This is a genomic window from Amycolatopsis sp. A133 (genome assembly GCF_031082405.1).
In the GTDB taxonomy this organism is placed as follows: Bacteria; Actinomycetota; Actinomycetes; order Mycobacteriales; family Pseudonocardiaceae; genus Amycolatopsis.
Genome location: NZ_JAVHJU010000025.1, coordinates 222009 through 333912, shown reverse-complemented (window position 1 = coordinate 333912; position 111904 = coordinate 222009). Strand labels below are relative to the sequence as shown.

113 protein-coding genes and 2 pseudogenes (2 of these 115 only partly in view) are annotated in these 111904 nt (G+C 70.7%); 62 read left to right on the top strand and 53 right to left on the bottom strand.

Annotated features, from left to right (window positions below; all coding sequences use genetic code 11):
- The 4 genes from Q5425_RS20395 to Q5425_RS20380 all read left to right on the top strand — a co-directional run.
- On the top strand, positions 1-776 hold the 3' portion of the coding sequence (locus Q5425_RS20395) for a sigma-70 family RNA polymerase sigma factor (protein ID WP_308673830.1). Its footprint begins 85 nt before the window's first position; the window shows 776 of its 861 coding nt (coding positions 86-861); the start codon falls outside the window, past its left edge; the stop codon is at positions 774-776.
- Between the two features lie 52 nt (positions 777-828).
- The gene (locus Q5425_RS20390) at positions 829-1320 is read left to right on the top strand and encodes an HAD domain-containing protein (protein WP_308673829.1); all 492 of its coding nucleotides are present in this window, start codon (positions 829-831) and stop codon (positions 1318-1320) included.
- Positions 1321-1430: 110 nt separating this feature from the next.
- Positions 1431-2528 (top strand): S-(hydroxymethyl)mycothiol dehydrogenase, encoded by a 1098-nt coding sequence (locus tag Q5425_RS20385; RefSeq protein WP_308673828.1) that lies wholly within the window; start codon positions 1431-1433, stop codon positions 2526-2528.
- 65 nt (positions 2529-2593) lie between these two features.
- Positions 2594-3148, top strand: coding sequence for a gamma-glutamylcyclotransferase family protein (locus Q5425_RS20380; RefSeq protein WP_308673827.1), 555 nt, complete (start codon positions 2594-2596; stop codon positions 3146-3148).
- Here Q5425_RS20380 and Q5425_RS20375 read toward each other — a convergent pair.
- Complete coding sequence (locus Q5425_RS20375; protein WP_396135196.1) at positions 3126-4745, bottom strand: FAD-binding oxidoreductase; 1620 nt, start codon at positions 4743-4745, stop codon at positions 3126-3128. The two genes, Q5425_RS20380 and Q5425_RS20375, sit on opposite strands and share 23 nt — an antisense overlap.
- 97 nt (positions 4746-4842) lie before the next feature.
- Between Q5425_RS20375 and Q5425_RS20370 the strand changes: the two genes are divergently transcribed.
- From Q5425_RS20370 to Q5425_RS20345, 6 genes are all read left to right on the top strand, one after another.
- Positions 4843-5406, top strand: coding sequence for a helix-turn-helix domain-containing protein (locus Q5425_RS20370; protein WP_308673970.1), 564 nt, complete (start codon positions 4843-4845; stop codon positions 5404-5406).
- The gene (locus Q5425_RS20365) at positions 5403-6944 is read left to right on the top strand and encodes a glycerol-3-phosphate dehydrogenase/oxidase (RefSeq protein WP_308673826.1); all 1542 of its coding nucleotides are present in this window, start codon (positions 5403-5405) and stop codon (positions 6942-6944) included. The genes Q5425_RS20370 and Q5425_RS20365 overlap by 4 nt, the downstream gene beginning before the upstream one ends.
- An 86-nt stretch (positions 6945-7030) precedes the next feature.
- Entirely contained in the window at positions 7031-7300 is a 270-nt protein-coding gene (locus Q5425_RS20360; RefSeq protein ID WP_043776467.1) for a helix-turn-helix transcriptional regulator, read from the top strand.
- Positions 7297-7845, top strand: a complete 549-nt coding sequence (locus Q5425_RS20355) for a DUF6498-containing protein (RefSeq protein ID WP_308673825.1) — start codon at positions 7297-7299, stop codon at positions 7843-7845. Before Q5425_RS20360 ends, Q5425_RS20355 begins: the two co-directional genes overlap by 4 nt.
- A complete protein-coding gene (locus Q5425_RS20350) occupies positions 7838-8767 on the top strand; it encodes an ATP-binding cassette domain-containing protein (RefSeq protein WP_308673824.1) in 930 nt (309 codons plus the stop codon). Before Q5425_RS20355 ends, Q5425_RS20350 begins: the two co-directional genes overlap by 8 nt.
- Positions 8764-9954 (top strand): ABC transporter permease, encoded by a 1191-nt coding sequence (locus tag Q5425_RS20345; RefSeq protein ID WP_308673823.1) that lies wholly within the window; start codon positions 8764-8766, stop codon positions 9952-9954. The genes Q5425_RS20350 and Q5425_RS20345 overlap by 4 nt, the downstream gene beginning before the upstream one ends.
- 41 nt (positions 9955-9995) lie before the next feature.
- Here Q5425_RS20345 and Q5425_RS20340 read toward each other — a convergent pair whose 3' ends face one another.
- From Q5425_RS20340 to Q5425_RS20325, 4 genes are all read right to left on the bottom strand, one after another.
- The gene (locus Q5425_RS20340) at positions 9996-11342 is read right to left on the bottom strand and encodes a deoxyribodipyrimidine photo-lyase (RefSeq protein WP_308673822.1); all 1347 of its coding nucleotides are present in this window, start codon (positions 11340-11342) and stop codon (positions 9996-9998) included.
- Between the two features lie 130 nt (positions 11343-11472).
- Positions 11473-12789, bottom strand: coding sequence for a citrate synthase (locus tag Q5425_RS20335; RefSeq protein WP_308673821.1), 1317 nt, complete (start codon positions 12787-12789; stop codon positions 11473-11475).
- Between the two features lie 196 nt (positions 12790-12985).
- Entirely contained in the window at positions 12986-13927 is a 942-nt protein-coding gene (locus Q5425_RS20330) for a carbohydrate kinase (protein WP_308673820.1), read from the bottom strand.
- A gap of 41 nt (positions 13928-13968) precedes the next feature.
- Entirely contained in the window at positions 13969-14550 is a 582-nt protein-coding gene (locus Q5425_RS20325; protein WP_308673819.1) for a TetR/AcrR family transcriptional regulator, read from the bottom strand.
- 101 nt (positions 14551-14651) lie between these two features.
- On the opposite strand from Q5425_RS20325, the gene Q5425_RS20320 reads away from it, so the two are divergent.
- Positions 14652-15788 carry an acyl-CoA dehydrogenase family protein gene (locus tag Q5425_RS20320; protein WP_308673818.1) on the top strand — a complete coding sequence of 379 codons (1137 nt, stop codon included), beginning with the start codon at positions 14652-14654 and terminating at the stop codon, positions 15786-15788.
- 49 nt (positions 15789-15837) lie between these two features.
- Positions 15838-16386, top strand: coding sequence for a Uma2 family endonuclease (locus Q5425_RS20315; RefSeq protein WP_308673817.1), 549 nt, complete (start codon positions 15838-15840; stop codon positions 16384-16386).
- Between the two features lie 52 nt (positions 16387-16438).
- Here the strand turns inward: Q5425_RS20315 and Q5425_RS20310 are convergent, their stop codons facing one another.
- From Q5425_RS20310 to Q5425_RS20300, 3 genes are read right to left on the bottom strand one after another with little or no spacing between them, the layout of a single operon-like run.
- On the bottom strand, positions 16439-17656 hold the full coding sequence (locus Q5425_RS20310) for an amidohydrolase (RefSeq protein ID WP_308673816.1): 1218 nt from the start codon (positions 17654-17656) through the stop codon (positions 16439-16441).
- Between the two features lie 20 nt (positions 17657-17676).
- Positions 17677-18171, bottom strand: a complete 495-nt coding sequence (locus Q5425_RS20305; RefSeq protein WP_308673815.1) for a GNAT family N-acetyltransferase — start codon at positions 18169-18171, stop codon at positions 17677-17679.
- Positions 18138-19043 (bottom strand): aldose 1-epimerase family protein, encoded by a 906-nt coding sequence (locus tag Q5425_RS20300; RefSeq protein ID WP_308673814.1) that lies wholly within the window; start codon positions 19041-19043, stop codon positions 18138-18140. Before Q5425_RS20300 ends, Q5425_RS20305 begins: the two co-directional genes overlap by 34 nt.
- Positions 19044-19109: 66 nt before the next feature.
- Here Q5425_RS20300 and Q5425_RS20295 point away from each other — a divergent pair, with 66 nt between their 5' ends.
- From Q5425_RS20295 to Q5425_RS20285, 3 genes are read left to right on the top strand one after another with little or no spacing between them, the layout of a single operon-like run.
- Positions 19110-19688 (top strand): TetR/AcrR family transcriptional regulator, encoded by a 579-nt coding sequence (locus Q5425_RS20295; protein WP_308673813.1) that lies wholly within the window; start codon positions 19110-19112, stop codon positions 19686-19688.
- Positions 19688-20524, top strand: a complete 837-nt coding sequence (locus Q5425_RS20290) for an MBL fold metallo-hydrolase (protein WP_308673812.1) — start codon at positions 19688-19690, stop codon at positions 20522-20524. Before Q5425_RS20295 ends, Q5425_RS20290 begins: the two co-directional genes overlap by 1 nt.
- The gene (locus Q5425_RS20285; RefSeq protein ID WP_308673811.1) at positions 20521-21354 is read left to right on the top strand and encodes an MBL fold metallo-hydrolase; all 834 of its coding nucleotides are present in this window, start codon (positions 20521-20523) and stop codon (positions 21352-21354) included. The genes Q5425_RS20290 and Q5425_RS20285 overlap by 4 nt, the downstream gene beginning before the upstream one ends.
- Positions 21355-21397: 43 nt before the next feature.
- On the opposite strand, the gene Q5425_RS20280 is transcribed toward Q5425_RS20285, so the two are convergent.
- The 3 genes from Q5425_RS20280 to pdxH form a co-directional block, all read right to left on the bottom strand.
- Positions 21398-21952, bottom strand: a complete 555-nt coding sequence (locus Q5425_RS20280; RefSeq protein WP_308673810.1) for a DUF3558 family protein — start codon at positions 21950-21952, stop codon at positions 21398-21400.
- Between the two features lie 22 nt (positions 21953-21974).
- The gene (locus tag Q5425_RS20275) at positions 21975-23240 is read right to left on the bottom strand and encodes an MFS transporter (RefSeq protein ID WP_396135201.1); all 1266 of its coding nucleotides are present in this window, start codon (positions 23238-23240) and stop codon (positions 21975-21977) included.
- Between the two features lie 171 nt (positions 23241-23411).
- Positions 23412-24089: a pyridoxamine 5'-phosphate oxidase gene (gene pdxH / locus Q5425_RS20270; RefSeq protein ID WP_308673808.1), complete on the bottom strand. Its 678-nt coding sequence runs from the start codon at positions 24087-24089 to the stop codon at positions 23412-23414.
- Between the two features lie 220 nt (positions 24090-24309).
- On the opposite strand from pdxH, the gene Q5425_RS20265 reads away from it, so the two are divergent.
- Positions 24310-25992, top strand: a complete 1683-nt coding sequence (locus Q5425_RS20265) for a hypothetical protein (protein WP_308673807.1) — start codon at positions 24310-24312, stop codon at positions 25990-25992.
- Positions 25993-26038: 46 nt separating this feature from the next.
- On the opposite strand, the gene Q5425_RS20260 is transcribed toward Q5425_RS20265, so the two are convergent.
- A complete protein-coding gene (locus Q5425_RS20260; protein ID WP_308673806.1) occupies positions 26039-26749 on the bottom strand; it encodes a TetR/AcrR family transcriptional regulator in 711 nt (236 codons plus the stop codon).
- A gap of 89 nt (positions 26750-26838) precedes the next feature.
- Here Q5425_RS20260 and Q5425_RS20255 point away from each other — a divergent pair, with 89 nt between their 5' ends.
- Complete coding sequence (locus tag Q5425_RS20255) at positions 26839-27939, top strand: lipase family protein (RefSeq protein ID WP_308673805.1); 1101 nt, start codon at positions 26839-26841, stop codon at positions 27937-27939.
- Between the two features lie 89 nt (positions 27940-28028).
- On the opposite strand, the gene Q5425_RS20250 is transcribed toward Q5425_RS20255, so the two are convergent.
- Positions 28029-28595 (bottom strand): urease accessory protein UreD, encoded by a 567-nt coding sequence (locus Q5425_RS20250; RefSeq protein WP_308673804.1) that lies wholly within the window; start codon positions 28593-28595, stop codon positions 28029-28031.
- Between Q5425_RS20250 and Q5425_RS20245 the strand changes: the two genes are divergently transcribed.
- Entirely contained in the window at positions 28582-28716 is a 135-nt protein-coding gene (locus Q5425_RS20245) for a hypothetical protein (protein ID WP_308673803.1), read from the top strand. The genes Q5425_RS20250 and Q5425_RS20245 overlap by 14 nt on opposite strands.
- 4 nt (positions 28717-28720) lie before the next feature.
- Here Q5425_RS20245 and ureG read toward each other — a convergent pair whose 3' ends face one another.
- Genes ureG through Q5425_RS20220 form a run of 5 tightly spaced genes read right to left on the bottom strand, consistent with a single transcriptional unit; the run spans position 28721 to position 32424 of the window.
- A complete protein-coding gene (gene ureG, locus Q5425_RS20240; protein WP_308673802.1) occupies positions 28721-29413 on the bottom strand; it encodes an urease accessory protein UreG in 693 nt (230 codons plus the stop codon).
- Complete coding sequence (locus Q5425_RS20235) at positions 29403-30074, bottom strand: urease accessory UreF family protein (RefSeq protein ID WP_308673801.1); 672 nt, start codon at positions 30072-30074, stop codon at positions 29403-29405. The genes ureG and Q5425_RS20235 overlap by 11 nt, the downstream gene beginning before the upstream one ends.
- A gap of 13 nt (positions 30075-30087) precedes the next feature.
- On the bottom strand, positions 30088-31803 hold the full coding sequence (locus tag Q5425_RS20230) for an urease subunit alpha (protein ID WP_308673800.1): 1716 nt from the start codon (positions 31801-31803) through the stop codon (positions 30088-30090).
- Position 31804: 1 nt separating this feature from the next.
- Positions 31805-32110 carry an urease subunit beta gene (locus Q5425_RS20225; RefSeq protein WP_308673799.1) on the bottom strand — a complete coding sequence of 102 codons (306 nt, stop codon included), beginning with the start codon at positions 32108-32110 and terminating at the stop codon, positions 31805-31807.
- A gap of 11 nt (positions 32111-32121) precedes the next feature.
- A complete protein-coding gene (locus tag Q5425_RS20220; protein ID WP_308673798.1) occupies positions 32122-32424 on the bottom strand; it encodes an urease subunit gamma in 303 nt (100 codons plus the stop codon).
- A 291-nt stretch (positions 32425-32715) separates the two neighbouring features.
- On the opposite strand from Q5425_RS20220, the gene Q5425_RS20215 reads away from it, so the two are divergent.
- A complete protein-coding gene (locus Q5425_RS20215) occupies positions 32716-33864 on the top strand; it encodes a citrate synthase 2 (RefSeq protein WP_308673797.1) in 1149 nt (382 codons plus the stop codon).
- A 56-nt stretch (positions 33865-33920) separates the two neighbouring features.
- Here the strand turns inward: Q5425_RS20215 and Q5425_RS20210 are convergent, their stop codons facing one another.
- Both Q5425_RS20210 and Q5425_RS20205 read right to left on the bottom strand, forming a co-directional pair.
- The gene (locus Q5425_RS20210; protein ID WP_308673969.1) at positions 33921-34508 is read right to left on the bottom strand and encodes a TetR/AcrR family transcriptional regulator; all 588 of its coding nucleotides are present in this window, start codon (positions 34506-34508) and stop codon (positions 33921-33923) included.
- A gap of 14 nt (positions 34509-34522) precedes the next feature.
- A complete protein-coding gene (locus Q5425_RS20205; RefSeq protein ID WP_308673968.1) occupies positions 34523-36217 on the bottom strand; it encodes an SDR family oxidoreductase in 1695 nt (564 codons plus the stop codon).
- A gap of 216 nt (positions 36218-36433) precedes the next feature.
- On the opposite strand from Q5425_RS20205, the gene Q5425_RS20200 reads away from it, so the two are divergent.
- The 5 genes from Q5425_RS20200 to Q5425_RS20180 all read left to right on the top strand — a co-directional run bounded on the left by Q5425_RS20200 (position 36434) and on the right by Q5425_RS20180 (position 41401).
- Positions 36434-37273, top strand: coding sequence for an ABC transporter ATP-binding protein (locus tag Q5425_RS20200; protein ID WP_308673796.1), 840 nt, complete (start codon positions 36434-36436; stop codon positions 37271-37273).
- Entirely contained in the window at positions 37270-38079 is an 810-nt protein-coding gene (locus Q5425_RS20195; RefSeq protein ID WP_308673795.1) for an ABC transporter permease, read from the top strand. Before Q5425_RS20200 ends, Q5425_RS20195 begins: the two co-directional genes overlap by 4 nt.
- Positions 38076-39233, top strand: a complete 1158-nt coding sequence (locus tag Q5425_RS20190; RefSeq protein ID WP_308673967.1) for a sensor histidine kinase — start codon at positions 38076-38078, stop codon at positions 39231-39233. Before Q5425_RS20195 ends, Q5425_RS20190 begins: the two co-directional genes overlap by 4 nt.
- On the top strand, positions 39230-39850 hold the full coding sequence (locus Q5425_RS20185) for a response regulator transcription factor (RefSeq protein ID WP_308673794.1): 621 nt from the start codon (positions 39230-39232) through the stop codon (positions 39848-39850). The genes Q5425_RS20190 and Q5425_RS20185 overlap by 4 nt, the downstream gene beginning before the upstream one ends.
- Positions 39851-40063: 213 nt before the next feature.
- Positions 40064-41401, top strand: a complete 1338-nt coding sequence (locus Q5425_RS20180) for a serine hydrolase domain-containing protein (protein ID WP_308673793.1) — start codon at positions 40064-40066, stop codon at positions 41399-41401.
- 45 nt (positions 41402-41446) lie between these two features.
- Here Q5425_RS20180 and Q5425_RS20175 read toward each other — a convergent pair whose 3' ends face one another.
- A complete protein-coding gene (locus tag Q5425_RS20175; protein WP_308673792.1) occupies positions 41447-41761 on the bottom strand; it encodes a hypothetical protein in 315 nt (104 codons plus the stop codon).
- A 10-nt stretch (positions 41762-41771) separates the two neighbouring features.
- A complete protein-coding gene (locus tag Q5425_RS20170; RefSeq protein ID WP_308673791.1) occupies positions 41772-42644 on the bottom strand; it encodes a hypothetical protein in 873 nt (290 codons plus the stop codon).
- Between the two features lie 68 nt (positions 42645-42712).
- On the opposite strand from Q5425_RS20170, the gene serC reads away from it, so the two are divergent.
- A complete protein-coding gene (gene serC, locus Q5425_RS20165) occupies positions 42713-43837 on the top strand; it encodes a phosphoserine transaminase (RefSeq protein ID WP_308673790.1) in 1125 nt (374 codons plus the stop codon).
- Here serC and Q5425_RS20160 read toward each other — a convergent pair.
- The 6 genes from Q5425_RS20160 to Q5425_RS20135 all read right to left on the bottom strand — a co-directional run bounded on the left by Q5425_RS20160 (position 43830) and on the right by Q5425_RS20135 (position 50461).
- On the bottom strand, positions 43830-45002 hold the full coding sequence (locus tag Q5425_RS20160) for a glycosyltransferase 87 family protein (protein ID WP_308673966.1): 1173 nt from the start codon (positions 45000-45002) through the stop codon (positions 43830-43832). The two genes, serC and Q5425_RS20160, sit on opposite strands and share 8 nt — an antisense overlap.
- Before the next feature lie 84 nt (positions 45003-45086).
- Positions 45087-46613, bottom strand: a complete 1527-nt coding sequence (locus tag Q5425_RS20155) for an amidohydrolase family protein (RefSeq protein WP_308673789.1) — start codon at positions 46611-46613, stop codon at positions 45087-45089.
- Between the two features lie 335 nt (positions 46614-46948).
- Entirely contained in the window at positions 46949-48154 is a 1206-nt protein-coding gene (locus Q5425_RS20150) for an ABC transporter permease (protein WP_308673788.1), read from the bottom strand.
- Positions 48151-48837 (bottom strand): ABC transporter ATP-binding protein, encoded by a 687-nt coding sequence (locus Q5425_RS20145; protein WP_308673787.1) that lies wholly within the window; start codon positions 48835-48837, stop codon positions 48151-48153. The genes Q5425_RS20150 and Q5425_RS20145 overlap by 4 nt, the downstream gene beginning before the upstream one ends.
- Positions 48834-49925, bottom strand: a complete 1092-nt coding sequence (locus Q5425_RS20140) for a peptidoglycan-binding protein (protein WP_308673786.1) — start codon at positions 49923-49925, stop codon at positions 48834-48836. Before Q5425_RS20140 ends, Q5425_RS20145 begins: the two co-directional genes overlap by 4 nt.
- Positions 49922-50461: a hypothetical protein gene (locus Q5425_RS20135; protein WP_308673785.1), complete on the bottom strand. Its 540-nt coding sequence runs from the start codon at positions 50459-50461 to the stop codon at positions 49922-49924. The genes Q5425_RS20140 and Q5425_RS20135 overlap by 4 nt, the downstream gene beginning before the upstream one ends.
- 112 nt (positions 50462-50573) lie before the next feature.
- Between Q5425_RS20135 and Q5425_RS20130 the strand changes: the two genes are divergently transcribed.
- From Q5425_RS20130 to Q5425_RS20115, 4 genes are all read left to right on the top strand, one after another.
- Positions 50574-51236 (top strand): response regulator transcription factor, encoded by a 663-nt coding sequence (locus tag Q5425_RS20130; protein WP_013230194.1) that lies wholly within the window; start codon positions 50574-50576, stop codon positions 51234-51236.
- The gene (locus Q5425_RS20125; protein WP_308673784.1) at positions 51233-52384 is read left to right on the top strand and encodes an ATP-binding protein; all 1152 of its coding nucleotides are present in this window, start codon (positions 51233-51235) and stop codon (positions 52382-52384) included. The genes Q5425_RS20130 and Q5425_RS20125 overlap by 4 nt, the downstream gene beginning before the upstream one ends.
- A 192-nt stretch (positions 52385-52576) precedes the next feature.
- A complete protein-coding gene (gene sepH / locus Q5425_RS20120) occupies positions 52577-53422 on the top strand; it encodes a septation protein SepH (protein ID WP_308673783.1) in 846 nt (281 codons plus the stop codon).
- 81 nt (positions 53423-53503) lie between these two features.
- Positions 53504-54937 (top strand): hypothetical protein, encoded by a 1434-nt coding sequence (locus Q5425_RS20115; protein WP_308673782.1) that lies wholly within the window; start codon positions 53504-53506, stop codon positions 54935-54937.
- Here Q5425_RS20115 and Q5425_RS20110 read toward each other — a convergent pair.
- A complete protein-coding gene (locus Q5425_RS20110; protein WP_308673781.1) occupies positions 54934-55545 on the bottom strand; it encodes a DUF2537 domain-containing protein in 612 nt (203 codons plus the stop codon). The genes Q5425_RS20115 and Q5425_RS20110 overlap by 4 nt on opposite strands.
- A gap of 31 nt (positions 55546-55576) precedes the next feature.
- The gene (locus tag Q5425_RS20105; RefSeq protein ID WP_308673780.1) at positions 55577-56383 is read right to left on the bottom strand and encodes an RNA methyltransferase; all 807 of its coding nucleotides are present in this window, start codon (positions 56381-56383) and stop codon (positions 55577-55579) included.
- 209 nt (positions 56384-56592) lie between these two features.
- Between Q5425_RS20105 and Q5425_RS20100 the strand changes: the two genes are divergently transcribed.
- The 5 genes and pseudogenes from Q5425_RS20100 (at position 56593) to Q5425_RS20080 (ending at position 61354) form a co-directional block, all read left to right on the top strand.
- Complete coding sequence (locus Q5425_RS20100; RefSeq protein WP_308673779.1) at positions 56593-58092, top strand: glutamate-cysteine ligase family protein; 1500 nt, start codon at positions 56593-56595, stop codon at positions 58090-58092.
- A gap of 82 nt (positions 58093-58174) precedes the next feature.
- Positions 58175-58771 (top strand): TetR/AcrR family transcriptional regulator, encoded by a 597-nt coding sequence (locus Q5425_RS20095; RefSeq protein WP_308673778.1) that lies wholly within the window; start codon positions 58175-58177, stop codon positions 58769-58771.
- Between the two features lie 73 nt (positions 58772-58844).
- Positions 58845-59504 (top strand): biliverdin-producing heme oxygenase, encoded by a 660-nt coding sequence (locus tag Q5425_RS20090; RefSeq protein ID WP_308673777.1) that lies wholly within the window; start codon positions 58845-58847, stop codon positions 59502-59504.
- Positions 59505-59760: 256 nt separating this feature from the next.
- Positions 59761-60384: a superoxide dismutase gene (locus Q5425_RS20085; protein ID WP_308673776.1), complete on the top strand. Its 624-nt coding sequence runs from the start codon at positions 59761-59763 to the stop codon at positions 60382-60384.
- Between the two features lie 105 nt (positions 60385-60489).
- Positions 60490-61354: pseudogene (locus Q5425_RS20080) on the top strand (arylamine N-acetyltransferase).
- A gap of 181 nt (positions 61355-61535) precedes the next feature.
- On the opposite strand, the gene Q5425_RS20075 reads toward Q5425_RS20080, so the two are convergent.
- Together Q5425_RS20075 and Q5425_RS20070 are read right to left on the bottom strand one after the other, a co-directional pair.
- A complete protein-coding gene (locus Q5425_RS20075) occupies positions 61536-62792 on the bottom strand; it encodes an MFS transporter (RefSeq protein ID WP_308673964.1) in 1257 nt (418 codons plus the stop codon).
- A gap of 113 nt (positions 62793-62905) precedes the next feature.
- Positions 62906-63337, bottom strand: coding sequence for a MarR family winged helix-turn-helix transcriptional regulator (locus Q5425_RS20070; RefSeq protein ID WP_013230207.1), 432 nt, complete (start codon positions 63335-63337; stop codon positions 62906-62908).
- A 108-nt stretch (positions 63338-63445) separates the two neighbouring features.
- On the opposite strand from Q5425_RS20070, the gene Q5425_RS20065 reads away from it, so the two are divergent.
- Positions 63446-64021 carry a hypothetical protein gene (locus Q5425_RS20065; protein WP_308673775.1) on the top strand — a complete coding sequence of 192 codons (576 nt, stop codon included), beginning with the start codon at positions 63446-63448 and terminating at the stop codon, positions 64019-64021.
- Here Q5425_RS20065 and Q5425_RS20060 read toward each other — a convergent pair whose 3' ends face one another.
- A complete protein-coding gene (locus tag Q5425_RS20060; protein WP_308673963.1) occupies positions 64022-65491 on the bottom strand; it encodes an NCS2 family permease in 1470 nt (489 codons plus the stop codon).
- Between the two features lie 82 nt (positions 65492-65573).
- Here Q5425_RS20060 and Q5425_RS20055 point away from each other — a divergent pair, with 82 nt between their 5' ends.
- The gene (locus Q5425_RS20055; protein ID WP_308673962.1) at positions 65574-65801 is read left to right on the top strand and encodes a DUF2530 domain-containing protein; all 228 of its coding nucleotides are present in this window, start codon (positions 65574-65576) and stop codon (positions 65799-65801) included.
- A gap of 3 nt (positions 65802-65804) precedes the next feature.
- Here the strand turns inward: Q5425_RS20055 and Q5425_RS20050 are convergent, their stop codons facing one another.
- Positions 65805-68612 (bottom strand): sacsin N-terminal ATP-binding-like domain-containing protein, encoded by a 2808-nt coding sequence (locus tag Q5425_RS20050; protein ID WP_308673774.1) that lies wholly within the window; start codon positions 68610-68612, stop codon positions 65805-65807.
- The gene (locus tag Q5425_RS20045; protein ID WP_308673773.1) at positions 68609-70120 is read right to left on the bottom strand and encodes a DUF3027 domain-containing protein; all 1512 of its coding nucleotides are present in this window, start codon (positions 70118-70120) and stop codon (positions 68609-68611) included. Before Q5425_RS20045 ends, Q5425_RS20050 begins: the two co-directional genes overlap by 4 nt.
- 51 nt (positions 70121-70171) lie before the next feature.
- Between Q5425_RS20045 and Q5425_RS20040 the strand changes: the two genes are divergently transcribed.
- From Q5425_RS20040 to Q5425_RS20030, 3 genes are read left to right on the top strand one after another with little or no spacing between them, the layout of a single operon-like run.
- On the top strand, positions 70172-70936 hold the full coding sequence (locus tag Q5425_RS20040; protein ID WP_308673772.1) for a glutaminyl-peptide cyclotransferase: 765 nt from the start codon (positions 70172-70174) through the stop codon (positions 70934-70936).
- Between the two features lie 50 nt (positions 70937-70986).
- On the top strand, positions 70987-72894 hold the full coding sequence (locus Q5425_RS20035) for an MFS transporter (protein ID WP_308673771.1): 1908 nt from the start codon (positions 70987-70989) through the stop codon (positions 72892-72894).
- An 11-nt stretch (positions 72895-72905) separates the two neighbouring features.
- Entirely contained in the window at positions 72906-73382 is a 477-nt protein-coding gene (locus Q5425_RS20030) for a DUF2771 family protein (protein ID WP_308673770.1), read from the top strand.
- Between the two features lie 8 nt (positions 73383-73390).
- Here the strand turns inward: Q5425_RS20030 and Q5425_RS20025 are convergent, their stop codons facing one another.
- A complete protein-coding gene (locus Q5425_RS20025) occupies positions 73391-73777 on the bottom strand; it encodes a cold-shock protein (protein ID WP_308673961.1) in 387 nt (128 codons plus the stop codon).
- Positions 73778-73908: 131 nt separating this feature from the next.
- Here Q5425_RS20025 and Q5425_RS20020 point away from each other — a divergent pair, with 131 nt between their 5' ends.
- The gene (locus Q5425_RS20020) at positions 73909-74145 is read left to right on the top strand and encodes a hypothetical protein (protein WP_308673769.1); all 237 of its coding nucleotides are present in this window, start codon (positions 73909-73911) and stop codon (positions 74143-74145) included.
- On the opposite strand, the gene Q5425_RS20015 is transcribed toward Q5425_RS20020, so the two are convergent.
- Positions 74142-74759, bottom strand: coding sequence for an HAD family hydrolase (locus tag Q5425_RS20015; protein WP_308673768.1), 618 nt, complete (start codon positions 74757-74759; stop codon positions 74142-74144). The genes Q5425_RS20020 and Q5425_RS20015 overlap by 4 nt on opposite strands.
- A 94-nt stretch (positions 74760-74853) precedes the next feature.
- Between Q5425_RS20015 and Q5425_RS20010 the strand changes: the two genes are divergently transcribed.
- Both Q5425_RS20010 and Q5425_RS20005 read left to right on the top strand, forming a co-directional pair.
- Positions 74854-75438, top strand: coding sequence for a TetR family transcriptional regulator (locus Q5425_RS20010; RefSeq protein WP_308673767.1), 585 nt, complete (start codon positions 74854-74856; stop codon positions 75436-75438).
- Between the two features lie 20 nt (positions 75439-75458).
- Positions 75459-76427 carry a R2-like ligand-binding oxidase gene (locus tag Q5425_RS20005; RefSeq protein WP_308673766.1) on the top strand — a complete coding sequence of 323 codons (969 nt, stop codon included), beginning with the start codon at positions 75459-75461 and terminating at the stop codon, positions 76425-76427.
- A 126-nt stretch (positions 76428-76553) separates the two neighbouring features.
- Here the strand turns inward: Q5425_RS20005 and Q5425_RS20000 are convergent, their stop codons facing one another.
- Together Q5425_RS20000 and Q5425_RS19995 are read right to left on the bottom strand one after the other, a co-directional pair.
- Positions 76554-78212, bottom strand: coding sequence for an AMP-binding protein (locus Q5425_RS20000; RefSeq protein ID WP_308673765.1), 1659 nt, complete (start codon positions 78210-78212; stop codon positions 76554-76556).
- Between the two features lie 1706 nt (positions 78213-79918).
- Positions 79919-80116: a hypothetical protein gene (locus Q5425_RS19995; RefSeq protein ID WP_308673764.1), complete on the bottom strand. Its 198-nt coding sequence runs from the start codon at positions 80114-80116 to the stop codon at positions 79919-79921.
- A gap of 602 nt (positions 80117-80718) precedes the next feature.
- Here Q5425_RS19995 and Q5425_RS19990 point away from each other — a divergent pair.
- From Q5425_RS19990 to Q5425_RS19980, 3 genes are all read left to right on the top strand, one after another.
- Positions 80719-81711, top strand: a complete 993-nt coding sequence (locus Q5425_RS19990; protein ID WP_308673763.1) for an ATP-binding protein — start codon at positions 80719-80721, stop codon at positions 81709-81711.
- Position 81712: 1 nt separating this feature from the next.
- On the top strand, positions 81713-84091 hold the full coding sequence (locus tag Q5425_RS19985; RefSeq protein ID WP_308673762.1) for a S8 family peptidase: 2379 nt from the start codon (positions 81713-81715) through the stop codon (positions 84089-84091).
- 168 nt (positions 84092-84259) lie between these two features.
- Entirely contained in the window at positions 84260-84856 is a 597-nt protein-coding gene (locus Q5425_RS19980; protein WP_308673761.1) for a hypothetical protein, read from the top strand.
- A 132-nt stretch (positions 84857-84988) separates the two neighbouring features.
- Here Q5425_RS19980 and Q5425_RS19975 read toward each other — a convergent pair whose 3' ends face one another.
- Both Q5425_RS19975 and Q5425_RS19970 read right to left on the bottom strand, forming a co-directional pair.
- Positions 84989-85804: a pentapeptide repeat-containing protein gene (locus Q5425_RS19975; protein WP_308673760.1), complete on the bottom strand. Its 816-nt coding sequence runs from the start codon at positions 85802-85804 to the stop codon at positions 84989-84991.
- Positions 85805-86127: 323 nt separating this feature from the next.
- Positions 86128-86841, bottom strand: a pseudogene (locus Q5425_RS19970) (AMP-binding protein); the annotation flags it as partial.
- Between the two features lie 128 nt (positions 86842-86969).
- On the opposite strand from Q5425_RS19970, the gene Q5425_RS19965 reads away from it, so the two are divergent.
- The 11 genes from Q5425_RS19965 to Q5425_RS19915 all read left to right on the top strand — a co-directional run bounded on the left by Q5425_RS19965 (position 86970) and on the right by Q5425_RS19915 (position 95555).
- The gene (locus tag Q5425_RS19965; RefSeq protein ID WP_308673759.1) at positions 86970-88592 is read left to right on the top strand and encodes an AAA family ATPase; all 1623 of its coding nucleotides are present in this window, start codon (positions 86970-86972) and stop codon (positions 88590-88592) included.
- An 8-nt stretch (positions 88593-88600) separates the two neighbouring features.
- Positions 88601-88804: a DUF2997 domain-containing protein gene (locus Q5425_RS19960; protein WP_308673758.1), complete on the top strand. Its 204-nt coding sequence runs from the start codon at positions 88601-88603 to the stop codon at positions 88802-88804.
- On the top strand, positions 88792-89367 hold the full coding sequence (locus tag Q5425_RS19955; protein ID WP_308673757.1) for a 4Fe-4S single cluster domain-containing protein: 576 nt from the start codon (positions 88792-88794) through the stop codon (positions 89365-89367). The genes Q5425_RS19960 and Q5425_RS19955 overlap by 13 nt, the downstream gene beginning before the upstream one ends.
- Positions 89364-89807, top strand: coding sequence for a hypothetical protein (locus Q5425_RS19950; protein WP_308673756.1), 444 nt, complete (start codon positions 89364-89366; stop codon positions 89805-89807). The genes Q5425_RS19955 and Q5425_RS19950 overlap by 4 nt, the downstream gene beginning before the upstream one ends.
- Positions 89804-90988: a hypothetical protein gene (locus tag Q5425_RS19945; RefSeq protein WP_308673755.1), complete on the top strand. Its 1185-nt coding sequence runs from the start codon at positions 89804-89806 to the stop codon at positions 90986-90988. Before Q5425_RS19950 ends, Q5425_RS19945 begins: the two co-directional genes overlap by 4 nt.
- Before the next feature lie 22 nt (positions 90989-91010).
- Positions 91011-91724, top strand: a complete 714-nt coding sequence (locus tag Q5425_RS19940) for an ESX secretion-associated protein EspG (protein ID WP_308673754.1) — start codon at positions 91011-91013, stop codon at positions 91722-91724.
- Between the two features lie 46 nt (positions 91725-91770).
- Positions 91771-92319, top strand: coding sequence for a DUF3558 family protein (locus Q5425_RS19935; RefSeq protein WP_308673753.1), 549 nt, complete (start codon positions 91771-91773; stop codon positions 92317-92319).
- Between the two features lie 114 nt (positions 92320-92433).
- On the top strand, positions 92434-92919 hold the full coding sequence (locus Q5425_RS19930; protein WP_308673752.1) for a hypothetical protein: 486 nt from the start codon (positions 92434-92436) through the stop codon (positions 92917-92919).
- A gap of 2 nt (positions 92920-92921) precedes the next feature.
- On the top strand, positions 92922-94367 hold the full coding sequence (locus tag Q5425_RS19925; protein WP_308673751.1) for a hypothetical protein: 1446 nt from the start codon (positions 92922-92924) through the stop codon (positions 94365-94367).
- 64 nt (positions 94368-94431) lie between these two features.
- Entirely contained in the window at positions 94432-95181 is a 750-nt protein-coding gene (locus Q5425_RS19920; RefSeq protein ID WP_308673750.1) for a PhzF family phenazine biosynthesis protein, read from the top strand.
- Complete coding sequence (locus Q5425_RS19915; RefSeq protein WP_308673749.1) at positions 95181-95555, top strand: YccF domain-containing protein; 375 nt, start codon at positions 95181-95183, stop codon at positions 95553-95555. The genes Q5425_RS19920 and Q5425_RS19915 overlap by 1 nt, the downstream gene beginning before the upstream one ends.
- On the opposite strand, the gene Q5425_RS19910 is transcribed toward Q5425_RS19915, so the two are convergent.
- Together Q5425_RS19910 and Q5425_RS19905 are read right to left on the bottom strand one after the other, a co-directional pair.
- Positions 95552-96352, bottom strand: coding sequence for a metallophosphoesterase family protein (locus Q5425_RS19910; protein WP_308673747.1), 801 nt, complete (start codon positions 96350-96352; stop codon positions 95552-95554). The genes Q5425_RS19915 and Q5425_RS19910 overlap by 4 nt on opposite strands.
- 37 nt (positions 96353-96389) lie before the next feature.
- Entirely contained in the window at positions 96390-97184 is a 795-nt protein-coding gene (locus Q5425_RS19905) for an HAD-IIA family hydrolase (protein ID WP_308673746.1), read from the bottom strand.
- A 190-nt stretch (positions 97185-97374) separates the two neighbouring features.
- Here Q5425_RS19905 and Q5425_RS19900 point away from each other — a divergent pair, with 190 nt between their 5' ends.
- Positions 97375-99150, top strand: coding sequence for a multicopper oxidase domain-containing protein (locus Q5425_RS19900; RefSeq protein WP_308673745.1), 1776 nt, complete (start codon positions 97375-97377; stop codon positions 99148-99150).
- 2 nt (positions 99151-99152) lie between these two features.
- Here Q5425_RS19900 and Q5425_RS19895 read toward each other — a convergent pair whose 3' ends face one another.
- From Q5425_RS19895 to Q5425_RS19875, 5 genes are read right to left on the bottom strand one after another with little or no spacing between them, the layout of a single operon-like run.
- Positions 99153-100220: an ABC transporter ATP-binding protein gene (locus tag Q5425_RS19895; RefSeq protein WP_308673744.1), complete on the bottom strand. Its 1068-nt coding sequence runs from the start codon at positions 100218-100220 to the stop codon at positions 99153-99155.
- On the bottom strand, positions 100217-100984 hold the full coding sequence (locus Q5425_RS19890; protein ID WP_308673743.1) for an ABC transporter permease: 768 nt from the start codon (positions 100982-100984) through the stop codon (positions 100217-100219). The genes Q5425_RS19895 and Q5425_RS19890 overlap by 4 nt, the downstream gene beginning before the upstream one ends.
- A gap of 58 nt (positions 100985-101042) precedes the next feature.
- Positions 101043-101849 carry a molybdate ABC transporter substrate-binding protein gene (gene modA / locus Q5425_RS19885; protein WP_308673742.1) on the bottom strand — a complete coding sequence of 269 codons (807 nt, stop codon included), beginning with the start codon at positions 101847-101849 and terminating at the stop codon, positions 101043-101045.
- 59 nt (positions 101850-101908) lie between these two features.
- A complete protein-coding gene (locus tag Q5425_RS19880) occupies positions 101909-102313 on the bottom strand; it encodes a TOBE domain-containing protein (protein WP_308673741.1) in 405 nt (134 codons plus the stop codon).
- A 33-nt stretch (positions 102314-102346) separates the two neighbouring features.
- A complete protein-coding gene (locus Q5425_RS19875; RefSeq protein ID WP_308673740.1) occupies positions 102347-102826 on the bottom strand; it encodes a MarR family transcriptional regulator in 480 nt (159 codons plus the stop codon).
- 147 nt (positions 102827-102973) lie between these two features.
- On the opposite strand from Q5425_RS19875, the gene moaA reads away from it, so the two are divergent.
- The 3 genes from moaA to Q5425_RS19860 all read left to right on the top strand — a co-directional run bounded on the left by moaA (position 102974) and on the right by Q5425_RS19860 (position 105757).
- Entirely contained in the window at positions 102974-103981 is a 1008-nt protein-coding gene (moaA, locus tag Q5425_RS19870; protein WP_308673739.1) for a GTP 3',8-cyclase MoaA, read from the top strand.
- 10 nt (positions 103982-103991) lie between these two features.
- Entirely contained in the window at positions 103992-104243 is a 252-nt protein-coding gene (locus Q5425_RS19865) for a MoaD/ThiS family protein (RefSeq protein ID WP_308673738.1), read from the top strand.
- 869 nt (positions 104244-105112) lie between these two features.
- Positions 105113-105757: a transglycosylase family protein gene (locus Q5425_RS19860; protein ID WP_308673737.1), complete on the top strand. Its 645-nt coding sequence runs from the start codon at positions 105113-105115 to the stop codon at positions 105755-105757.
- 278 nt (positions 105758-106035) lie between these two features.
- On the opposite strand, the gene Q5425_RS19855 is transcribed toward Q5425_RS19860, so the two are convergent.
- The gene (locus Q5425_RS19855; protein ID WP_308673736.1) at positions 106036-106491 is read right to left on the bottom strand and encodes a MarR family transcriptional regulator; all 456 of its coding nucleotides are present in this window, start codon (positions 106489-106491) and stop codon (positions 106036-106038) included.
- A gap of 53 nt (positions 106492-106544) precedes the next feature.
- Between Q5425_RS19855 and Q5425_RS19850 the strand changes: the two genes are divergently transcribed.
- Positions 106545-106991, top strand: a complete 447-nt coding sequence (locus tag Q5425_RS19850; RefSeq protein ID WP_308673735.1) for a nitroreductase/quinone reductase family protein — start codon at positions 106545-106547, stop codon at positions 106989-106991.
- Here the strand turns inward: Q5425_RS19850 and Q5425_RS19845 are convergent.
- The 4 genes from Q5425_RS19845 to Q5425_RS19830 form a co-directional block, all read right to left on the bottom strand.
- Positions 106978-107898, bottom strand: coding sequence for a molybdenum cofactor biosynthesis protein MoaE (locus Q5425_RS19845; RefSeq protein WP_308673734.1), 921 nt, complete (start codon positions 107896-107898; stop codon positions 106978-106980). The two genes, Q5425_RS19850 and Q5425_RS19845, sit on opposite strands and share 14 nt — an antisense overlap.
- Positions 107895-108365, bottom strand: coding sequence for a cyclic pyranopterin monophosphate synthase MoaC (gene moaC, locus Q5425_RS19840; protein WP_086852742.1), 471 nt, complete (start codon positions 108363-108365; stop codon positions 107895-107897). Before moaC ends, Q5425_RS19845 begins: the two co-directional genes overlap by 4 nt.
- 225 nt (positions 108366-108590) lie before the next feature.
- Positions 108591-109979: an NAD-dependent malic enzyme gene (locus tag Q5425_RS19835; protein WP_308673733.1), complete on the bottom strand. Its 1389-nt coding sequence runs from the start codon at positions 109977-109979 to the stop codon at positions 108591-108593.
- A gap of 104 nt (positions 109980-110083) precedes the next feature.
- Entirely contained in the window at positions 110084-110263 is a 180-nt protein-coding gene (locus tag Q5425_RS19830) for a hypothetical protein (RefSeq protein ID WP_043776346.1), read from the bottom strand.
- A 90-nt stretch (positions 110264-110353) separates the two neighbouring features.
- Between Q5425_RS19830 and Q5425_RS19825 the strand changes: the two genes are divergently transcribed.
- On the top strand, positions 110354-111904 hold the 5' portion of the coding sequence (locus Q5425_RS19825) for a helicase-associated domain-containing protein (RefSeq protein ID WP_308673732.1). It continues 687 nt past the right edge of the window; 1551 of the gene's 2238 nt are visible here — the first part of the coding sequence; the start codon lies at positions 110354-110356; its stop codon lies off the right edge, out of view.

The window sequence follows — 111904 nt, the reverse complement described above, 5'->3', positions numbered from 1 at the left end:
ACGCCGAGGACGTCGTCCAGGAGGCCTGGCTGCGGCTGTCGCGCCAGGACGCGGCGTCGATCGACAACCTCGACGGCTGGCTGACGACGGTGGTCGGCCGGATCAGCCTGGACGTCCTGCGCGCCCGCCGCGCCCGCCCCGAGGCGGCGTACGACGAGGTCGTCGTGACGGTGGACGACGGCCCGGAGGCGGACGCGGAGCTCGCCGACTCGGTGGGGCTCGCGTTGCTCGTGGTCCTCGAGTCGCTCGGGCCGAACGAGCGGCTGGCGTTCGTGCTGCACGACCTGTTCGCGGTGCCGTTCGAGGAGATCGGCCGGATCCTGGGCAAGTCGGTGGGAGCGACGAAGATGCTGGCCAGCCGGGCCCGCCGGAAGGTCCGGACCCCATCGGGCCCGCCGACGGCCGGGCATTCGCAGCGAGAGGTCGTCCAGGCGTTCCTGACGGCGGCCCGCGACGGCGACTTCGAGCAGCTGCTGCGGGTCCTGGACCCGGACGTCCGCCTGACGGTCGACACCCCGGACGGAGTGGTGGTGGTCCTGGGAGCGACGAACGTGGCGGCGGGCGCCCGCATCGGCGCGGCGGCGGGTGGCCAGGAGATCCTGGTCGGCGGCCTGCCGGGAGTGGTGGCGTGGCACGCGGACGGCACCCCGATGTCAGTGGTGGCGTTCACGATCGCCGGCGGCCGCATCACGGGCATCGCCGCGGTGGCCGACCCGGCCCGGCTGGCGTCGATGGACCTGCCGGAGCCGCCCGAAACTGTCGGTGGCGGTCGATAAGCTGGAAAACGAGGGCCGGAGGCCCGCGCAGCCATGCCAGACTGCGGAAACCATGCGCCGCCCGCTGCTGTTCCTCGACGTCGACGGTCCGCTGATCCCGTTCGGCCGCCGGTCCCCGGAGTACGAGATTTTCACCGACGCCGACCTGAACAATCCCCTGCTGTCCCGGGTCGACCCGAGCCTCGGCCCGCGGCTGCTGGCTCTCGGGTGCGACCTCGTCTGGGCCACCACGTGGCTGGCGGACGCCAACGAGTGCGTCGCCCCGCTGCTGGGTCTCCCGGAGCTGCCGGTGCTCGACTTCCCCGAGGACTTCCCCGAGGACGAGGACCACAGCGGGCTGCACTGGAAGACCCGGCGGATCGTCGAACGGGCCTCCGGCGTCCCCTTCGCCTGGATCGACGACGAAATCACCGCCGCCGACCGGACCTGGGTCGCCGGCCACCACCCGGGAGCGGCGCTGCTGCACACCGTCGAGGCGAGCACGGGCCTCACCAGCCACGACTTCACAGCCATCGCCACTTGGCTCGACACAGTTGCGCAGTGAGCAACTCGTTGCACCCTACCCACCGAACCTCACTCATGCGGATGTCGCCATCTCCGCATGATCCGTGATTAGCTGCGGTCGACCAGCAGCGCAGCCGGAAGGTGGTTCGAATGCCCTACGAGGTCCAGGGGGTCGTTTCGCGGGCGAAGGGCGAGCCCGTCTCGCTGGAGACCGTCCTCGTGCCCGATCCCGGTCCCGGTGAAGCCGTGGTGAACGTCCAAGCCTGCGGGGTCTGCCACACCGATCTGCACTACCGCGAAGGCGGCATCAACGACGAATTCCCCTTCCTGCTCGGCCACGAGGCCGCCGGGGTCGTCGAGGCCGTCGGCGAGGGCGTCAGCGACCTCGCGCCCGGCGACTACGTCATCCTCAACTGGCGGGCCGTCTGCGGTACCTGCCGGGCCTGCAAGCGCGGGAAGCCGTGGTACTGCTTCTCGACCTTCAACGCCACCCAGCCCATGACGCTCCAAGACGGCACCAAGCTGTCGCCCGCCCTCGGCGTCGGTGCCTTCCTCGAGAAGACCCTCGTCCACAGCGGACAGTGCACGAAGGTGAACCGCGAAGCCGAGCCCGCCGTCGCGGGGCTGCTCGGCTGCGGGGTCATGGCCGGGCTCGGTGCGGCCATCAACACCGGCGCCGTCACGCGCGGTGACTCGGTTGCCGTCATCGGCTGCGGTGGCGTCGGGGACGCCGCCATCGCGGGGGCGAAGCTGGCCGGTGCCACCACGATCGTCGCGATCGACATGGACGACCGGAAGCTCGCGTGGGCGAAGGACTTCGGCGCCACCCACACCCTCAACAGCAAGGGTCTGTCCGAGGCGCAGGTCGTCGAGGCCATGCAGGACGCCACCGGCTCGTTCGGCCCGGACGTCGTGATCGACGCCGTCGGCCGGCCGGAGACCTGGCGGCAGGCCTTCTACGGGCGCGATCTGGCCGGCACCGTCGTCCTGGTCGGTGTGCCGACGCCGGAGATGCGGCTCAACGACCTGCCGCTGATCGACTTCTTCTCGCGCGGCGGCTCGCTGAAGTCCTCCTGGTACGGCGACTGCCTGCCCAGCCGGGACTTCCCGATGCTCGTGGACCTCTACCTGCAGGGCCGGCTGCCGCTCGACAAGTTCGTCACCGAACGCATCGGCGTCGACGGCGTCGAGCAGGCCTTCGAGCGGATGCACCACGGTGACGTCCTGCGCAGCGTGGTGACGTTCTGACCCTCTTCACCGACGACGAGTACCCGGCCGAGCCCTACCCGGGCACCCGGCCGGGCTACTCGTTCGTGCACGTCGACGGCGTCGGGCACCCCCTCGACGCCGCCCCCGAAGGCTGGCGCGACCGGATGGCCGTGCTGGCGTACGGCTCGAACGCGAACCCGTCGAAGATCACCTGGCTGCGCGGGCGGCTCGGGCTCGAGGGCCCGGTCGTGGTGGCGCACGCGCGCTGCGCCGGCCTCGCCGCCGTGTGGGCCGCCGGCTTCCGCGTGGTCGACGACCAGCGCCCGGCCACCCTCACCGCGCTGCCGGGCGTCGAGGACCACGCCATCTGGTTCGTGACGCCGGACCAGCTCGCGGTCCTCGACCGCTGCGAGGGCCGCGGCACGCGCTACCACCTGGCCCGGCTGACCGAACCGGACATCACCCTCGAAGACGGCACGCGCCTGACCGAAGTCCACACCTACGTCGGCGCCGCGCCGATCCGCTACCCGCTGCTGGTCGACGGCGCTCCGGTGCGCACCACCGACGTCTCGCAGACCGAAGCCGCCACGCTCGACGGTGTTCCCGCCGACGGCCACGGCGTGCCCTGCGAAGTGATCACACCAGCTTTCCGGGGTTGAGGATCCCCGTCGGGTCCACCGCGGACTTGGCCGCCCGCAACACCTCGACGCCCAGCGCACCGATCTCCGCGCTCAGGTAGGGCGCGTGGTCGACGCCGACGGCGTGGTGGTGCGAGATCGTGCCCAGCCCGGTGATCGCCTCGCTGGCCGCCGCCTTCGCCCGCTGCCACTGCCCGACGGGGTCGGCCTCGTCGCGGGCCGTCAGCACCGTGAAGTACAGCGACGCGCCCGTTTCGTACGCGTGCGAGATGTGGCACATGATGATCGCCCGGCCCAGCGCGGCCGTCAGCGCCGCGCGGACGTCGTCGCGCAGTTCGTCCACATTGGACCAATAGGCGGCCGTTTCGAGCGTCTCGACGCAGACGCCCATGTCCAGCAGGGTGTCCCGCTGCCGGGGTCCGGCGAACCGGCCGTGCCGCCACGACTCGCCGAGCGCCTTGCCGACGCGCACGGCACCCGAAGCCTTCAGCCGACGGGCCGTCTCACGGCGGCGCAGCGCCACGTCGTGCGCGGTGCCTTCCCAGCCGACGATGAGGAAGCACGGCCGCCGCACCCCGCGGGCGGCCAGGTAGCGGCGCAGCGCCGCCGTCTTCCAGCCGGCGTTCAGCGCGAGTGACACCTCGGTTTCGTCCCCGTCGGACAGCCGGGTGACGTCCGCGAGCGCGTGGTGCTGCGCGAGGTCCCGCACCGCTTCGGTGCCGGCCGCCCAGCCGGGCAGCGCGTAGCCCTCGTAGCGGCGGACGGGCGGCGCCGGCCGCACGCGCAGCGCGACTTCGGTGATCACGCCGAGCGTGCCCTCGCTGCCGATCGCGAGCTGGCGCAGGTCCGGCCCCGCCGCGGATGCCGGGGCGACGCCGAGCTTCCACGCGCCGCGCGGGGTGGCCAGCCGCACGCCGGTCACCATGTCCTCGAAGCGCCCGTAGCCCGACGAGGCCTGGCCCGCCGAGCGCGTCGCCGCGAAACCGCCGATCGTGGCGCGCTCGAACGACTGCGGGACGTGCCCGAGCGTGAGGCCGTGCTCGCCGAGGAGGCGTTCGGCCTCGGGCCCGCGGACGCCCGCCTGCAGGACGGCGATGCGCGACTCGGCGTCCACCGACACCAGCGCGTCGAGCCGGACGAGGTCCAGCGCGATCACCGACGCCTTGTCGCCGCGCAGCGCCGCGACACCGCCGACCACCGACGTCCCGCCGCCGAACGGCACGACTCCGACGTCGTGCCGGACGCAGACGTCGAGGACCGCTTGGACCTCGTCCGGGTCCGCGGGCAGCACGACCGCGTCGGGCACCGGGAAGTCCGCCGAGAGCGAACGACGCCGCAGGAGGTCCAGGTAGGACAGCCCGGTCGCCCGCGCCAGCCGGGCCGGCGCGTCGACCAGCACGTTCTCCGCACCGACCACTTCCGACAACGCTGCCACGGCAGGTTCTGCCAGTTTTGGTGACGGTATTTCCACCGGCAGTTCGCTCGCGGGGGCGGCAGCGGGGGCGACCGGACCGATACGCTGGTCGAGCCACCTGGCCGCCCGCGCGGGCAGCGGGGCGGCGCCGGCGGGCTCCGCGGCCCAGGACCGGCGGAGGCGGTGGTCAATGAGAGCGTTCACGACTACAGTGTGACATATGGACGTAAAACGTCACACCACACAGAGCGCCGGCTCGTCCGCGCTCGCGGACACCCGCAACCGCCAGACGGCGACGCGGGTGGCCGATGACGTGCTGCTCGACGCCGCGCGCTCGTGCGTGCTGGCCGTCGGTGTGCGCCGCACCACACTCGCCGAAATCGCCCGCACCGCCCGCGTCAGCCGGATGACGGTCTACCGCCGCTTCCCCGACGTCCGCAGTGTGCTCGCCGCCCTGATGACCCGCGAATTCAGCGGGCTGCTGCGCACGGCGAGCGAACGCGGCGCCGAGGCCGCGCACAGCCGCGACCGGCTCGTGCTCATCGCGTCGGCGGGAGTCCGCGCGCTGGCGACGGACCCGCTGTTCCGCACGCTGCTCGACGTCGACCCCGAACTCGTCCTCCCGTACATCGTGGAGCGGCTCGGCGCGACGCAGAAGTTCGCCGAACAGGCGCTGCACCAGCTGCTCGAGGCCGGTCACCAGGACGGGTCGATCCGGCGGGCGCCGGTCGCGGTGCAGTCCCGGTCGGTGCTGCTGGTGGTGCAGTCGTTCGCGTTCTCGTTGCGGCCGGCCACCGCGGACGTCGACGAGTCGGCGCTGATGGCGGAGTTCACGCACGTGCTCGACGCGGCTTTGCGGCCGTGACGTCCGGCTCGCTCAACGCGCGGCGCCGCGAACGCGAGCTCGCGGAGCTGGCGTCGGGCGAGCGCGTCGACGTCGTTGTGGTCGGCGGCGGCGTCACCGGCACGGGCATCGCGCTGGACGCGGCTTCGCGGGGCCTGTCGGTGGCGCTCGTCGAGGCGCACGACCTGGCGTTCGGGACGTCGCGCTGGTCGTCGAAGCTGGTGCACGGCGGGCTGCGGTACCTGGCGCACGGCGAATTCGGGTTGGCCCACGAAAGCGCCGTGGAACGCGGGATCATGATGATGCGCACGGCGCCGCACCTCACGCGCGCCATGCCGCAGCTGTTTCCGTTGTACCGCAGCACTTCCCGCGTTCAGGAAGGCGTGATCGCGGCGGGTTTGCGAGCCGGCGACGTGCTCCGCCGGGCGGCGCGCACGCCGTCGTCGGTGCTGCCGCGGCCGCGTTCGATCCCCACCGCCGAAGCACTGGCACTGGCACCGGGGCTCGCCGCGCACGGTCTGCGCGGCGCCTTGCTGGCCTACGACGGCGCGCTGGTCGACGACGCCCGCCTGGTGGTGTCGCTGGCCCGCACGGCGGCGTCGTTCGGCGCGCGGATCCTCACCCGGCTGTCGGCGTCTTCGGTGTCCGCGGACCGGGTCCGGGTCCGCGACGGCGTTTCGGGCGGCTCGCTGGACATCCACGCGCGCCAGGTGATCAACGCGACGGGCGTGTGGGCGGGAACGCTGACGGGCGCGGTCCGGCTGCGGCCGTCACTCGGCTCGCACCTGGTGCTCGCGCCGGGGACGGTGCCGATGGGGACGACGTCGGTGAACATCGGCGTGCCCGGGGAGACGAACCGGTTCGTCTTCCTGCTCCCCCAGCCGGACGGCCGGGTCTACTTGGGACTGACCGACGAGCCGATCTCGGGCCCGATCCCTTCCGTGCCGGTGGTTCCGGAGTCCGATGTGGACTTCCTGCTGGCGCTGGCGTCGACGGTCTTGGCGCGGCCGCTGACGCGCGCGGACGTCGCCGGGTCGTACGCGGGGCTGCGCCCGCTGATCGAGGGCACGGGCGGCCGGTCGGCGGACCTTTCCCGCAAGCACGCGGTCCTGGCGGGATCGGACGGGCTGCTGACGGTGGTGGGCGGAAAGCTCACGACGTACCGCCGGATGGCCGAGGACGCGGTCGACGCGGCGGTCCGGCTGGCCGGGCTGCCCGCCGCACCGTGCCGGACGGCGCGGTTGCCGCTGCTGGGCGCGGCTCCGCGACCAGAACTGTCTCTTGTGGACGCCGCGCCGCGGCTGGTGGCCCGGTACGGCACGGAGGCTCCACGGGTGGCGGCACTGGGCGAACTGGACGCGCAGTTCGCGGCCCCGGTGGCCCCGGGAACGGAGATCACGGCGGCGGAGGTCGTCTGGGCGGTCCGGAACGAGGGCGCACTGGACGTCGAGGACGTTCTGGAGCGCCGGACACGGCTGTCGCTGATCGCATCGGACGCCGAGGCGGCGGCCCCGCGGGTCGCAGAACTTGTCGACAAGTCGCTCGCGGGTCTCGTCTGACGCCAGCTCTCAAGCGACCGCGTCTCAACTGGACTTGATGTTCTCTTGAGTTGACGACTCGTTGGGTTTTTGCAACAGTTAGTGCCATGAGTCCGGTCAGACGCGGCAAAGAGCTGCCGATCTACAACCGGCTTCCCGTGCTCCGGGCGGAGCGCGGGATGACCAGAGCCGCGCTCGCCAGTGCCGTCGAAGTCAACCCACAGACCATCGGCGCGCTCGAGCGGGGCGACCACTATCCGAGCCTGGACCTGGCGTTCCGGATCTGCGCGGTGTTCGACCTGCCGGTCGAAGCGGTCTTCAGCCGCGAGCCGTTCACGCCACTGTCCACCCAGGTCTACCGCGAAGGGGGAGCATGACCGAGCAACCGGGCCGGCTCGCGGCCTACTGGGAACGCCAGCTGGACAAGCTGGACGAAAAAGAACGACGGCGAGCCCGGCAACTGCCCGGCTGGCGCACCCGGAAACACCGCCGGACGCTCGTCGTCGTCCTGGTCCTCGCCGATCTGGCCCTGATCGCCGGTGCGGCGCGGTTCAAGGTCACCCCCGACTGGCTGTTCGCGGTCTTCTGGCTGAGCGGGCTGGTGGTCGGCGGGTTCGCGTTCATCACCCTGCGCGTGCTGACCGGGCGGATCAACGCCGGCTTCTCCCGCCTGCTCGACGAACGCGAGCGCGAGTGGCGGCACCGCGTCACCTACATCGGCTACCAGACCCTCAGCTACCTGATGGTGATCGCGTTGGTGTACGGCCTGATCATCGCGAACACCGAAGACGGCGGCGTCCGCGGCGCGATGATGCTGTCCGCGCTGCTGGTCACCGGTACGACCATCTCGTCCATCGTGCTGGGCTGGTCGCTGCCGGACGACGACCCCGAGGACTTCGAGGAGGGGATGGACCATGCCTGAGGGGACACTGGAGATCGACCGGATCTCCAAGCGCTACGGCGCCAAGGTCGCACTGGACGGCGTCTCGTTCGACGTCCGCGCCGGCGAGCTGTTCGGCTTCGTCGGCAGCAACGGCGCCGGCAAGACCACCACCATGCGGATCGCGCTCGGGGTGCTGACCGCCGACGGCGGTGCGGTCCGGTTCGACGGCAAGCCGGTCACGCACGAAACCCGCACGCACATCGGCTACATGCCGGAAGAACGCGGGCTGTACCCGAAGATGAAGGTGCTCGACCAGCTCGTCTACCTGGCCGAGCTGCACGGGCTGAGCGCGAACGAGGCCCACCGCAACGCGGAGAACTGGATCACCCGGCTCGGGCTGGCCGACCGCCGCAAGGACGAGGTGCAGAAGCTCAGCCTCGGCAACCAGCAGCGCGTCCAGCTGGCCGCGGCGCTGGTGCACGACCCGACGGTGCTGGTGCTCGACGAGCCGTTCTCCGGCCTCGACCCGCTCGCCGTCGACGTCATGAGCGGGGTCCTGCGGGAGAAGGCCGCGGCGGGGGTGCCGGTGGTGTTCTCCAGTCACCAGCTCGACCTCGTCGAGCGGCTGTGCGACCGCGTCGGGATCATCCGCAACGGCCGCATGGTCGCCGTGGGCACGGTCGCCGAACTGACCGAAGGCGCCCGCAGCAAGCTCGTCGTGACGGCGCCGGCCGCGCACCCCGGCTGGGCCGCGGGCCTGCCCGGCGTGCGCGTGCTGGAGCAGCAGGGCGCCACCGCCGTGCTCGACCTCGAACCGAGCGCGGACGACCAGGCCGTGCTCGCCGCCGCGCTGGCGACCGGGCCGGTCACCGAGTTCAGCCGCCGTCGCCGCTCGCTCACCGAACTGTTCCGCGACGCCGTCTCCGACGGCGCCGTGTCCGAAGAGGGGGAACCGCGATGAGGACGTTGAGTGGCCGCCGCGCCGTCTGGCTGGTGATGAAGCGCGAGCTGAACACCCGGCTGCGCACCAGGTCGTTCGTGGTCGGCACCGGCGTGCTGCTGGTGCTGCTGCTGGGGTACGTGCTCTTCCAGACGTCGCTGGCCGGTTCCTCGGACAAGAGCACGGTCGGGTTGACCGGCCAGGCGACCGGGATCGCCCGCCAGCTGCAGACCGAGGCCGCGCTCTCCGGCCGGGAGATCACCACGGTCGTCGTCACCGACCTGGCGGAGGGCCGCGAAAAGGTCGAAAGCGGCGACTTCGACGCGCTGGTCTCGGGCAGCGCGGCGCAGCTGACCGCCACCTACAAGTCCTCTTTGGACAACGAGTTGCGCCGGGTGTTCGACCAGGTCGCCCAGCAGCAGGTGCTCGACGGCGTGCTGTCGTCCGCGCAGCTGGAACCGGCGGAGGTGATGGCCAGGGTCAACGGCACCCACGTCCAGGACGACGCCCTCTCGCCGCAGCCGGCGGACCAGACGCAGCGGCTGGTCGTCGGGCTGGTCGTGGCGTTCCTGCTGTACATGAGCATCATCACCTACGGGATGATGGTCGCCCAGGGCGTCGTCGAAGAGAAGTCGAGCCGGGTCGTGGAGATCCTGCTCGCCAGCGTGCGGCCGTGGCAGTTGCTGCTGGGCAAGGTGATCGGGCTCGGCCTGGTCGGGCTGACCCAGCTGGTCATCCTCGCCGCGGTGGGGCTGGGCGCCGCGTCGGCGACCGGCGTGTTCACGCTGTCCGGCTTCGCGACGGGCGCGGTGCTGTGGGGCCTGCTCTGGTACCTGCTGGGCTTCCTGCTGTACGCCACGATCTACGGCGCACTTGGATCGCTGGTGTCGCGGCAGGAAGACACCCAGTCGGTGGTCGGGCCGCTCAACATCATCCTGGTCGTCGGGTTCATCGCCGGGTTCAACCTGCTGGTGCAGGACCCCGCGAGCTCGGCGACAAAAATCGTCTCGTTGATCCCCCTGCTTTCGCCGATCCTCATGCCGGCCCGCATCGCCACGGGCGCGGCGGCGGGCTGGGAGATCGGGCTGTCGCTCGCGCTGACGGTCGCGCTCGTCGCCCTGCTCACCTGGCTGGGCGGCAAGATCTACGGCAACAGCGTGCTGCGGATCGGCAGCCGGATCAAGCTGTCGGAGGCCCTGCGCGGCTGACGCTCGTGAGTGGTAAAGCGGGTTCTAACCCGCTTTACCACTCACGACGTGATCTTGCCGTACCGCTCCAAGGACACCCGGCGCTCGTGGGCGTGGTCGACCATGGGCGCCGGGTAGTCCGCGGGGCGGTCCTTCAGCTGGTGGACCGCCTTGCCGGGCACCCCGCGCAGCTCCGGCACGTATTTCCGCACGTAGTTCCCCTGAGGGTCGAACTTCTCCCCCTGGGTCGTCGGGTTGAAGATGCGGAAGTACGGGGCCGCGTCGGTGCCGCTGCCGGCGACCCACTGCCAGTTCAGCTGGTTCGACGCCAGGTCGCCGTCCACCAGGTGCTTCATGAAGTGGCGGGCGCCCAGCCACCACGGCAGGTGCAGGTCCTTCACCAGGAAACTCGCGACGACCATCCGCACCCGGTTGTGCATCCAGCCCTCGGCCAGCAGCTGCCGCATCCCGGCGTCCACGATCGGGTAGCCCGTCCGGCCGGCGCACCACCGCTCGAACGCCTCGCGGTCGTCGTCGTAGGTCATCGCGTCGAAGCGCCGGTCGTAGTTCTCGCGCGCGGTTTCCGGGCGGTGCCACAGGACGTCGGCGTGGAATTCGCGCCAGCACAGCTCGCCGCGCAGCGATTTTGCGCCGGGGCGGTCGTCGCCGTCGAGGTCGGCCAGCAGTGTCCGCGGGTGGACGCACCCCCAGCGCAGGTACGGCGACAGCCGCGTCGTGCCGTCCCGGTCGGGCCGGTCGCGGTCGGCGTCGTAGGTCTCGATCGGGCCGTCGAGGAAGTCGTGCCAGCCGTTCAGCGCCGCCCGCTCGCCCGGCTCGGGCAGCACCGCGGAAACCCGGGGCGGGCGCGGGATCCCCAACGAGCGCGGCGGGACCACCCAGTCCACAAGGGACGGCCCGGTGTCCGCCGGGGAGTGCCGGCCGTGAGCCGTCCACGCCCGGTGGAACGGCGTGAAGACGCGGTAGGGGCTGCCGTCCGGCTTGGTGACCCGGCCCGGCGTCACGGCGTACGGCGAACCCGTCTCGACCCAGTCGATGTTGTTCTCCGCCAACGCTTCCGCCACGGCGGCGTCCCGGCGGCGGCCGTAGGGACCGGTGTCGGCACTGACGTGCACCGCGGCCGCACCGATCTCGCGCGCCGCGCGGACGACTTCGGCCGCCGGTTCGCCGCGCACCAGCATCAGCCGGCCGCCGAGCTGCTCGTTCAGCTTCTCCAGGCACCCGTAGAGGAACGCTTCACGCGGGGCACCGCCGGGTTTCAGGAGTGCCTCGTCGAGCACGTACAGCGCGAGCACGTGCTTGCTGTGGCGCGACGCCTCCAGCAGCGCGGCGTGGTCGCCGAGCCGCAGGTCACGGCGGAACCACAGGACAACCGGCGCTTCTCTGGTCACGCCGCCCAACGATAAGCGCCCCGCCGTGCGGGTGCACGACGGGGCGGCTGCATCAACCGGGGCTTCGCCCCGGGCCCGGGGGCTCCGCCACCCGGAACCCCCGAAAGCCAGGGGGCTAACCGAAGGAGTCTCAGCGCTCCGACATCGGGGTGTAGTCCCGCGAAGCGTGGCCGGTGTAGATCTGCCGCGGGCGGCCGATCTTGGTGGCCGGGTCGTTGATCATCTCGCGCCAGTGCGCGATCCAGCCCGGGAGCCGGCCCAGCGCGAACAGCACCGTGAAGAACTTCGTCGGGAAGCCCAGCGCCCGGTAGATCAGGCCGGTGTAGAAGTCCACGTTCGGGTACAGCTTGCGCTCGATGAAGTAGTCGTCCGAAAGGGCGGTCTCTTCGAGCTTCTTGGCGATCTCCAGCAGCTGGTCGCCACCCTTGAGCTTGCCGAGGATCTCGTCGGCGGTGTTCTTGATGATCTTCGCGCGCGGGTCGTAGTTCTTGTAGACCCGGTGCCCGAAGCCCATCAGCTTCACGCCCTTTTCCTTGTTCTTCACCCGCTCCACGAACTTGGCGACGTCGCCGCCGTCGCGCTGGATGCCCTCGAGCATGTCGAGCACCGCGGAGTTCGCGCCGCCGTGCAGCGGGCCGAACAGCGCGTTGATCCCGGCGGAAATCGAAGCGAACAGGTTCGCCTCGGACGAGCCGACCAGGCGCACGGTCGAGGTCGAGCAGTTCTGCTCGTGGTCGGCGTGCAGGATGAACAGCAGGTCGAGCGCCTTGGCGGCCTCGGGGTCGACGTCGTACGGCTCGGCCGGGAAACCGAACGTCATCCGCAGGAAGTTCTCGACCAGGCCCAGCGAGTTGTCCGGGTACAGCAGCGGCTGGCCGACGGACTTCTTGTACGCGTACGCGGCCAGGGTCGGGACCTTGGCTAGCAGGCGGATCGTCGACAGCTCCACGTTCGGCTCGTCGAACGGGTTGAGCGAATCCTGGTAGAAGGTCGACAGCGCCGACACCGCGCTGGACAGGACCGGCATCGGGTGCGCGTCGCGCGGGAAGCCGCTGAAGAAGGCCTTCAGGTCCTCGTGGAGCAGCGTGTGCCGCTGGATCTTCCCGGTGAAGTCGGCCAGCTGGGTCTCGGTCGGCAGCTCGCCGTAGATCAGCAGGTAGGAGACCTCGATGAAGGTCGACTTCTCGGCCAGCTGCTCGATCGGGTACCCGCGGTAGCGGAGGATGCCGGCGTCACCGTCGATGTAGGCGATGGCGGACGACGCGGCACCGGTGTTGACGAAACCGGGGTCGTAGGTGATGTACCCCGTCTGCGCCAGCAGCTTCCCCAGTTCGATCCCGGGCGCGCCCTCGACCGGGTGGACGATCTTGAACTCGTGCTCGCCACTCGGCAGGGTCAGCTTCGCGGTTTCGCCGTACGCCTGCCCCGCAGTCGTCGCGTCGGACATGCAAGTCCCTCTCACGTTGGCACGGGTCGGCGGCGCCTGTACGTTTCACAGGTAGCCACGTGTTCACGCGAGGAAACACTGGCGCCTCGCTGCACACCGCCCCGCTGGGGTATGAAGAATGCCCCTCTACGCTAGTCGAGAAACGTGCTTCCGCGCAGCGGTGACGTTGCCCTAGCGGCCTCCTTTGGGACCAGGTTCACACGGTGGCCGCCATGTCGGCGGACGTCGGGGGCTCGGCACCGCTGCGGGACACCGTGATCGACGCCGCTTTCGCCGCGAAGGTGAGGGCCTCGCGCCACGCCCCGGCGTCGAGGGAGGCCAGGTCAGTGGCCTCGTGGGTGTGCAGCCAGGCCAGCAGCGCGCCGTGCACGGTGTCGCCGGCGCCGATGGTGTCCACCACGGTGACTTTTCGCGACGGCACGTGGGCCAGCTCACCTGCGGCGGTGATCACCGAGACCCCGTCGGCGCCCCGGGTGAGCACCACGGCGTCCACACCGGACTCGATCCACGTCTTCGCCGCGGCGACCGGATCGGCGCCTTCGGTGAGCCAGGCGGCGTCGTCGTCGGAGATCTTCAGCAGCCGGACGTCCGGCAGCCAGGACGCGAAGCGGGCCCGGTAGGCGGCCGGGTCGGCGATGAGCGCCTCGCGGATGTTGGGGTCGAGCACGGTCAGCGCGCCGCGGGCGGCCTCGCGGCGCAGCATCGCCTCGTACGCCGAGGCGCCGGGCTCGAGGACCATGCCGAGGGTGCCCAGTGAGAGCGCTGTCACACTTTCCGGCAGCGGGCCCGGGTCGGCGACCAGCCGGTCGGCAGTGCCCTCGACGTAGAACGTGTAGCGCGCGGCGCCCTTCGCGTCGAGCGCCACGACGGCCAGCGTCGTCGGTTCGTCGCCGCGCTGCAGCAGCGAGGTGTCGACGGCGGAGGCGTGCAGCCGTTCGACCATCGCGTCGCCGAAGCGGTCGGTGGACACGCGCGAGAGGAACGCGGCCGGCACGTCGAGCCGTCCGGCGGCCAGCGCCACGTTGTACGGGCCACCGCCCAGCCGGGGCAGCAGCGCGCGCAGCCCACCGTCCACTGTGGAATCCAGGGGGTCGCCGGGAACCAGGTCGACCAGAGCTTCTCCGCCTACGACGATCACGCCGGGAGTTTAATTGACGCCGGCCTGACAATTCCTGTCCGCTATTTGTTCAGGCCGCCGAGCAGCAGTTCCCCCAAAGCGGTGAACGCCTCGGCGTCGGAGACGTCGGTCCGCTGGCCGAGCACCCCGGTCTGGATGCCCTCGATGATCAGGCCGGTCATCTCGGCCACCAGCCGGGCGTGGACGTCGCGGAACACCCCGTCGGCGACGCCCTTGTCGATGAACTGCCGGAGCCGTTTTGCGGCGAACCGGCTGTTGAGCTGGTAGGCGTCCCGGGCCGGCCCGAACTCGGCGAGGTCCCGCATGAAGGTCGGGGACGCCCGGTTCAGGTGCTCGGCGACGCCGGCCAGGTACTCCCCGATGAGCTTCGGGGCGTCGTCGATCCCGGCGATGCGCTCCTCGATCCGCTCCGCGGCGCCCCGGAAGAACTGGGTGACGACCCGGACGGCGAGCTGCTCCTTGCTCGGCGCGAGCGCGTAGAGCGTCGACTTCGAGCAGCGCAGGCGGCCGGCGAGGTCGTCCAGAGTGAAGGCGGCGAAGCCCTCGGCCAGGAAGAGCGCCTCGAGGTCGCCGAGCAGGGCGCGCTGGCGGGCGGTCGGCCGTCGGCGAGGTTCGGGGCGCATCGGCTCACTATCTCCTACGTTTTCCGGCCACCCCAGGCCTCCCGTACTGTACTCTCGATAGGCCCACAGTACTGTTTTCAGTACAGCTTTGGAGGACGCCGATGCCCGCCGAACGCCTGCTGCCCGATTCGGACGCCGAGGACCTGGTCGCGCTGACCAGGGAGATCGCGCGCGACGAGCTCACCCCGCGGGCGGCGGCGGCCGAGGAAGCCGAGCAGTTCCCCCGCGAGCAGTTCCGCCTGCTCGGCAAGTCCGGGCTGCTGGGCCTGCCGTACGCGGAGCGCTGGGGTGGCGGCGCCGTGTCGTACGAGGTCTACCTGCAGGTCCTGGAGGAGATCGCGGCGGCGTGGATGACGGTCGGCGTCGGCCTGTCGGTGCACACGATGTCCTGCTACGCGCTGTCGGAGTACGGCACCGACGAGCAGCGCGACCGGTGGCTGCCGGACATGCTCGAAGGCTCGCTCCTGGGCGCGTACGCGCTGTCGGAAACGCAGGCCGGTTCGGACGCGGCGGCGCTGTCGACGCGCGCGCGTCTCGACGGCTCGGACTACGTCGTCGACGGCACCAAGGCGTGGATCACCCACGCGGGGGTGGCGGACTTCTACACGACGATGGTCCGCACGGGCCCGGACGAGATCTCCTGCCTGCTGGTGGATGGCGCCACCGAAGGTCTTTCGGCGGCCCCCCGCGAGCGCAAGATGGGCCTCACCGGCTCCCCGACCGCCCAGCTGGTCTTCGACGGCGCGCGCGTCCCCGCCGAGCGGCTGCTCGGGTCCCCGGGCGCCGGGCTCCGCATCGCGTTGTCGTCGCTCAGCTCGGGCCGGCTCGGGATCGCGGCGTGCTCGGTGGGCCTGGCCCAGGCGGCGCTGGACGAAGCGGTGGCGTACGCGAAGGGGCGCTCGCAGTTCGGCCGCCCGATCATCGACTTCCAGGGCGTCGAGTTCCTCCTGGCCGACATGGCGGCGACGGTGGAGGCGGCCCGGGCGCTGTACCTGGACGCGGCCCGGCGGCGGGACCGCGGGATGCCGTTCAAGCGGCAGGCGTCGATCGCCAAGCTGGTGGCGACCGACGGGGCGATGAAGGTGACGACCGACGCGGTCCAGGTGCTCGGCGGGGCCGGCTACACGCGGGACTTCCCGGTGGAGCGGTACATGCGGGAGGCGAAGGTGCCGCAGATCTTCGAAGGGACGAACCAGATCCAGCGGGTCGTCATCGCCCGGGAGCTGAAGAACGCCTGACCCGGTCGAGCGACTCCTGTCGCGCACCGGTGACGGATACCGTGGCGGCATGCCCGGTCATCTGCTGACCATCGACGAATACGCGGCGCTCGACGGCACCGGCTTCACCGAGCTGGTGGAAGGCCGCGTGGTGACCTCGCCCGGCTCCGGACGGCGACACGACGTGGCCGTGTGCCTGCTGGCCGGCCGGCTCGAGCGCCAGCTGCCGCGCGGGCTCGCGTTTGTCGTCCGCAACGACCTGGACCTGTGCCTGGCGCCGGACGGCGAACCCGGCTTCGCCCGGCGGCCGGACCTGCTGATCGTCGGCCGGGCCGCGATCGCCCGCGGAACGGGCCTGTTCCGGGCCGACGAGGTCCTCGTCGTCGTCGAGATCGTGGCTCCGGACTCGAAGCGCACCGACTACCAGGTCAAGCACGACGAGTACGCGGACGCGGGGATCCCGCACTACTGGATCGTCGACATCACCGAGCCGGTTTCGCTCGTCGCCTGCCGCCGAGCCGGTGCAGCCGGCTACCGGGACGCCCCGGCGGTCACCGGCACCTTCACCACCGACGTCCCGTTCCCGGTCGACATCGACCTCGACGCCCTGGTCTCCTGAACAGACGGGCGGCACGCCGGAACCGCCCGGTTACCGGCGTGCCGCCCGAGACTCAGCGGGCCTCGCGGTAGCGGCGGTCCTTCGACACACCCTCGCCCAGCGACTCGTCGAAGTGGTACACCTCGTCACCGCGGACGAACACGCGCAGCGCCCGGTTCATCACGTCCAGCGGATCGCCGGACCACAGCACGACATCCGCGTCCAGCCCGGGCTTCAAGGAGCCGATCCGCTCGTCCAGCCCGAGCATCGACGCCGGGTTGACGGTCAGCGACCGCAACGCCGTCACCGGGTCGAGGCCGTCCTTGACCGCCAAGGCCGCCTGGTAGACGAGGAAGTTGATCGGGATCACCGGGTGGTCCGTGGTGATCGCGATCTTCACGCCCGCACGGGCCAGGATACCGGCCGAGCGCAGCGTGCGATTGCGCACCTCCACCTTGGACTTCGTGGTGAACAGCGGCCCGAGGATCACCGGCACGTCGCGCTCGGCGAGGAGGTCCGCGATCAGGTGGCCCTCGGTGCCGTGGTTGATGACCAGCTTGTAGCCGAACTCGTCGGCCAGCCGCAGCGCCGTCACGATGTCGTCCGCGCGGTGGACGTGCTGGTCCCAGTACAGCTCGCCGTCGAGGACCTTCGACAGCGTCTCCAGCGTCAGGTCGACCTCGTGCGGCTTGCCCTCGGACTCCGCGTGCGCGCGCTTCGCCTGGTAGTTGCGGGCCTTGGTGAACGCCTCGCGCAGGATCGCCGCGACCCCCAGCCGCGTCGACGGCGTCTGCTTCTTGTCCCCGTACACGCGCTTCGGGTTTTCGCCGAGGGCGCTCTTCACGCTGACGTGCTCCGCGAAGGTCATGTCCAGGATGCTGCGGCCCCAGGTCTTGACACCGATCGTCTGGCCGCCGATCGGGTTGCCCGACCCGGGCTTGATGACGACGCTCGTGACGCCGCCGGCCAGCGCGTCGTCGAAGCCGGACTCGTACGGGTCGATGCCGTCGATGGCGCGGAAGCGGGCGCCGTTCGGGTCGGTCATCTCGTTGGTGTCGTTGCCGGCCCAGCCTTCGCCTTCCTCGTGCACACCGAGGTGGGCGTGGGCGTCGATGAAGCCGGGCAGCACCCAGGTACCGGCCGCGTCGACGAGTTCGGCGTCCTCCGGGATGTCGACGTCGGCCTGGGTACCGACCGCGACGATCCTGCCGCCGTCGATGAGGACCGTGCCGCCGTCGATGGGATCACCGTCGATGGGGACGACGTAGCCCCCGACAATTGCCTTCGCCATAGTTCGCCACGCTAACGAACTCACCCGGGCGCGTGCACGCGGGCCTTCTCCAAGTGCACCAGTTCGTGGTTGTTCTCCGGCGTCCGGTGCGTCTCCCGGTAGCCGTGCTTGGCGTACAGGTGCAACGGCCCGGCGCTCTTCGAGCCGGTGAACAGCCGGAACAGCGTCACCTCCGCCGGGGCCGCGGACTCCACGAACCGCAGGAGCCCGCCGCCCAGCCCGGCCCCCTGCCGGTCCGGCGCGACGACCAGGCGCCCGATCACCCCGACCGGCCCGGTCACCGTCAGCCGCACCGATGCCACCAGGCGTCCCGACTCGCGAATGCCCCAGGAAAGACCTTCGAGAGCCACCCGCGTCTCGTCCAGGGTCTCCAGCAGCGGCGGCAGGTCCAGGTCGCCGTGCGCGCGGGCCTCGGTGACGTACGCGGCGCGTTGCAGCGTCAGCACTTCGCCCGCGTCGGCGACGCTCAGGCGGAGCGGATTCACCGGACCCGGATGCCCCAGCTGCCCGACCACGAGGCCGACGGCTCCAGCTCGATCAGGTCGGTGCCCGTGTTGAGCGCGTCGGCGGGGCAGGTCATCGGCTCGATCGCGACCGCGCGGCCGCGGCCGACCAGGTCGTCCGGGGTGAACACCTGCGCCCAGCGGAAGTCGGGGCCGGTCCAGACCAGCAGCTCCTGGCCCTCGTGACTGAGGACGACGTGGTGCAGGCCGTCGTCAGCGGCTACGAGGCCGCCGAACGCCGTGTCGAGGTTGACCCCCTTCAGCACCCGGCCGGCGCGGAAGTCGTACTCGGTGTCCTCGACGTCCTGCTCCTCGGCGTACGGCATCTGCTCGTCGGGCAAGGACGGCCGGACGCGGCTCGCGGGCAGCGTGAGCGTGAGCTCGTCGGTCGGGACGTCGCCGATGCGGAAGTAGGGGTGCGTGCCGACGCCGACGCCGACCGGCTGCTCGCCTTCGTTGCGGATCTCGTGGGTGACGGTCAGTTCGCGCGGCGCGAGCTCGTACGTCACGGTCGCGCGCAGCGGCACCGGCCAGCCGGGCTGGACCGCGACGTCGACGGCCAGGGTGATCGACGACTCGGCGTGCTCCACCAGCTCCCACTCGAGGTGGCGGGTGAGGCCGTGGATGGCGTTGCCGCGCGCCTCCTCGGTGATCTCGAGCTGCTGCTCCTCGCCCTGGAACGTCCACCGGCCGCCCTTGGTCCGGTTCGGCCAGGGCAGCAGCACCTGCCCGGCGCCCTTCGGCGGGTTCGCGTCCTCGGGGAACTCCTCGACGTACGGCACGGCGCCGACTTCGAACACGCGCAGCCCGGCACCGATTTCGGTGACGACGGCGCGCGCGTTGCCGCGCGTGATCTCGAACTGCTGACCGGTCGGGTTGCCCATGCGCAAGACCTTACCGATCCGCGAATTAACTAGACCGGTCGTCATAGTTTGCGCTACGGTCGGGTCATGGTTCGCCGCACCGACACGCGGCAGCGGATGCTCGACACCGCCGCCGACCTGTTCCAGACCCAGGGTTACCACGCCACCGGCCTCACCCAGCTGACGACGGCCGGCGGCGCGCCCAAGGGGTCGCTCTACTTCCACTTCCCCGGCGGCAAGGAGCAGCTCGCCGCCGAAGCCGTCCGCTTGTCCAGCGAGCGCACCGGCGCTCTCCTCGAAACGATCCTGACCGACGCCCCCGATCCCGCGACCGCGATCGACCGGGCCGTCGACGCCCTCGCGGGTTTCCTCGCCGGCTCGGACTTCCAGCGCGGCTGTCCGCTCGCGACGGTGGCGCTCGACGCCGCCGCGGCGAGCGAGCCCATCCGGGAAGCCTGCGCGGACGGCTACGCGTCCTGGCACGGCGTCCTCGGCGAGTACTTCGCCGCGCAGGGGCTTTCCGCCGAGCGTGCCGACGAGCTCGCCACCATCGTGCTCGCCGCGATCGAAGGCGGCCTGCTGCTGGCCCGCACCCGCCGTGACGTCGCGCCGCTGCGCGCCATCGCCGCCCACCTGCACACCACCCTCGACCGGGAGTTCTCCTGATGCGCGTCCACCACCTGAACTGCGGCACCCTGCGCCCGCTGGGCGGCAAGCTGATCGACGGCCGGCCGGGCGTGTTCCGGCGCGCCACCATGGTCTGCCACTGCCTGCTGCTCGAGACCGACACCGGTCTCGTGCTGATCGAGACCGGCATGGGCACGCCGGCCGCGGTCGACCCGAAGGCGTGGCTGGGCGCGGGTTTCGTCCGCCAGTCCGGCCCGGTCGCGGCCCCCGCGCAGCCGGCGATCGCGCAGATCCGCGCGCTCGGCTTCGACCCGGCCGACGTCCGCGACATCGTGCTGACCCACCTCGACCTCGACCACGCCGGCGGGCTCATCGACTTCCCGTGGGCGCGGGTGCACGTCTACGCCGAGGAGCTGCGGGCGTTCCGGGAACCGCGGGACGCCGCCGAACGCGGCCGGTACCGCAGGATCCAGTTCGCTCATGGTCCACAATGGACGTCCTATGCGGACACAGGCGAGCCGTGGTTCGGCTTCGACGCCGTCCGGCAGCTCGACGGCCTGCCGCCGGAGATCCTGCTGGTCCCGCTCTCCGGGCACACCCGCGGGCACGCCGGGGTCGCCGTCGACACCGGGCACGGCTGGCTGCTCAACGCCGGTGACTCGTACTTCTTCCACGGGCAGGTCGATCCGGCCGCGCCGCACTGCCCGCCGGGGCTGAAGTGGTTCGAGGGCCGCATGGAGACGGTGCCGGGCGCCCGGCTGGACAATCACCGCCGCCTGCGCCAGCTTGTTCAGGAGCACGGCGACGAGATCACCGTCTTCGCCGCGCACGACGAGACCGAATTCCTCCGGCTGAGCACCAGGAGCAGCGTATGAAGGTGCACCACCTGAACTGCGGGACCATGCGGCCGCCCGGCGGCAAGCTGCTCGACGGCGAGCCCGGCCTGCTGCGGCGCTCGGAGCTGGTCGCCCACTGCCTGCTGATCGAGACCGGCGACAGCCTGGTGCTGGTCGACACCGGGTTCGGCAGCCAGGGCGTGGCGCACCCCGGCGAGTGGCTGGGCCGCCCGTTCCTGACGCTGGTCGGCGCGAAGCCCGCGGCCGCCGAGACGGCCGTCGCGCAGATCAAGGCGCTCGGCCTCGACCCGGCCGACGTCCGGCACATCATCGCGACGCACCTGGACGTCGACCACGCGGGCGGGCTGGCCGACTTCCCGAACGCCGTCGTCCACGTCCGGTCCGAGGAGCACCGCGCGGCGACGTCCCCGGCGAACGCGGCCGAGAAGAGCCGCTACCGCGCGGCGCAGTTCGCCCACCGTCCGCTGTGGAGCACCTACGACGAGCGGGGCGAGCCGTGGTTCGGCTTCGAAGCGGTGCGCTCGCTCAAGGGCCTGCCGGAGGAGATCCTGCTGCTCCCGTTGACCGGCCACACGCGCGGCCACACGGGCGTGGCGGTCGACACGGGCGACGGCTGGCTCCTGCACGCCGGCGACGCGTACTTCTTCCACGGCCAGCTGAACCCGGTCGCCCCGCACTGCCCGCCGGGCCTGACGGCGTTCCAGAACATCGTCCAGACGCTGCGCGGGCCGCGGCTGGAGAACCTGGCGAGGCTGCACGAGCTGGCGCGGACCCACCAGGACGAGGTCCGGGTGTTCTCAGCGCACAGCCCGGTCGAGCTGGCCGCGCTGCGCCGCCGATCCGGATGATCTTCAGCCCCAGCCGAGCCGCCGACGACTCGGCTGGGCTTGATCAGCTCGCGGCGAGGGCCTGCTTGACCAGCGGGACGAGCTGCTCCGGCGTCATCTTCGCCGGGCCGGTGTAGTTGACCAGCACCGGCGTGCCCGCGACCAGTTCGGCCGAGGCGAGCGTCGCCGTCTTCTGCTCGTCGACGTAGTAGACGGCGCCGTCCGGGAAGCCGGCGACGTCCTTCGCACCCGGCTTCGCCTTCTTGATCGCCGCGAGCATCTCGGCGGGCTTGCCCTGCTTGCCTTCGTAGCGGGTCACCGCGAGCGCGCCGGCGGCCTTGCCGTCGTGCTGGTACTCGCAGCTGCGCGCCTTGCCGCCGTTGGCCGCGTTGTCCTGGGCCGGGCCCGGCACCGCCTTGAGGTTGTCGAGGAACAGCGCCTTCGACACGGCCTCCGCGGGCAGCAGCTTGCACGGGTCCAGCGACGCGGCGGCGGCGTTGGTGCTGGACGGCGCCGGCTTCGGCGCGGCGGACGACGACGGGGCCTTCGACGGCTCGTCCCCGGAAGAGCAGGCAGTCAAAGCGGCGAAAGCGACAATTGCGACGGCTACGGTACGCATGTCCGCACCCTAACCCGGGTGACTACGTCGTGGGGGCCCGGTATCGCCAGAAGGCCGGGAGCAGGAACATCGACGCGCAGACCAGCACGATGACCAGCAGCCCGCCGACGCTCGCCGCGGCCGCGGTGCCGAACGAGGCGGCGCCCCAGCCGTGGGTGACGTCGGCGATCCGGGGACCGCCGGCGACCACGACCGTGAAGACGCCCTGGAGCCGTCCGCGCATCTCGTCGGTGGTCGCGACCTGCAGGATCGCCATCCGGTAGACGGCGCTGACCATGTCCGCGGCGCCGGCCAGCGCCATGAAGACGACGGCGAGCCACAGCGAGTGCGCGAGCCCGAACGCGGCCACCGCGGCACCCCACGCGCAGATCGCGACGACGACGGCGACACCCTGGCGGTGGATGCGCGTCAGCCAGCCGGAGAAGAGCCCGATCAGCATCGCGCCCAACGGCAGGGCGGCGTAGAGCCAGCCGAGCGCGGGCCCGCCGCCGGGCGGATCACCGAAGGTGCGCTCGGCCATCTCCGGGATCAGCGCCCGCGGCATCCCGAAGACCATCGCGATGATGTCGACGACGAAGGAGGCCAGCAGGACCTTCTGCCCGGCGAGGTACCGGAAGCCGTCGACGACGTCACGGACGCCCGCGCGGCGCGACGGGCCGTTGAGCGGCGGGATCGACGGCAGCCGCCAGACGGCGATGAGGGTGATCGTCAGGGCGACGACGTCGATCAGGTAGAGGGTGGAGAGGCCGAGGACGGGGATCAGCGCCCCGGCGAGCAGCGGCCCGAAGACGGCGCCGAAGGTGGACATGGTGCTGTTGAGGGCGTTGGCCGACGGCAGCAGCTCGGCGGGCACGAGCCGCGCGACGACGGCACCGCGGGTGGGCATGTTGATCGCGAAGAAGGCCTGGTTGGCGGCCAGCAGGCCGAGGACGAGCCAGACGGAGCCGAAGTTCGCGAAGGCCTGCAGCCAGAGGAGCGCGGAGGTGATCGCGACGCCGACGTTGGTGACGAAGAGCAGCTTCCGCCGATCGACGGCATCGGCGACGGCACCGCCCCAGAGCCCGAAGATCAGGAGGGGGACGAGGGCGACGAGCCCGGTGAGGCCGACGTAGGCGGAGGACCCGGTGAGGTCGAAGACCTGCTTGGGCACGGCCACGGCGGTCAGCTGGGTCCCGACGGCGGTGACCACAGTGGACAACCAGAGCCGCCGGAAGGCGGGGATCTTCAGCGGCCGCGTGTCCACGATGATGCGGCCGAGGACCTTGCGAATGCCCGAGCGGGGCGGCAAGGTCCCCGGTTCACCAGTCACGACACATCAGCTTAGCCGGGCTAAGTATCTCGGCGCAGGTGATTTACCTCGCCCGGCCGAGCGCCCCAATGTGGCGTTCGGTGCGTCCAGCGCACCCAATGTGGCGTTCGGTGCGTTGGACGCAACCAACGCCACATTGGGGCGCTTGAATCAGGGGGCGACGCGCTCGATGTTCCACCCGTCGTCGTTCCGCATGTACCGCAGCCGGTCGTGCATCCGGTCCTCGCGGCCCTGCCAGAACTCGACCGTGTCCGGGCGGATCCGCCACCCGCCCCAGTGCGGCGGCGCCGGGATCTGCTCGACGTCCGCGAAGCGCCGCTCGATCCCGTGCAGTGCATTGTCCAGCGCGCGCCGTCCGTCGACGACCCGGGACTGCGGGGACGCCCAGGCCCCCAGCTGGGAGCCGCGGGGGCGCTGGGCCCAGTACTCCGCCGTCTCCTTGACCCCGACCTTCTCGACCTCGCCGCGGACGTGGACCTGGCGGTGCAGCGCGTACCACGGGAACGTCACCGACGCGTACCGGGTCGCCGTCAGGTCGTGGCTCTTCGTGGACGTGTAGTTCGTGTAGAACACGACGCCCCGGTCGTCGAGGCCCTTGCACAGCACCGTGCGGGACGAGGGGCGGCCCTCGGCGTCGGCGGTGGCGAGCACCATGGCGTTCGGTTCCGCGATGCCCGCCGCGACCGCCTGGTTCAGCCAGCCCTGCAGCTGATCCGTCCAGGTGGCGGCGAGAGCGGATTCGTCGAACGCGGCGCCGTCGTAGGCGACGCGCATTCCGGGAAGGCGTACTACGGCGTCTTCCACCTGGTCCTCGATCTCCGGCATCATCGCCAAACCTCCACGCCCGGTCGGGGCATCAGTCGACTTCGGCTCTAGGCACGTTAGGGCCTTCCGAGCTGCGGCGGAACCCACTGAACGGTGACACCCGCCACCCGCCGCCCGTAACCGCAGGACAACAAGCCGTAACTCCCGCGTTACCTGCCGGACCAGGATCGATACAGCACGCACCTACCTTCGGCCCGTTCCCCACCCACCCCCGGAGGCAGGCATGACCGAGACCCTGTCCAACGCCGAAGAAGCCGAAGAAAGCGCCGAGCCGAAACGCCGGTACGCCCCGCTCGCGGCGAACGAAAACCGCGAGGACTACTCACTGCGCTTCGCCGCTCATTCGTTCCGGAAATGGTCCCCGTTCGTGGTTGCGACGACGGCGCTGGGCGGCATCGCCTACCTCGCCGACTTCGCGATCGGCGCCAGCATCGTCCTCTCCTACGGCTTCACGTCCGGGGTCCTCGCGATCCTCGCCGCGGCCGTCGTCATCTTCGTGACCGGCGTGCCCATCGCGGCCGCCTGCGCGAAGTCCGGAGTGGACATGGACCTCCTCACCCGCGGAGCCGGCTTCGGCTACTTCGGGTCGACGCTGACGTCGCTCGTCTACGCGAGCTTCACCGTCATCTTCTTCTCCCTCGAAGGCTCGATCATGGGGCAGGCCTTCGAGCTCGCCCTCGGCATCCCGCTGCCCATCGGCTACCTCCTCGCCACGCTGATCGTGCTGCCGTTCGCGCTCTACGGCATGGGCGCGGTCGCGAAGATGCAGACCTGGACGCAGCCGCTGTGGATCGCCGGGCTGGTGCTGCCGTTCGTCGTCGTCCTGGTCCGGGAACCGGGCAAGTTCGCCGAATTCACCCACTTCGGGGGTACCGAAGGGGCCGGCGCCGGGTTCTCCGCGATCGGCTTCGGCCTTGGCATGGGGGTGGCGCTGTCGCTGATCGGGCAGATCGGGGAGCAGGCCGACTACCTGCGGTTCATGCCCGAGAAGACCGCCGAGAACAAGCGGTCGTGGTGGGCCGCGGTGCTCGCCGCCGGGCCCGGCTGGGTGATCCTCGGGGCCGCGAAGCAGATCGGCGGCGCACTGCTGGCGTTCCTCGCGCTCGGCGTCGTCGGGAAGACGCACGCGCTGGAGCCGATCGCGCCGTACCTCGAAGCGGTGAAACCGGCGCTCGGGCCGGTGGCGCTGACGTTCGCCGCGCTGTTCGTCGTCGTCTCGCAGATCAAGATCAACACAACGAACGCCTACTCCGGCTCGCTGTCGTTCGCGAACTTCTTCTCCCGCGTGCTGCACCGCCACCCCGGCCGGGTCTGGTACGTGCTGGTCAACTGCGGGATCGCGCTCGCGCTGATGGAGTTCGGCGCGTTCGGCTTCCTGAACAAGATCCTCGGCTTCTACTCGAACGTCGCGATCGCGTGGATCGGCGCCGTCTGCGCCGACCTGGTGATCGCCAAGCCGCTCGGCCTCTCACCGCGCTACATCGAGTTCAAGCGGGCCTACCTGCACAAGATCAACCCGGTCGGCTTCGGCTCGATGGTGGTCGCGTCGGCGGTGTCGATCGCCGCGTACTTCGGCGCGTTCGGACCGTTCCTGGCCGCGTTCAGCCCATTGCTCGCCCTGGTCATCGCCATCGCGGGGGTCCCGGCGCTGGCCGTCGCGACGCGGGGCAGGTACTACCTGGCGCGGCCGAACACGGTCGCCGGCCCGGACACCGACGTCGACCTGCGGGCCACGCACACCTGCTCGGTCTGCGGTGACCCGTACGAGCTGCCGGACGTCGCCGACTGCGCGAAGCAGGACGGGCCGATCTGCTCGCTGTGCTGCACGCTCGACAACACCTGCCACGACGTGTGCCAGACGACCGGCCCGGTCGCGCTCGGCCTGCCGTCGGTCCGGACCCCGTAGGGTCCGTGAGGGCCCTTTCCCGGCGTCCGCAGCCGGGAAAGGGCCCTCACGTTCGCCGGGCTCCCCCCTGCTCCCCCACCCGGCTTGACTCTTCCACGCCGGAGGCAGCGCCGGGGTTGCCGGGAACCGCCAAGATTTTTTCCGGCCGCAGGATGGCCGCCAGCATCAGCGCGCGCAGCTCCGCGCCGACGTCCTCCACCGGCAGCGGCGGCTCGTGCGCCTGCCACTCGCGCAGCAGGCCGGTGGCCGCGCCGACCAGGGCGATCGCCGTCAGGCGGTAGTCGCGATCGGGCGCGGCGCCGTGCTCGGCCGCCCGCCGCGCCTCGGTCTCGATGAAGGTCGCCCAGCGGTCGACCCACACCTGGTGCTGCTCCTCCAGCTCCGCGCTGACGCCGACCGCTTCGACGTAGTTCAGCCGCGGCAGCCGGGGGTCCACGGTGACCGTGTCGATGAAGACGTCGAGCAGCGTGGCGATGCGGGTCACGGCATCGGCTTCGGCGACCTTGTCGAGCGCGGCGGTGACGTGCTCGAGCGCGAGGCTGTTGATCCGGTCGTGGAGGGTGCGCAGCACGTCCTCCTTGCCGGTGAACTCCTCGTAGAAGTTCCGCGTCGACACCCCGGCCCGGGCGCACATCTCGGTGATCTTCGTGAGCCGGAAACCGGTGGAGGTGAACAGCTCGAGACCGGCCGTGAGCAGCCGCTCGCGGCGGTCGGCGCGACGTTGTTCGGGTGCGACTCCGCCGTACGTGCGAGCCAACGGTTGTCTCCTCCTTCTGAGGGATTGCCGGATCCTACCGGGCTGGCTAAATTGTGAAAACCTCGATTACCACACAACCGGAGGCAACGATGCTTCGTCGGTTATTGGTCGCCGTCGCGCTCCTTTTCGTGACAGCCGCCCCCTCGGCCCACGCGGACCCGGGCGTCCTCCTGGAACAACAGCCGACGACGGTGTTCGTCGGGCCCTTCCCGGCGCCGGTCAAAGCCTGGCACCTCCGCTATCGCTCGACGTCGGCAACCGGTGCGCCGAACGCCGTCTCCGGCACGCTGCTGGTGCCGCCGACGCCGTGGCTGCGCGGCGGCCCTCGGCCGCTGATCACGTACGCGGTGGGGACGCACGGCCTCGGCGACCAGTGCGCGCCGTCGAACCTGCTGGCCCACGGCATCGAGAACGAAAGCGCGCTGCTGGCCCAGGCGTTGTCGCAGGGCTGGGCCGTCGTCGTCACCGACTACGAAGGTCTCGGCACCCCGGGACCACACACGTACGCGGTCGGCCAGTCCGAGGGCCGCGCGGTGCTCGACGCGGCGCGGGCCGCGTCCCAGGTGAGCGGCGCGGGGCTGTCCCCGTCCGGTCCGGTGGGCGTGTTCGGCTACTCGCAGGGCGGTCAGGCCGCGGCGTGGGCGGCCGAGCTGCAGGGCACGTACGCGCCTTCGCTGAACGTCGTCGGGGTGGCGGCCGGCGGGGTCCCGGCGGACCTGAACGCGGTGTTCGCGTCCAACGACGGCGGCGCGGCGTTCGGCCTGGTCCTCGGCGCAGCGACCGGCATGGCGGCGGCGTACCCCGACGTGCCGTTCGCGTCGATCCTGAACGACCGCGGCCGCGAGGCGGTGGCACGCGTGTCGAAGGCGTGCACGATCGAACTGGGCGCGGCGGCGCCGTTCGCGCACCTGGCCGACTTCGTGACGGTGCCGGACCCGATCCACGAGCCGCACTGGCAGGCCCGCCTGGCGGAGAACTACCTGGGCACGACGGCCCCGAAGCCGCCGGTGTACCTGTACCACGGGACGCTGGACGAGCTGATCCCGTTCAGCGTCGGAACGGCGTTGCGCGACCGCTGGAAGTCCCTGGGCGCGAAGGTGACGTGGCAGGAGTTCCCGCTGCTGGAGCACATCGGCGGGGTGTCGATCGGCGGCCCGGCGGCGATGACCTGGCTGGGCACGAAGTTCTGACGGTTCCGCTCGCCGGGGGTCCTCCCCGGCGAGCGGCCGGCCACCCGAAACTGTCGGTCCCTCCCGGTAGCGTGGAAAACGGGGGCTGCTCAGAACGGCCGCAGCGCGGTAACGGCGTCCGGGGCCAGGGAAGTCGTGAGGGTGCCGCCCGCGGCGAGGGGGCTGCGGGACCACCACTCACCCGAGGCCGCCGGGAGCTCGGGCCCGCCGACCTCCAGGTCCGTGACCAGCACCCGGCGGCCCGCCAGCACGGCCAAGCTCCCGTCCAAGCCCGCATCCCCCACCGGAAGCGTCTGCCGGAGCACCGGAGCCCCGTCCCGGACCACGTCCAACGTGGTCACCAGAGAACCCGGACTCTCCCCCGCCCGCCCCAGCACCAGCACCTCCCGCGTGTGCAGGTAGGCATCCGAAGCCAGCGCAGCCCGGAAAACCGCACGGTGCCGGGCCCGCGCGGTGATCACCGTCGGCTCCGGCAGGTACTCCAGCGACCCGCCGTCCTCCACGACAACGTCCACAGTGGACAAGGAGGACTCTCCGTGCAGGCCCGGCAAAGCCAACGTAGCCGCCACCCCCGACAACCGGAGGGAGGCACCCGGACCGACCCGCACCGTGAGCCGCAGGTCGTCGCCGCCCAGCGGAGACGTGGCCGAGTTCACCAAGTGCACCACCGCCGTCGAACCCGAGCGCCGGCGCGGGAACAACGTCAACGGCGCCATCGAACTCAGCTCCCGCAACACCGTGCGCGAGCCGTCGAAGCACGCCGTCAGCCGCGCGTGAGCCTTCACAGCAGGGAACGGACCCAGCCGGCGACCGCGGGGGCGTCCGGAGTATCCACAAGGGACTGGGTGATCACCGGCAGCGAGCCCCGCATCCGGTGCGCGTCCGACGTCATCACGGCCATGTCCGCGCCGACCAGGTGGGCGATGTCGATCTTGTTGATCACCAGCAGGTCCGCCGTCGTGACGCCGGGACCGCCCTTGCGCGGCACCTTGTCGCCGCCCGCGACGTCGACCACGAAGATCTGGCTGTCCGCCAGGCCGCGGCTGAACACCGCCGTCAGGTTGTCGCCGCCGCTCTCGATGATCACCAGGTCGAGGCCGGGGAACTTCTCCTCCAGCCGCTCGACGGCGTCGAGGTTCGCGGTGATGTCGTCGCGGATCGCCGTGTGCGGGCAGGCGCCGGTCTGCACCGCCTCGATCCGTTCCGGGTCGAGCACTCCCGCGCGGCGCAGGAAGTCCGCGTCCTCGGTCGTGTAGATGTCGTTGGTGACCACGGCGAGCCGGATCTCGTCGCCCAGCGCGCGGCAGAGCGCCGCGGTCAGCGCCGTCTTGCCGGAGCCGACCGGGCCGCCGATGCCGATCCGGTAGGCGCGGCCCGCGGCGGGCGCCGGGTCGTAGTGGTCGGGTTCGGCGGCCGTCGGGTCGAAGTTGACCGGGTGGACGTGTCCGTGCCCGTGTCCGTGTTCAGCTGGCAAAGAGACGCACCTCTTCCTGGTGGTGCCGGGCGTGGGCCTCGGCGAACAAATCCAATGCCGGCGATCCCGGCGACGGCAGCGACGCCGGGTCGTCCCCCGCCACGGCGGCCGCTTCCGAACAGACGGACGCAAGATCCAGTCGCGCCACCACCGCGTTGACCGCAAAGGGATCCAGCCCCAGCAGCCGCACGACCGCGCTCGCCGGCCCGCTCACCGACAGATAGGCGACAGCCATCGCCGCGTCGTACGGCGAACCGCCCGCGACGCCGACCAGCGCACCCAGCACGATCGGGTGGTGCGGCCGCGGCGTCTCGGTCAGCAGCCCTTCCAGGACAGGAGAAGGCCAAGCGATTCGCCCGGCCCGGGCGGTCCCGCGGCCTTGCGCCCGGGAGGCCTCGCGCTGCGCGAGCGACGGAGTGCGGGCATCCAGCTCACTGTCCAAAAGTGACCAATTGCCCTGAGTGACCGCCGCATGAGCCGAGGCAGCAGCAAAAACCGCCGCCAGGAATCCCGCCGTCCGCAACCGTCCGGAAAGGAACCCCGGGAGATCGCGCACGGACGTCACCAGTTTCCGTGCGACCACCTCCTCCAACCCGCCACTGTGGACGTGACCGCCGCCGGGGAAGCGGGAGTCCGCGAGGATCAGCGCCGAGAGATCCATCAGAGTAGCTCCATCAAAACAAGAAGTACCTTTGCGCCATCGGCAGTTCCGTCACCGGCTGCGGTTCGATCAGCTCGCCGTCGACGTGCACCGCGAAGCTGTCCGGCTCGACGCGGACGTCCGGCGTGACGTCGTTGAGCACCATGTCCGCCTTGGTTCGCGCCCGCATGTCCGACACCGCGACCAGCGGCCGCGTGATGCCGAACTTCTCGCGCAACCCACTGTCCAAAGCGGACGGCGCGACGAAGTGCAGGCTCAGCGCGGCCCCGATGGACGCGCCGAACATCGGCCGCGCGAGCACCGGCTGCGGGGTCGGGATGGACGCGTTCGCGTCGCCCATCGCCGCCCACGCCGGGAAGCCGCCCTTCAGCACCACGTGCGGGCGGACGCCGAAGAACTTCGGCTCCCACAGGACGAGATCGGCGAGCTTGCCGACCTCGACCGAGCCGATTTCGGTCTCCATGCCGTGCGCGATGGCCGGGTTGATCGTGTATTTGGCGACATAACGACGCGCGCGCAGGTTGTCCGCCGCGCCGTCGCCGGGCAGTGCGCCGCGGCGGCGTTTCATCACGTGCGCGGTCTGCCAGGTCCGGATGATCACCTCGCCGATCCGGCCCATCGCCTGCGAATCGGAGCTCATCATCGAGATCGCGCCCATGTCGTGCAGGACGTCCTCGGCCGCGATCGTGGTCGGCCGGATCCGGCTCTCGGCGAAGGCGAGGTCCTCGGGCACCGACGGGTTGAGGTGGTGGCAGACCACCAGCATGTCGAGGTGCTCGTCGAGGGTGTTGGCCGTGTGCGGGCGGGTCGGGTTGGTCGACGACGGCAGCACGTTCGGCAGCGAGACGACCTGGATGATGTCCGGCGCGTGCCCGCCGCCGGCCCCTTCGGTGTGGTAGGCGTTGATCGAGCGGCCGCCGATGGCGTCCACAGTGGACTCCAGAAAACCCGCCTCGTTCAAGGTGTCCGTATGGATGGCCACCTGCACGCCGGCTTCGTCGGCCACGGTCAAGCAGGCGTCGATCGCGGCGGGGGTGGTGCCCCAGTCCTCGTGGAGCTTGAACCCGCCCGCACCCGCCGCCAGCTGCTCGCGCAGCGCCTCGGGCCGGACGGTGTTCCCCTTGCCCAGCAACAGGACGTTGACCGGGTAACCGTCCATCGCGGACAGCATCCGGCCGAGGTTCCACGCGCCGGGCGTGACCGTGGTGGCCTTCGTGCCCTCGTTGGGCCCGGTGCCGCCACCGACCAAAGTGGTCAGCCCGGACGCGAGTGCCGTGTCGACGAGCTGCGGGCAGATGAAGTGCACGTGGCAGTCGATGCCGCCCGCGGTGAGGATCTTGCCGTTGCCGGACAGCACTTCGGTGGACGGCCCGATGACCAGGCCTGCGTCGACGCCGTCCATCGTGTCCGGGTTGCCCGCCTTGCCGATGCCGACGATCCGGCCGTCGCGCACGCCGACGTCGGCCTTGACGACGCCCCAGTGGTCGAGGATCACCGCGCCGGTGATGATCAGGTCCGGCGCGCCTTCCGCCCGGGTCGCCGTGCCCTGGCCCATCGATTCGCGGATGACCTTGCCGCCGCCGAAGAGCACCTCGTCGCCGGAGCCGCCGGGCCCCATCGAGCGGTCCTCGGTGACCTCGATCAGCAGATCGGTGTCGGCGAGCCGGATCCGGTCGCCGGTGGTCGGGCCGAACAGTTCGGCGTAGCGCTCACGATCGATCTGCGCCATTTCAGAAGTCCCCCGCAAATTCGGACCGCAGGCCCGGCACCCGGCGCGCGCCGGCCAGGGGAACGAGATCGACTTCCCGTTCCACGCCGGGTTCGAACCGCACCGACGTCCCGGCCGGCACGTCGAGCCGGTGGCCGCGGGCGGCGTCGCGGTCGAATTCGAGGCCCGGGTTCACGGCCGCGAAGTGGTAGTGCGAGCCGACCTGCACCGGCCGGTCGCCGAGGTTGCGAACCAGGAGCCGGACGCGCGGGCGGCCGGGGTTCAGCTCGACCGGCTCCTCGCCGGGGATGATCTCGCCAGGGTGCATGCCGCTGCTCCTCACACGATCGGGTCGTGCACGGTGACGAGCTTCGTGCCGTCCGGGAAAGTGGCCTCGACCTGCACGGAGTCGACCATCTCGGGCACGCCGTCCAGCACCTGCGCCCGGGAGAGCACGGAGCGCCCGCTGGAGACCAGCTCGCTGACCGTGCGCCCGTCGCGGGCGCCTTCGAGGACGTGGTCGGTGATCAGCGCGACCGCCTCGGGGTAGTTGAGCCGGACGCCGCGGTCCAGCCGCTTCCGCGCGACGTCCGCCGCCACGTGGATGAGCAGCTTGTCGCGCTCCTGCGGGCTGAGGTGCATCCGCTAGGTCTATCACCCGAAACACGGCAGCGCCCGGATCGGAAACACAGGATTTACCTGGGCTTCGTCACACTGCGTGGCGAAAAATTCTCCGGTCCGCGGGCTTCGGTGACTGAATCGTTCTCGTAATCGTGACCGAAACCACCGCATCTTTCGATTGCCAGTGGCCGGTGGAGGGAGCAAGGTCTATCCATCCGTGCGATGTGGCGCGCGTTCCGTGCGCTCTCTCCAACCGCGCGACCAGCACCACCCAGCCGGGGAAAAAAGCGCACCGAAAGGTTCCGCGAAACAGTGACTACCTCCACGATCAGCAAGCCACAGCCGTCCGGCCAACCCGACGACGGCTTCCGACCGGGTCTGGAAGGCGTTGTCGCCTTCCGCACCGAAATCGCCGAACCCGACCGGGACGGCGGTGCGCTGCGCTACCGCGGCGTCGACATCGAAGACCTCGCCGGCAAGGTGACCTTCGGTGATGTGTGGGGCCTCCTCGTGGACGGCCGGTTCGGCCACGGCCTCCCGCCCGCTGAGCCGTTCCCGCTGCCGGTGCACACCGGCGACGTCCGGGTGGACGTCCAGGCCGCGCTGGCCATGCTCGCGCCGATCTGGGGCTACCGCCCGCTGCTCGACATCACCGACGAAGAGGCCCGCGAGCAGCTGGCCCGCGCCTCGGTGATGGCGCTGTCCTACGTCGCGCAGTCGGCCCGCGGCGTCGGGCAGCCCGCCGTGCCGCAGACCCGCGTCGACGAGGCCCACTCGATCACCGAGCGGTTCCTCATCCGCTGGCGCGGCGAGCCGGACCCCGCCCACGTCAAGGCTCTGGACGCCTACTGGGTGTCGGCCGCCGAGCACGGCCTCAACGCGTCGACCTTCACCGCCCGGGTCATCGCCTCCACCGGCGCGGACGTCGCGGCGGCCATGTCCGGCGCCATCGGCGCGATGTCGGGTCCGCTGCACGGTGGTGCCCCGGCGCGCGTGCTGCCGATGATCGAAGAGGTCGAGCGCACCGGCGACCCCGAGGGCCTGGTCAAGGGCATCCTCGACCGCAAGGAACGCCTGATGGGCTTCGGTCACCGCGTCTACCGCGCCGAGGACCCGCGGGCGCGCGTGCTGCGCCGGACCTGCCAGGAGCTCGGCGCGACCCGCTACGAGGCGGCCGCCGCGCTGGAGCAGGCGGCGCTGAAGGAGCTGCGCGAGCGGCGTCCGGATCACCCGATCGAGACCAACGTCGAGTTCTGGGCCGCGGTCATCCTGGACTTCGCGCAGGTCCCGCCGCACATGATGCCCGCGATGTTCAGTTCGGCCCGCACCGCCGGCTGGGCCGCGCACATCCTGGAGCAGAAGCGGACCGGACGCCTGGTGCGGCCGTCGGCCAAGTACGTCGGCCCGGCGCCGCGCACCCCCGAGGACGTCGAGGGCTGGGAACTGGTCACCAAGCACTGACCCCCACGCGCACTTTCACGTGAAAGTGATACGGAGGATTATCCTCCACATCACTTTCACGTGAAAGTGCGGCTTTGGTCGTGGGCGGCGGTTGTGCCGAGCATGGCCGTGAGCTGGTCGACCAGCCAGGTGTCCAGGGCCTCGCGCGGGATCGTGCGTTCCTGGAGCCAGCTCAGCAGCGCGCCCTCGACCACCGCCGTCCAGCAGCGCAGGGTCAACAACAGCAGCGGTGACGGCTCGGAGACGCCGAGGGCGTCCAGGATCAGCGCCACCGCCCGGTTGCGGACTTCGTCGATCGCCGCGTCGGTTTCGGACGTCGCGATCACCGAACCGCCGCGCAGCAGCGCGATGTACCCCGCCCGGTAGTGGTCGGCGACGTCGATCAAGCCACGGACGGCGGCTCGGAGCCGGGTTTCGGGCGGCCCTTCCTCGAGCCCCGCCAGGCCGTCGATCAGCCCGTCGGTGACCGTGCGCAGGGCCTCGACCTGCAGCTCGCGCAGGCTCGAGAAGTACCGGTAGAACAACGGCCGCGACACCTCGGCGCGCGCGACGATGTCGTCCACGGTCACCAGCTCCGGCGCCCGCGAGCCGAACAGGTCGAGTGCGGCGCGGATCAGGTCGTCACGGCGGGCCTGCGGCGTCATCCGCCGCGGTCGGCTCACGGCGTCAGGTCCAGCTTCGCGGCCTTGCGGAGCAAGCCGGGCGTCAGTCGCGAAAGGACCAGCGCGGCCTTCGCCTCCGGAGTGGACGGCGCGATCGCGATGTCCTTTTCCACGGCACGCAGGATGTCCCGCGCGACACCTTCGGGACCGAACCCGCGCCGGGCGTACAGCTTCGAGCTGGAGACCTGACGTCGTCGCTGCTCCTCTTCGGACACTCCGACGAACGTCGTCGTGTTGGTGATGTTGGTCTTGACGATGCCCGGGCACACCGCCGTGACGCCGATGTGGTCCGAAGCCAGTTCGGCCCGCAGGCAGCTGCTCAACGTCAGCACAGCCGACTTCGTGGTGGCGTAGGCGGAAAGGATCTTCGACGGCAGGTAGGCGGCGGCCGAGGCGAGGTTGACGATCTGGCCGCCTTCGCCGCGTTCGGCGAGCATCGGCGCGAACGCGCGGCAGCCGTGGATCACGCCCCAGAGGTTGACGTCGATGACGCGTTCCCAGTCCTCGACCGACGTGTCGAGGAACGGGCCGGACATCCCGATGCCCGCGTTGTTGACCACGATGTCCGGGACGCCGTGCTCGGCGCGGACCCGCTCGGCGAAGCGGTGCACGGCCTCGCCGTCCGACGAGTCCACTGTGTACTCGGCGAGTCCGCGCTCGCCCAGCAGCTTCAGGGTTTCCGCAGCACTCGATGCGTCGATGTCCGTGATGACGACGTCGGCGCCCCGAGCGGCGAACGCGAGCGCGGTGGCGCGGCCGATCCCGCTGCCCGCCCCGGTGACGACGACGAGCTTGTGCGCGAACGGCCCGGCGTCGACGCGGGCCCGGCGCAGGCCACGGCTTTCGGTGCCGGTTTCGGCGTACTCGATCAGCTCGGCGGCCGCGGCGGCCACTACCTGTGGCTTCGCCCGGGTCACCCAGTGCGTCCCGACGATCCGGCGGATCCGCAGGTCGGGGACCCACCTGGCGACTTCGGTCTGCAGCGGCGTCGTGACGTAGGCGTCGCCGGTCGGGGCCAGGACCTGGACCGGGACGTCGGCGGGACGGGGCGCGGGGCGCGACAACCGGGTGAACATGTTCGCGCGGTAGAGCTCGAGGCCGTGCAGGCCGTCGGACTTCTCCGGGGGCGCGGCGTCCGGTTCCATCCGCTGGATCTGCTTGCCCAGCAAACCGGTGCGCCACAGCAGGTCCGGGATGAACGGCACCTGGAACGCGAGGATGTACCACGAGTGCAGGAACTGACTCAGCGCGTTCTTGAGCCGCTTCGGCGTCGGACGGCTCAGCTGGGCGCGGAACCACGCGCCGGCGTGGTCGAGGCTCGGCCCCGAGAGGGACGTGTAGGAGGCGATCCGCCCGCGCAGGCCGTCGCCGGTGACGGCGTGCCAGGTCTGGATCGAGCCCCAGTCGTGGGCGACGAGGTGCACCTTGCCGGCAGGCTGCACCGCCTCGACGACGGCGCGCAGGTCGTCGGCCAGCTGGTCCAGCCGGTAGGACGCGCGTCCCGGCGGCTTGTCCGACTGTCCCGCGCCGCGGACGTCGTAGGTGACGACGCGGTGTTTCCCGGCCAGTTCGGCGGCTACCCCGCCCCACATCGAGCTGTTGTCCGGGTAGCCGTGCACGAGCACGACCGTGGGCCCGTCGCTCCGGCCCTCGATGGTGACGGAGAGGCGGACACCGTCACTGGCGGTCACCCACGTGTGAGACATTCTGTCATGTTAGACAACTTGTCAACAGCAGTGTTCACCCGCGCGGCGGTTCCGCGTCGCCGGATGTTCGGTTTTTGCTTGTATGACAGCGTTTTTGTGGTTCCACGGGAAACCAAGCCGCTCGTGTCCACCGAACGATGGACAGCCGGATTCAGCTGGCCGTTGGTCGGATCCGCCGTCGCGAGCCGCCAGGCTGGACCCATGACCACAGCAGTCAGCGTGCGCGGCCTGCGCAAGCAGTACCCCGGTCACCTCGCGGTGGCCGGGCTGGACCTGGAGATCGCCCAGGGCGAAGTGTTCTCCCTGCTCGGCCCGAACGGCGCCGGCAAGACGACGACCGTCGAGATCCTCGAAGGCCACCGGCAGCGGACGGCCGGTGAGGTCGCCGTGCTCGGCGAAGACCCCGGCAAGGCCGGCCGCGCCTGGCGGGCCCGCCTCGGAATCGTCCTGCAGACGGCGACCGACGCCGCCGAGTTGAGCGTCGCCGAGATCGTCCGGCACTTCGCGAAGTACTACCCCGGCCCCCGCGATCCCGACGAAGTGATCGAGAAGGTCGGGCTCACCGAGAAGGCCGGGACGCGGGTGAAGTCGCTCTCCGGCGGGCAGCGCCGCCGCGTCGACGTCGCGCTCGGCATCATCGGCCGCCCCGAGCTGCTCTTCCTCGACGAGCCGACCACCGGCTTCGACCCCGAGGCGCGGCGGCAGTTCTGGACGCTGATCGGCGACCTCGCCGCCGAGGGCACCACCATCCTGCTGACCACCCACTACCTCGACGAGGCCGAAGCGCTCGCCGACCGCGTCGCGGTCATCGCGCGGGGCGAGATCGTCGCCCAGGACACCCCGCAAAACCTGGGGGGCCGGGCGGCCGCCGAGGCCACCGTGCGCTGGACCGACGAACGCGGTGAGCACGTCGAGCGGACCGCGTACCCGACCAAGCTCGTCACCGAGCTCTCTACTGGGGGTAGAGAGCTCGCCGGGCTGACGGTGACCAGGCCGAGCCTGGAGGACATCTACCTCGACCTGATCGGAGACAAGGCATGACCACCCTGGACCTTCCAGGCCCGCTGTCCCTCGGGCTCGCCCGAGGCAGCACCGAGCTGCGGCAGTTCTTCCGCCACAAGGAACAGGTGGTCTTCACCTTCTCCCTGCCCGCGGTGCTGATGATCCTGCTCGGGTCCATCCTGGACGGTCCGACGGCACTCGACGGCGTCACGTCCGGCCAGCTGCTGGCGGCCGGGATGATCGGCTCCGGCATCGTGTCGACGTCGTTCAACAGCATCGCGACCGGCGTCTCGGCCGACCGTGAGACCGGGGCGCTCAAGCGCCTGCGGGGCACGCCGATGCCGCCGGCGTCGTACTTCATCGGCAAGATGGTGCTGGTCGCGGTGTCGAGCCTGGCCCAGACGGTGCTGATGGCCGGGGTCGCCGTCCTGCTGTTCGGGCTGGACCTGCCGTCCGACCCGGCGAAGTGGCTGACGCTGCTGTGGGTCTTCGCGCTCGGCATCGTCTCATGCACGCTGCTCGGGATCGCGGTCAGCTCGCTCGCGAAGTCCACCAACGGCGCCGTCGCCGTCGTGCAGATGCTGTACCTGGTGCTGCAGTTCATCTCCGGTGTGTTCGTTTCGCCGATCACGAACCTGCCGAAAGTTATGGTGGACATCGCGTCGTTCTTCCCGCTGAAGTGGATCTGCCAGGGTTTCCGGTCGGTGTTCCTGCCGGACGGCGCCGTGAGGATGGAGATGGCCGGGACATGGGAACTTCCGCGGGTGGCGCTGGTGCTGGGGATCTGGTGCGTGGCGGGGGCGGTGCTGGCGCGGCTGACCTTCCGGTGGACCGACACGAGGTGAAGGACGCCTGGGACCGGTTCAACTGGCTCTGGGAGATCCTCTTCGCGGTGGCGTACCTGGCCACGACCCTGCTGGTGGTGCTGGACGAATCCGATCCGGTGCGCACGGCGGTCGCGGTCGGGGCGCTCACCGGGCTGGCGCTGACCTACCTGCTGTGGGGACGCCGGGTGGTGCGCGACGACGGGCACGTGCGGCAGCGGTGGGTACTGGCGCTGCTCGTCCTGGTGCTGGTCGCCGTCGCGATGTTCGCCAGCACCACGGCCAGTTTCATCCTCTTCATGGTCTGCCCGCTGGTGTTCTCGACGCTCGAGTTCCGGCCGGCTGCCGTGATCACCACCGTGGCGATCCTGCTGAGCCCCGTTTCGTCGATCGCCAACGAAGGCCTGCAGGGGCCGGCCCTGCACATCCTGCTGCCGATGACCGCGATCCTCGTCGTCTTCGGCGTGCTGTCCGGGAAGTTCATCCTGCACGTCGTCGAGGAAAGCCGGGGGCGGGCCGACCTGATCACGCAGCTCGAGGAGAGCCAGGCGGAAGTCGCCCGGCTCTCCCGGGAGGCGGGCACCGCGGCCGAGCGCGAACGGCTCGCGCGGGAGATCCACGACACGCTCGCGCAGGGGTTCACCAGCATCGTCACCCTCGCGCAGGCCATCGAGTCCGAATTGGACACCGACCCGGCCGCGGCGCGGCGGCACGCGGAGCTGGCCGCCCGCACCGCACGGGAAAACCTGACCGAAGCCCGCGCGATGGTCGCCGCGTTGGCCCCGGCGGACCTCGCGACCGGCTCGCTCGTCGACGCCGTCCGGCGGCAGGCCGACCGGCTGGCCGACGAGACGGGCGTGCCGGTCCGGTACGAAGTGGACGGTGTGCTCCCGCCGATCGGCATGGCGGGCGAAGTGGTCCTGCTGCGGGGCGCGCAGGAGGCGCTGAACAACGTGCGGCGCCACGCGGCCGCGTCGGCGGTGTCGGTGCGGCTGTCCGCTGTGGACGGTTCGGTCCGGCTCTCGGTGCGCGACGACGGCGCCGGCTTCGACCCGGACCGGGCCACCGGGTTCGGCCTGCGGGGCATGCGGTCCCGGGCCGGGCAGGTCGGTGGCACACTGAGCGTCCGGAGTGGCCCCAGCGGCACCGAACTCACCCTGGAGGTGCCGGCTTGATCCGCGTCATGCTCGTCGACGACCACCCCGTCGTCCGCGAAGGCCTCCGCGGCATGCTCGAAGCCGAACCGGACCTCACGGTCGTCGGCGAAGCGGGCTCCGGCGACGAAGCCGTCGCGCTCGACCGCGTCGCCGGGCCCGACGTCGTGCTGATGGACCTGCGGATGCCCGGTCTCGACGGCGTCGGCGCGACCAAGCGGATCCTGCGCGAGCAGCCCGGACGGCGGATCGTCGTGCTCACGACGTACGAGACGGACGCCGACATCCTGCGCGCGGTGGAAGCCGGCGCGTCGGGCTACCTGCTGAAGGACGCGTCCCGCGCGGAGCTGGCGAACGCGATCCGCGCGGCGGCGCGCGGCGAGACGGTGCTCGCGCCGTCGGTGGCGGGCAAGCTGGTCAACCGGGTCCGCAACCCGGAACCCCAGCCGCTGTCCGCCCGCGAGGTGGAGGTGCTGCAGCTGGTCGCGAAGGGCGGCACGAACGCCGACATCGGCCGCGCGCTGCACATCAGCGAAGCGACGGTGAAGACCCACCTGCTGCGAGTGTTCGGCAAGCTCGGCGTCTCGGACCGCACGGCCGCGGTCACCACGGCCATGGCCCGCAACCTCCTCGGCTGAACCGGGCATTACCCGTGACCCGAGGGGCATCATGCGTGACCCGAGGGGCATCACACGTGATTCCATGGGCATCGCGGTGATGCCCCGCCAGTCACGCATGATGCCTCGCCAGTCACGCGTGATGCCTCGCCAGTCACGCGTGATGCCTCTTTCCGCACGCTCGGCTGAGGGCCGGGACCTGCCTCGGAGAGCCGAGCGCGGCAGAATGCCTCCATGCTCTCCTCGACCGAACACGCCTTGCTCCGCCGGATCGCGCACGAGCAGGCCGCCTGCCGGGCTCCCTCGCTGGTCGCCGCCGTCGTGCGGGACGGGGAGATCGTCTGGTCCGGTGGCCGGGGACGCGTCGGCGAGCAGCAACCCGGCACCGACACCCAGTACCGGCTGGGCTCGATCACCAAGACGCTCGTCGCCACCGCCGTCATGCGGCTGCGCGACGAAGGCCTCCTCGACCTGAACGACCCGCTCGAAAAGCACGTCCCCGGCACGCCGTTCGGCGCCGCCACCGTCGCCCAGCTGCTGTCCCACACCGCCGGCCTGACGTCCGAATCACCCGGCCTGTGGTGGGAGCGGACGCCCGGCGCCGACTGGGACGCGCTGGTGGGCAGCCTCGCCGAGGGCGCGACCAAGCACCGCCCGGGCGCGCGGTTCCACTACTCGAACGTCGGCTACGGCGTCCTCGGCGAGCTCCTCGCCCGCCACCGCGGCAAGGGCTGGCTCTCCGTGCTCGACGAAGAGATCCTCGGCCCGCTCGGGATGAACCGCACCACACCGCACCCGGCCGGCGCGCACGCCGAGGGCTTCGCCGTGCACCCCTTCGCCGACGTCCTGCTGCCGGAGCCGAGCCCGGACGCGGGCGCGATGGCCCCCGCCGGGCAGCTGTGGTCGACGGCGCGGGACCTCGGCCGCTGGACGGCGTTCCTCGGCGGCGAGACCGGTGGCGTGCTCGACCCCGAGACCGTCGCGGAAATGCGGACCATGGTCACCGTCGACGACACCGACGTCTGGACGACCGGGTTCGGGCTCGGCCTGATGCTCGTGCGCTACCAGGGCCGCCGGTTCGCCGGGCACACCGGCTCGATGCCGGGGTTCCTGGCCGTGACGCTGGTCGACCCGGCCGCGCAGACCGGCGCGCTCGTGCTGACCAACTCGACGGCCGGCGTCGGCATCACCCAGCTCTGCCTCGACCTCATCACCATGACCGACGAGCTCGAACCGCGGCTGCCCGCCGAGTGGCTGCCGTCCCCCGCCGACCCCGCGCTGCTGGCGCTGACCGGGCTCTGGCACTGGGGTCCGACGCCGTACCACCTGCGCCTCCAGGGCGACGGGCTGCTGCTCGCCCCGGTCGAGGGCGCCGGCCGCAGCTCGCGCTTCCGCCAGACCGACAAGGACACCTACGTCGGCCTCGACGGCTACTACGCCGGCGAGACGCTCCAAGTGGGCCGGAACACCGAGGGCGTCGCCACCCACCTCGACCTGGCGACGTTCATCTTCACCCGCACGCCGTACGACCCGGCCGCGCCGGTGCCCGGCGGCGTCGAAGACTGGCGCTGAGCAGACCGGGCCCCGCTCACACCCCCAGGGTGGTGAGCGGGGCCCTCAGGTCAGGGCGGCGGTGCCCGCCGAGTAGGCGACGGCGGCGGCGAACCGGTTGGCGATGCGCTTGCCCTCGCCCCAGTCCCAGACACCGAACTTGAGCACGGTACTGATGGTGAGCGTCGAACCGCCGCCGGAGGACGACACCGTCACGTTGACGTGCTGGCCCCAGCTCAGGATCGACATCCCGGTGCGGCAGGTGGCGAATCCCTGCGGCCCGTAGACCGGTTGTTTCCCGCCGATCGCCGCCACCCCGGCCGGGAGCGCGTTCCACAGCACTTCGGGTGGCACCGGAAACCTCTGCTGCACAGTTGTCACGGCGGTGACGCTACCGGCGGCCGGGCGCGTCGGTAACCGTGTTTTTACCCCCACCGCGGTGGTGACCCATGAGCCCGACGGCGTAGCTGTCGCCGTCCGGAAGGCCCACGACCAGCTGCTCCGACGGCCACCCGGCGAGCCAGAGCCGGCGCCGGCCGGCCAGCTCGGCGGCGACGTCGGCCGGCACCGCGGGCAGGTGGAAGCGGATCCGCCAGCCCCCGGGCAGCACCCCCCAGCCGTTGACGGGCTCGCCCGCCCGCACGTCGAACGCCGCGGCCGCGACCGGCGTCCAGCTGCCGCTCGCGAGGTGCCGGGCGGGAAGGGCGAGGTCCGCGCGCCACCCGGCGAGCGCCAGCACGGCGACCAGGCCCGGCACCGGCAGGACCCAGGGCAGCCAGCCACCGGTGACGACGATGGCCGCGGCTTCGGCCGCGAGCACGAAGACTCCGGTTGCCCAGACCGCCGTGGTGGCGAACGCCAGCCGCCGCCGCAGGACCGCTCGCCGCGTCACCGGCCGTTTCGGCAGCAGCCTGGTCAGGCCGTACCCCGAAGCGCCGAGGAACATCGCGACGAACGCCCCGGCGTACCCGAGGTCGGCGCCGTGCGGCGGGTGTTCGACGAGCCCGGCGACGATCGCGGCGGCCACCAAGAGCCACAGCCCGGCGAAGACGGCCACCTTCGTCCTCCGGCCGCCCGAGGACTCGGGGCGCGGACCGCCGGTCGCCCACCACGGCAGGCGGCGGACGAAGACCAGCACCAGCGTCGCCGCGAAGCCGACCGGCAACCCGATCGCCGTTGTGTCCGTCCAGCCTTCGATCGCGAGGTGCGCCGCGGCCAGCACGGCGAACCACGCGAAGAAGTACCAGCGAGGCCGATCAGTCATCGATTCCAGATGTCGGACACCGGCCGACCACTGTTACCAGCCGCGTCCCGACCTGAGAGACTGGCCACATGACCGACGCTGAGTTGACCATCCCCGCCGACCTCAAGCCGGCCGACGGCCGCTTCGGCTGCGGCCCGTCGAAGGTCCGCGCCGAGCAGCTGAGTGCGCTGGCGGAGTCCGGCTCCACCTACCTCGGCACGTCGCACCGGCAGAAGCCGGTCAAGTCCCTCGTCGGGCGCGTCCGGGCCGGCCTGTCCGAGCTGTTCTCCCTGCCCGAGGGCTACGAGGTGATCCTCGGCAACGGCGGCACCACGGCGTTCTGGGACGCGGCCGCGTTCGGCCTGGTCCGCGAGCGCGCGCAGCACTTCACCTACGGCGAGTTCTCCTCGAAGTTCGCCACCGTGACCAAGGGCGCGCCGTTCCTGGCCGACCCGATCGTCGTCAAGGCCGAGCCGGGCAGCGCGCCGGACATCGCCTACGAAGCCGGCGCCGACCTGGTCGGCTGGGCGCACAACGAGACGTCCACCGGCGTAGCCGTGCCGGTTCGCCGCCCTGAGGGCAGCGAGGGCGCACTGGTCGCGATCGACGCCACCTCCGGCGCCGGCGGCCTCCCGGTCAAGGCCGAGGACTTCGACGTCTACTACTTCGCGCCGCAGAAGTCCTTCGCCGCGGACGGCGGGCTCTGGATCGCGCTGGCCTCCCCGGCCGCCGTCGAGCGGATCGGCGAGATCGGCGGCGGCGACCGCTGGATCCCCGAGTTCCTGTCGCTGACCACCGCGCTGGACAACTCCCGCAAGGACCAGACGTACAACACGCCGGCCGTGGCCACGCTGTTCCTGCTCGCCGAGCAGATCGAGTGGATGAACGGCCAGGGCGGCCTCGCCTGGACGACTACGCGCACGAAGGACTCTTCGTCGCGGCTGTACGAGTGGGCCGAGAAGACGAGCTACACCACGCCGTTCGTGAAGGACCCGGAGCTGCGCTCGCAGGTCGTCGGCACGGTGGACTTCACCGACGACGTCGACGCCGCCGCGGTGGCGAAGGTGCTGCGCGCCAACGGGATCGTCGACACCGAGCCGTACCGCAAGCTGGGCCGCAACCAGCTGCGCGTCGGCCTGTTCCCGGCGATCGACCCGGACGACGTCTCGAAGCTCACGCAGGCCATCGAGTACGTGGTCGAGCGGCTCAGCTGACCTGGTGGACGACCTTGCCCGCCGTGGCGGGCAAGGTCGCCCTGTTCAGTCGCCGGGCCGCGTAGGCGGCGGCGACCAGCAGAAGCAGGCCGAACAGTTCGTAGGACTCGGTAGCGAGCCACCAGCCCGCGGACGGCGCCGGGCGCGGGGCGAACCACATCGGGCCGGCGATGAACAACACCAGTCCCGCGACGACAACCGCGGCCGCCACCCACCGGACCGCCCGGTCGAAGCGCCACGCGTACCACCCGGCGAGGACGAGGACCGGCACGCACCACGTCCAGTGGTGGGTCCAAGAGATCGGCGAAACCAGCAGCCCGCCGAGCGCACAGGCGGTGAGCCCGAGCACCGGCTCGGCGCGCGCGATGATCACCGCGACCAGGGCCATCACCGCCAATGCCGCCAGCACCCACCCGAACTCCGGCAGTCCTGCGCGCACGGTCAGGCCGTGCAGCGACTGGTTGCCGACGTAGTCGACGCCGCCGATGCGGCCCGCGTCGAAGACGAGCTTGGTCCAGTACGTGACGGACGCCGACGGCCGGACCAGCCACAGCAGTGCCCCGGCCACCACGAACCCGGCGACCACCCGCGCGGCCGAGCGGAAGTCGCGGCGGAACAGGAAGTACACGACGAACACGGCCGGCGTCAGCTTGATCGCCGCGGCCACGCCGATCAGCAGGCCCTTCGTCCGCTTCCGCTCGCCGGGCAGCAGGACGTCGAGCACCACCAGCACCATGAGCAGCGCGTTGATCTGGCCGAAGCCCAGCGTCGAGCGCACCGGCTCGAGCAGGGCGCCGGCGAGCTGCGCGCCGATGGCGACCAGCGCGGCGACCGCCCGGCCGCGGACCTTCGTGGCGTCGGTCAGCGAGCCGTTGAGCGTCGCGACGTAGAGGTAGGCGACGACGCCGGTCGCGAGGATCGACGCGATGCTGACCAGCTTCATCGTCACCGTGAACGGCAGCAGCGTCCCGGGCAGGAACACCGCGGCGGCGAACGGCGTGTAGGTGAACGGCAAGAGGATCTGGTGCGTGGTCGGCACCCAGGCGTCGTACGGCGAGCCCTGCTCGGCCAGCGCTTTTGCGCCGCCCAGGTAGACCTCCAGGTCGAGGCCGTCGAACCGCTTCAGCACGAGGACGAGGACGACGGCGGCGACCTCGAGCACCAAGAGAGACCACGCCGGCTTCCGCCCAGTCAGCAGCAACGCGTCCCCCTCGAACCAGGTCTTCGACCGGCCGAGATTACCCGGCGCTCAGCAGCAGCCGTGCACCGGCAAGCGCACTGACCTGGCGTTCGCCGCGTCGACCGGCTGGTTCGCCGCGGCCTCGGCGTCGGCGAGCATCCGGTCGAGCGCGGCCCGGCCGAGGACACGGCCCGCGGTGACGACGGTGTCGATCCGCCGGACCGCGCGGATGTCGGCGAGCGGGTCGGCGTCGAGGAGCACCAGGTCGGCGACCTTGCCGGGGGTGATCGTCCCGGCGGTGTCCGCCCGGCCGAGGAACGCGGCCGCGTCCCGGGTCACCGTCTGCAGCGCCCGGCGCGGGCCGAGCCCGGCCGCGACCAGGAAGTCGAGCTCGTCGTGCAGGCTGAACCCCGGGAAGACGTACGGGTTCTGGCAGTCGGTCCCGCCGAGGATCCCGACGCCGGCCCGGTGCGCCTCGCCGACGAGCTGCAGCTGCGCCTGGAAGTAGGCCTCCTGCTGGGCGATCTGCTCCGGCGTGGCCGGGGAGAACAGCGGCAGCCGGTCGGCCCAGAGGGCGCGGATGTCCGGCGAGACGTACTTGAGGCGCGGGTCGTGCGCGAACGCGTCGGCGGGCCGCGAGATGACCCGGTTGACCGCGAAGGTCGGGGTCAGCCAGCTGCCGCAGGCGTTGAGACCCGCGAAGTGGCGGGCCGCCGTGGCCGGGTCGTAGGCCTGCGCGGCCTGCCGGTCGAGTTCGCGGGCCAGGTTGAAGAAGTCGCGTGGGACCTTCGGGTCGAACGGCGTCGCGTCGAGCCGGGCGAGGAACTCGTCCCGGCGGCTCGACGTGGCGACCGGCAGCCCGAAGTTGTGCTCGAAGCTGCGCTGCCCGGCCCGGGCGGCGTCGAGCTGGCGGAGCCGGTAGGGCCAGTGCCCGGCGAACGGCAGGCCGTGGCGCCGGCACTCGTCGGCGATCGCGGCGAACGCGTCCTTCGGCAGGTAGAAGTACACCTTGACGAAGTCCGAGCGCTGGGCGACGGCGGTCCGGACCGCGGTCCGCGCCTCCCCGGCGTCCGCGACCTTGGTGACCGGCGGGCCGAGCAGGGACACCGGGCCGTCGATGATCGCGCTGGCCAGCACGACCCGCGGGCCGAGCAGCTCCCCGCAGGCGATCTTGTCGCGGGTCACGCGGTTTTCTTCGTACCCCTGCATTTCGCGGATGCCGGTGACGCCGTTGGCCAGGAACAGCGGCGGCCACAGGTCTTCGTAGTCGATGCCGTGGGCGTGCATGTCCCACAGGCCGGGCACGAGGTAGCGGCCGCGGCCGTCGACGACCCGGGCGCTCCCGCAGCGCGGCACCTCGGCGGCGGGCCCGACCCAGGCGATCCGGTCGCCGACCAGCACGACGGCGGAGCCCGGCCGGGCCGGCCCATCGGTGCCGTCGACGACGGTCGCCCCGGTCACCACGACCACCTCGCGGCCGGCGGCCGCGGCTTCCTGCGCGAAGACAGCGGGAGCGACCCCGGCGGCGGCGAGCCCCGCTCCGGCCGTCGTCAGCCACCGCAGGAAATCTCGCCGGTTCGCCTCGACCCGCAACACGGCCCCGCCCTTCGATCGGCTCCCTCCCGCCCATCCAACACCCCACCGACCAGGTAAGAGACCTTCCAACGTGCGCAATGCCGGGTGAGCCGTAACCCGCCACCCGGCACTCCGTGCACCCCTCGAACCGGTGCCCGCGCAGGCAACCGCCGACCGTCTGGAATCCGCTGCTCGCACCACTTCCTCGGACCAGCGCCCCGCGTGGGGTGCGGGCGGCGCACCCGGAAAGCCGCCGCCCGCACCACCCGCCGGCACCCGCGGGGCCCGAAACCCGCGGCCCTCAGGCCGGCATCGGCGCGGGCGGCGGGCCCGGAAGGCCGCCGCCCGCACCACCCTCAGGCCAGCGCCCGCGTCGGCGCGAGCCGTGCCGCCCGCACCGCCGGATAGGCCCCCGCCACCGCTCCGACCAGTGCCGCGACCCCCACTCCGCCCGCCAGCGCCGCCGACGGCAGGACCGCGGGCCACCCCTGGCTCAGCGCGTAGCCCGCCGTCACCAGCACCCCGGCCAGCACCCCCGCCAGCCCGCCGAACCCGGACAACAGCACCGACTCGGCCAGGAACTGCCCGCGGATCTGCCGTTTCGTCGCCCCGAGCGCGCGGCGCAGGCCGATCTCGCGCCGCCGCTCCAGCACCGAAATCACCATCGTGTTCGCCACCCCGACCCCACCGACCAGCAACGCCACCCCGCCGAGCCCGAGGAACAGCGCGCTGTACGTCGTGTCCGTCAGCTTCTGCGCGGCCAGGGCGTCCGACGGGCGGCGCACCTGGACCTCGTTCGGTGCCTGCGGGTTCAGCGTCGCGGCCAGCACCGACCGCACACCGTCCACTTGGGACTCCTCCGCCCGCACGTACACAGTGGACGGATGACCGTCGAACCCGAGCAGCCGCTTCGCGACGTCCCAGCCGACCAGCGCCGAGCGCTCGATCTCCGGGGCGAGCGGCATCGGCGCGAGGATGCCCACCACCGTGAACCACTGCGTCCCGATCAGCACCTGCGGCGGCCGCGCCGGGTCGACGTGGTCGATGCCCAACCGGGCCGCGGCCTGGGAACCGAGCACCGTCACCGGGTAGTCCCGGTTGCCCGCCGCCAAAAAAGCCCCGGCCCGGACCTTGCCGCCCAGCACGCCGAGCAGGTCCGGCCGCGCCGCGTACACGGCCAGCCCGGACGTGTCGTCCGGCGCGATCTTGTCGCTGCGGCGGACGCTCGCCGACGTCGTCCCGGTGCCGGCCGCCGCCTGCACCGGCCCGATCCGCCGCGCCATCGCGACCGCGTCGTCCGGCAGCGTCGCGTCGTCACCGAACAGCGTCTGCCCCGGCCCGGCCGTCAGCAGGTTGGGGCCGAGCGCGGCGAGCCGGTCGTGCAGGGCCTGCGCGCCGGACGCCGGGATCGCCAGCACCGCCACCATCGCGGCGACGCCGATCGCGATGCCCAGCGCGGAAAGCACCGCGCGCACCGGCCGCGTGCGCATGCCGTGGGCGCCGAGCGCGACGACGTCCGGTGGCTTCAGGCGGGCCGGCTCCGGCAGCTGCACCAGGGTCATCGCGCACCCACCAGGCCGGTGTCCAGCCGCAGGCGCCCGTCGAGCAGCTCGATCCGGCGGGGCATGCCCGCGGCGATCTCCCGGTCGTGGGTGATCACGACGATCGTGGTGCCGCCGGTGGACAGCTCGCCGAGCAGCGCGAGCACGGACGCGCCGGTGCCGGTGTCGAGGTTGCCGGTCGGCTCGTCGGCCAGCAGGATCGCCGGGTCGTTGACCACGGCCCTGGCGATGGCGACGCGCTGGCGTTCACCGCCGGAGAGCTCACCCGGGCGGTGCCACGCCCGGTGCCCGAGCTTGACCCGGTCGAGCGCCGCCAGCGCCCGCGCGCGCCGCCGTCGCCGGGGCACCCCGGCGTAGAGCAGGCCGGTGCACACGTTGTCCACCGCACTCATCCCTTCGTCGAGGAAGAACTGCTGGAACACGAACCCGATCCAGCGCGAGCGCAGCGCCGAGACCTTGCGGTCGGGCAGTGCGGCGACGTCGTGGCCGCGCAGCTCCACCCGGCCCGACGACGGCCGGTCGAGCGTGCCCATCAGGTGCAGCAGGGTGGACTTGCCGGACCCGGACGGCCCGACGATCGCCACCATCTCGCCGTCTTCCAGCGCGAGCGAGACGCCGTCGAGGGCGGCGACCCCGCCGGGGTAGGTGCGCGTGACCTCGTGCACGCGCAGCACGGGCGTCACGACGTCGTCACCACCCGCATGCCCGCGGCCAGGCCGGTGCCGGTGACCTCGACCTTGCCCCCGCTGAACAGTCCGGTTCGGACGGCGATCAGCCGGCGTTGGCCGTTCTCGTCGACCTCGACGGCGTACCCGCCTTCGGCGAGCGCGAGCAGCGCGCCGACCGGGACCGCGAGCACGCCCTGGCGGACGTCCTTGGTGAACCGGACGGTCGCCGGAGCCGAGTCGAGGCTGCCGGCCGCGGCCGCGTCGTCGAGCCCGACGGTCACGGTGATCTTGGGCTTGCCGTCGTCCTGGCCCGCCGCGTCCTTGCCTTCGACGGCGGTCCGCCCGACGTCGGTGATCGTGCCCGCCGTCGTCTTCCCGTTGATCGTCACGGACGCCTTCGCGCCTTGCTGGGCCAGCCCCTGCTTGGCCGCGTCGAGCTTCACCTGCACCGATCGGACGGTGCCGGTCGTCTTGAGCACCTCGCCCTGCGCGGGCGAACCGAGCTTGGCCTGGACGGCCGAAACCCGCAGTTCGCCCGCGGCCAGCACGACGTCGCCCTGGCCGAACGCGCCGGTCTGCTCCAGCCCCAGGGACTTCTGCCACTTCTTCAGCGCGGCCGCCGTCGCCGAGGTGAACTTCTTGTCCGGCGTGCCGAACCCGCCGAAGCCGCACGCCTTGAGGTTCTCCTCCAGCTGCTTGACGTCCGCGCCGTCGTCCACGCCGGCGGCGAGGTCGCGGTAGAACGGCAGGGTGCCGTAGAACAGCGGCACCGGCTTCGCGTCCACTCCGTACACCGGCTTGCAGCGGGTCAGGGTGGCCCCGGCGGCCGGCAGCGACGTGATCGTGCCGGGCTTGCGGCCGCCGACGGCCGACTCGTCGCCGTAGCCGAGGGTGCCGTCGGCCTCTTCTTCTTCGCTCAGGTCCGTCTTGACCACCTCCGCCGTCTCGGCCGCGGGCGGCGCGGCCTCCTTGACGGGCGTCGCGCTCGACACCCGCGTCAGGATCACGACGGAGCTGGTGCCCAGCACCACGACCAGGACGGCGGCCGCGACGAACCAGCGCGTCCTGCGGCGGCGGGGCTTGAGGTGGGTCACGTCGTTCACTTGGCGGCCTCGGAGTGGACCGACATGCCCAAGCCGCACGCCTTCGCGGCTTCCTCGAACTTCTTCGGGTCGTCGCCCGGCCCGCCGATCCGCGTGGCGCCCTTGCCGGTCGGGTCGGGGTCCGGCATGTCGACGCCGTGCTCCCGCATGCACTTGGCCTGCTTGCGCATCTTGTCGAGTTCCTCGGCGCTCGGCGGCTTCATCTCCCCGCCGTTGGGCATCAGGTGCTTGCACGCGTTCTGCGCGGCGTCGACCTTCCCGTGGTCGGCCCCGTCGCCCTGGATCGCGATCGACATCCCCTTGCCGTCGCCCGCCGGCTTCGGGTCGGGCATGTCGACGCCGTGCTCGCGCATGCACTTGGCGAAGTCGCGCATCTTGTCCTCGTCGCTCTTGCCGCTGTTGTCGGCGGCGGCGGGGCCGCCGGTCCGCGGCGGCGTCGAGATCGAAGCGACCTTCGACCCGTCGTCGGCTTTCGCGCCGCAGCCGCCGAGCAGCAGGGCCGTGCCGAGTGCCGCGACGGCGATCCGTGTCCGCATGGCTCGATTCCTTTCGTCCGGATGGGAGCCAGGTCTACGGATCGGGGCGTTCGGGCGCGCTAAGCGACGTCGCTTATGCGGTCCTTATGGCCTCCCTGCGCAGACTGGGCCGGTGCGGGTGCTGGTGGTGGAGGACGAGCGGTTGCTGGCCGACTCGGTCGCGGAGGGGCTGCGGCGCTTTTCGATGGCCGTCGACGTCTGTTACGACGGCGAGCAGGCGATGGAACGCGTCGGCGTGCACGGCTACGACGTCGTGGTGCTCGACCGCGACCTGCCGAAGGTGCACGGCGACGACGTCTGCGCCGCGGTGGTCCGTGCGGGCGGGGAGGCGCGGGTGCTGATGCTGACCGCGGCCGCCGACGTCACCGACCGGGTCGCCGGCCTGGGCCTCGGCGCCGACGACTACCTGACAAAACCGTTCGCGTTCGCCGAACTGGTCGCCCGGGTCCAGGCGCTGTCGCGGCGCGCGCGGCCCGCGTTGCCGCCGGTGCTGGAACGCGACGGCGTCGTGCTCGACCTGCCGCGGCACCAGGCCGCGCGCGATGGCCGGTTCCTGCTGCTCTCGCCGAAGGAGTTCGCCGTGCTCGAGGTGCTCATGCGGGCCGAGGGGACCGTGGTCAGCGCCGAGGACCTGCTGGAAAAGGCGTGGGACGAGCACGCGGACCCGTTCACCAACGCGGTGCGCGTCGCGGTGATGACGCTGCGGCGCAAGCTGGGCGACCCGCCGGTGATCGAGACCGTGCCGGGCGCCGGTTACCGGTTCGGCACGCCGTGAACGGCCTGTCCGTCCGGACGAAGCTCACAGCCTGGTACGGCGCGTTGTTCCTGCTCGCCGGGCTGGTCCTGGTCGTCATCAACTACCTGCTGGTGCAGAGCACGTTGCCGGACCCGACCCGCGCCGCCCTGACGACGATCGGCTCGGCCGATGCGGTCTACGGCGTCCAGGGCACCACGGCCATCGGGTCTCCGGGTGTCGCGGTGCGGCTGCTCAGCGGCTCGCTCGACGAGTACCGCTCCTCGACGCTGTCGACGTTGCTGGTCGGCTCGGCGATCGCGCTGGTGGTGACGGCGGCGCTGGCGGTGCTGTTCGGCTGGCTGATGGCGGGCCGCGCGCTGCGGCCGCTGCACGACATCACCTCGGCCGCGCGCCGGCTGGAGGCGGGCAAGCTCGACCGGCGGATCAACCTCGAAGGACCCCCGGACGAGCTGAAGGAGCTGGCGGACACGTTCGACGGCATGCTCGACCGGCTCGCGGAGTCGTTCGACAGCCAGAAGCGGTTCGTCGCGAACGCGTCCCACGAGCTCAGGACGCCACTGGCGGTGCAGCGGACGCTGATCGAGGTCGCGATGGCCGACCCCGAGGTCCCCCCGGAGCTGAAGAAGCTCGGCACGCACCTGCTCCACACCAACGAGCGCAGCGAGCGGATGATCGAGGGCCTGCTGGTACTGGCCCGCAGCGACCGCGGGCTGCACGCGCGCACGCCGGTGCGCCTCGACGAGGTCGTCGCGTCGGTGGTGCGGGCGACTTCTGCCCAAGCCGCTTCGGCCGGCGTGACGGTCGAGACCCGGCTGCGGCCCCGGACGGTGGCGGGCGACCCGGTGCTGCTGGAGCGGCTGGTGACGAACCTGGTGGTCAACGCGATCACGTACAACGCCTCCGGCGGTTGGGTGTACGTCGAGGTGCGCGGGGATCCGGCGCTGGAGGTGCGGAATTCGGGACCGGTGGTGCCGCCCGAAGCGGTGCCGACGCTGTTCGAGCCGTTCCGCCGGCTGGGCGGCGCGGAGCGGACGGGGGACACGCGGAACGCGGGCTTGGGGCTGTCGATCGTCCGCTCGGTCACCCAGGCCCACGGCGGCTACGCCGAAGCCCAGCCCGGCCGGCGCGGCGGACTCACCGTGACGGTCCGGCTGCCGCCTTCTTGATCCACTCGATCGTGACTTTGGGTGCCCGGCGTGTCACCCCTTTGCCGCTGACCTGCCTGAGGAAGCATGCGGAAGACGCAAAATGAACAGTGGGCAGTTCGACGCGGACTCGGCGCGCCTCGCACGTCAAGCCGACGCGCCGTTCTAACGTGGGCACCCACAACGGTGAAGAAGATCGGGGAGGCGAGAACAATGCGGGCGCTGCGAGTGGTCGGACTGCACGAGGACGGGAAGTCCATCGTGCTCGAAGACCCGGCGAGCCGTACTCGTTTCCTGCTCCCGGCTGATGAGCGACTGCGCGCGGCGGCGCGGGGTGACATCACCCGCCTCGGCCAGATCGAAATCGAGTTGGAGAGCCAGATGCGGCCACGCGAGATCCAGCAGCGCATCCGGGCCGGCGAGTCCGTCGAGCAGGTCGCCGCGAGCGCCGGCGTCTCGGCCCAGCGCGTCGAGCGCTACGCCTACCCGGTCCTGCTCGAGCGGTCCCGGACCGCCGAGCTGGCGCAGAGCGCCCACCCGGTCCGCGAGGACGGCCCCGACGTCCAGACGCTCGGCGAAGTCGTCGCGTACAGCTTCGGTGTCCGCGGGCACGACTACTCGCAGGCCACCTGGGACTCCTGGAAGGGCGACGACGGCCGCTGGGTCGTCGTGCTCCAGTGGAAGGCCGGGCGGTCGGACAACCGCGCGCACTGGGCGTTCTCGCCGGGTGCGCACGGCGGCACGGTCACGGCGCTCGACGAGAACGCCGAGGTCCTGCTCGACCCCAACGCCTACCGCGCGCCGCGCACGGTCCGCGCTCTCGACCCGGCCCGCGAAGCGGAGTTCCAGCCGACGCTGGATTCGGTCCCGCCGGAGCGCGCCGAGCTGCCGTCGGCCGAGCCGGACCCGGACGACGACACCCGCGAGATCCCCCGCGTCCCCGCGGACCCGGAGGAGGACGCCGCGGTGCCCGAGCCGCGGCCGAAGGCGAAGAAGAACCACCCGATCGTGCCGTCCTGGGAGGACGTGCTCCTCGGGGTCCGCTCCCAGCGCGGCTAGGTCCCAACGCCGGTCCACCAAAGAGCGTCCAGCTGCTCCACCCCCTCAGGCTACGATGTCACGCTGAGGGAGGGGTTGATCATGCAGAGTGATCAGCAGGCTTGGCTCGTCCGCTTCGCCGAGCTGAGGTACCGCGCGTTCGCCGGGACGCCGGTGGTGGAGGTGGCGCCCGCGCGGTGGGGCCTCGATCCCACGACGATCCGGCAGGCCGCGCACTCCCGCCGGTACCGCGAAACCGTACCCGGCCAACCGGATTTCCTGCGGTTCGAGTTCACTCCCGGCTTCTTCCCGCCGCAGTTCGACCGCGGCCCGGGCACGGACGCCGACCGACGGCGGCTCGCGAAGCTGCTCGACGGGCAAGAGCAGTTCTGGGCGAGCTCGCGAAGGCTGCGGCTCGGGCGCGACGACATCGGCAAGGGCGCGGCGACGGCCGGGATGACCGTGGTGGCCGAAACCGCCGACCCGACCGACCGGCTCCTGCTGCTGCGCCGCACCGGGCTGCCCGACGAGGAACTGCGGCCGCGCACGGCCGGGAGCCGGCTCAGCCTGAGTGCCGTCCAGGGCCTGGTTTGTGTCCTCGGTCTTGCTGCGGTCATGGCAGGCAGCTGGTTCGCGGCGACGGCCGAGCAGAAGTGGCCGGTCGTGTTGCTCCCGGTCGCCGTCTTCGTTCCGGTTGCGGTGCTGTTGCTGGTCCGCGCGATCGCCGGCCGGTCGCCGCGCATGCCGTGGCTGGACGGGCCGTTCGACGGCAGCCCTCAGGTGATCGTGTCGCCGCCGCCGTCGGTGTCCACCGAACTGCTCGGCGAAGTCGCTTCGCGCTACGGCTACTTCTGCGCCGGCCCGTACCACTCAGGCAGCAACAGCCGGGACCTGCTGTTCCGGAAGACCCGTCCCGGCCTGGTTTTCGGCACCCCGGCACCACGGGTCCGGCCGGCTTTCGAGGTCCCGCCCGGGTCGCCGGACCGCGAGCAGTGGCTGCGCAACCACCTCGACGGCCGTGACGAGCTGTGGGTGAGCGTCCGGCACGCGAAGCTGACGCCGGCCCGCATCGCCGAGATCGCGAACGGCGAAGGCCTGCACCCCGTGGCGGAATTCACCGACACCACCGACCGGGTCCTGCTGCTGCGCAGCGGCCCGCCGGTCCCCGCGCGGAAGTTCAGGATGTCGTTGACCGGCTTCATCGCCCCGGCGGTGTGGGTCGTGCTGTGCTTCGGCGGCAGCGTCGTCACAGCGGCGATCTCCGGTGATCAGCGCATCGCCGCGATCGGCTTCGGCCTCACCGCGCTGGGCGTACCGCCGCTGCTGTGGGTGCTCCGGGCCTTCCCTCGCTCGACGCGCGTCGGCTGGCTGGCGCAGGAGTTCAACGGCAACGCCAGCGTGACGTTCTTCTCCGGTCAGTTCGGCGTCTCGCCCGAGCTGATCCGGCAGATCGCCGCGTTCCACGGCTACTTCTTCCGCCGCCAGGCGGCGACCAACGCGCAAGGCGCGCTCGTCACCTACGCCAGGCTGCGCTAGAAGGCGATCACCAGCACGCCGATCCACGCGATCACGACCCCGCCCGCCGCGCCGTACGCGGCCCAGCGCAGGATCGGGGTGCGGCGGATCAGCCACAGCGACGGCGTGATCCCGGCCGTCACGATGACCGACGCCACCAGCGCCAGCCAGCCGCTGGTTTCCCGGGCCAGCGTCGAGGCCAGCGCGAGCATGGCGACGACGACCACGGCCGCGATGAACCCCGAGACGGTCAGCCCGGTCAGCCACGGCGTCGGTTCGCCGGGCGGGCCGGGCGGCCCGAGCACCGCCCGGACGAACCGGTGGCCGGGTTCGGTGGACGGCGGAGGCGGCTCGACGACCGTGTCGGCGCCGGTCACCGGATCCACGAACCGCACGGTCGTGCCCATCACCGAGGCCAGCCTGCCGGCCAGCTGACGGCCGCGCTGGGAGACCACCGCGCCCGCCTCCTCGCCGGAATCGGCGGTGACCGCGGACGCCACGCGCGCCCACTCGTGCAAGGCCTGGGCCAGGTCGGCACCGATCGCGAGCTTGTGCGGGTCCACCTCGCGCGCGTGCTCCCCGCCGGGGCCGGCCAGCACGGCGCGCTCGCCGCGGATCCGCAGCTCCATGGTGTCCCTTCTCGCTTCGGAGACCAAAACCTTAGCCGCCCCGGGCCAGTTCGTAGAAGGCCACGGCGGCGGCTGTGGCGATGTTCAGTGAGTCGACTCCCGCCGGCATGGGTATCCGGACGGCGTGATCAGCCGCCGCGAGCGCCGTTTCGGTCAGCCCGGGACCTTCGGCACCGAAGAGCAACGCCACCCGCCCGGGCGCGCGTGCACGCAGTGCGTGCAGCGGGATCGACCCCGGCCGCGGCGTGAACGCCGCGATGGCGAAGCCGCGCGCCCGCAGGTCGTCGAGCCCGCCCGGCCAGTCCGTCAGGTGCCCGAACGGCACGCGCAGGACGTGGCCCATCGACACGCGCACGCTGCGCCGGTACAGCGGATCGGAACAGCCGGGGCCGAGCAGCACACCGCCGACGCCGAGCGCGGCCGCGTTGCGGAAGAGCGCGCCGAGGTTTTCGTGGTCCCCCACGCCTTCCAGGACCGCGACCGGCCCGTCGCCGTCCACGACTTCGGCGACGGTCAGCGGCGCCGGCCGGTCGGCGACGGCGAGAACGCCGCGGTTGAGGTGGAACCCGACCACCTCGGCCATCGTTTCCGCGGAGGCGGCGTACTGGGGCACGTCGCGCCCGGCCAGGTCTTCGGCCAGCTCGGCGAACCGCCGCGGCACACCCAGCAGCGCCCGGACCGGGTAGCGGGAGGCCAGCAGCCGGGACACCACGACGGTGCCTTCGGCGATGACCAGGCCCCGGCCACCGGGCCGGTCCGGCCGACGGTCCGCTGTGGACAGGTCCCGGAAATCGTCGACCCTCGGGTCGCCGGGATGGTCGATGTGGATCACGCCCATCCGCTCAGTCTGTCACCCGCTTGCCGCTCGCTTCACTGGTCCGAACGTTCGCCTCCCGGTGGTACGAACGGGGCCATTTTGCTTTCGGTTAACTGCCCGTGACGGAGAGCACCAGTTTGGCCGCTAGCCCGGTCGCATCGCCTGTGTAACGGTTGTCCGCCGGGCCTGAAACACGTCCTAGTCCACGCCGACACGAAGCAGGGATGGTCATGGGGATGGACCTCGCGGCTCAGCCGTTCAACACGCTGGACCGAGGACGGTACCGCCGCAAGGTGCAGCGTTGCCTCGACACGCTGGCCCGCATGCTCACCGACGGCAGCTTTTCGTTCCCCCGCAAGAACATCGGGCTCGAGGTCGAGCTGAACCTCGTCGACCGCGAGCTGCGCCCGTCGATGACGAACACCGCGGTGCTGGAGGCGCTCGACGACCCGTCCTTCACCACCGAGCTGGGCCAGCACAACATCGAGCTGAACGTCCCGCCGCGGCCGCTGGCGGGCGATTCCGCCCTCCAGCTCGAGGACGACCTCCGCGCGTACCTCGACACCGCGGCGACGAAGGCCCGCGACACCGGGTCGTCGCTGGCGATGATCGGCATCCTGCCGACGTTGAAGCACGAGCACTTCGACCAGAAGTGGCTCACCAACAAGGCCCGCTACGCGACGCTGAACGACCAGATCTTCGCCGCGCGCGGCGAACGCACGGTGCTCGCCATGGAAGGCGTGCCGCTGCCGGGCCAGCAGCCCGAGCGCCTGCGCAGCTACGCGGAGTCGATCCTGCCGGAGGCCGCCTGCACCAGCGTGCAGCTGCACCTGCAGGTCGCGCCCGAGGAGTTCGCCGCGCACTGGAACGCGGCGCAGTGCCTGGCCGGGCTGCAGATCGCCCTCGCGTCGAATTCGCCGTTCCTGCTCGGCAAGGCGCTCTGGCACGAGACGCGCATCCCGCTGTTCCTGCAGGCGACCGACACGCGGCCGGAGGAGCTGAAGAACCAGGGCGTGCGGCCGCGGGTGTGGTTCGGCGAGCGCTGGATCACGTCGATCTTCGACCTGTTCGAGGAGAACGTCCGCTACTTCCCCGGCCTGCTCCCGGAAACCGACGCCGAGGACCCGATCGAGGCCCTCGACGCGGGCCAGGCGCCGAAGCTCACCGAGCTGCGCATGCACAACGGCACCATCTGGCGCTGGAACCGCCCGGTGTACGACGTCGTCGACGGCCTGCCGCACCTGCGCATCGAGAACCGGGTGCTGCCGGCCGGGCCGACGGTGGTCGACACGGTGGCGAACGCGGCCTTCTTCTACGGCGCCCAACGTGCGCTGGCCGAGTCGGACCGCCCGGTGTGGACCCAGATGTCGTTCCAGGCCGCCGAGGAAAACTTCTACGCGGGCGCGCGCCGGGGCTTCGACGGGCAGCTGTACTGGCCGGGCATCGGCTGGATCCCGCCGGACGAGCTGGCGCTGCGAGTGCTGCTGCCGCTCGCCCACGAGGGCCTGCGCCGCTCCGAAGTCTCCGACGAAGCCCGCGAGCGCTACCTCGGGATCATCGAGCGCCGGTGCCTTGCGCGGCGGACCGGCGCGACGTGGCAGCGCGACTACGTCTTGCGGGCCCAGGAGCGCGGCCTCGACCGCGAGGCGGCGCTCAGCCTGATGCTCGGGCGCTACCTGGAGCTGTCGGAGTCGGGCGAGCCGGTCCACACCTGGTCGATCTCCGACTGACGCACTTTCACGTGAAAGTGCGGCTTTGCGGCGCAAAGCGGCACTTTCGTCATGAAAGTGCCGTTCCCGCTAGCCTGGGTGGATGCCGAAGATTCTCGGTGAGTCGCTGGAGGCGCACCGGCGTGAGGTGCGGGCGCGGGTCTTCGAAGTCCTGCGCGCGCAGCTCTACGAGCGCGGCTTCGACGCGATCACGCTCGCCGGGGTCGCGTCGGCGGCCGGGGTGGGCCGGACCGCGCTGTACAACCACTTCCCCGACAAGGAGAGCCTGCTCGTCGCCTTCGTCGAGGACGAAGCGGCCCGGTACGTCACGCGGCTGACCGACGCCGTCGAAGCCCAGGCCGACCCGGTCGACCAGCTGGCCACGTTCGTCCGGCTGCAGCTGCGCGTGCTGGCCGAGTTCCACATGCCACCGGGCACGGCGCTAGCGTCGGCGCTGGCGCCCGCGGCGTACCGGCGGATCAGCGCGCACGCGGACCCGATCACCGACCGCCTGCGCGCGATCCTCGCCGGCGGCGTCGACCTGGGGCGCTGGCCCGCCGAGGACCCGGACGTCCTGATCCCCATGATCACCGCGGCCCTGGGCAACCGCACCCTGGTCGACGGACCCGCCGGGCAGCTCGAAGACGTCGTCGAGGCGGCGGTGCGGTTTGTCCTGCGCGCGGTCGGCGCGGCCGTTTAGGGTGGCCTAAGTCCGATTCATGCCCTACGATCTTTCTGACAGCCTGTCAGATCGATCGCCGGGAGGCCTGCCCATGACGGTGACCACGGACGCCCGCCCGTTCTCGGCGACCTTGCGCGCCTCGACCCTCGAGGTCCACGACCGGGCGAACTACTCGACGTACATGCGCGCCCTGCTCGGCGGGGAGCTGACCCGGGACGGCTACACCCAGCTGGCGAGCCAGTACTACTTCGTCTACGGCGCGATCGAGGCGGCGAGCGACGCGATGGCCGGCGACCCGGTCGGCGGCGAGTTCGTCTTCGACGAGCTGCGGCGGCTGCCCCTCCTCGAGCGCGATCTCGCCCACCTGGCCGGCCCGGACTGGCGTTCGACGATCTCGCCGCTCGCCTCCACGCAGGCGTACGTCTCGCGGGTCCGCGAAGCGTCGACGTGGGCCGGCGGGTACGTCGCCCACCACTACACGCGCTACCTCGGCGACATCGCCGGCGGTCAGATCATCCGGCGGATGCTCGAGAAGAACTACGACGTCGCCGAAGCGGGCGCGCTGTTCTACCACTTCGACGGCATCGGCAGCGCGCCCCGCTTCCGCGACCGGTACCGCGCGAAGCTGGACAACGCGCCGTGGGACGAGGCCGAGCGCGCCCGCGTGATCGACGAGACACTGGTGGCGTTCGAGTGCAACGTCGCCGTCTTCGACGAGCTGGCCCTGCGCCTCGACGAGTTCCGCGCCTGAATGATCGTCGTCACAGGTCGTTGACCTCCAGTTAAGTCCAAGTTGCAGGCTCGGTTTCAGGTGACGTGCCCCCGGGGTACGCCATTGACGAGCCACCGTCCCAAGCTGTAACAACCGGGGCTCCGCCCCGGGCCGGGGGCTCCGCCACCCGGACCCCCCACGAGGTGGGACGGCCACTCGCCCCCGCTCGCCGCGAAGGGGCCTGTGCTACTAGGTTCGATACCGGAAACTTGTGTCGAAGACAGAAGGAGGGCCAATGGCCCGCTACGAGCTCCCCGATCTCGACTACGACTACGCCGCCCTCGCGCCCCACATCTCCGGCGAGATCAACGAGCTGCACCACAGCAAGCACCACGCGACCTACGTCAAGGGCGCGAACGACACGCTCGACAAGCTCGCCGAAGCCCGTGAGGCCGGCAACTTCGGCGACATCGTCGGCCTGCAGACCACGCTGGCCTTCCACCTGGCCGGCCACGCGAACCACGTCGTGTGGTGGAAGATCCTGTCGCCGGAAGGCGGCGACAAGCCGACCGGCGAGCTCGCCGCGGCGATCGACGAGGCGTTCGGCTCCTTCGACAAGTTCAAGGCGCAGTTCACCGCCGTCGCGACGACCATCCAGGGCAACGGCTGGGGCGCGCTGTCCTGGGACCCGATCGGCAAGACGCTGATCACCCAGCAGCTGCGCGACCACCACAACAACCTGGTGCTGCCGACCACGCCGATCCTGCTGGTCGACGTCTGGGAGCACGCGTTCTACCTCGACTACAAGAACGTCAAGCCGAAGTACGTCGAGGCCCTGTGGAACATCTTCAACTGGGCCGAGATCAGCAAGCGCTTCGACAACGCCGTCGCCGGCGGCAACGGCCTGCTGCTCAGCTGAGCTTTTTGCACCGACGGGGCCCTTCCTTCACAGGGAGGGCCCCGTTTCGTCGCCGGGTGAAAATGCCTTGACCTCGAGTGCGGTCGAGGTGTTTGAGTGGACGGCATGGACCTCGACGCGTACCTGGACCGCCTCGGCGTCGTCCGGCCGGCGGCGCCCGACCTCGCGACGCTGCGCCACCTGCAGGCACACCACCTGGCCGCGGTCCCCTTCGAGAACCTGAGCAGCCACCTCGGGGAGCCGGTCGTCCTGGACGAGGAAGCGCTGTTCGGCAAGATCGTGCACCGCCGGCGGGGCGGGTTCTGCTACGAGCTGAACGGCCTGTTCGCCGCGTTGCTGCGCGAGCTGGGGTACAACGCCGAGCTCCACGCGGCCCAGGTGTTCCGCGCCGACGGCACGCTCGGCCCGCCGCTGGACCACGCGGCGATCGTCGTGTCCCTGGACGAGGACTGGCTGGTGGACGTCGGTTTCGGCCGCTTCGCGCGGCACCCGTTGCGCCTGTCCGGCGTGGACGCCCAGCCCGACCCCGAGGGCGAGTACCTCGTGCTGGACGCGCCCCACGACGACTTCGACGTCCTGCGGGACGGCAAACCGCAGTACCGCCTGGAGCGCCGCCCGCGGCCGCTGGCCGATTTCATCCCGATGGCGTGGTGGCAGACGACGTCGCCGGAGTCCCACTTCACGCGGTCGCTGACGTGCTCCCGCCCGACGTCCCAGGGCCGGGTGACGCTGTCGGCCGACCGGCTGATCGAGACGGTCGACGGCGTCCGCCACGAGCTGCGGCTGGCGAGCCCGGAGGCGATCCGGGCGGCGTACCGCGTGTACTTCGGGATGACGCTGCCACGGCTGCCGGCACCGCCGGGTGAGAGCCCCTTGACGGCCGGCGCGAAGCAGCCCGACACTGCGCTGACGTGAACGGAGCCCCGGCCTGGGGTTCCCAGGGCCGGGGCTCCGTCCGTTCCCGAACTGACTGCCGCTCCCACCACGAAGCGGACATGTATGAGGTTAGCCTAACCTCATCTCTTCGGGCAAGAGGTGCGCCGCGGAGACCCGGATCTCACCCTTCCGGGTGACACTCAGGCCGTGGACCACCGGTTTTTGTCGGTGCCCGCCGATACGGTCACGCCGTGAACACGAACCAGTACTGCCGGTCAGACCTTGGCCCGCTTCAGCACCCGCAGCCCCAGCCCCCGCTTCACCGGCCAGGAGATCCCGCCCCGGCGGATCAGCACCACGGCGCACACGACCGCGGCCACGGCCGACACCGCACCACCGATGTAGAACGGAGACCGCCCCCCGAACGCGTCGGCCATCCACCCCACCATCGGGCCACCGATCGGGTTGCCGCCGATCAGGACCAGCACGTACAGGCCCATCACGCGGCCGCGCATCTCGGGGCTGACCGACGTCTGCACCAGCGCGTTCGCCGTGTTGAGGAACGTCATCGTGGCGAAGCCGAGCGGGATCAGGCCGAGGCCGAACGTCAGGTACGTCGGCATGAACGCCGTGATCAGCTCGAACACACCGAGGAAGAACGCCGACACCAGCATCAGCCGCACCCGTGGCCGCCCCTTCGTGCCGCGGCGGGCGGACATCACCGCGCCGGTGAAGGTACCGACCGCGACCAGCGTCGACAGCAGGCCGTAGCCGTCGGCGGCGGTGTGGAAGACGTTGGCCGCGACGATCGGGAGCGAGCTGAAGTACGTGATGCCGAACGTGCTGACGAACAGCACGAGCACCATCACCGTCATCAGGTCGGAGCGCCGCCGGACGTACCGCAGGCCCTCGGCCAGCTGTCCCTTCTCGCGCGGCACGGCCGCGACGCGGAACAGCTTGTCCGGGTTCATCAGGATCAGCCCGGTGATCACCGCGACCGTGCTGAGCGCGTTCGCGATGAACAGCCAGCCGGTGCCGATCCAGGTGATCGCGAACCCGGCGATCGCCGGGCCGACGATCCGCGCCATGTTGAAGATCGAGGAGTTCAGCGCGACGGCGTTGGTCACCTGGTCGCGGCCCACCATCTCGGCGACGAACGACTGCCGCGTCGGCACTTCCAGCGCCGCCGTCACGCCGAGGGTGAAGCAGAGGACGTAGACGTGCCACAGCGCGGCGATCCCGCTCAGGTCGAGCACGCCGAGGATGACCGCCTGCGAACACGCGGCGGCCTGGATCCAGGTGAGCAGCCGCCGCTTGTCGACGCGGTCGGCGAGGACGCCGGCCCACAGCGAAAGGAACAGCGTCGGCGTGAACTGCAGGGCCACCGCGATGCCGAGGGCGATCGGGTTGTTGCCGCTGAGGGTGAACACCAGCCAGTCCTGGGCGATGCGCTGCATCCAGGTGCCGATGTTCGAGATGACCTGGCCGGTGAAGAACAGCCGGTAGTTGCGGACCCGCAGCGAGGCGAACATGCTGCTGCGCTTGGCTTCGGACGGTGGTGATGCGGACGGCGGCGGGGCCGTCTCCCGGGTAGCAGTGGTCTCCATCGAACGCTTGGTTTTGCTACCCGTGGCCGTCACCGTGGTTAGTTCCCCGCCATCCTGTCTATGATTTCGGCGGCTTTGGAGAGCACTTCGCGCTCTTCGTCGCCGAGTTCCGCCAATTGCCGGTCCAGCCACGCCTCCCGCACGGAGATGGCCTTCTTCACGTAGGCCAGCCCGCTCTCGGACAGCTCGACGATGGCTTGCCTGCCATCGGTCGGGTGCGGACGCCGCTCGACGAACCCCAGTTCCTCGAGCGCGGCGATCACCCTCGTCATCGAAGGTGGCTGGACGCCTTCCTTCGCGGCGAGCTGCCCGGGGGTCAGCGCACCGCACTTGTGCAGGGTGGACAGCGCGGCGACCTGCGTCAGCGTGAGGTCGTCCCCGACGCGCTGTGCCCGCAGCCGGCGGTTGAGCCGGACCACCGCGAGACGCAGACGGCTCGCCAAGGAGCGTTCGTGCGTGTCGCCGGACATATAGTTAGCATACCTTACGATACTTCGGCCGCGCGGGTGATCTCCGTCAATCCGCAACCTGGAACAGGTCCGCGCGTCCTCAACCAGGAACAGAACCTGGGGAGTCGGATGCACAAGAAGCTGGTGGGCTCGGCCGTGGTCGGCGCGGCGGTCCTGGCGGTCGTGGTGGCCCAGTTCGCGGGCGGCACCGACGCCGCGCCGGCGGCCGCACCTTCCTCGGCGGTGCCCGCGCCGACAACCACGACCCTGCCCACGCAAGGCCTGCTGGAGACCTACGACTTCCCGGCCCAGCCCGGCAGCGAGACCGGCGGCTTCACCGTCGAGATCCCGGTGCCGGTCACCTGGGCCGCGACCCACGACAAGGACCGCGCGAGTTACCGGCACGGCGACCTCCTGCTGGAGACCGACCGGGTACCGATCACGCAGGAGGACCCGGTGAGCGGCCTCCGCGCCCTGGCCCGCGGCCAGGGCGGCACGGTCGTCGAGCACGCGCCGGTGACGGAGTACGACGCCGCGGAATGGGACTACACCTATCAGCGCGACGGTGCCGCCCGGCGGGTCACCGTGATCGGCCTCGGTGTCGAAGACACCTTGGTCACCATCCGGTTCGAGGGGCCGCCCGCCGAGTTCGAGCAGAACCGGGGTGTTCTCGACGCGGCGTTGCGGGTCACCGGCGCCGGCTGATCACCGGAACGCGGCCTGCAGCGGCCCGACCGCGAAGTAGGCGACGAAGGCCAGCGCGATCGCCCACATCAGCGGGTGCACCTGGCGGGCCTTGCCGGTAGCCGCGCGGATCACGACGTAGCTGACGAACCCGGCGCCGATGCCGTTCGCGATCGAGTACGTGAACGGCATGACGACGATGGTCAGGAACGCCGGCAGCGCGATCGAGTAATCGGTGAAGTCGATGTCGCGGACCTGCGACATCAGCATCGCGCCGACCACGACCAGTGCCGGCGCGGCCGCCTCGACCGGCACGACCTGGTACAGCGGGGTCAGGAACATCGCGGCGAGGAACAGCACCCCGGTGACGACGTTCGCCAGGCCCGTCCGCGCGCCCTCCGCGATGCCCGACGCCGATTCGACGAACACCGTGTTCGAGCTGGCCGAGCCGAAGCCGCCGGCCGCGCCCGCGAGGCCCTCGACGAACAGCGCCTTGCCGACGTTGGGCAGCTGGCCGTCCTCGGGCAGCAAGTCGGCCTCCTTCGCGAGGCCGGTCATGGTGCCCATCGCGTCGAAGAAGTCGGCGAGCACCAGCGTGAACACCAGCAGGCAGACGGTGATGATCGGTAGCCGCGTCCAGGCGCCGAAGGAGACGTCACCGACCAGGGAGAGGTTCGGCAGGCCGAGCACCTGGTCGGGCAGCGCCGGGTAACCGAGGTTCCAGCCCTTCGGGTTGGTGCCCTGCGACGGCCCGGCCTTGACGATCGCTTCTACGACGATGGCCAGCACGGTCGAGGTCAGCACGCCGATCAGGATGGCGCCCTTGACCTTCCGGACGACCAGGATGCCGGTGACGAGCAGGCCGACGACGAAGACCGCGGTCGGCCACGAGGCGATCGAGCCGTTGATGCCCAGGCCCACCGGGACGGTGGTGTGCGCGGCGTCCGGCAGCCGGCGCACGAACCCGGCGTCGACCAGCCCGATCAGGCAGATGAACACGCCGATGCCGACGGCGATCGCGGACTTCAGCGCGGCCGGCACGGCCCGGAACACCGCGGTGCGGAAGCCGGTGAGCACGAGCGCCACGATGATCACGCCCTCGATGACCACCAGGCCCATCGCCTCGGGCCAGGTCAGCTGCGGGGCGATGGTGACCGCGACCAGGCTGTTGATACCCAGGCCGGTCGCGATGGCGAACGGGTAGTTCGCGATCAGGCCCATGAGGATGGTCAGGACACCGGCGACGAGCGCGGTCACCGCGGCGACCTGCGGCACCGGGAGGATGCCACCGAGGACGTCCTTGTGCGCGCCCGCGTCGTCGGCCGAGAAGCTGCCGATGATCAGCGGGTTCAGCACCACGATGTAGGCCATCGTGACGAAGGTGACCAGGCCGCCGCGCAGCTCGCGCGACACGGTCGACCCCCGCTCGGTGATCCGGAAGAACCGGTCCAGTGTGGACGTCCCGGTGCGGGTCGTCTCCTGCTCCGCCATTCGCCTGCCCATTCTGTCGCTGCTGCGGAGTAGCCTGCACCTCGTGAGTGAACCGATCAATCCACCGGAGGTTACGGGCTCGTTGCGGCACACGCCGGAGCTGCCCAAGAGGCTGACCGACCTGACGCCGGTGGTGATCGTAGGCACCTCGATCTGGGCTGTCGCGCTGGTGGTGCTCTTCTTCACGACTTCGGGGCTGTGGGTGCAGACGGCGCTGTCCGGTTTTGCGCTCGGCTTCGTCGGCCTGGCGATCATCGGCTGGCAGCGCGCCGCCGCCCGCCGCGGGTCGAAGTCGGCCCAGCGGCTCTGACGCTCAGGCGAGGAGCGTCCGCGGTGACGGGTCGTCGAGCAGCGCCGTGATCAGGTGCCGGTCGGGCCAGCGCCCGGCCGCCCAGGCGAACGCGCGCGCCAGGCCTTCCGACGTGTCGGCCGCGTGCAGCCGGCCATCGGACCACCACTGGACGTCGTGCTCGGCGCCCTTGATGCGCACGGTGAGCGGGTCGTGCACCAGGACGCCACCCTCGGGCAGCCGGAGGCCGAGCTGGTCCGCGACGAGCTTCAGCGCGGGGAGCTCGGCCCAGGGGGCGTACTCGCCTTCGCTGGTCACCTCGGCCGGCTCTTCGCCGGCCAGCGGTTCGTCGAGCAGGAACGAGAGCCGGTCGGGGTTCGCGGGCGCGACCACGTACTGGTCCGGCTCCAGCGCCCCGGCGACCCACGGGACGTCGAGGATGAGCGCACCTCCGACGACCGAGCCGTCCGCCGCGCGCAGGCCACCCGGCTCCCACACCTCGAACCCGGACTCGACGACCGCGTCGTAGGCGCGGGCGGCCAGGCCCGGCGAGATCTGCCGGTGCCCGTCGGAGAGCCGGTGCAGGACGTTCTGCGCCTCGTCCAAAGTGGACAGCGTGAGATCCGCGCGCACGCCGGCGACCTTGAGCAGGTCTTCGCTCAGGCCGACGTCGGGGACCTCGTCGAAGAGCCCGGCCAGGTCGGCGTCCGGCAGGCGCCACTCGTTCGGCGCGGCCCCGCCGAGCACGGCGTACTGCGCGATCCACCAGGCGGCGTGCCCCCGGGGCGCGCGCAGGGCGTGCCAGGTTTCAGGGCGCGCGGCGAGCAGGCGCAGGGCCGCCGGCCAAGCGTCGTCGGCGACGAGGTCGAGGTCCCGGATCGCAACGAGCGTCGACGGCGGCTCCGGCAGCGAGTCCCACCAGGTTTCCTCGTCGGGCAGGTCGTGATCGGGCTCGTGCGGCTCGTCGTCGACGACCAGCGCGAACGAGTCGAGCACCCCGGCGGCCTCGAGCGTGCTTTGGGGCCAGTCCCCGGCGAAGTCTTCGTCGAGGACGTCCAGTGCGCCGTCTTCCTCGAAGACCTCTTCGTCGAAGATGTCCAGCAACGGCGAAGCGGGCAGGACGAGTTCGTCGGCCCGGCGCCAGGTGTCGGTGCCGGGCAGGGCGAGCGCGCCGGCCCAGCTCGGAGCGTCGTCCCCGCAGTCGGCGATCAGCCGCAGCACCGCACCGGCGAGCGTCGTACCGTCCAACCCGGACCGGACGTCCTCGACACTGCGCTCGACGGCGTCACGCAGCTGATCGGCGTTGAGCAGCTCGCGGGCGTCGGCGTGCTTGGCGCCCAAGCGTTCCAGGAGCGGGTGCGACGCGGCGGGGTGCACCAGCCGCAGTCCCGGGATGTCCACATCGGACAGCAGGTCGAGCAGTTCGGCCGAGCCTTCCACCAGCAGGCAGCCACGCGCACCGGGCAGCGTCCGGCCGTCCGACAGGGGAACCGGCAGCCCGTCCAGCCGTTCCCCGGCGAGCGCGTGCGACTCGACGGCGATCGCCAGGGCCGCGTAGACCTCCCGCCACCAGCCCGGGTCGCGGGTGACGCCGGTGAGCGTCTCCAGCACCTCTTCGATGCCGATCACCTGCACCGAAACGGCTTTCAGCGCCTGCGCGGGCCCTTCGATCAGGCCGGGCACAAGATCGACGAGGAGAGCGGACAGGCCGGGCACGTCGACGTCGAGCACCCGCGCCTGACGGCCGGAGACCTCACCACCGTCCTGGGTGGACAGCCACGGCTCTCCACTGAGGACGTCCAGCACTTCGTCGCGCAACTTGGCGTCCACAGTGGACTTCGGAAACCCCGGCACGGGAACGAGCGCGAACCGGTGCCCGGCCGGCAGGAGCCGGACCAGCCCGACGTACTCTTTCGCGGCGGCTTCGAGTGCTTTCGCCAGTTCGGGCCCGGGAAGCGCGCGCCGGCGCGACGGTTCGACCGGCACGGAGGCGAGCAGCCGGGCAGGCAGCGACAGTCCGTCGTCGGTGGGCGTCGGGGCGTGCAGAACGTCCGTTTCGAGCGGCCGTGGCGTCCCGTCGGCACGGACGGGGACGGCCCACACGACGTCACCGCGGTGGATCAGCCAGCGCGTTTCCGTTTCCTGCCCCCGGATGCCGACGATGTCCCCCTCGGCTTCCCGAGTCCAAACGCGACCGTCCACGTCGACTTCCCCCAGCCAGGGCAGGGCCAGGAGCAGATCGGCGACGTCGCGGGCAAAGCCATCGAGAAGGGCAGGCCCGTCGACGCCGTCCCGCAGCGGCAGCCGCACTTCGGTGTCGAAGCCGGGCGGCACATCGGCGGGGACGGGCCACGGAAGCCGCAGGACGGGAACATCCCCCTCGATCCCCGCGGCGGCTTTGGTGCGTTCGGCGGAGAAGGCGACACCGCCGGTGGTGGAGACCACACGAGGTTCATCGGAGACGGTCCGCACCGCGGCGAACCCGACCCCGAACCGCCCGACGGTCCCACCGGTCTTGCCGGAGGCCCGCAGCGAGGCGAGCGAGGCAACCCCGCGCGCGTCGAGCGGAGCGCCGGTGTTGGCGAACCGCAGTTCCCGGTCCACAAGGGACACCCGGACCCGCCCGGGCTTCCCGGCGGCCATGGCGGCATCGGCGGCGTTCTGCGCGAGCTCGACGAAGAGCCGATCCCGGTATGCGCCGATCCGCAGATCCCGTTCGACGTTGGTGTCTTCGGTGAGCCGGGTGGGCGAGTCCTGCCAGGCACGCAGGGTTGCTTCGCGGAGCCGCGCGGTCCCGAAGGGATCCCCGGGCTCAGGAGTGCCGCCGATCACCGTTCGGGAGCGTTGTCGACCTGGGCCTGCGCTTCGTCGGCTTCGGGAGTTTCCGGCTCCGGCTCAGCGGTCACGACGTTGTCGGTGAGGACGGCCTCGGGAACTTCGGCTTCCGGGGTCTCGGCAGCCGCCTCGGCTTCCGGCGCTTCGGCCTGGACTGGCGCTGCCTCGGCCGGCTCCGGCGTGGCGACGGCATCGGTCACCTCGGCCTGGGTCGGCTCCGCATCCGCGGGCTCCGGCACCACTGCCTCGGCCGGCACCGGCTCGGCAACCAAGTCGGCCACCTCCGCGGGGAGCGGATCCACCTCCGCCGCATCCGACTCCGCAGCGGCCGGGATTTCGGCGGCCTCGGATTCGGTGGTTGCTTCGAGCGGCTCCGGGCTCGCCTGCAGCGCGATCGCGTCGGTCACCTCGGCCTGCGTCGGCTCGGCTTCCGCGGGCTCCGGCACCTCCGCCACCACCGGCTCGGCGACCACCGAGGCCTCAACTTCACCCGGCTCAGCGACCTCGCCGACCTCTGCCGAGGCGTCCTCCGCCACCGGCCCATCCGCGACCTCAACCGGCTCGGTCACCTCCGAGGTCACTTCTTCCGGCACCTCCGCCGCTTCGACCGGCTCGGCACCCGCCTCAGTCACCGCAGACTCGTCCGCCGCCGGCTCGGTCGCGACCTCCGGCTCCACCTCCGCCGGCGACAGGTCGGACTCCGCGATCCCCGTCTCCGGCTCGGCCGCCGCCGTCTCCACCACCTCGGGGGCCGGCGCGTAGTCCAGCAGCGAGTCGTCGTACACCAGCTCGGCCACCGGGACCGAGGAGGTCACCTCGACCTCGACCTCCGAGTGCGCTCCGCAGCCGTACTCCACGTCCACCACGTGGCCGTCCGCCGGGGCTATGTCGTTGCTGCACACCCCGAACACCCCGCGCAGCGAACCCGCCAGCGGCACGAAGAACCCGCACGTCCCGCACACGTCCGGGGCGCTGCGGGCCATGTCCGAACGGGGGCCGAACTCGCCCGCGTGCCAGCGGGACGCCGCCTCGGTGCGGCCGAACCGGGACAGCACGTGCACCCGGCCCAGGCCCGCCTCGCGGGAGACCTCCTCCACCGCCGGGTCGTCCGACTGGAGGTACGCCGGGGCCAGGCGGGGGTCGTTCTCGTCCGTCGGGAAGATGTCGCCCACCCCGAGGTCGCCCGCGCGCACCCGGCGCTCCCAGGGCACCCACGCCGGGGCCACCAGCGCGTCCGGACCCGGGACCAGCACGACCTCGCTGACCGTCACCGGCTCGTCGTCGCCCGCCAAGGCCACCGTCACCGACCAGCGCCAGCCTCCGTAGCCCGGGACCTGGGCCTCGAACAGGTGACTCGCCGTGACCGCGTCTTCGCGGGTGACCCCCACGTGCGCGCCGAGCTGCTCCTCGGGTGCGTCCTTCAGCACCGCAGCTCGCGCGAACTCCACCGCATCGGCGAGTTTGCGCTGCACGGAACCGTCGTCCAGGGTCAGCAGCAGAGTCATGCGGCCAATTGTGCCGCACGCATCCGCGGCGCCCGTGCCAGGCTGTTCAACGTGCGTACGCCGATCGTCACCGCCCTGCTGCTGGCCGCCGCCCTCGGCGGCTGCGCCGGCGCCCCCGAACAGCCACCCGGCCCGGAACGGCTCACCGTTCAGGTGGTCTCGACGCTGCCGCACGATCCCGCCGCGTTCACCGAAGGCTTCGAGTTCGCCGGGGACACGCTGTACGAGAGCACCGGGCTCGCCGGGCGGTCGACGCTCACCGCGGGCCCGGCGGGCGGCCCGCCCCGGACCACGGCCACGCTGCCGTCGCCGCTGTTCGGTGAGGGTGTCACCGTCCTCGGGCCGACGCTGTGGCAGCTCACCTGGCAGGACGGGTTCGCCATCGAACGCGACGCGGCCACCCTCGCCGAGCTGCGGCGCGTGCCGTTCGAAGGCGAAGGCTGGGGCCTGTGCCACCAGGCGGACCGGCTGGTGATGAGCAACGGCTCCGCGCGCCTGACCTTCCGGGACCCGAAGACCTTCGCCGTCACCGGCGGCGTCGACGTCGGGCGCGACCAGCTCAACGAACTCGAGTGCGTCGGCGGCGACGTCTACGCAAACGTTTGGCACACCGACACCGTGCTGCGGATCGACGCCGCCTCCGGGCGCATCACCGGAACGATCGACGCAGGTCAGCTCCGTGTGAAAGCGAACGCGACGGGCGCCGAAGACGTGCTCAACGGTATCGCCGCCGTCCCGGGAACCGGCGAATTCCTCCTCACCGGGAAGCAGTGGCCGGTCACGTTCCGGGTGAGGTTCGTCGGAGCTCCGGCGTGAAAGCACGGATGAGCAGGCGGAACCGGCCCCCGGTAAGGCAGGATTGACACGTGGCACTCTTCCGCTCCCGCTCCGGCTCCGACGGCACCCGGTCGGGGCAGCCGCGCGGCCGGAAGTCCAAGCGGCGCTGGGCGCCGGAACCGGGAGCCGCGCAGGCCAGGTCCTGGCGGGACGCCGCCGCGCCGCGCGCCGAGCACGGAAGCCCGCCGCCACCCACCCGCGTGGAACGTCCCGTCCCGCCACCCACCCGTGTCCAGCGGCCGGCACCGCCGCGCCCGGGGTTCCACGACGGCCGCGTGCCGAACGCCGACGAAGCCCCCACCGCCGCCGCGCCGACGGGCCACCGGCCGCCCCCGCCGCGCGGGCCGCGGCCGTACGACCCGCACCGCACCGAGCCGGTGCGCCGCGAGCCACCGCCCGGCGGCTTCTACCAGGGCGAACGCTATCCCGGCAGCGGCGAGTACGAGCACTACGACACCGGCGGCTACGCGGGCGAACCGCGGCCCCCGGAGCCGGAACCGGCACCGCGGGAGGAACCGCGGACGCCGGGCGGCACGCCGAAGCTGCCGAAGAAGATCACCGTCACACGGGTCGCCGCGATGCGCAGCCGGCAGCTGACCGGCCAGGCCGTCGACGCCTTCCAGCGCGCGACGAAGGCCGACGGCGCCGAAAAGTCCGGTCTCACCTCGCTGACCTACGCCGTGATGCTGAACTACGCCAGCGACGCGGCGATGGCGATCGCGCTGGCCAACACCCTGTTCTTCGCCGCGACCAGCGGCGAGAGCAAGGGCAAGGTGGCGCTCTACCTGCTCATCACGATCGCGCCGTTCGCGCTGGTCGCCCCGGTGATCGGCCCCGCGCTCGACAAGGTGCAGCGCGGCAGGCGGCTGGCGATGTGCGCGTCTTCGATCGGCCAGGGGCTGATGGCCGTCGTGATGGCGCTGCACTTCGACGACTGGCTGCTCTACCCGGCCGCGCTCGGGATGATGGTGCTGTCGAAGTCGTTCACCGTGCTCAAGGCCGCGGTGACACCGCGGGTGCTGCCGTCGGAGATCACGCTTTCCAAGACGAACGCCCGGCTCACCACGTTCGGCCTGGTCGCCGCGGGCGTGTTCGGCGCGGTGGCCAGCGGCATCAACGCTGTCTCCGGCTCGGCGGGCGCGCTGTGGTTCACGGCGCTGATCTGCGTCGCCGCGGCGGTGCAGTCGATGCGGATCCCGGCGTGGGTGGAGGCGACCGAAGGCGAGGTGCCGACCTCCCTTTCGGCTCATCCGAAGGAAAAGAAGCGCCGTCAGCCGATGGGGCGCCACATCGTCGTCGCGCTGTGGGGCAACGGCTCGGTGCGCGTGCTCACCGGCTTCCTCATGATGTTCGCCGCCTTCGCGGTCAAGGCGCAGACCGAGGGCAGCGGGCAGACCCCGTTCATGCAGCTGCTGCTGCTCGGCGTGATCGGCGCCGCGGCGGGGGCCGGCGGGTTCCTCGGCAACGCGCTGGGCTCGCGCCTGCACTTCGGGAGCCCCGACCAGGTGATCGTCGGGTGCGTGGCGGGCTGCGTGCTGGCCGCGCTGGTCGCGACGATCCTCCCCGGGCTGGCCACGGCCGCGATCGTCGGCCTGGTCGGCGCGACGGCCAGCGCGCTGGCCAAGATCAGCCTCGACGCCGTCATCCAGGAGGACTTGCCCGAGGAGTCTCGCGCGTCGGCGTTCGGCCGCTCGGAAACCGTGCTGCAGCTGGCCTGGTGCATGGGCGGTGCGGTCGGCCTGCTGCTGCCGCCGACGTACTGGATCGGCTTCCTGGTGGTCAGCATTCTGCTGGCGGTCGGCCTCACGCAGACGTACCTGGTGCGCCGCGGCAGCTCGCTCGTGCCGGGGCTCGGCGGCGACCGGCCGCTGCGCCCCGAGCCGACCGGCAGCTTCCCGGCCCAGGGCCTGCCCGGGGACCCGACGGCCCGCCGGTAGGGTCTGAGCCCATGCGACGTTCCCGGGTGGTGGCCCTGCTTGCGGCCGGTGGGTTCGCGGTGGCCGGCTGCTCGGCGCCCGGCCCGGCCGAGGTCACCTTCTACGCCGACGGCCACACGATCAACACCGCGCCGGTGCTCACGTGCGACTACTCCCAGAAGCTGGCGCAGCCGTGCAGCGCGAAGGGCTCGACGCAGACGCTGAAGGTCCGCCCCGGCAAGCCGGTGCAGATCTCGGTGCCCGGCGAGGTCGCGGACGCGCCGTGGCAGATCGTCTACGAGTACGTGACCCCGCAGGGCGAGTACAAGCAGAGCGACCCGATCCCGTTCACGTCGCTGGACCGCTACGCCTACACCGTGCTGCCGCCGACGTCCGCCGACCGCATCTCGGCGGTCGACGTGCAGAAGTACACCGCCGTGCTGAACTCCAGCACCGGTGAGTCGGGCCTGCTGCCCAGCGACGTGTGGGGCCTGCGGCTCGAGGCTTGAGGATCGCTTTAGGGGTCGATGTCCCGGGCGACCGCACGCATGATCTCGGCGATCTGCTTGGTGTTCTTGCGGTCCGGGTAGCGGTTGCGCCGCAGGTCCGGCTGCACCTTCAGCTCGAGCAGCTTGATCATGTCCTCGATCAGGCCGTGCAGCTCCTCGGCCGGGCGACGGCGCGCCTCGACGACGGACGGCGGTGGGTCGAGCAACCGGACGGAGAGCGCCTGGGGCCCACGACGACCGTCGGCGACGCCGAACTCCAGCCGCTGCCCGGCCTTGAGCCCCTCGACGCCCTGCGGCAGCGCGGCCTTGCGAATGTAGACGTCGGCGCCACCGTCCTGCGTGACGAAGCCGAACCCCTTCTCCGCGTCGTACCACTTGACCTTGCCGGTCGGCACTTCCCTCACCAGTCCTTCTGCTGTCCGCTCACGACGAACGCGCCCGGGGCGTACCCAGGGCGCGCTGGGTAAAGGGTATCTCGCCACAGGCCCTGGGGAGAAGTCGATACCGGCGGATACCCTCTTGCGTCATGAAGAGCACGACGAAGGAGGCCGGCGTGGCCGCTCCCGGCAAACCGTTCCTGATGCGCGTCGGCATCGGCTTGTTCGCCCTCGGCATGATCGCCGTGCTGGCGGTCTTCATCATGTTCGCCGCCGGCCTCGAGAACCTGCCGGTCTGGCTGTCCCTCGCCGCCGGGGTCATCACGCCGCTGGGCCTGTTGCTGGGCTTGATCGCGCTGGTCATGGAAGCGCGCGCCAAGAATTAAGGGACCGCCGCGAACGTCCGCTCGAACCACTCCGGGAACTCCGTCAGCGACTCGAACACCACCTCCGCTCCTTCACTCAGCAGGAGCGTGCGGTCGCACGGCCCGGTGGTGACGCCGACCGGGATCGCGCCGGCCGCGAGTGCACCGCGGATATCACCGGCGTGATCTCCGACATACACCCGTGCGTCGTGCGCCAGAAGCGCCTCGGCCTTCTGCGTCGACCACAGCTCGCCGACGACTTCGTCGACGTCGAGACCCAGCGCGTCGACGTGCAGTTGTGCGTTGGGCCCGTACTTCCCGGTGACGACCAGCGTGCGCCCGCCCGCGGCCCGCACCGCGCGGAGCGACTCGACCGCACCCGGCAGCGCGACCGCGCTCGGCACGACCACCTCGGGGTACATCGCGCGGAACCGGTCGACCAGGCCGGGGATGCGTTCCTCGGGCGCTTCGAAGCCGCGCAGGATGTCGTCGAGCGGCGGCCCGAGGTTCGCCGCGAACGCCTCGCCGTCCAGCGGCAGGCCGGATTCGACGCCGAGCGCGTTCATCGCCGCGGCCATGCCCGGCCGCGCGTCGATCAGTGTCATGTCCAGGTCGAAACCCACGGTGATGCCCACCCCAGCACCGTAGCCGCCACCACCGACAGTTTTACGTGCGAACCGAGCGTGTACAGCCCCTTGACAGCAGGACGATCTGTGTCAAGGTAAAAGTGTGACCAGCTTCACCGAGCGGACGAAGGCGTCCCTGCGCGAAGCACTGCTCGACGCCGCCGCGGACCTGCTGCCGGACCGCGGTCACGCGGGGCTGCGGATGGCCGACGTCGCGGCCAAGGCCGGGGTGAGCAGGCAGACGGTCTACAACGAGTTCGGGAACAAGGCGGCGCTGACCCAGGCGGTGGCGCTGCGCACCGCGTCGGAGTTCCTCGACGGGATCCGGCAGCGGTTCGAAACGGCGGACGGGCTCCTGGCGGGCATCCACCACGCCGTCGTCTACACGATCGAGCACGCCCGGGAGAACCGCCTGGTCGCGGCGGCGCTCGGCACCGAAGCGGGCGAAGACCTGCTGCCGCTGCTCACGACCCGGGGCGAGCCGATCCTCACCGCGGCCGCGGACCTCGCCGCCGAGCAGTACCGCGAGTTCGAACCCGGGCTGTCCGCCGAAGCCGCGGCCCTGCTCGCGGAGACCGCCGTGCGGCTTTCCCTGTCGCACCTGGTGCTTTCGACGCACTCGGCGACCGAAGCGGCCGACGCCGTCACCGCGGTGCTGGCCCCCGCCATCCGTCAATTCGTCCACTGAATCGCTATCGGAGTGAAACGATGACCGACACGCTCCCGGAACTCCGGACCGGCTTCTCTTCGCTGCGCAAGGGCGGGCTGAACTGGGATTCGTTCCCGCTGCGGCTGTTCGTCAAGGGCAACAAGAAGTTCTGGAACCCGGCGGACATCGACTTCAGCCGGGAACGCGAAGGCTGGGACAGCCTCAACCCGGAGCAGCAGCGAAGCACGACGTACCTGGTCGCGCAGTTCATCGCCGGCGAAGAAGCCGTCACCGAGGACATCCAGCCGTTCATGCGGGCGATGTCGGCGACCGGCCGGTTCGGCGACGAGATGTACCTGACGCAGTTCTGCTTCGAGGAAGCGAAGCACACGGAAGTGTTCCGGCGCTGGATGGACGCCGTCGGGCTGACCGGCGACCTGCACCCGTTCGTCGCGGAGAACCCCCACTACCGCAAGCTGTTCTACGACGAGCTCCCGCGGTCGCTGCGGGCGCTGGAGGACGATCCCAGCCCGCTCAACCAGATCCGCGCGAGCGTCACCTACAACCACGTCATCGAGGGCAGCCTCGCGCTCACCGGTTACTACTCGTGGCAGCTGATCTGCACCCAGCACGACATCCTGCCGGGCATGCAGGAACTGGTCCGCCGCATCGGCGACGACGAGCGCCGCCACATGGCCTGGGGCACGTTCACCTGCCGGCGGCACGTCGCCGCGGACGACTCCCTGTGGGACGCGGTCCAGCAGCGGATGGGCGAGCTGCTCCCCCACGCGCTCAACATGATCCAGTGGGTGCAGGACCAGTTCGAGGAACTGCCCTTCGACAACGACCCGCAGGAGATCATCCAGTACGCCGCGGACCGCGCCCAGCGCCGCCTGGGCGCGATCGAGTCGGCGCGCGGGATGCCGGTGGAGCAGATCGACCTCGACTACTCGCCGGAGCAGCTGGAAGAGACGTTCGGCGAGGAGGACGCAAAGGCGATCGCGGAGGCTGCCGCGGCGGTCTCCTGACGCGCGTGCGGGGCGCCTGCACGCAGGCGCCCCGCACGGACCTTCACCAGTCCCAGGCGAGAATGATCATCGGTCGCCTCCCTTCGCGGAATCGCGAAGGGCCAACGCCCGGCCGCCCCGATCGGTTTAGGCGTGCTTCGTCGCCGCGGCCTTCTCCAGGCCGAGCAGGCTGATCGACTTCTTGCGCATCTCGACCTTGCGGACCTTCCCGGTCACCGTCATCGGGAACTCGTCGACGACGAGGACGTACCGCGGGATCTTGTAGCGGGCCAGCTTGCCTTCGCAGAACTCGCGGACCTTTTCGGTGGTCAGCGGTTCGGCGCCGTCGCGCATCCGGACCCAGGCCATCAGCTCTTCGCCGTACTTCTCGTCCGGGACGCCGATGACCTGCGCGTCCAGGATGTCCGGGTGGGTGTAGAGGAACTCCTCGATTTCCCGCGGGTACAGGTTTTCGCCGCCGCGGATCACCATGTCCTTGATCCGGCCGGTGATGTTCACGTAACCGTCGCCGTCCATGACCGCCAGGTCGCCGGTGTGCATCCAGCGGGCGGCGTCGATCGCCTCGGCCGTCTTGTCCGGTTGCTCCCAGTACCCGAGCATCACCGAGTACCCGCGCGTGCACAGCTCGCCCGGTTCGCCCCGCGGCACCGTCAGCCCGGTCTCCGGGTCGACGACCTTGACCTCCAGGTGCGGCCCGACCCGCCCGACCGTCGACACCCGCCGCTCGATCGAGTCGTCGGCCCGCGTCTGCGTCGACACCGGCGACGTCTCGGTCATGCCGTAGCAGATCGACACCTCGCTCATCCCCATCCGGTCGATGACCTGCTTCATCACCTCGACCGGGCACGGCGAGCCCGCCATGATCCCGGTCCGCAGCGACGACAGGTCGAACCCGCCGAAGTCCGGGTGGTTCAGCTCGGCGATGAACATGGTCGGCACCCCGTAGAGCGACGTGCACCGCTCGGCCGCCACCGCTTCGAGCGTCGCCTCCGGATCGAACGCGGGTGCCGGGATCACCATGCAGGCGCCGTGGCTGGTGCAGGCGAGGTTGCCCATCACCATGCCGAAGCAGTGGTAGAAGGGAACACATATGCAAACACGATCATTGTGATCGTAGTCACACAACTCCCCGACGAAGAAGCCGTTGTTCAGGATGTTGTGGTGGCTGAGCGTGGCGCCCTTCGGGAAGCCCGTCGTGCCCGAGGTGTACTGGATGTTGATCGGGTCATCCGGCGACAGCGCGGCCTGCTTCTCGACCAGCACGGCGGGGTCGCCCTGCCAGCCGGCGTCGACCAGGGCCTGCCAGCTCTCGCCACCCAGGACCACGACGTGCTCCAGCGCGGCACACTTCTCCCGAACCTCCTCGACCATGGCCGGGTAGTCCGACGTCTTGAACGCGTCCGAGGCCACCAGCAGCTTCACGCCGGACTGGTTGAGCACGAACTCCAGCTCGTGTGAGCGGTAGGCGGGGTTGATGTTGACCAGGATCGCGCCGATCTTCGCGGTGGCGTACTGGACGCAGGTCCACTCCCACCGGTTCGGCGACCAGATCCCGACCCGGTCACCCTTGTCGATCCCCAGGGAGAGCAGCCCGAGCGCGACGGCGTTCACCTCGGCCGCGAGGTCCCGGTAGGTCCAGCGGCGGCCGGCGTACCGGTCGACCAGGGCGTCCTGGTCCGGGAACGCGGCCACGGTGCGGTCGAAGTTGTCACCGATCGTGTCACCCAAGAGCGGGGTGTCGGAGATCCCCGAGGCGTAGCTCGGCAAGGCGGGCGCGTCAGGCATGGTGCCTCCTGAAGTCGGCAATGACTGGCGCCGAGTCTAAGAACCCGACGCAAGTGCCGCACAGGTACCGGCACAGGCATCGTCTCGCATCGATGGCAGATCCCGACCCGTCCTACCACCAAACTTGCTGGCCGCCACCCAATCGTGCGAGTCGCTCGAGCTTGACGCGTCATGCGGTACTGGTGTCGAACCGCCGGTGGCCGCCCGCCGCCACCGGCCGTCGAAGTGGCTCGAATCGGCCGAAATTCTCACACCCCTATGTGAGCGTGCGCATGCTCATCGTTTCACGAGAGGAGGTCGATGTTGGAACGATATCCGTCGCTGGAGCAGGGCCGCGGTCGCGGCATTCCGCCGCAGTGATCACCTGGGGCTGCAGTACTGCTACTCCGCCGACGACGCCCTGGGCCGCCAGCACGTTCCCCGACAGAAGGTATCACTCGCACCGGGGCGCCAGTGCCGTCGCCTGCCGGCCGCCGCCACTCAGCCCCAGCCGACTTGAGGCCGGACTGAAACCTGATGAGCCACATGCGGACAGGAATGGCAGGCCGAGGGAAGCTACGACTAGCCAGGAATGACGGATGTGTCGCGCGTGCTTCGCCGAACTGCGCGTGGATTATAGAGGATTGATCAAGTATTAGGCTACAGAGTTTGACTCGCAAGGGACAAGGCGACAGCACGCCGGAGGCAGCGCCCGGCCAGGCTCGCTGAAACGAACGAACGTCGCCGAGCGATGCACACGGGATGACTGTTCAGTACGAGTACATCTTCACTAGGACGAACCCAGTGTAGGCGAGATGCGGCGGCGCAGGCGACGATCAAGCATTGCACCATCGACCAGAAACGAGCCACGTGGATACCGGAAACTTCATTGCCACTATTATCAGTGCGATCGCAGGAGTCATCTCCGCATGGGCGGCAGTTGCAACCTTCCGTCAGCAAAATCCACCCAAGAGACAAAAGCGGCCTTCCAGCGCAAGCAACCCGCAATTCAGCAGAAGCATTAGATCCAACAGTCCCGAACCGTACCCGCACGGAGGCCCGCCACGAGCCGAAGACAGTGATGAAATCCATATTCCGCCACTATACATGACCCTCGCTCTCATAATTCTCATATTGGACATCCCATCCGCAATTGTCGGAAGCTCAGAGGGTTTTCTTTGGTCGTCCACAATGTCTCTGATCTTATTTATAGTCAGCCTTCGCTTCTCAACGAAGGAGTTCTTGCGCAGCAGAAAATCTGGTCGGCCAATTCGCAACCAGCCCTTCTTGTTTTCAATCACGTCCGGAGCAGTCCTTGCAGCATCCGTGGTATTGACGGTTAGTTTTATACACAGTGTTGATCACCCATGAATCGACAATCACGGCCGCGATCGACTACGTTCTGCAGTAGCTGCATGACGCAATACGATGCGCTCCACACCTGCGCCATCACCTTCCGCGGTCGCCACAGGGGGCACCGAGCGCGCGGAGACCCGTAGCGTGCTCCCATCCTCAGCAAGGCTGCTGACCGGGAGCGCACAAGGCCGATGGCGGAGATCTCGTCCTCAACACCGAACCCCGCGTCGTCGACCGGCCTGGCTGACCCCGCACGAGCCAAATTCAGCGGGTCCGCAGCCACGCGGCGACCACGCCAGGCACACGCCGCCCTTCTTCAAGCACGAAGGAGGCGATCCTGGCAGAGCCTCACCGTGCCTGGGCGAGGAGTCCTAACCGCCGGCGGAGGTGGGACGCAGATCGATCGTGGTGACGCCGGGAACCTCTTGCAGCGGCCCGGCCCGCCAGCGGCTCCAGATGCTGACCGCGCCCGCGGCGTGGGCGTACTGCAGCTTCTCGACGCTGCGTGGGTTGTGTGCGGAGTCGATCTCGATGACCAGGTCGGCGCCGCGGGGAGGGGTGATGACCACATCGAGCCGATGCCCGAGGCCGGAGCGAGTTCGGCGATCGCCGGGATGTCCTCGGCGGTGGCCAGCCGGCCTTTCACTCCGGCGGTGCCGGCAGGCCAGCCCCGGGTCAGCTTCTGCTCGGTCAATCCCGACGAATCTGCACCCACTCCGCCGATGCTCCCAGCGCACACCGACAGAACCGGCGATCGTGCCAGGCGCGCCAGAGAGGTTCACCGGCTTGACGTAGCCGCTGCAACTTCGACGAGTCACCGGCGGATGTGTGCCGGGAGCTTTTGTGGGCCGCTTGGCGGGCCGGGGCCTGCAGCCCCAGCCGCAACGCGAGTCGACTGACAGTCGATGACGCCTTGTCACTGACATCTCGTGACGCATCCCCAGTCAACGCGGTTGAGCCTCTGGCATCAACTTCGCGAGATCCCGCATCAGGTAGCGCGGCCAACCCATCAGCTCCGGCGCCTTCGCCTCGGGTTCGGTGAGACAGGACAGTCACTCGACCGGCGGCAGCCATCTTGCAGGTGAAGACTACCCCCGGTTACCTGGTAACGAGCGGTCGAGATGCGATGATGTGAGTGACGAGGGACTGGACTCAGGAGGGAGGTGCCGACATGGCGACGGCTGAGATCATCACCGAGATGGTTCGGGCTCACACCCAAGGTGACGAACGCCGATGGCGGAACCTCCTGACACAGCTAATCGCGGCGGAGTCCCGGGCCGGGCACACCCGCCAGGCCGCCAGGCTGCGCAACCTGCTGACTGAAGCCCGGGAGCTGGAACCCGAGCGAGCTGACCCTGCCACGGCCGGACGCGCGATCCAACTGGCGCGCGCACCTCGCGATCTCGCCGACGTGCTCGACGTACGCTACAGCGACGCACGGCTCTCCGAACTGGTGTTGCCGTCGGCGCTGCGCGCCGGCCTGCAACGAGTGCTGGACGAACAACGGATGGCTGGCCGCCTCGCCGAACACGGCTTGAGCGCGCGCCGCCGGCTGCTCCTGCACGGACCGCCCGGATGCGGCAAGACGATGGCCGCACACGCGCTGGCAGGTGAGCTCAAGCTGCCGCTGGCGCGTGTCCGGCTGGAAGTGCTGTTCACAAGGTACCTCGGAGCGACGGCGGCGACGCTGACTGAGATTTTCGAGCAGATCAGGCGTGTCCGTGGCGTGTACCTGTTCGACGAGTTCGACGCGCTCGGCAAACACCGCGGGGACGACCTCGACGTCGGCGAAGCCAAGCGGGTGGTGAGCACGTTCCTCCAACTCCTCGACGCTGACGACAGCGACAGCCTGGTCATCGCCGCCACCAACTTTGGTCGGGCGCTGGATCCTGCGCTCCTGCGCCGGTTCGACGATGTGCTCAAGTTCCCAGCTCCGACCAGCGAAGCTGTCATGACGTTGTTGCGCCGGCTGCTCAGATCCGTCCCTGTTGATGACGTTGCCTTACGCAAGCTGTCCGAGCAAAGTCAAGGGCTTTCGTTCGCCCAGGTCAAAGCAGCTGTCGACGATGCACGCAAAGGCGCGATCCTCGGTGACCGAGAGCAACCGTCGACCGAGGAGATCGCGGCTGAACTGACGTCACGGCCCCGGGAGAACAGTCTGTGAGGTGGCACCGGTGATCCGGACCGGGCTGCCCTTGATCCGGGTGGGTCGCGCCGTCGAAGAGGCCTATCAAGGTCACGGGGGAGGTAAGCGACGTCCGGCCCCGCCCAGGACCCGCCAGCAGCACGCTGCCCGGCTCCTGCGTTCCCTCGACGCAATCGAGCAGGCCCAGCAGCCTCAGAGCGGGCGTGCGCCCGGCAGCGAAGGCCAGCTGATCGTGGCCACCGGCGCCGACGACCTGGGCTCCGTCGCCGACAGCCTCGGCGACAAACGATCGAGCGCCGTGCTCGTCGCCGTCGAGCAGGGCCAAGCCCTGGTGCACGTGCGCACCGACGCGCGGGCTCTTCGACGGAAAATCGAACGCTACCGGGACACGGACACCACAGCCGGCGCCCCGGCCAACCAGGCACTCGTCGCGCGGATCAACGACCTCCGGGTACCCACCCTGGCTGATCTGAGCCTGGACGAGTTCGACGCGTCCGACATCGACCCGAACCAGTCGTACTGGGTCGAGTTGTGGGCGCGAGGCGGCCGCCTCGACACCTCCGACGACCGGACTCGGGTATCGCAAGAAGTAGGGTGGCTCGCCCAGCTGGGCGGCTACTTCGGCACACCCGCCCGGTTCGAAGGTGTCGAGAGGGACATCTTCCTCGCACGCCTGTCCGGCGCCGTCCTGGCCGAGCTGCCCGGACTGGTTCCCGAGATCTACGAGGTGCACCTCGCACCGCGCGTGCGCCTGGTCGAGGCGGTACTGCTGGGAGAGGAGTCCGCCGCGCCGCCGGTCGCTGTCAAACAGCCGCCCGAAGACGCGGCGATCGTCGCGGTTCACGACACCGGCACCAGCTCGACGCACCCGTACCTGGCTCCGGTCTTGGTGGGCAGCGGCAGCGTCGTCCCTGGAGAGCCGGATTCGGTGGACCGGCACGGCCACGGCACGGAAATGGCGGGCATCGCGACGTACCCCGACTACTTGCAGGGTGTCGCCGCCGGCACGCTGCGTCCGCAGAACCGGCTGGTCGGAATGCGGCTCATCCCGACACCTTCGAGCGGTCCTCAAGACGACGCCCCGGATCTGTGGGCGGCGCGCACCGAAAATTCGATCGCCGAAGCGGAGACCTACGCCGACGGCACCACGGTCGTGCACAGCTTGAGCGTCGGCGCGGACAACCCCGTCGGCCTGCGCACTGCCTGGTCGATGGGGGTCGACCAGCTCGCGTGGAACGCCGGAACGGGCCGGCTGATCGTCGTGGCGGCCGGGAACGTGCCCGACGCTCGGCTGGCCACCGACGCCGAGAACTATCCCATGGTGAACCTGGGTGAACCGATCTGTCAGCCAGCTCAGGCGTGGAACGCGATTTCCGTCGGCGGTTATACGGCGCTGACCGGCGCCGCAGCGTCGGGTACGGGTTCCTATCCGGATGCGCTGGCGCCGGTGGGTGGCCTGAGTCCCTACGCCACTACTGACGTGGGAGGCAGTGGCCGGCCGGTCAAGCCAGACATCGTGAAGGAAGCCGGCAACACCGCGCCCGGAGGTGGCCTGCCGAACACCGGCGCCGAACACCTCTCACTGTGGACGACCAGCCACCAACACTCCACCGGCCGGCTGAGCACACAGACGTGGGCGACAAGTCCGGCAGCGGCCGCTGCGGCGGCCGATCTCGCGATCCTCGCACGCAAGCAACCTGATCTGGGACCGGCGGCGTTGCGTGCCCTTTACGTCCACAGCGCGCGGTGGACGTCGACGATGACAAGCCAGTTCCCGGATCGCAAAGAGCGCCTGCGCGCTGTCGGATACGGCGTTCCCGACTTGAGCACAGCCTGCAACTCTGACAGCAACCGACCGGTGTTCGTGTATGAAGGCACTCTCGCACCGGGCGAGCGGCAAGCTCAGATGCTGCAGATTCCGCTGCCCGACGAAATCCTCGAAGACCACGCCGAAGCCGGCGTGCGGCTGGCCGTCACCCTGTCCTGCTTCATCGAGCCCACCGAGAACCTCGCCGGTCAGCGCTACGCCGGCGGTCGTCTCAAGTGGGCGATGCAAGGTCCAGCCGAAACGGAGGACCAGCTGCGCAGCAGGATCAACCGGCTCGCCCGAGGCGCCGCCACCGGGCGTGACAAGACTTCCGGGTACAACTGGACCGTCGGCCCTCAGCTGCGCAGCCGCGGCACGGTGCAACACGACTATGTGGACCTGGAAGCCAGCCAGCTGGGCGGTGACAGGCTGCTCGCCGTGTACCCCGTGCTCGGCTGGTGGGAAGACCACGATGCCACAAAAAATCTCCGGATTCCTTACGCGGTGGTCATAAGCATCGACTTCGGGCAGGAAGATATCGACGTCTACACTGCCATTCAGACCGCGACCAGCACTGCGATCACAACCTGACTCGGTTTGGGGACATCTACTGCACTCCCCTCTACCTAAAGTTCCTCGAGCGTACTGCGACTTGGCACGACACTACCCATACGGCGATCTCCATCGACGAGGTGCGCCGGCGCTTTGGCCCCGATAACAAACCTTCTGAATCACAAGCACCTATGGAACAATGCAGACATGCCAAGAATTAGATGGACACCGAACACACATAGAGGACGAGACGTCTCGCCGCAAGTAGCCGCACTGGGAGCATTTTATCAGGCGGAACGCGCAGAAAACGTCACGCTTCTCAACATCAATATCGCACTGCTCGGCGCAGCGCTCGCCTATGCAGCTGCGTCCGTAGCCTTCTTGGACAAGATTGCATCCCTTCCAAGGACCGCCGCGGCACTCGTGCCATCCCCCCTATGGTTGGCCATGCTGTACAGTACGCTACTGGTCGCACTTGCCGGCAAACGCGGGACCTCCGCAATGCTGGTGGAGAATGAGTTATTCCGCCACACAGGCATCGATGCGAACCTAAGAAAGAGAGTCGGTTCGCGCGCCGGCGAATACGTTGTAAACCCGAAAGCGGCACCGTGGCCGTACAGACTTATCTTTTTGCTTGTTTACACTGTTCCTTGGATCGTATCAGGATTTTACACTTGGCATCTGCTTGACCACTTTGTCAAGAGCGGTAAATTACTGTTCGCCAGTGCGACTGGGTACACATTGATGTTACTAGTGGCAGGTGCCGCCTACCTTCGAGATTTCCGCAATACCCCAATCCCTTGAGGAGACCGACGACCCTCGCCCCCAGAGGCCACCAGCCACCGCGGAAGGACAGGCCGCCCCACTGCTGTCCAGGACACTTCCTCCGAGCACCTTCTGCGCCTACAACGACGCTGCGCTTGCAGCACCTTATCGTCAGCGATTGGGCCCGCTGCGCTCAGCACCTTGCAGATTAGCATGGTAGAAAATAAGGGAATCCCAGGTATCGGAGTCTATTTTTGCCTGCGAGAATGCTGCATCTGCGAACGGCCTCCCAACTGCACTGTATACGAACGTCACGTCTCGCAGGTCGCTGTCAGCAAAAAATGCCCCGGCGAACTGGACGCCCTCGAACCGTGCACCACCAAGGTTGGCGCCACGGAAGTCCGCCTTATCGAAGTCGGCGATCGCGACATCAGCACCAGTCATGTCCACGCCCCTCAGATCCGAGCGCGCGAAATTCGGCCGCGTACCGACACCGCCGATCGCGACGCCGCCGAGGCACGTGTTGTGCAGATCGACTACTGCCAGACCGTCAGCGGCCGGATTCCGCCGCCCCAGCACGGCGATGGCGGCCTGGACGTCGGAAACCGGGGACAGCGGCTGGCCCGCACAAGTACCTTTGGTGCGTACAGGCGCAGTGGTACGGACGTACGCGCTCAGGACTTCAACGATGGTTGGTTGATCAGCAGGTGAATCGCGGGCGAGCCGTTCGAGGGCGTAGATGCCCCCGAGCCTCGTCTGCAGGAATTCATCGCCGCGTTTTCCGATCAGTTCGATCGCCGTGGCATACCGCTGCGTGACCTGACCCTGTTCGGTCAACCGGATTGTTTGGTCGTTAGACCGGCTAGACACGTACACCGACAGCGCCGCGGCTATGGCACTCAGTAGAGCGGTCAAGGCGGTCAACACAGTCGGCCATTGAGGGAGGTAGTTTTTCTTGGTGTGACGCAGCCCTGACTGGACCTTCATCCTTCGCTGCCGTGGCGACGGACTGATCAGAAGACTGGTGGTGCGTCGTCGAGATGAAGTCACGACGACACTGTCGCATCAAAACGCGAGCCTGTTACCACGTGTCAGACTGATGTTGCTCGCGCGAAACCGGCAGGACATCAGCCCAGAAGGGTCACCTTAAGATTGGGGCCGGGGTAGGCCTAAGGGCGCAGGCGTCGGCATTGTCGTGTGCGGAGGGCGGTGTGCGGCGCGGCAAGTCATCGAGGGTGTCGGCCGACTGCGGTCGCTTTGCCAGTTGCCCTACTAATCGGAACGTTGTTCCATTTCACTCTAGAGAGTCAGTGGTAGAAGGGCACCGGGATGCACACCTTGTCTTCTTCGGTGTAGTTGCACAGCTCGCCGACGAAGTAGCCGTTGTTGAGGATGTTGTGGTGGGACAGGGTGGCGCCCTTGGGGAAGCCGGTGGTCCCGGAGGTGTACTGGATGTTGATCGGGTCGTCCGCCGACAGCCCGGCCTGCAGGCGCTCCAGCCGTTCCGGGTCCCCGCCCCGGCCGGCGTCCACCAGCGCCTGCCAGCTCTCACCGCCCAGGATGACGACGTGCTCGAGCGCGGCGCACTTCTCGCGCACCTCGTCGACCATCGCCGGGTAGTCGGACGTCTTGAACTTGTCCGACGCGACCAGCAGCCGGATGCCGGCCTGGTTGAGCACGTACTCCAGCTCGTGCGACCGGTAAGCGGGGTTGATGTTGACGAGGATGGCGCCGATCTTGGCCGTCGCGTACTGCAGGAAGGTCCATTCCGCCCGGTTCGGCGACCAGATCCCGACCCGGTCACCCTTGCCGATGCCCTGCGCGACCAGGCCGAGGGCCAGCGCGTCCACCTCATCGGCCAGCTCCCGGTAGGTCCACCGGCGGCCGGCGGTCCGGTCGACGAGGGCGTCACGGTCCCCGAAGGCGGCCACCGTCCGGTCGAAGTTGTCGCCGATCGTGTCCCCGAGCAGCGGGACCTCCGAGGTCCCCGAGGCGTAACTCGGCAGGGCGGGCGCGTCAGGCATGGTGACTCCTCGGACGTCTTCGTCGGGCGTCCCGAGTCTAGGAAGCGAACCCGCTCGTGGCGACCGCTCGGAGCCGTTTCGAGACCGGGGCGCTGGTAAGGTCCGGACGGACTTCGAGGGGGCGATCGATGGCCGGCCGGGGGTTTCGCGACGAGCTGACCCAGCTGCTGCAGGCGCGCTACCCGCTGCTGGTCGTCGAGACGCACGAAGAGCAGCGGGTGCTGCGGGAGATCCGGGCCGTCGCCGAAGACCAGAACCGGCTCCGGACTCCGCGTCGCGTCTACGTCTGGTCGTCAACCACCGGGCTGGCCCCCGCCGGCGGGCCGCCGATCAGCGAGACGCGCGCCGCGGGCGCCGCGCTCGAACGGATCCACGGCTGGGGCGAGCCCGCTGTGTTCGTCTTCGCCGATCTGCACCCCTCGCTGGTTTCCGAGGGCGGGCACCGGCCCGATCCCGACGTCGTGCGCCGGCTGCGGGAGCTCGCCGCCGCGTTCAAGACCCGGCCGGTGCCGCTGAGCCTGATCCTCGTGTCGCCGTCGCTGCCCGTCCCGCCGGAGCTGGAGCACGACGCCACCGTCGTCGACTTCCCGCTGCCCGACCAGCGCCAGATCGGCGAGCTGCTGGACGGCATGGTCGCCGCGCACCGGCAGAACGTCCGGATCAGCATCGACCGGGACGACCGCGACACGATCGTCGCCGCCGCGCGCGGGCTGACGCTGCCGGAGGCGGAGAACGCGTTCGCCAGGGCCTTGGTCGAGGGCGGCGGGCTGGACCCCAGCGACCTCGAGCTGATCCTCGCCGAGAAGCGCCAGGCCGTCCGCAGGTCCGGGATGCTCGACATCGTGCCGGCGGAGACGAGCTTCGACGCCGTCGGCGGCCTGGACCGGCTCAAGCGCTGGCTCACCAAGCGCACCGGCACGTGGACGCCCGCCGCGTCGGCGTACAACCTGGCGGCGCCGAAGGGGCTGCTGCTCACCGGCGTGCCCGGCTGCGGCAAGAGCCTGTCCGCGGTGTGCGTCGCGAACATGTGGCGGCTGCCGCTGCTGCGGCTGGACCTGGGCCGCGTCTTCGCCGGCCTGGTCGGCTCCAGCGAGAAGAACATCCGCACGGTCATCCGCACCGCCGAAGGCATCGCGCCCTGCGTGCTGTGGGTCGACGAGATCGAGAAGGGCCTCGCGGGCGCCGGCGGCGGTGGCGACGGCGGCACCGCGCGCCGCGTGTTCGGCACGTTCCTGTCCTGGATGCAGGAGAAGTCGGCGCCGGTGTTCGTGATGGCCACGGCGAACCAGGTCGGCTCGCTGCCGCCGGAGTTCCTGCGCAAGGGCCGCTTCGACGAGATCTTCTTCGTCGACCTGCCCTCGGCGCCCGAGCGCGCCGCGATCTGGCGGATCCACCTGCACAAGCGCGTCACCGATCCGTTCGTGGGCAGCGAACTGCGGCTGGACGACGCGCTGTTCGCCGAGCTCGCCGACATCAGCGCGGGCTACAGCGGCGCCGAGATCGAACAGGCGGTGCTGTCCGGCCTGGTCGACGCGTTCGCCGAGAAGCGGCCGCTGCGCCGGGACGACCTCGTGCGCGCGGTCAAGTCGACCGTGCCGCTGTCGGTCACCCAGGCCGACGAGATCCTGGCCATCCGGAACTGGGCGGAGACCCGCGCGGTCGCCGCCGCGGACACCTCCGGCGACGTCGAGGCCCCTGCGCCCGTCACGCCGCCTCCGGGGGCACCGAGCGGGAGGACGATCGACGTATGACGCACCGCGTGACCGTGACCATCGGCAAGGACGGCTCGATCAGCGCCGAAACGCACGGCGTGACCGGGTCGAAGTGCCTCGACTACATCCCGCTGCTCGAAGACCTGCTCGGCGCGGAGACCGTGACGTCGGAGTTCACCGAGGACTACCGGCGCACGACGGCTTCCGCGGAAAACACCGCTTCGCAGCAGCAGACGCAATGGAACTCCTGAACCTCCACCGGATCGTCGAGACCACCGCCGCCGAGGGCCCCGGCGTGCGGTGCGCCGTGTGGACGCAGGGGTGTTCGGTGCGCTGCCCGGGCTGCTTCAACCCGCAGACGTGGACGACCCGCGGCGGGTTTTCGCTGTCGTGGCAAGACCTTCTGGCGCGCGTGCTGGCCGTCGAGGGCATCGAAGGCGTCACGCTGCTCGGCGGCGAGCCGTTCGACCAGGCCGCCCCGCTGGGTGAGTTCGCCTCGGCGGTGCGGTCGGCCGGGCTTTCGGTGATGACGTTCACCGGGCACGTCCTGGAGGACCTGCCGCCGTCCAAGCTGCTCGCGTCGACGGATCTGCTGGTGGACGGGCCGTTCCTGGCCGACCGGCCGGAGGCGTCGCGGCCGTGGGCCGGCTCGGCGAACCAGCGGTTCCACTTCCTGACCGGCCGCTACGACGAGTCGATCTTCGCCACCCCGAACCGCCTGGAGCTCACGATCGCCCGGGACGGCGCGATCGAGCTGAACGGCTTTGCCACCACCGAAGTGCTCGAAGCGCTGCTCGAAGGGGATCGCCGATGAGTGTCACGCTCAAGCTGCGCAGTGAGGCGCTGGCCCAGCTCGACGCCGCCACGATCGCCGCGCACACGCAGCCGCAGCCCGGTGTCGTCACCGTCCGGACGCGGATGCGGCACCGCGATCTGCTGTCCCGCGCGCTCGCCGGGCTGCGGGCCCAGGTCCTCGACGACGGCACGTCCGTCGTCGCCGCGTGGGAGGGGCGGCGGATCACGTTCGGCTACGGCGCCGAGGGCGTCCAGGTGGCGCACGTCGACGGGCCCGGCCTCACCGAAGCCGAGGCGGCGCGGCTGGTGCTGTCGGTCGACGAGGCCTACGCGGCCGAAGTGCAGCGGGCGGTGCTGGCCCGGCTGAAGGACCGGGCGGCCCAGGCCGGCCTGCGCGTCGAGTCGGAGCGGGTGAACGCCGACCAGTCGATCAGCGTCACGCTGGCCGCCACGTCGTGACCGAGACCAGGGTCGGGCTGATCGAGTTCGGCAAGGCGCTCAACGACTCGGTCACCCTCCCCGGCCTCGGGGAGCTGCCCGGCGGGCAGGTGAGCGCGGGACGGGCGGTCCGCGGTGGCCGCGCGCGGCTCCGCCGGGGCGACCGCGTCGTCGAGGACAACCTGCGCCTCGGGATCATGGTGCGGAAGAAGTTCTTTTCCAGCGACGTCGAGGCGGTGACCGACGCCGGGTTCCTGAAGGACGTGTTCGTCGCGGTGGGGCGCCGCGACCTCGGCAAGGGCGACGCGCTGGAGCTGTACACCGACGACGCCGTGGGCCCGGACCTGAGCCGTCAGGAGGGTGTCGCTTCGGTGGTCGCGCCGGCGTTCGACGAGCTGACCGGGTTCCGCGCGCAGGTGCTCGTCCGGGAGGGCGTGCTGCGGTCCGGGGCGTTGACCACGTTGTCGCGGGGTGGCGGGCCGATGCGGGTGCTGGGGTTGTTCGGGCCCGCCGGCCCGCTCGACGAACTGCCGGCGGGTCAGTCGGGAACGGTGTTGCTGGGCTTCCAGTGCGACGTACCGCCGTTGGCCGGCGACGCGCTGACGGCGTTCCCCACGCCGGACTTCGTGGAGCAGCGCGACGGAACGGCGGTGGTGCACGGCGTCAGCGACCTCGGCAACGGCTCGGTGGTGGCGGCGGTCGAGGTGCCGGAGGGGCGCAGCGCGGCGTTCACGGTGGGCGTGCGCACGCGGGTGCTGCGGCCGATCGGGACGACGTTCAACGAGCGGAGCACGGTCGTCGCATCGGGGTTGCCGGTGCTTTCGCTGGCGAGGGACGGGATCGCGGTGCGGAGTTCCGCGGGGGCGCGGGTGTTCACGGTCGGGCTCGGCACGCGGGATCTGCGGCAGAACGACGTGATCGAGGCTTATACGCCGCCGTTGGTTCCGCCGCCGGTTCCGCCGGTGGCCTTGGTTGACGTCAACGCGGCTCCGGGGCCGGCTTTGGCGAATCTGCCGGGCCTTTCGCCGGCACGGGTGGCAACGGCGCTGGAGCTGCGGCAGCGGCAGGGCGGCTTCCCGGACGTGGAGGCGTTCGGAGTGGCGATCGGCTTGCAGCCGCACGAGATCGTCCGCCTCCGCGGACGGGCGACGGCCGGCCGGGTGGCGTTGCCCGAGACGGGTGTGAGGCAGCTCGACATCTGAGGAGTTCCGCTACGCTCGGGACGTGCCGGAGGAATTCTCGCTGGGCTTGACGGAGATCGCCGCCGCGATCCGGCGCACGGGCCTCCCGGCGCACTGGCACCCGTTCGAGATCCGCAGCCCGGGCCACACGCTGGAGGAACACGACCGCATCATGGCGGAGGCGTGGGACTCGATGAGGGCGCGCGGGCTGGCGGGGCCGGAGAAGCTGGACATCGAGGTGGAGCAGACGCTCCGGGCGTGGACCCAGCCGGAGGTGCTGATCATCGTCCGTGCGGCGGAGGTGGCCGACGGGCGGCAGGTGTTCTACCGAGCCACCATCGGCCACGGCTTGGGCGTCTACTCGGAGCTGATCCCGGACGCGATCAGCTTCGTGCAGATCCGCCCGGACCACCTGGTCGATTCCCTGGTCGGCATCCTCCCCCGCTACGCACCGCTGCCGGTGGCTCCGGTGACGCTGACCCAGGGCCCGACCCGGAAGCCGGAGACCGAAGCGTTGCAGCCGTACGCCCAGTGGGCCCCCCACCGGCACGGAACGTTCGAGCTGTCGACCCGAGCCGGCCAGGGCAGCCTCCGCCCAGCAGGCACGGTGACGTTCGTGGACACGGACGGGGGAAGGTACTTGACGTTCACAGAGCCCCTGCCCGGCGGCGAGTCCCGGATGAAGTTCGTCCCCTCGGACGGCGGTCACCTGAGAGGGTGGTTGCACGAGCGCATCGCGGAGACGACTCAGCGGTGAGCAGCATCCTCGCGATCCGGCGCGGCTTACCCGTAGTGTTCAGGTTGTGACCCGAGCAGTTCGCCTTCGCGCCACCGTCCTCGTTTCGGCCGCGCTCGCGCTGAGCGCCTGCGACAGCAAGGTGGAGGGCACTCCCCAAGCGGCGGATACACCCAGCTCCAGCCCTTCAGCAACGGCTACCGGCGGTTCAAGCGACAATCCGTTCGAGGGTCTGAGCCCCTGCACGATCATCAACCAGGTGATGGCGAGCGAAGGGTTCCCAGCGGCATCCCCGGGCACCGTGGACAGGGAACGCAGCTGTGCCTCGAACAAACCTGGCGACGCCAACGTCGGCGTGGCGCTGCAGGACAACACCGGTTACGACCAAGGCATTCCGGACCCGTCGAAGGCTTCGCGCGGCCATGTCGGTGCCCGAAACGCGATCATCGAACGCGGATCGATCGGCGCCGCCGGTCAGTGCACCATCTCCATCGAGGTCAAGCCGAATTCGCGGGCGCTCGTCTCTCTTTCCGGCAACGACACGACCGAACAGGCTTGCGACCGGGTCACCGCCATCGCGGTCAAGGTCGAGAAACTGCTCCCGCCCAACACCTGAGCCTCGCCCACGGAGTGACATACGTCCGGCTGTCGCCTCTGCCGCTGACCTCCGGTCACTACTACAGTAGGTCCTGGGCACCCAGAGTGTTGTTCGACGGGAGGGGAACCCGACGTGAGTTCGGACGCGAGTTTCAGTGACCAGCCGATCGCCGCACCGGCCTCGGGTGACGCAGGCTCGAACTTCCTTTCCGGCCTCCTCAACACCCCGGTCGACCCGGCGGGGGCGAAGCGCCTCAACGAAGGTGCCGAAGGGCTGAAAAACCTGGCGCTGAACGGCGGATTCGCCATCAACCAGGCCGGGCTCGACAAATACACGAAGGTTTGCGACGAATTCATCGACGGTTATCGTGGCATTGAGTACGAGCTGGAAGTCCTGGCCTGGAAACCTCGGATGGGAGCCAGCGACTACGCCGAGCAGGTAGCCCAGTTCAACGTGAAGGTCGCGGCGGGCGACGAGCAGTCCCTCGTCCCGAACCTGGAGCTGCTCATCCAAGGCTTCCAGCAGGTCAAAGAGGCTTTGGCGATCGCTCGTAGGAACTATCGCGAAACCGAGGACGCCCACACCCAGACCTTCGCCAAGCTGCGCGGGAGCGAGTGACGATGGCCCGAGAGCACGCGGAACACCGGCAGTACGAAGGCGACTTCTACGCCGATACGCAGCAGAAACTCCAGCAGAACGTTCACCGTTTCGGAGCCGAGGACCAAGGTGACGCCCGCGACGGCGTCACACCCCAAACCGAGAACCAGGCCGCGCAGTACTCGGTCGAGCAGGGCAAGGCGCTCCTGCACCACCAGTCCACCCGTGGCGACGCGCCGGCCCCGGCCCAGAACTACCCGGCCAGCACGCACGAGGACCTTTACAACATGGTCCACAGCAACATGGACCCGAAGGACCTCGACGACCGGGGACGGCTCGCCAACCGGATCGGCAACTGGCTCGCCGACGTCTCCAACGCGGCGAACGACGCCGTCAACTCGAGCGAGATCCAGTGGCAAGGCTCCGGAGCCGCCCAGGCGCACAGCTTCTTCCAAAGCACCGCCACCTACACGGGTGACACCGCGAACGCCGCCCAGCTCAGCTCGAACCGCTACTCCCAGCAGGCGGCCGCCGCTGACTATGCGCAGAAGAACATGCCTGAACCCACCGGGTTCAACCAGCAAGCCGAGATCACCAAGGCCACCACGCAGTACCAGTCGGGTGACATCGTCGGTGCGACGCAGACCATGAACAACGTTGCCGCCAAGCAGCAGCAGGCCGATGCCGCGCACCAGCAGGCCGTGCAAGTCCTCCAGAACCTCGACTCCACCTACCACGAGACCGCCAGCACCCAGCCCACCTACACCCCGCCACCCCAGCTCGGGCAAGGCGACTCCACCTCCGCCTCCGGCTTCCACGGCACCGGCACCGGCAGCACCGGCTTCACCGGCACCCCCACCCTCGGCGGGACGGCAACCGGCCCCGGCGGCACCAGCGGCACCTACATCCCGGGCGGACCAGGCGGACCGGGCGGAGCAGGAGCCACTCCAGGACCAGGAACACCCAACTACGTCCCCCCGGGCACGACCAGCGGCACCGGCACCTTCACCGGCAACACCAACTTCCGCGCCACCCCCGCCGCCACCTCCTTCGGCCGCATGACCCCGGACGGGCTCGCCATTCCCGGGACCACCACCACCGGCGGCACCTCCGGCGGCGGCGACACCACCCGTGGCAAAGGCATCGGCTCCGGGCGGGCCGGGACCGGGTTCGCCGGGTCGCGGGTGTCCGGCAGTGCCGGCGCCGCGCCCAAGGAAACTCCCGCCGAAGGCGGCAAAACCGGCAGCAAATCAGGCGAACGGCTCGAACGCGGCGCGACCGCGGCCGCCGCGGCGAAAGGCAAAAGTGCCAACGCAGCCGCCGCTCCCGCTGGGGCCGGGAAAAAGAAAGATGACGACAAAGAGCACAAGAACAAGTACGCCGTTGATGAAGATGTCTTCGATCTGAAGCCCGAACGGGGTCCGGACGGCGAGAAGATCGTGCGGCCGACCATCGGGGAGACTTCCTAGGGGACATCCCGGGTATCTCCCCCGGTTCAAGATCGGCCACCGGAGCCGCAGCTACATTGGTGGCATGCGCTTCTTCATCGTCGACGCCTTCACCGATCGGGCCTTCGCCGGGAACTCCGCCGGGGTCGTCCTGCTGGACGAGCCCGCCGACGCGGCCTGGATGCAGGCTGTCGCCGCCGAAATGAAGCACGCCGAGACCGCCTTCGTCGTCACTGACACCGAAGGCCCCAAGTCGCTCCGGTGGTTCACCCCCGCCGTCGAGGTTGCCCTCTGCGGGCACGCCACCCTCGCCGTCACCCACGTTCTCGGCGGCGCGCAGACCTACACCACCAAGAGCGGCGAACTGCGGGCCACGGCCGAGAACGGCTGGGTCGAGCTGGATTTCCCCTCCGACCCGCCGCAGCCCACCGACGACGACCTGTCCGAAATCCTCCCCGGTGTCGAAATCGAATACACCGGACGAGGCGTCGAGAACCTCTTCGCCGTCGTGAAAGACGCCGAAACCGTGCGCACCCTCGAACCGGACCTCGGGAAGCTCAAGCACACCTGGACCGGACGGCTGCTGGTCACCGCCGAAGACAACGACTACGTCAGCCGCTTCTTCGCCCCCGGCGTCGGCATCGACGAAGACCCCGTCACCGGCTCCGCGCACTGCCTCCTGTCGCCCTACTGGTCAGCGAAACTCCAGAAGGACGAACTGACCGGCGAACAAGCGTCCGAGCGCGGCGGGATCGTCCGGACCCGGCAGGACGGCGACCGCGTCCACCTCGCCGGCCAGGCCGTCACCGTCCTGAGCGGGGAGCTGCACGTCTGATGCGCACCCTGCTGAACATCATCTGGCTCGTCCTGTGCGGCTTCTGGATGGCCGTGGGCTACCTGATCGCCGGCGCGATCTGCTGCGTCCTGATCGTCACCATCCCGTTCGGGCTGGCGTCGTTCCGGATCGCGCGCTACGCGTTCTGGCCGTTCGGCCGCACGGTTGTCGACCGGCGGGACGCGGGCGCCGCGTCGTGCGTCGGGAACGTCGTCTGGTTCGTCTTCGCGGGGTGGTGGCTCGCCCTCGGGCACGTCTTCACCGGCATCGCGCTGTGCCTCACGATCGTCGGCATCCCGCTCGGCGTCGCGAACTTCAAGATGATCCCCGTGTCGCTCGTCCCGCTCGGCAAGGAGATCGTCGAGATCGCCTAGGACTCCGGCTCGTACGGCAGCGGCACCACCAGGCACGGCCCGCCGACGAACAGGCCGCCGTCGACGCCGAGTGCCTTGCCGCCCGCGTACAGGAACGGGCCTTCGATCTGCGTCGGGTGGATCCCCAACTGGTCGGCGATGACGCTGTGCCCGTGCACGATCCGCGACCCGCCGAGGACGTCCATCAGCTTCTGCGCGTTCTCTTCGCCGTCCGGGCCGCGGAAGGCGTAGCGCGTCGTCATGCGGCGCCAGACGTCCCACCACGCCTCGATGTCGGACCCCGCGAGGATGTCGCCCGCCGCCTCGTTGATCTCCTCGATCGACGAGCCCCAGTCGAGGTACTCGAGCGTGTCCGAGTGCAGCAGCAGGTGGTCGGCGGCGACCGCGGCCAGCGGGCGCGCGGTCAGCCACTCGATGTGCTCCGGGGTCAGGCGGTCCTGGTCCGACAGCAGGCCGCCGTTGATCTCCCAGCTGCGGGCGAAGCTGCGCGGGCCGAAGTCGGACGGCACCGGCTCGTCGCCGAAGTGGTACATCCCGAGCGCGAGGATCTCGTGGTTGCCCAGCAGCGTCTGCACCTGGCCGCCGGCCTCGGCCGCCTGCGCTTCGAGCCGCATGACCAGGTCGATCGCGCCCACGCCGTCCGGGCCGCGGTCGACGAAGTCGCCGAGGAACCACAACTGGTCTTCACCGCCCGACCAGTTGTTCTCCTCGTCGACCAGGCCTTCGGATCTCAGCGCGGCGGCGAGTTCGTCACGGTGGCCGTGGACGTCGCCGACCACGTACGTCGACTTGCTCATCCGGTGACGATAAGCCCTCCGGCCGCCCGGCCGGTGGTCAGCCTTCGCCGAACGGGTCCAGGGTCCGCCCGATCAGGTCAGCGACCGAGTCGATCACCATCGTGGGCCGGTACGGATAGCGTTCGGCCGACTCCGGGGTGGATATGCCGGTGAGCACCAGGATCGTCTGCAGCCCGGCCTCGATGCCCGAGTGCACGTCGGTGTCCATCCGGTCGCCGATCATCAGCGTCGACTCCGAGTGCGCGCCGAGCCGGCGCAGCGCCGAGCGCATCATCAGCGGGTTCGGCTTGCCGACGTAGTAGGGCGAGCGCCCGGTGGCCTTCTCGATCAGCGCCGCGACGGACCCGGTGGCCGGCATCGAGCCCTCCACGCTCGGGCCGGTCGCGTCGGGGTTCGTCGCGATGAACTTCGCGCCGCCCTCGATCAGCCGGATCGCGCGGGTGATCGCGCTGAAGCTGTACGTGCGGGTCTCGCCCAGCACGACGTAGTCGGGGTCGCGCTCGGTCAGCACGTAACCGACCTCGTGCAGCGCCGTCGTGAGGCCCGCTTCGCCGATGACGTACGCCGAGCCGTTCGGCCGCTGCGACGAGAGGAACTTCGCGGTCGCCAGCGCCGAGGTCCAGATCGACTCCTCGGGGATGTCGAGCCCGGTGCGCTCCAGCCGCGCCCGCAGGTCGCGCGGGGTGTAGATCGAGTTGTTCGTCAGCACCAGGAAGCCGATGCCGTTCGCCTTCAGCTCGGCGAGGAACTCGTCGGCCCCCGGGACGAGGTGCTCCTCCTTCACCAGGACGCCGTCCATGTCGGAGAGGTACGTCCACCGGCGTTCGTTCATGGTCGGGAACCTATCACGCGCGCGAGACACCTGCGTGATACGCCAAAAAGGGCTACCATTGGAATTGCCGGTATCGCGAGGGGAGTCGCGTACCCGGTCACCGAGGGGGTTCGGGGGAATACTTTTCGACGTCGGCGCCACGTGCGTCGCCGTGCAATTCTTCCTGCCCCCGCACCGAAGGGGGAGAACAATGACCGAAATCATCGAGCGCCCGGCGACGACCGGGCCGATCACCGCTCCGAACTGGGGGCTCACCAAGTTCCTGGACCCGCTGCGTGTTCCACCCGTGTTCCGGCCCCGCCACCGGGAAATGATCACGGTTCCGATGATCGCAAAGCGGCAGCGGCTGCACTCGGAATTGCCCGAAAGTACGTTGTGGACGTACGCAGGGCATTTCCCGGGTCCGACGATCGAAGTGCGCAGCGGCAAGCAGCTGCGGATTTCGTGGTCGAACGAAATCGAGGGCGAGTTCCCGCTCGTGGCCGTCGAGGGCCCGCTGCCCACGGCGCCGGCCAGCCGGCCGGGCCGCGAACTCGACCAGCCCGGCTACCGGATCGTGGAGGGGGTCGCGGACCTGCCGGCGTGGACGGTCGTGCACCTCCACGGCGCGCGCACCAACGCGGGCAACGACGGCTGGGCGCACAACGCCGGCCTCGAGGGGACGTCCCAGCTGGCCGAGTACCAGAACCGCCAGCCGGCGATGCCGCTGTGGTACCACGACCACGCCATGGCGATCACGCGCTTCAACGTCCACACCGGCCTCGCGGGGATGTACCTGATCCGCGACGACGAGGAGGACGCGCTCGGCCTGCCGCACGGCGACCACGAGATCCCGCTGATCATCACCGACCGGAACCTGGACCGCGACCCGGCGACCGGCGAGCTCACCGGGCAGCTGCTCTTCAAGTTCCCGTACATCGAGAACGGCCCGGCGATCCCGTTCACGGGCCCGTTCAACCTGGTCAACGGCGTGGTCTGGCCGCACCTCGACGTCGACGCGCGGTGGTACCGCTTCCGGCTGCTCAACGCGGCGAACTCGCGGTTCTACACGCTGAATCTGGTCGACGAGAACAACGTGCCGGTCAACGACGCCGTCCGCCTGATCGGCACCGACGGCGGTCTGCTGGCCGCGCCGGCGCAGCTGCCCGCGGGCGGGCTGACCGTCGCCCCGGCCGAGCGGTTCGACGTCCTGATCGATTTCAGCCGCTTCAAGGGGCAGAAGCTCAAGCTGCGCAACGCCGACCCGCGGCTGGGCGAGGTCGAGCCGGACCTGATGGAGTTCCGCGTCGACGGCGGGGCGAAGCACGACCCGTTCCGGCTGCCGGAGAAGATCTCGACGTCCTACACGCGGCTGGTGCACGGCACGACGCTGCCGGAGGACCACGACCACGTCTGGATCGCGCTGCTGCTCAACAAGGCGGGCCACCCGGAGATGTGGGACCTCGAGCAGGTCGAGGCGGACCCGGGCGGCGAGGGGATCGTCCAGGTCCAGGACCCGGCCGGCGGCCTGAAGACGTTCCGGATGATCGGGCGGCTCTTCGACGACACCACCGGGATCTTCATCAACCACGACCGGTGGGCGGTGTGGAACATCCTGCACGTGGCCAACGGCGGTCCCGCGCACCCGATCCACATCCACCTGACGGAGTTCCAGGCGCTGTTCCGGCGGCGCTTCACCACCACGTTCGACCAGGCCACCGAGCGGACGACCGCGCCGATCGACGGCTTCACCGACGTCCCGCTGGAGAAGTACGAGGAGGGCTGGAAGGACACGATCATCGTCAACCCGGGCCAGTGGGTGAGCGTCGCCGGGCAGTTCGGGGGCGGCACCGGCGAGTTCATGTACCACTGCCACATCCTCGACCACGAGGACGAGGGCATGATGCGGCCGTTCGTCGTGCACCCGCCGGAGGTCGCGAAGTTCCACGTCCACCCGGGCGGCGGTCACCACCACGAAGCGGCCTGAGGTCAGGAGGCCGCGGCCGGGTGGATCGCCACGGTCGCGGCCTTCACCGACAGCGTCACCGCCGAGCCGGGCTCCAGGGCGAGCTCGGCGACGGCGGCCGGGGTGAGGTCGGCGGTGAGGCCGTGGGCCCAGCCGTCGCCCTCGGCCCGGATCCGGATCACCGGTCCGTGCGGTTCCAGGGCCGAGACGACGGCGTCGGCGGTGTTGCGCGGGCTGCCGTGGTGCTCGCCGTCACGGGCGTAGACGGCGACGGCGTTGGGCGGGAACACCGCCACCGCGGGCTCGCCCGGCACCACGTCGGGCGCGGGGATGCCGCTGACGACCTCGCCGGACGGCGTCCGCAGGCCTTCGGCGACGGCGGTGCCGGCGACGAGGTTGAGGCCGGCGATCCGCGCGGTGAACGGCGTCCGCGGGGCGGAAAGCACTTCACGGGTCGGGCCGCGTTCGACGATCCGGCCGTCGTGCAGCACCGCGACGTGGTCGGCGAGCGCGAGCGCGTCCAGTGGGTCGTGCGTGACGAGCACGGTCGTCGGCCCGGTCTTGAGCACCCGCCGCAGCAGCCCGCGGATCGACGGCGCGGCGTCGACGTCGAGGGCGGCGAACGGCTCGTCGAGCAGCAGCAGCTCCGGCTCGGCGGCGAGCGCCCTGGCGATCGCGACGCGTTGGGCCTGCCCGCCGGACAACTGCCCGGGCCGCCGGTCGGCGAGCTCGACGGCGTCCACTTCCGCCAGCCAGAAGAGGGCACGCTCCCGCGCGGCGCGGCGGCCGGCCCCGGTCGAGCGCGGCGAGAACGCCACGTTGTCCACTGCGGACAGGTGCGGGAAGAGCAGGGCGTCCTGGGAGAGCAGCCCGATCCCGCGCCGGTGCGGCGGCACGCCGGCCAGCGCCCGGCCGGCCACCGCGATCTCCGCCGACGCCGGGGTGATCAGCCCGGCGAGACAGCTTAGGACCGTCGACTTGCCGGAGCCGTTCGGGCCGAGCAGCGCCAGCACGTGCCCGGCGGGCACGGCGAAGTCCACGTCGAGGTCGAACGAGCCGCGCACGGCGGCGATCCGGGCGGCGAGGCTCACCGGAGGCCGCCTTCCCACGAGCGCGGCCGCGCGACGGCGATGACGACGACGGCCACGACGATGAGCAGCAGCGCGAGCGCCACCGCGCTGTCGATGTCCACTTCGGCCTGCGTGTAGACCTCGAGCGGCAGGGTGCGGGTGACGTCTTCGAGGCTGCCGGCGAAGGTGATCGTGGCCCCGAACTCCCCGAGCGCGCGGGCGAAGCTGAGGACGACGCCGGAGCCGAGCGCGGGCAGCAGCAGCGGCAGCGTCACCCGGCGGAACACCGTCCACGGGCGCGCGCCGAGCGTCGCGGCGACCTGCTCGTAGCGGTCGCCGGAGCCGCGCAGCGCGCCTTCGAGGCTGACCACCAGGAACGGCATTGCGACGAACGTCTGCGCGATGACCACGGCGGCCGTGGTGAACGGCACGGACTCCCCGGTCAGCGCCGTGATCAGGGCGCCGAGGAAGCCCTTGCGGCCGAGCAGGTAGAGCAGTGCGAGGCCGCCGACGACCGGCGGCAGGACCAGCGGCAGCAGCACGATCGAGCGCAGCAGCCGGACGCCGGCGAACCGGGCCCTGGCGAGCACGACGGCCAGCGGCACGCCGAGCAGCACGCAGGCCGCCGTGGACAGCCCGGCGGTGATCAGCGACAGCCGCAGCGCGTGCAGCGACGACGGCGTGCCGATCAGCGACGGCAGCCGGGTCAGGTCCGTGCGGACCAGCAGCCCGACGACCGGCAGCACCACCAGCGCCAGCGCGAGCGCGGCCGGCACCCCGAGCACCCACGGGACGCGCGCGTGGCCGGCCGGGGCGGGCCCCCGCCGGCCACCCGCGGACCGCCTACTGCGCAGAACCGAACCCGGCCTTCGTCAGCTCGTTCTTGCCCTGGGCACCGAGGACGAACTCCTCGAACTGGCGCGCGAGGTCGGCCTGGCCGCCCTTGATCGCGGCGATCGGGTAGCTGTTGGCTGCCTGGGCCGCCTCGGGGAATTCGACCTTGTCGACCTTGCCCGCGGCCGACGTCGTGTCGGTGACGTAGACCAGGCCCGCGTCGGCGTCACCGGACACGACCTTGTTCAGCACCTGCTTGACGTCCTGCTCTTCGCTCTTCGGCTTGAGCGTGACGCCGGTGGCCGTCTCGACCTTCTTGGCCGCCGCGCCGCACGGCACCTGCGGGGCACAGGTGATCACGTTCAGGCCGGCCTTGTTGAGGTCGGCGAAGGACTTGATGCCCTTCGGATTGCCCGGCGCGACGGCGATGGCCAGCTTGTTCGTGGCGAACACGCTCGCCTGGCCGTCGATCACGCCGTCCTGGACGGCCTTGTCCATGGTGGCCTGGTCGGCGGAGGCGAGGACGTCGGCCTTCGCGCCGTTGGTCAGCTGCTGCACCAGGGTGGACGAGCCCGCGAAGCTGAACTTCACGGTCACGCCGGCGTGCTGGGCTTCGAACGCCTTGCCGAGCGCGGTGAACGACTCGGTGAGCGACGCGGCGGCGAACACGGTCAGCGTGCCGCCACCGGTGTTCGCGGCCCCCTTGGGCGCGGGCGCGGTGACCGACGCGCCGGGCTGCGTGCTGGGCTCGTCCGAGCTGCTGCACGCGCCCGCGAACAGGGCAACGGCCGCGACGGCGAGAGCGAGCTGTGACAACCGGGGCTTCGCCCCGGGCCGGGGGCTTCGCCACCCGGACCCCCGAAAAGCGGGCTGGTTCATCGACTTCCTTCCGGTGTCTCCACCACAACAGTGGTCGCCTTGACCACCGCGACCGCGAGTACCCCCGGGCGCAGACCCAGCTCGCGGACGGCTTCCGTACTCATCAGGGACACCACGCGGTGCGCCCCGCACTGCAGTTCCACCTGCGCCATCACCTTGTCGGCGACGACCTCGGTGACCAGCCCCACGAACCTATTGCGGGCGGACCGCCCGACCGCGGTCGGGTCTTCGGGCGCGGCGGCCTGCGCCCGGGCGAACCCGGCCAGCTGGGCGCCGTCGACGACCTTGCGGCCGGCGGCGTCGTCGGTTGCGGTCAGCTGCCCCGCGCGCACCCACCTCCGGACGGTGTCGTCACTGACCCCGAGCAGGCGCGCGGCCTCGGACAACCGAAATTGCGGCATGCCGCAGACATTATCTCCGCAGTTGAGGAAAAGCTACGCGGGGCGCGCCTTCTCCATGACCTCGGCGCGCAGCTGCTCGAGGATGACGTTCTGATAACGCTCGATCACTTTTCGCTCGGCCGGGGAGAACTGCGCGAGCTGCTCGCGAAGGGCGTCGAAGGCCGACTCGAAGAGCGGCGCGAACCGTTCGGCCGCCCCCGGCACCACCTCGACGAGGACCTTGCGGCGGTCTTCGGGGTCGCGCACCCGGCGCACCAGGCCGACCTTCTCCAGCCGGTCGATGACGCCGGTGACCGCGCCCGTCGACAGGCCCGTCAGCCCGGCGATCCGGCCGGCGGTGAGCGGCCCACCAGCCTGGACGACGAGGTCGAACGCTTTGTGGTCGGTACCGGACAGGCCCATCCGCTCGGCGATCCTGGCGTGCCGCAGGACGGTGAAGGTACTGCCCTGGCGGCCCAATTCCGCAAAGCGGAAGAGTTCCTCTTCGGTGACCGGGTAAGTCTTTTCCGTCACGAGTTCTGCTCCCGGCACGTTAGTTCGCCCACTGGACAACTCAGTGCGCAAAGTATCCCAGCGGGCATTGCAGAGACTACCCTGGGCGTAATGACAGCAGTGGATCTCGGGTTTCCTCGCGTCCCCGGTACACGAGGGTCATCTCGCGTGCCCAGGCCCGAGAACCCCCATCTCATCGACACCTTCGGCCGGGTGGCCACCGATCTGCGGGTTTCCCTGACGGATCGGTGCAACCTGCGCTGCACCTACTGCATGCCCGCCGAAGGCCTCGACTGGATGCCGGGCGAGCAGGTGCTGACCGACGACGAGCTGGTCCGGCTGATGCGGATCGCCGTCGAAATGCTCGGCGTCACCGACATCCGGCTCACCGGCGGGGAACCGCTGCTGCGGCCGGGCCTCGAAGACCTCGTCGCGCGGATCACGGCGCTGACGCCCCGGCCACGGTTGTCCATGACCACCAACGGGATCGGCCTCGTCAAGCGCGCGGCCGGGCTCGCCGAGGCCGGGTTGAACCGGATCAACGTCTCGCTCGACACCGTCGACCCCGAGACGTTCGTGAAGATCACCCGGCGCGACCGGCTCTCGCACGTCGTCGCCGGTCTGGCGGCGGCGCGGGACGCCGGGATGGCGCCGGTGAAGGTCAACGCCGTGCTGATCCGCGGGCTCAACGAGACCGAAGCCGTCCCACTGCTGAAGTTCTGCCTCGACGAGGGCTACCACCTGCGGTTCATCGAGCAGATGCCGCTGGACGCCCAGCACGGCTGGAACCGCGGCGAGATGATCACCGCGGCCGAGATCCTCGAGATGCTGGGCTCCGCGTTCGCCCTGACGCCGTTCCCGGCCGAACGGGGCGGCGCGCCCGCCGAGCGCTGGCTGGTCGACGGCGGCCCCGGCGACGTCGGCGTGATCGCGTCGGTGACCCGGCCGTTCTGCTCGGCCTGCGAGCGGACGCGGCTGACCGCCGACGGCGCGGTGCGCTCCTGCCTGTTCAGCAACGACGAGACGGATCTGCGCTCCCTCGTGCGCGCGGGCGCGCGCGATGAAGAGGTGGCGGACGCCTGGCGGGCGACGATGTGGGGCAAGCTCGCCGGCCACGAGATCAACGACGCCGGGTTCGCGCAGCCGATCCGGCCGATGAGCGCGATCGGCGGTTGAGATGGCGACCATGACCATCTTGGTGCGGTACTTCGCGGCGGCGCGGGCCGCCGCCGGTGTGGAAGAGGAGAAGGTGCAGCTGCCGGCCGGGGCGTCGGTCGCCGACGCGGTGGCCGAGCTGCGCCGCCTCCACCCGGACGGCCTGCCGCGGATCCTCGAGGCGGTCAGTTACCTGCTGGACGGCATCGCGGTCCGTGACCTGACCCGCCCGTTGCGTGACGGCGCCGAACTCGACGTCCTCCCGCCCTTCGCCGGCGGCTGACCCCCACGGGTCGGCTCTCCGGGTGTGCGAGGCCACCGTCTCGGGTGGTTCGGGCCGAAGTTGGCCGGGTCGTGGGCCATCCGGACCAGGGGGTGCGACTTCGTCCTCCCTGTATTGCGGCGACCACTCGGGTGCCGCCGCCGACCGCTCGGCGACGGGCTTTTCCGGCCATCGGCGTGGCGCGTCACCGGATCCGGGTGTTCGCGAGAAGCTGATCACGACCGGGCACCACACGTCCGGTGACCCGTTTCACCTGGTCCGTCGCCCTGCGTCGGCCGCGGCGGGCGGGCCCGGCGGTCGGTGTCGCTCCGACCGGGTCGCAAAACCCCACTAACAGGTGGGACTGCTGTGACTCTTGGGGCAACTGAGGCAGGATTGTCAAGTCTGGCGCCCTCCCCGCAGTGGTCATAAGATGCCCGCTTCAATCGCGCTCCCGACGGCGCGAATGGGCCATTCGCGCCGCGAAACACGTGATGCAAGCCTCACGATCCGTGTTTTATCTCGGGTAGGAAACGGCCAGGTAACGGCCCGCTGAACTGCGAAAACGGGCGTATCGACCAAGGTTGCGAGCTGTTACTGTGACGTAGGTCACGCCCCGAATAATTTCCGATCACGGCTCTCGTTACGTACCGTCGCTTTTCGGTTGGCCCCGACCAACCAGCACGACCGGGAATCCGTAGCGCCTAGCCCTGTCCAACGGATCCCCGGACCCATACCCCGAGCGAAAGCATTTCCGGACAGGGACGAGGGGACGACGAAGACGCGCCGTGCGTCGGACTCGCCCGCCGGTCTGAGACGGCCGGCGCCAGGACCCCGATCCTGACCCTCAACACGAGTTCGTAGGCGCAGGAAAACCGAGAAGCATCGAAATGTCTTACCGAGGCAAGCACCGCAAGATGTCCGCAGCCACCCGCACCGTCGCTCGCGTCGCCATCGCGGGCATCGCGGTCGGCGCTCCCCTCGCGATCGCCGCGACCCCCGCGTCGGCGACCAACTGGGACGCCATCGCGCAGTGCGAGAGCAGCGGCAACTGGAACACCAACACCGGCAACGGCTACTACGGCGGCCTGCAGTTCTCGCAGAGCACGTGGAAGGCCTACGGCGGCACCGGCAGCGCGGCGAACGCTTCCCGCGAGCAGCAGATCGCCGTGGCCGAGCGCGTCCTGCAGGGTCAGGGCATCGGCGCGTGGCCGGTCTGTGGCAAGAAGGGCGGCGGCTCGTCGGCCCCCAAGGCCACCGGCAAGACCACCAAGAAGGTGACCCCGAAGAAGAGCACGACCGCGGCTGCCCCGAAGAAGGCGGCGGCGGCCCCGGCTGCGGCCCCCGCGGCGGCGACCGGCGTGAGCAGCTCCAACCCGGCCGGTAACTACACCGTCGTGGCTGGCGACACGCTGTCCAAGATCGCCAAGCAGTTCAACGTCCAGGGCGGCTACCAGAAGCTGCAGGACCTGAACGCGAAGTACATCCCGAACGCGGACCTGATCCTCGTCGGGCAGAAGATCGCCACCAAGTGACGATCACGCAGTGATGCGCGAGTCCGGCCTCGAGCCGTGACCTGACAGGGCTCCCACCGCCGATCCCCCGGGCGGTGGGAGCCCTTCACGCGTTTCCCCCGCCGTGACGCCCCGGCCTGACGCGCGGGGTCGCTGGTTGCGGGAGCGCTGGCAGTGGCACTGGCGCGCGGATCGCCGAGCCCAGGGCTATGCCCCGGCCCCGCCGCAGAGCTGGGCGGCCGCCCGGCGCCTGCGCGGATCGGCCCGCTGGTCGGCCACCAGAGCCGCCCTCACGGGCCTCAGAGCGACCGGATCCGCTCCGCCTCCGCCAGCTGCATCCGCTCGCCCTTCCGCAGCACCTCGATCACCAGCGCCAGCTGCTCCGGCTCGTAGTCCGCCAGGAGGGCCCGGCCCGCCCGCTCGATCGGCCCGTAGACCGCCTCCAGCAGCTCCGCCGCCTTGGGCGTCAGCTCCACCACCGCCCGGCGGCGGTCGTCCGCGTCCGTGCGGCGGGTCAGGTGGCCCGCGTTCGTCAGGCGCTGGATCGCCGTTGTCGTGGCCGCCGGGCTCAGGTTCGCCTCCGCCGCCAGCCGGCCCGCCGTCAACGTTCCCGCCGCCAGCACCAGGCCGATGATGCGCAGGTCCGTGCGGTTCACGCCGAACGCCGCCGCCGCGGCCTCGTCCACCACGTCGTTCGCCGCTCCGAAGGCCGCTGCCGCGTGGGTTGCCTCGGTGACCAGTGATTGCTTCGACACTCGAAAGAGTCTACCTTGGCCGGCAAGTACTTCGATCGTCGAAAGGATTTGCCGTGCCGACCCGCCACGCCCTGCCCCGCTGGCTCCGCCCCGCCAACCGCCTCGTACGCCTCCTGACGCGCCTGGGGCTGCGCCTGGGGACCGTGCACGTCCTGACCGTCCCCGGCCGCCGCTCGGGCGTCCCACGGCCCACTCCGGTCTCCCCGCTCACCCTCGACGGCCACCGGTACGTCGTCGCCGGGCTGCCGGACGGCGACTGGGCGCGCAACGTCCGCGCCGCCGGCCGGGGCGAGCTCGCCCACGGACGCCGGAAGCAGGCCGTGACGCTGACCGAGATCACCGACGCCGGGGTCCGCGCTCAGGTCATGCGGGCCTTTCCGCGCGAGGTGCCGCACGGGGTGCCCATGTTCGTCAAGCTCGGGCTGGTCACCACCGCCGATCCGGACGAGTTCGCCGCGGCCGCCGACCGGGTCGCGGCCTTCCGGATCACGGCGAATTGACCCACTCGTCCGTGCCGTCGGTGAAGTGCTGGTGCTTCCAGACCGGCAGCCGCGCCTTGACCTCGTCCACGAGCTCCGAACACGCCGCGAACGCCTGGCCGCGGTGCTCGGCCGCGACGGCGCACGCCAGGGCGACGTCGCCGATCGTCAGCGGCCCCAGCCGGTGGCTCACGGCCACCGCGCGGACGCCGCTCCAGCGCGCCGACAGGTCCGCGACGACGTCCGCGATCACCTGGCCCGCGCTCGGGTGGCCCTCGTACGTCAGGTCGCGGACGCCCTTGCCGCCGTCGTGGTCGCGGACGACCCCCGCGAAGGTGACCACCGCGCCCGCCGCGTCGTCCTCGACCAGCCGCGCGTGCTCCTCCACCGACAGCACGTCCTCGGTCACCAGCGCCCGCACCACGCGCACCGCGGAAACCGGAGCCACCGGCCGCGGGTGGTCGCCCCCGGCCAGCTGGTCGACGGCGTGGTCCAGGATGCCGTCGAGCACGCCCAGGCCGTCTTTGACGCCGCCGCTGGAGCCGGGGAGGTTCACGACCAGGGTCCGCCCCGCCACGCCCGCGACACCGCGCGACAGCACCGCCGTCGGCACCTTCGGCAGGCCGGCCGCGCGGATCGCGTCCGCGACACCCGGCAGCTCGTGGTCGAGCACCGCACGGGTGACGTCCGGGGTGCGGTCGGTCGGCGAGATGCCGGTGCCGCCCGTGGTGAGGACCACGGCGACACCGTCGGCCAGTGCGGCCCGCAGCGCGACGCCCACCGGGTCACCGTCCTCGACGACGACCGGCGCCGGCACGTCGTACCCGCGATCCGCCAGCCAGGCGGTGATCACCGGGCCGGTCTTGTCCTCGTAGACGCCCTTGGCGGCGCGGTTGGACGCCACGATCACCCGCGCACTGCGCTTCACGGCCGCTCCCAGGTTCCGGTCTTGCCGCCGTCCTTGCGGAGCAGGCGGACCTCGTCCAGCGTCGCCGCCGGGTCGACGGCCTTGATCATGTCGTGCAGCGTCAGCCCGGCGACGGCCACCGCGGTCAACGCTTCCATCTCGACGCCGGTGACGTCGGTGGTCTTCGCCGTCGCGCGGATGCCGACTTCGGCCTCGCCGAGCGTGAACTCGACCTTGACCCCCGACAGCGCGATCTGGTGGCACAGCGGGATCAGCTCGGGCACGCGCTTGGCGCCCATGATCCCGGCGATGCGCGCGGTGGCCAGCGCGTCGCCTTTGGGGAGGCCGTCGGTGGCCAGCAGCCGGAGCACCTCGGCGGTGGTCCGCACGGTCCCGGCGGCGAGCGCCGTGCGCGCGGTGGCGGTCTTGCCGGAGACGTCGACCATCCGGGCGGCGCCGGTCTCGTCGACGTGGCTTAGTTCACTCACACGCCGAGGCTACTTCCGCCGGCCGGCCAGGCGGCCGCGAGGGACTTCGACGGCCGCGGTCGGTCCGGTTCTCGAACGCCTGTCACTGCCGGCGGGCGCCCGCCGGCAGTGACTGAGGCCGGAACTCGCGTGATTGGAGCCGGAACTCGCGTGATTCGGGCCGGAACTCGCGTGATTCGGGCCGGAACTCGCGTACCCGGACCGTCGGATCGCGTGCCGTGACGGTCAGCGCTCCGCGAGCACGGCCTTCCGGACGGCGTCGGCGACCGCGGGGGCCACCGCGCTGTCGAACACGCTCGGCACGATGAACGACGCGTTGAGCTTGCCGTTGTCGACGACGTCGGCGATCGCGTCGGCCGCGGCCAGGAGCATCGAGTCGTCGATGTTGTGCGCGTGGGCGTCCAGCAGGCCGCGGAACACGCCCGGGAACGCCAGGACGTTGTTGATCTGGTTCGGGAAGTCGCTGCGGCCGGTGGCCACGACGGCGGCGTGCTTCTGCGCCTCCAGCGGGTCGATCTCGGGGTCCGGGTTCGCCAGCGCGAAGACCACCGCGTCCTTGTTCATCGTCGCCACCTGCTCGGCGCCGAACAGGTTGGGCGCCGAGACGCCGATGAACACGTCCGCGCCGGCAAGCGCTTCGTGCAGGGTGCCGCTGACCTGCTCCTGGTTCGTGTGGGAAGCGATCCACATCAGGTTGTCGTCGAGGTTGCCGCGTGCGGTGTGGACGATGCCGTCGATGTCCGCGGCGACGATGTCGCCCGGGTTCTTCTGCAGCAGCAGCCGGATGATCGCCGAACCGGCGGCACCGACGCCGCTGATCACGATCTTGCAGTCCTCCATGCGCTTGCCGACCACGCGCAGGGCGTTGCGCAGCGCGGCGACGACCACGATCGCGGTGCCGTGCTGGTCGTCGTGGAACACCGGGATGTCCAGCTGCTCGCGCAGCCGCTTCTCGATCTCGAAGCAGCGCGGTGCGGCGATGTCCTCGAGGTTGATCCCGGCGTACACCGGGGCCAAGGCCTTGGCGATCATGATGATCTCTTCGGTGTCCTGGGTGTCCAGGCAGACCGGCCAGGCGTCGACGTCGGCGAACTTCTTGAACAGCGCCGCCTTGCCCTCCATCACCGGCAGCGCGGCGGCCGGGCCGATGTTGCCCAGGCCGAGCACCGCGGAGCCGTCGGTGAGGACGGCGACGGTGTTGCGCTTGATCGTCAGCCGGCGCGCGTCCTCGGGGTTGGCGGCGATCGCCTGGCAGACGCGGGCGACGCCCGGGGTGTAGGCGCGGGAGAGGTCGTCACGGTTGCGGAGCGCGACCTTGGGCGTGACCTCGATCTTGCCGCCGAGGTGGATCAGGAACGTCCGGTCGGAGACCTTGCGGACCTTGACACCGGGCAGCGAGTCGAGCGTCTGGGTGATGTCGTTCGCGTGGTTCTCCGACAGCGCGTTGGCGCTGATGTCGACCACGATCGAGTCGGAGTGGGACTCGACGACGTCGAACGCGGTCAGCACGCCACCGACGCGCCCGACGGCGGTGGTCAGGTCACCGGCCGCGCTGGACGAGGCCGGGGCCTCGACCCGGACGGTGATCGAATATCCGGGACCGGGAACCGGCATGGCACGTACCCCCGCATGGGAAAGGTGGCTGGGACGGAAGGGAACCTACTCCCGTGACCGTCCTCACCAGGGGCCGATACCGGTACTGACCAGTAACTATGCCGTCAGCGGTTGATCTCGGTCTCCGGGTGCACGTACGGCACCGTGTCGAGGGGGAAGGTGACGTCACCGAACGGCGACAGCGCGCCCTGGCGGTCGGACGCGAGCTCGGTCACGGGGTGCTCGCCGTCCTCGCCCGGCCAGGTCGGGTCGATGCCCTTGTGCTTCTTCTCACCCTTGGCCACAACGTCCTCCACAGCCTGTGCTCAACCGTCCGGAGACAGTCTGCCTCAGCCCCGGCGGCCCGTCACAACCGCCCGGTACCCTGGTCTTCTATGCCCGCGACCTCTTTGGCGGACTGGCTGCGCACGGAGTCCGACGGCGCACTCGCAGAGCTGCTCCGCACGCGGCGCGACCTGTCGACGCCCCCGCCCTCCGACAGCACGGTGCTGGCCACCCGGGCCGGCACGCCCGGCTCGGTCGCGCGCGCCTGCGAAGACCTGGACACCTTCACCCTGGCCGTGCTCGAAGCGTGCCTGCTGGCCGGTGCGGACCGCGATCCGGTGCCGGTCGAGGACGTAGCGAAGCTGGTCGGCGCCGACGTCGCCGAGCCACTGGCCCGGCTGCGCGCGCGGGCGCTGACCTGGGGCACGGACGACGCCCTGCGCGTGCCGCCCGCGGCCAGGGAAGCCCTCGGGCCGTTCCCGGCCGGGCTGGGCACGTCTTCGCCGTCGCTCGCCGGGGAGGACCTCGAGGCGCGGATCGCCGAGCTGTCCGACGACGAGCGCGGCGTGCTGAACGCCCTCGCCGCCGGCCCGCCGATCGGCCGCACCCGCGACGCCGGGCCGGCCCACTCGCCCGGGAAGGCCGAGACGCCGGTGCAGAAGCTGCTGGCCAGGGGCCTGCTGCTGCGCCGCGACGACCAGACCGTCGAGCTGCCGCGCGAGCTCGGCATCGCGGTGCGCGGCGGGGTGTTCGCGCGCGGGGCGCTCACCGAGCCCGAGCTGCCGGTGCACCCGCACCAGGCGTCCACCTTGGACGAAGCGGCGGCCGGCGAGGCGATGGAGTTCCTGCGCCACACCGAAGCCCTGCTGCGCGCGTGGTCGGCCGCGCCGCCGCCGGTGCTCAAGTCGGGCGGCCTCGGCGTGCGCGAGCTGAAGAAGCTCGCCAAGGACCTGGAGATCGACGACACCCAGGCGATCCTGGTGGCCGAGCTGGCCGTGGGCGCCGGGCTCGTCGCCGACAGCGAGGCGACCGGGCCCGAATGGGTGCCGACGACGCTGACCGACTCGTGGCTCGCGTCGCCGACCGCGCAGCGGTGGATGACGCTCGCCCAGGCGTGGCTGGAGCTGCCGCGGCTGCCGGGGATGGCCGGCGGGCGCGACGCCAAGGACAAGCCGATCGCGCCGCTGTCGGAGGAGCTGCGCCGCCCGCTGGCGCCGGTCGCGCGGCGGCGGATCCTCTCCGCGCTGGCCGATCTGCCCCGCGGCGCCGGGGTGAAGAGCGTCGACGAGCTCGTCGCGGTGCTGGCCTGGCGCGCGCCGAGGCGGGGCGGGCGGCTGCGGGACGAGACCGTCCGCTGGACGATGGCCGAAGCGTCGGCGCTGGGGATCGTCGGGCTCGGCGGCGTCACGACGGCGACGCGGGCACTGCTCGCCGACGACCGCCCGCGCGCGGTCGAGGCGATCCTGGACGCGCTGCCCGCGCCGGTGGACCGCGTGCTGCTGCAGGCCGACCTGACGGTCGTCGCGCCGGGCCCGCTGGAGCCGGAGCTGGCGGCGGAAATCGCCGCCACCGCCGACGTCGAGTCGGCGGGGCACGCGACGGTCTACCGGATCACCGAGGCGTCGGTGCGGCGCGCGCTGGACACCGGGCGCACGGCCGAC

Excerpts from the sequence above, each read along its gene's own strand:
- Q5425_RS20090 (WP_308673777.1), top strand. The coding sequence starts at position 58,845 with ATGACGGTGACCACGGACGCCCGCCCGTTCTCGGCGACCTTGCGCGCC.
- Q5425_RS19880 (WP_308673741.1), bottom strand. The coding sequence starts at position 102,313 with ATGCCGCAATTTCGGTTGTCCGAGGCCGCGCGCCTGCTCGGGGTCAGT.
- Q5425_RS20385 (WP_308673828.1), top strand. The coding sequence starts at position 1,431 with ATGCCCTACGAGGTCCAGGGGGTCGTTTCGCGGGCGAAGGGCGAGCCC.
- Q5425_RS20255 (WP_308673805.1), top strand. The coding sequence starts at position 26,839 with ATGCTTCGTCGGTTATTGGTCGCCGTCGCGCTCCTTTTCGTGACAGCC.
- Q5425_RS20030 (WP_308673770.1), top strand. The coding sequence starts at position 72,906 with ATGCGACGTTCCCGGGTGGTGGCCCTGCTTGCGGCCGGTGGGTTCGCG.
- Q5425_RS19965 (WP_308673759.1), top strand. The coding sequence starts at position 86,970 with ATGGCCGGCCGGGGGTTTCGCGACGAGCTGACCCAGCTGCTGCAGGCG.
- Q5425_RS20085 (WP_308673776.1), top strand. The coding sequence starts at position 59,761 with ATGGCCCGCTACGAGCTCCCCGATCTCGACTACGACTACGCCGCCCTC.
- Q5425_RS20100 (WP_308673779.1), top strand. The coding sequence starts at position 56,593 with ATGGGGATGGACCTCGCGGCTCAGCCGTTCAACACGCTGGACCGAGGA.
- Q5425_RS19980 (WP_308673761.1), top strand. The coding sequence starts at position 84,260 with ATGCCAAGAATTAGATGGACACCGAACACACATAGAGGACGAGACGTC.
- Q5425_RS20345 (WP_308673823.1), top strand. The coding sequence starts at position 8,764 with ATGAGGACGTTGAGTGGCCGCCGCGCCGTCTGGCTGGTGATGAAGCGC.
- Q5425_RS20105 (WP_308673780.1), bottom strand. The coding sequence starts at position 56,383 with ATGGGCGTGATCCACATCGACCATCCCGGCGACCCGAGGGTCGACGAT.
- Q5425_RS20020 (WP_308673769.1), top strand. The coding sequence starts at position 73,909 with ATGAAGAGCACGACGAAGGAGGCCGGCGTGGCCGCTCCCGGCAAACCG.
- Q5425_RS19955 (WP_308673757.1), top strand. The coding sequence starts at position 88,792 with ATGGAACTCCTGAACCTCCACCGGATCGTCGAGACCACCGCCGCCGAG.
- Q5425_RS20210 (WP_308673969.1), bottom strand. The coding sequence starts at position 34,508 with ATGACGCCGCAGGCCCGCCGTGACGACCTGATCCGCGCCGCACTCGAC.
- Q5425_RS20315 (WP_308673817.1), top strand. The coding sequence starts at position 15,838 with ATGCCCGGTCATCTGCTGACCATCGACGAATACGCGGCGCTCGACGGC.
- Q5425_RS19860 (WP_308673737.1), top strand. The coding sequence starts at position 105,113 with ATGTCTTACCGAGGCAAGCACCGCAAGATGTCCGCAGCCACCCGCACC.
- Q5425_RS20320 (WP_308673818.1), top strand. The coding sequence starts at position 14,652 with ATGCCCGCCGAACGCCTGCTGCCCGATTCGGACGCCGAGGACCTGGTC.
- Q5425_RS20060 (WP_308673963.1), bottom strand. The coding sequence starts at position 65,491 with ATGGCGGAGCAGGAGACGACCCGCACCGGGACGTCCACACTGGACCGG.
- Q5425_RS19975 (WP_308673760.1), bottom strand. The coding sequence starts at position 85,804 with ATGAAGGTCCAGTCAGGGCTGCGTCACACCAAGAAAAACTACCTCCCT.
- Q5425_RS20095 (WP_308673778.1), top strand. The coding sequence starts at position 58,175 with ATGCCGAAGATTCTCGGTGAGTCGCTGGAGGCGCACCGGCGTGAGGTG.
- Q5425_RS20325 (WP_308673819.1), bottom strand. The coding sequence starts at position 14,550 with ATGCGCCCCGAACCTCGCCGACGGCCGACCGCCCGCCAGCGCGCCCTG.
- Q5425_RS19910 (WP_308673747.1), bottom strand. The coding sequence starts at position 96,352 with ATGAGCAAGTCGACGTACGTGGTCGGCGACGTCCACGGCCACCGTGAC.
- Q5425_RS20070 (WP_013230207.1), bottom strand. The coding sequence starts at position 63,337 with ATGTCCGGCGACACGCACGAACGCTCCTTGGCGAGCCGTCTGCGTCTC.
- Q5425_RS20005 (WP_308673766.1), top strand. The coding sequence starts at position 75,459 with ATGACCGACACGCTCCCGGAACTCCGGACCGGCTTCTCTTCGCTGCGC.
- Q5425_RS19905 (WP_308673746.1), bottom strand. The coding sequence starts at position 97,184 with ATGAACGAACGCCGGTGGACGTACCTCTCCGACATGGACGGCGTCCTG.
- Q5425_RS20150 (WP_308673788.1), bottom strand. The coding sequence starts at position 48,154 with ATGACCCTGGTGCAGCTGCCGGAGCCGGCCCGCCTGAAGCCACCGGAC.
- Q5425_RS20195 (WP_308673795.1), top strand. The coding sequence starts at position 37,270 with ATGACCACCCTGGACCTTCCAGGCCCGCTGTCCCTCGGGCTCGCCCGA.
- Q5425_RS20230 (WP_308673800.1), bottom strand. The coding sequence starts at position 31,803 with ATGGCGCAGATCGATCGTGAGCGCTACGCCGAACTGTTCGGCCCGACC.
- Q5425_RS19950 (WP_308673756.1), top strand. The coding sequence starts at position 89,364 with ATGAGTGTCACGCTCAAGCTGCGCAGTGAGGCGCTGGCCCAGCTCGAC.
- Q5425_RS20000 (WP_308673765.1), bottom strand. The coding sequence starts at position 78,212 with ATGCCTGACGCGCCCGCCTTGCCGAGCTACGCCTCGGGGATCTCCGAC.
- Q5425_RS20135 (WP_308673785.1), bottom strand. The coding sequence starts at position 50,461 with ATGCGGACACGGATCGCCGTCGCGGCACTCGGCACGGCCCTGCTGCTC.
- pdxH (WP_308673808.1), bottom strand. The coding sequence starts at position 24,089 with ATGATGCCGGAGATCGAGGACCAGGTGGAAGACGCCGTAGTACGCCTT.
- Q5425_RS20355 (WP_308673825.1), top strand. The coding sequence starts at position 7,297 with ATGACCGAGCAACCGGGCCGGCTCGCGGCCTACTGGGAACGCCAGCTG.
- Q5425_RS19915 (WP_308673749.1), top strand. The coding sequence starts at position 95,181 with ATGCGCACCCTGCTGAACATCATCTGGCTCGTCCTGTGCGGCTTCTGG.
- Q5425_RS20390 (WP_308673829.1), top strand. The coding sequence starts at position 829 with ATGCGCCGCCCGCTGCTGTTCCTCGACGTCGACGGTCCGCTGATCCCG.
- Q5425_RS20075 (WP_308673964.1), bottom strand. The coding sequence starts at position 62,792 with ATGTTCGCCTCGCTGCGGGTCCGCAACTACCGGCTGTTCTTCACCGGC.
- Q5425_RS20310 (WP_308673816.1), bottom strand. The coding sequence starts at position 17,656 with ATGGCGAAGGCAATTGTCGGGGGCTACGTCGTCCCCATCGACGGTGAT.
- Q5425_RS19990 (WP_308673763.1), top strand. The coding sequence starts at position 80,719 with ATGGCGACGGCTGAGATCATCACCGAGATGGTTCGGGCTCACACCCAA.
- Q5425_RS20350 (WP_308673824.1), top strand. The coding sequence starts at position 7,838 with ATGCCTGAGGGGACACTGGAGATCGACCGGATCTCCAAGCGCTACGGC.
- Q5425_RS19835 (WP_308673733.1), bottom strand. The coding sequence starts at position 109,979 with ATGCCGGTTCCCGGTCCCGGATATTCGATCACCGTCCGGGTCGAGGCC.
- serC (WP_308673790.1), top strand. The coding sequence starts at position 42,713 with ATGACCGACGCTGAGTTGACCATCCCCGCCGACCTCAAGCCGGCCGAC.
- Q5425_RS20065 (WP_308673775.1), top strand. The coding sequence starts at position 63,446 with ATGCACAAGAAGCTGGTGGGCTCGGCCGTGGTCGGCGCGGCGGTCCTG.
- Q5425_RS20045 (WP_308673773.1), bottom strand. The coding sequence starts at position 70,120 with ATGACTCTGCTGCTGACCCTGGACGACGGTTCCGTGCAGCGCAAACTC.
- Q5425_RS19865 (WP_308673738.1), top strand. The coding sequence starts at position 103,992 with ATGACCATCTTGGTGCGGTACTTCGCGGCGGCGCGGGCCGCCGCCGGT.
- Q5425_RS20335 (WP_308673821.1), bottom strand. The coding sequence starts at position 12,789 with ATGTCCGACGCGACGACTGCGGGGCAGGCGTACGGCGAAACCGCGAAG.
- Q5425_RS20285 (WP_308673811.1), top strand. The coding sequence starts at position 20,521 with ATGAAGGTGCACCACCTGAACTGCGGGACCATGCGGCCGCCCGGCGGC.
- Q5425_RS20225 (WP_308673799.1), bottom strand. The coding sequence starts at position 32,110 with ATGCACCCTGGCGAGATCATCCCCGGCGAGGAGCCGGTCGAGCTGAAC.
- Q5425_RS20360 (WP_043776467.1), top strand. The coding sequence starts at position 7,031 with ATGAGTCCGGTCAGACGCGGCAAAGAGCTGCCGATCTACAACCGGCTT.
- Q5425_RS20110 (WP_308673781.1), bottom strand. The coding sequence starts at position 55,545 with ATGGAGCTGCGGATCCGCGGCGAGCGCGCCGTGCTGGCCGGCCCCGGC.
- Q5425_RS20235 (WP_308673801.1), bottom strand. The coding sequence starts at position 30,074 with ATGGATCTCTCGGCGCTGATCCTCGCGGACTCCCGCTTCCCCGGCGGC.
- Q5425_RS20280 (WP_308673810.1), bottom strand. The coding sequence starts at position 21,952 with ATGCGTACCGTAGCCGTCGCAATTGTCGCTTTCGCCGCTTTGACTGCC.
- Q5425_RS20265 (WP_308673807.1), top strand. The coding sequence starts at position 24,310 with ATGACCGAGACCCTGTCCAACGCCGAAGAAGCCGAAGAAAGCGCCGAG.
- Q5425_RS20300 (WP_308673814.1), bottom strand. The coding sequence starts at position 19,043 with ATGGGCAACCCGACCGGTCAGCAGTTCGAGATCACGCGCGGCAACGCG.
- Q5425_RS20170 (WP_308673791.1), bottom strand. The coding sequence starts at position 42,644 with ATGACTGATCGGCCTCGCTGGTACTTCTTCGCGTGGTTCGCCGTGCTG.
- Q5425_RS19925 (WP_308673751.1), top strand. The coding sequence starts at position 92,922 with ATGGCCCGAGAGCACGCGGAACACCGGCAGTACGAAGGCGACTTCTAC.
- Q5425_RS19900 (WP_308673745.1), top strand. The coding sequence starts at position 97,375 with ATGACCGAAATCATCGAGCGCCCGGCGACGACCGGGCCGATCACCGCT.
- Q5425_RS19920 (WP_308673750.1), top strand. The coding sequence starts at position 94,432 with ATGCGCTTCTTCATCGTCGACGCCTTCACCGATCGGGCCTTCGCCGGG.
- Q5425_RS20200 (WP_308673796.1), top strand. The coding sequence starts at position 36,434 with ATGACCACAGCAGTCAGCGTGCGCGGCCTGCGCAAGCAGTACCCCGGT.
- Q5425_RS20220 (WP_308673798.1), bottom strand. The coding sequence starts at position 32,424 with ATGCACCTCAGCCCGCAGGAGCGCGACAAGCTGCTCATCCACGTGGCG.
- Q5425_RS20180 (WP_308673793.1), top strand. The coding sequence starts at position 40,064 with ATGCTCTCCTCGACCGAACACGCCTTGCTCCGCCGGATCGCGCACGAG.
- sepH (WP_308673783.1), top strand. The coding sequence starts at position 52,577 with ATGCGGGCGCTGCGAGTGGTCGGACTGCACGAGGACGGGAAGTCCATC.
- Q5425_RS20115 (WP_308673782.1), top strand. The coding sequence starts at position 53,504 with ATGCAGAGTGATCAGCAGGCTTGGCTCGTCCGCTTCGCCGAGCTGAGG.
- Q5425_RS20295 (WP_308673813.1), top strand. The coding sequence starts at position 19,110 with ATGGTTCGCCGCACCGACACGCGGCAGCGGATGCTCGACACCGCCGCC.
- Q5425_RS20290 (WP_308673812.1), top strand. The coding sequence starts at position 19,688 with ATGCGCGTCCACCACCTGAACTGCGGCACCCTGCGCCCGCTGGGCGGC.